Below are 109,802 nucleotides of genomic sequence, written 5' to 3'. Positions count from 1 at the left end.
GGACGATGTAGCGCCGGCCGGCCAGCGTGCGCTTCACCGCCTTGAGCACGACGAAATGGGTCAGATCCCAATGCAGCACCGCGGGCAGGCGGATCGATGCGATCTCGTCCATCTCGGCGCGCAGCGGGCGGGCGGTGAGGCCGATCTCGTCGGCCATGTCGATCAGGTCGGCGAGCGACAGCCCGGTCAACGAGACCGGCAGGCGGCGGCGCAGCATGCAGAGCGTGGTGCGATGGCCGTGATACGAGGCGACCATCGCCAAGCACGCCAGCCCGCACTCGGCGGTCTCGGACTGGCGAATCATCGGCAGCATCGCCTGCCCCGAATAGTTGAGCAGGTTCATCGCCATGCCGAAGGGCGGCAGCGCCGCGAGCGTGGTCATGCCTTCGCCCGGATCGCCCTGATCGGCGCGAGCAGCCAATCGAGGAAAGTCTGGCGTTCGAGGATCAGCGTGGCGCCGAGCGTCATTCCCGGCTGGACAGGATAGCGGCTGCCGAACGCGCGCACCGCCTGCGCATCGAGCCGGACGCGGACGCGATAGGCGGGTTCGTCGATCGACAATGGTGCGGCGATCTCGTCGGGGCCGAGCGCGGTGCGCGAGATGCGGGTGATGGTGCCGCCGAAGGTGCCGAACTGCTGGTAGGGGAAAGCGTCGTACATCAGCCGCACGCGCTCGCCGACGCGCGCGAAGCCGATCGCGCGGCTGGGCGCGAACAATTCGACGTCGAGCCGCGCGTCATCGCCGAGCACGACCATCACCGGGCGATCGGGGCCGACCGCCTGCCCGGCGCGTGACTGGAGCGCGGCGACCTGGCCGTCGATCGGCGCCGTGAGGACGATCGATCGCGTACCGGCGATGTCGAGCCGGCGCTGATCGAGTTCCATGCCGCGCGACGAGAGATCGGCGAGCGTTCGGCCGAGATCGATCGGCGCCTGGCGGATCGCGGCCTGGTTATCGGCGACCTGCCCGCCGAGCGTGGCGCGTTCGGCAATCAGTTCCTGCAAGCGCGCTTCCTCGTCGAGATGCGCGCGATGCTGGTTCTCGAAATCGATCCGCGAGACGTAGTTCTTCTGGCGCGCGTCGCCGATGATCGCAAAGCTGCGGCGCGACGACGCGACGCGCGCGCGCTGAAGCGCGATCTGGCGGTCGAGCGCCTTGATGCGGAGGTGGAGCTGCCGCGTGGCGGCATCGAGACGGCTGCGTTCCGCGGTGCTCGCCGCGGTCGCGAGGTGGCGGCGCTCGCCGATCTGGGCGCGCTCGCGCGCGACGATGTCGAGCGATTCGGCGGCGGGATCGGCGCTCAGCGCGTTGGCGCTCTGGATCTCGACCGTGCCGAGCCGGTCGCCGCGCCGCACGCGCTGGCCCTCGCGGACATCGAGCGCAACCAACATCCCGCGCTGGGCAGGCGTGATCCGCGCGGCGGGGCCATCGGGGACGACCCAGCCCGGCACGGTGGCGGTGCGCGCATAGGTGCCGCTGGCAAGCCACAGCGCCGTGCCGAGCACGACGAGGATGAGCAGCACCACGATCGGCAGCATATCGTTCGCATAGAGCGGCACCGCGCGCCCGAAGGGGCGGAGCCGTTTGTGCTCGATGACTTCCAATCGGAACAGCATCGGAAAGATCGACTCCGTGGTTGGCGCCGCGGTGGCGAACGGGAGCGAAGCGATGGGCCGACCGACGATCGCGCCGATCGGCCCACTTTCAGCGGCGCGCCGCTCAGTAGCAGTCGCGACGATGGCCGCGGTTGCTACGCTCGCAGCGATCGTAGCCACGACCGCCGCGACCCGAGCGGTGATTGCCGCCGAGGTCGACGCGCGCCTTCACGCCCACCAGGTTGAGCAGGTTCAGGCTCAGCCCCAGCAGCCCGGCACCGGAAACCTGGTTTAGTTCGCTCTTTTCGAGAGTGCGCATGTCATCATCTCCATTCATGGTGTAGATAACCGACCCAATTGATCGGTAGGGAGATTGTCGTTCCATGTTACGCGTCGTTCAATTTGTAATAGCCGTTAAGTGATGTTCCGATCAGGAACGGACGGTTTTTGTGTTTAAGGAGAATTATTCGCATTTTTTGTCGATCTTATTCATGAAATGCGTTCCACCATACCGATGGTTCGTAATTGCGTTTCGGTGCCGCAGGCGGCTCGCATATCGGGGCCGATGTCGCGCAGCAGGAGGGCGATGCCGTCACCCACCGGCGCGCGGCGGCATTGTAGCCAGGCGTCCTTGCGGAACGGCGAGGGCATCTCGAACAGCCGCACGTCGCGCGATGCCGCGGCGTGACGCAGGTACGATTCGGCCAGCGTACCGGCGAGTTCGGGGATCGCGTCGAACAATCGGCGACCGGTCAGTCGCGCGGGATCGTAGGGAAACAGGAAGACCAGAGCCGGGTTGGCGTGGACGATGCGCTCATCGGCGTCGATCAGGATCAGCCCCTGATCGATCCACGCGGCGAGCTGGACGATCTGGAGCGCGATCGCGCCGTCGCCAATCGCGTCGCGCTGCCGCAGCAGCGACCGGAACAGTGCGGCCGAACACAGGACATGCGATTCCTTGCCGTGGTGCGTCACCATCACCGGCCCACCGAGTGCGCGCTGGCGCACCGCCGAGAAGTTGCGGACGATCTCGGCAGCGGTGACCGCGCCCGATGACGGCGCGACCGGATCGGGATCGGCCTCGGTTGCGTAAGGGAAGAAGGGGCGCTCGATCATGCCGACGATCATGCCGCGGCCGGCCCAACGCGGCGTCAGCGAGCGATCGGGCCGATATGCGCAATTTGCGTGGACGTCGAGGCCGCCGCTTCGGCACCATCGCGCCGTGGTTAACGAGCTATTTAGGAGCGATCACGGCATCCGGTGGAAGCGGATCATGGTGCCCAGGGACGGGATCGAACCGCCGACACTGCGATTTTCAGTCGCATGCTCTACCAACTGAGCTACCTGGGCACATCCGACGGGCGCCGGAAGAGAGGCGGGCTTTAATCGCGGCTATCGTCGGTGTCCAGCCCCGGGCGCGGATTTGCGATCGTGTCGGAATCGACAGGTTCGGCGGGCACGCGATAGCCCTCGCCGAGCCATTTCAGCAGATCGCGATCGCGGCATCCGCGGCCGCAAAAAGGTTTGTGCTCGGGATCGGTGGGCTTGCCGCAGATCGGGCAGGTTTCGGCAACGGCCATGTCAGCTTCCGGAAACGAAGTCGATTCGCGCGCCGGTGCGGCGCGACAGTTCGACCGTGAGATGGGGCCGCGCAGCGAGCCATGCAAGCGCGGGGGCGGGCAGCACGTGGCGTTGCGGCACCGGCGGCGGGGTGCGTTCGATCGTCCGCAAGCCTGCGCGCGCGATCGCCCCGGCGGGGTCCGCGCGGAGCAGTTCGACCAGCGACGCGCGCGGGCGCGGGCGGACGATCTGCAAGAAGCCGAAGCCGTTCATCGCGGTGCGCTCGAAGGGCGGGGGCAGCGCCGCGTCGATTGCCTCGGCGACGCGCTGGCGGTCGGTCTTGCCGCTGAGCGTGGGCAGGTCGATCCCGATCGATCCGCCGATATCGAGGCGGCGGATCGCGGTGGCGGTGGCGGTCGCGCCCGCAATCGCGAGACCGGGCAACGGCGGTGCGCCGTCGACATCGAACAAGGTCATCGCCGGGGTCGGCGACAGGCGCAGCGCACCGCGCCCGAAGGCGATCTCGCCGGTCTCGGCTTCGTCGAGCAGTTCGGACCAGCCTGTGGCCTCGAGTGCGTCGGGTTCGTGTGCCTGCGGGCGGCGGACGGGAATCCCCGTTGCGGTGATGCGCGCGAGCAGATCGGGGCCGGGGGCGGGAAGCGCATCCGGCGCGGCGGGGATGGCGCGCGCGCGCTTGGCGCGGCCGGGCTCGGGGATCGCCTCGCGGACGATCTCGACGATCAGCGCCGCGCCTTCGCCGAGGCTCGGTGGCGCACGATCGAGCATCGCCTCGCGGCCGTCGGCAAGCACGACATGATCGCCGCGCCGCCGCGCCTCGGCGATCGTGCCGACCGCGAGATTGCCGTCGAGTTCGATGCGCGCTTCGACGATGGTGCCGCCCTCGACGAGCGCGGCACGCGTCTCGCCGATCCCGGCTTCGTAAAGCCACTCAGCCAAGCGGTACGCCCGCGGTTTCGAGCAAGGCGCGGGTTTCGAACAGCGGCAGCCCGACCACGCCCGAATGGCTGCCCGAGAGAAAGCGGACGAATGCCTCGGCACGGCCCTGGATCGCGTAGCCGCCCGCGTTGCCGAGCCCTTCGCCGCACGCGATGTAGCGGGCGATCTCGGCATCCGAGAGGCGTTTGAACGCGACCACGGTATCGACCAGCCGGGTGCGCGCGGTGCCGCGCGTATCGATCACGCAGACCGCCGACAGGCAATGGTGGCGCCGCCCCGAAAGCAGGCCGAGCAGGCGGCGCTGGATCGTCTCGTCGTCGGCGGGCGGCAGGATGCGGCGGCCGAGCGCGATCGTGGTGTCGCCGGCGAGGATCACATCGCCGGGCGTCCGCGCCACGGCCGCCGCCTTCGCGCGGGCAAGGCGCAGCGCATAGGCGCGCGGCAACTCGCTGGCGAGCGGGCTTTCGTCGATATCGGGAGAGACGATCGCGTCGGGCACGATCCCGAGCCGCGCGAGCAGATCGCGGCGGCGCGGCGACGAGGAAGCGAGGACGAGCCGCATCGGCGGCTCCTTTATCTTGCTGGATCCCCGCCGGCGCGGGGATGACCTGCGCAGACGCAGATCACTTGAATCGGTAAGTGATGCGACCCTTAGTCAGGTCGTAGGGCGTCAGTTCGACGAGCACCTCGTCGCCGACGAGCACGCGGATGCGGTTCTTGCGCATCTTGCCGGCGGTATGACCCAGAATCTCATGGTCATTTTCCAGCCGGACACGGAACATGGCGTTGGGCAGCAGTTCGACCACATGGCCGCGCATTTCGAGGAGTTCTTCCTTGGCCAAACAAAACCTCTGATAAGATGGAGTGTATCGGAAAGACGCGGCGCCATAGCGCGCGCGCGGCAAAAAGGGAAGCGGGCGTACACGTCATCTCGACTGTTGGCTTGGCGGCCGTGACGCATTATCGAGCGCGCACGGACGCCTTGTCATAAAAGTGAAAGAAATCGCCATCCGCCAGGTCGCTGCATTGCCGTACCAGATCGACGCCACGGGCCACGCGCGCGTGATGCTGATCACCTCTCGCGAGTCGCGCCGCTGGGTCGTCCCCAAGGGCAACCCGGTGAAAGGGATCGCGTTGCACGAGGCGGCCGCGCACGAGGCGTTCGAAGAGGCAGGCGTGACGGGCATTGCGTGCCCCACCGCGCTCGGCGAGTATCGCTACGCCAAGCGCCGGCGCGACGGCACTACGCAGAGTATGAACGTCGCGCTGTTCCCGCTGCTGTTTCGCGAGCAGGCCGACGAGTGGCCCGAACAGGACGAACGCGAGACGTGCTGGTTCGATCTCGCCGATGCCGCAGAGGCGGTCGACGAACCCGAACTCAAGGTGCTGATCGCGGGGTTCCGCGAACCGCCCGCACCGACGCCGCTCTCCGAATGGGCGATGCCCGCGGTCCAATCCAAGATGCGCGAGACGCTGCCGATATTGCGCTGGTTTCATGCGCTGATGCCGCAACAGGGGCGGTTCTTCGAGCTGTTCGAGGCGCATGCGGCGACGCTGGTGGCCGGAAGCGAAGCGCTTGCCGAGTTGTTCCAGGACGGGGCCGATATCCGCGCGCACATTGCCGAGATCATCCGGCGCGAACACCAGGCCGATGATATCACGCGCGAAGTCCTGTTCGACGTGCGGCGCGTGTTCGTGACGCCGTTCGATCGTAGCGCGATCATCGACCTGATCGGCACGATGGACGACGCGATCGACCAGATGAACGCGACCGGCAAGTCGATCGAACTCTACGAACTCACCACGTTCGAGCCGCAGATGCGCGATATGACCGGGATCATCGTCGAAGCCGCGCGCGTGACGGCGGAGGCGATCCCGCTGCTGCGCCGGCTCGGCCCCAACGCGCAGCGGCTCCACGAACTGACGTCGCGGCTGATCCAGCTCGAGGGCCATGCCGACGAGATCCATGAAGCGGGGTTGAAGGCGCTGTTCAAGGCGCACGGCAACTCGACACCAATGACGTTCATCGTCGGGCGCGAGATCTACAGCCATCTCGAAAGGATCGTCGACAAGTTCGAGGATATCGCCAACGAGGTCCAGGGCCTCGTGATCGATCACGCCTGAGGGCCGGGACGATGCTTTCCTTTTCGCTGCTTGTCGCGCTGATCGCGGTCGCGCTGCTGTTCGATTTTCTCAACGGCCTGCACGATGCCGCCAATTCGATCGCGACGGTGGTGTCGACGCGCGTGCTCAAGCCGCATTGGGCGGTCGCTTGGGCGGCGTTCTTCAACTTCATCGCTTTCCTGGTGTTCGGGTTGCACGTCGCCAACACGATCGGCGCGGGGATCATCAACCCCGACATCGTCGATGCGCAGGTGGTGTTCAGCGCGCTGACGGGGGCGATCGTCTGGAACGTCATCACCTGGGTGCTCGGCATCCCGTCTTCGTCGAGCCATGCGCTGATCGGCGGATTGCTGGGCGCAGGGCTTTTCAAGGCCGGGCTCGCCACGGTCGAATGGAGCGGCGTCACCAAGACGGTGCTCGCGATCGTCGGCTCGCCCGCGCTGGGCCTCGTGCTCGCGATGCTGCTGGTGCTCGGCGTGGCATGGACGAGCCTGCGGCTCAGCCCGCTCGGCGTCGACAAGCGCTATCGCAAGCTCCAGCTCGTCTCGGCCGCGCTCTATTCGCTGGGGCACGGCGGCAACGACGCGCAGAAGACGATGGGGATCATCGCGGTGCTGCTCTATTCGCAGGGGATGCTCGGTGGCGAATTCCACATTCCGCTCTGGGTAGTGCTCTCGTGCCAGGCGGCGATGGCGCTGGGCACGCTCGCGGGCGGGTGGCGGATCGTCCACACGATGGGATCGAAGATCACGCGGCTCACGCCAGCACAGGGTTTCTGTGCCGAAACCGGGGGCGCGATCACGCTGTTCGGTGCGACCTGGCTGGGGGTGCCGGTATCGACCACGCACACGATCACCGGTGCGATCATCGGCGTCGGTGCGTCGCGGCGGCTGTCGGCGGTGCGGTGGAACGTCGCCAGCAACATCGTCGTCGCCTGGGTGGTGACGCTGCCCGCGGCCGCGGTGATTTCGGCGGCAGCCTTTTGGATCGTGTCGCTGTTCTAAAAGAAAGGGCGGGGAGGCCGGAGCCGCCCCGCCCGATTATCGGCTGGCGTCAGGCGCCCGCCGCGAGTGCCGCCAGCAACAGCAGCGCGACGATGTTGGTGATCTTGATCATCGGGTTGACGGCCGGGCCGGCAGTATCCTTGTAGGGATCGCCGACGGTGTCGCCCGTCACCGCGGCCTTGTGGGCCTCCGAGCCCTTGCCGCCGTGATGGCCGTCCTCGATATACTTCTTGGCGTTATCCCAGGCGCCGCCGCCCGAGGTCATCGAGATGGCGACGAACAGGCCGGAGACGATCACACCCAGCAGCATCGCACCGACCGCGGCGAAGGCCGGGCCCTGGCCCGCCACTAGGTTGATGACGAAATAGACCACGATCGGGCTCAGCACCGGCAGCAGGCTGGGCACGATCATCTCGCGGATCGCCGCCTTGGTGACAAGATCGACGGTGCGGCCGTAATTGGGCCGGCTGGTGCCCTGCATGATCCCCGGATTGTCGCGGAACTGGCCGCGAACCTCCTCAACCACCGCGCCCGCCGCGCGGCCGACCGCCGTCATCCCGAACGCGCCGAAGATGAAGGGCAGCATCGCGCCGAGCAGCAGGCCGACGATGACGTACGGATTGCTGAGCGAGAAATCGACCGCGATCGCCGGGAAATAGGCGCCGAGATCGCTCGTATAGGCGCCGAACAGCACCAAAGCGGCGAGCGCGGCGGAGCCGATCGCATAGCCCTTGGTGACCGCCTTGGTGGTGTTGCCAACCGCGTCGAGCGCGTCGGTCCGCTCGCGTACGTCGTCGGGCAGCCCTGCCATCTCGGCGATGCCGCCGGCATTGTCGGTGACCGGCCCGTAAGCGTCGAGCGCCACGACCATGCCTGCGAGCGCGAGCATCGCGGTTGCCGCGAAGGCGATGCCGATGACGCCGGCAAGCTGATAGGTCGCGATCACCGCGACGACGATCACCAGCGTCGGCAGCGCGGTCGATTCGAGGCTGACCGCAAGACCCTGGATGACGTTGGTGCCGTGGCCGGTTTCCGACGCCTTGGCGATTGAACGGACTGGGCGATAGTTGGTGCCGGTGTAATATTCGGTGATCCACACGATCAGCCCGGTGACGACGAGGCCGATCATCATGCACCAGAACAGATCCATGCCGGTGAAGCCCGCGCCGGTGGTCGCCGCCGCGGCGACGCTGCCGGTGAGCGCATCGCTCGAGGCGTCGAGGAAGCCCTCGCCGCCGATCACCGCACCTAGATCGCCGAGCACCCATTTGGTGATGCCGTAAATCGCGAAGGCGGACAGCACCGCCGAGGTGAAGAAGCCCTTGTAGAGCGCGCCCATGATCGAGCCGCCGCCCAGACGCACCATATAGGTGCCGATGATCGAGGTGATGATGCACACGCCGCCGACCAGCAGCGGGAGCGACATCAGCCCGAGCAGTTCGGCGCCCGACGCGCGGACGAGCAGCGCGATCGAGATCATCGTGACACCGAGCGTCACGACATAGGTTTCGAACAGATCGGCGGCCATGCCGGCGCAATCGCCGACGTTGTCGCCGACATTGTCGGCGATCACGGCCGGGTTGCGGGGATCGTCCTCGGGAATACCCGCCTCGACCTTGCCGACGAGATCGGCGCCGACATCGGCGGCCTTGGTGAAGATGCCGCCGCCGAGGCGCGCGAAGATCGAAATGAGCGAGGCGCCGAACGCGAGCGCGGTCAATGCCTCGATAATGATCCGGTCATTGGGAGCATGGCCGGCGGGGCCGGTCAGATACCAGAAGAAACCGGCGATCGCGAGCAGGCCGAGCCCAGCCACCAGCATGCCGGTGACGGCGCCCGAGCGGAAGGCAAGCGTAAGGCCACCCTGGAGCGAGGTTCGCGCGGCTTCCGCGGTGCGGACGTTGGCGCGCACCGAGATGTTCATGCCGACATAGCCCGCAACGCCCGAAAGCACCGCGCCGATCACGAAACCGATCGTCGAGGTGATGCCGAGCGTCACCGCGATGATGATCGCGACGACCACGCCGACGATGGCGATGGTGGTATATTGGCGGCCGAGATAGGCCTTCGCGCCTTCCTGGATGGCGGACGCGATGTCCTGCATCTTCTCGCTGCCCGCGGACGCGCGCAGCACCTGGCTACTGGTGACGAAACCGTAAACGACGGCAAGCAAGCCGCACGCGATGGCGGCATAGACAAACGTCATTGGCTGACCCTTTCCCCTGCTCCTATGAGGCCCGGAAGCGCTGCTGCGGCCCCCGTGACGGCGGGAAGGTATAGGCGCGACGCCGCCGAGCGCAAGCGGGCGGTGGCCGCGGGGCGCTAGTGCTGGAAGCCGAGCGTGGTGGGCAGGGGGATCGGTGTGCCGCCGTCGGTGAGCGTCAGCCCCGTACCGGCGGTGAATGCGCCGATCGGCGTCGCGCGTGCGGCCAGGGGGATGCCGGCGGGGGCGGCAAGGAGAAGTTCGTAATCATCACCGGCGGTTGCGGCGGCGATGCGGGCGGCGCGATCGTCGCCGGCGAAGGCGCGATAGGCGGCGGATAACGGGATCGCGGCGAGATCGATCGTGACGCCCAGACCGCTGGCATCGGCCATCCGCGCGGCATCGATCAGCAGGCCGTCCGAAACGTCCATCATGGCGTGGGCGGAGGGTGCCAGCGCCTTGCCCTCGGCGAGGCGTGGGGTGGGTCGGCGGTATCTGTCGACCAGATCGGCGGGGCCGGATTCACCGCGCGCGATCCGCAGCCCCGCGCCCGCGTCGCCGATCGTGCCGGTGACGTAGAGCGCGTCGCCTTCTCTCGCACCGGCGCGCAAGGGCGCGCGCGCGGCGCGGCCGATCGCGGTGAGGGCGATGACCCGCGGCGCGTTCACAGGCAGCGAGACGGTGTCGCCGCCGAGCAGCCGCACGGCAAACGTGCGAAGGGCGATATCCAATCCCGAGACGAACGCTTCATCCCACCCTGTCTCCCTCCCCGGCGAAGGCCGGGGCCCAGTTGGGAAGGCGATCGTAACGGAGCTGTACGCATCATTAGTGCTGTCGCCCAACTGGACCCCGGCCTTCGCCGGGGGGACTGCCCTGAGCGGATAATTGAGCATTACCCCTTCGGGCACCGCCCCCTTCGCGGCAAGATCGGAAAGGTTCGCGGCGACGAGCTTCCACGCCACATCGGCGGGTGGGTCGTCAGGCAGATAGTGGATGCCCTCGACGATGGTGTCGGTGGTGAGGATCAGCCCGTCGAGATGCGCGGTGTCGTCAAGCAAGCCGCGCGCGCCGGGATGGAGCGGCAGCGCGCGCAACGCGGCGAGGAACTCGGCTTCGGTCATCGCGTCGAAGCTAGCCGTTGCGATGGCGGCGCGCCATGCCCGTGCGCCGCGCAGACCTTATGGCTCGCGCTTGTTGCCATCGAGGTTGCGCTCGCGCCGATCGATCTCCGCCTTCGCAGACGCCTTCTCCGCCCTGGTTCGCCCGAACGCGGCGCGGTTGGCCGCGGCGGTAGCATCACGCTCGGCGCGCGCTTTGGCCTTGCGCGCGCGCCGCAGGTTGACGACCTCGCCCATGCCTCAGGCCCGAACATCCCTGGCGAGCGCGTCGAGCAGGCCGTTGACGAAGCCCTTTTCGGGCTTGTCGTAGAAAGCGTCGGCGACGTCGAGATATTCGCTGATCACCGTTTTGGCCGGCACATCGGGCCGCGCGATCAGTTCGTAGGCGCCGGCGCGCAGGATGGCCTTCATCGACTTGTCGAGCCGATCGAGCGTCCAGCCCCTGGCGAGCTTGTCCGCGATGCGGCGGTCGATCTCCTCGCCGCGCGCGGCGGCGCCACCGACGAGATCGTCGAAAAAGGGCACGTCGGCGTCCGCAAATTCGTCGTCGTCGATCGTGGCGCCCAGCCGGTGGTGATGGAATTCGTGGAGCAGCACGGTGATCGCGGTGCCCTCCATCTCGTGCTGATAGAGCGCCTGGACGGCGGCGAGGCGCGCGGCAGCGCGGGCGCGCGAACGGGCGGCGGTACGACTCATAGCTTCAATTCCGGTTGGTCGCCCGAAAGGCGGATCGATACCGAGCGGGCGTGCGCGGGCAGCCCCTCGGCGGTCGCGAGAGCGATCGCGGCGGGGCCTATCCGAGCCAGCGAGGCTGGGTCAAGCGCGAGAAAGCTCGTCCGCTTCATGAAATCGAGCACCGACAGCCCCGACGAGAAGCGCGCGCGCCGCCCGGTGGGCAGGACGTGGTTCGGCCCCGCGACATAATCGCCGATCGCCTCGGGCGTGTGCCGGCCGAGGAATGCCGAACCCGCATGGCGGACCCGATCGAACAGCGCTTGCGGATCGTCGACCGCGAGTTCGAGATGCTCGGGCGCGAGCCGGTTGACCAGCGGCATCGCCTCGTCGAGCGACGCGGTGACGATGATCGCGCCGTTGGCGTCCCATGCGGCGCGGGCGACGTGCGCGGTGGCGAGGGCGCCGATCTGGAGATCGACCGCCTCGGCCACGGCAATCGCGAACGCCGCATCGTCGGTGAACAGGATCGACTGGCTGGTGGGATCGTGCTCGGATTGGCTCAGAAGATCGGCGGCGATCCAGTCGGGATCGTTCTCGCCGTCGGCGACGACGACGATCTCGCTCGGCCCGGCAACCATATCGATCCCGACCACGCCGTAGAGCTGACGCTTGGCCTCGGCCACCCACGCATTGCCGGGGCCGGTGACGACATCGACGGGCTTGACCCGATCGGTGCCATAGGCAAGCGCGGCGATCGCCTGCGCGCCGCCGATCCTCCATATCTCATCGACACCGCCGAGTTCGGCCGCGGCGAGAACGAGCGGATTGATCACGCCGTCGGGGGTCGGCGTCACCATCACCAGCCGCTCGACGCCCGCGACCTTGGCGGGGATCGCGTTCATCAGCACCGATGAGGGATAAGCCGCGCGGCCACCCGGGACATAGACCCCCGCCGCATCGACCGGCCGCCAGCGGGCGCCGGTGCGTACGCCCGCGTCGTCGGTGTTGTCGCTATCCGCAGGGCGCTGCTTCTGGTGATACGCGGCGATGCGTTGCGCGGCGAGGTCGAGCGCGGCGCGCAGATCGGGAGCGAGCCCGTCGAGCGCCGCGACGCATTCGGCGCGTTCGATCCGCCAGCCGGTTTCGCTGAGATCATGGCGATCGAATTTCTCGGTGAAGGCGCGCACTGCCGCGTCGCCTTCGTCGCGCACGCTGGCGATGATCGTGCGGACGTCGCGCGCGACATCGGCATCGGTTTCGCGGCGTGCGTTGACCAGCGCCTCGAAATCGCGCGCGAAGCCGGGATCGGAGGTGGAGAGGCGGATCATGCCGACGCGTGCTCGACCGCGCGCCGGAACGCATCAACCAGCGGCACCACGCGCGCGCGCGTTTTGAAGGCGGCGCGGCTGACGACCAGGCGGCTGCTGACCTGGGCGATCGTCTCGACCTCGACCAGCCCGTTTTCCTTGAGCGTGCGCCCCGATGAGACGAGATCGACGATGCGCGGCGCAAGCCCCAGCGTCGGCGCCAGTTCCATCGCGCCGTTCAGCTTGACGCATTCGGCCTGGACGCCGCGCGCCTCGAAGAAGGTGCGCGTCGCGTGCGGATATTTGGTCGCGACGCGAACGTGGCTCCAGCCGCGCGGATCGTCCTTCTCGGCCATGTCGGCGGGTTCGGCGACCGACAGCCGGCAATGGCCGATCCTGAGATCGACCGGCGCGTAGAGTTCGGGATAATCGAACTCCATCAGCACGTCGGAGCCGACGATGCCGAGTTGCGCGGCGCCGTGCGCGACGAAGGTCGCGACGTCGAACGCGCGCACGCGGATCAGCTCGATTTGCGGATCGTTGGTGGCGAAGCGGAGCGCGCGGCTGGCGTCGTCGGAAAAGGCGGCCTCGGGCACGATGCCCACCGCGGCGAGCAGCGGCAGCGCTTCGTCTAGGATACGTCCCTTGGGGACGGCGATGATGATCGGATCGGTCATGGACGGCGGGGCTTTACTTGGCCGTGCGGCCGGGAGCAATGCGTCTCGGCCGAGAACAGGAGATGTGCTGCGTGTCCACCGAAGCGAACAACCGCGGCGCCTTCCTCATCCAGGAACATTATTGCCGCCAGATGGACGCGCCGGTCTATGCGGATATCTGCGCAGCGCTGGCGATGGGGCTGACGCGCGACAGCCGGACGGGCACGCGGGTGCTCGACTGGGCGGGTGAGCCGACGCGCGATGCGCTGCCGCTCCGGCTGATGGGTGGGTTCCACGCGCTGGTGATGGCGGGGGTGGACGAGGAGCTGGCGGCGATTTTCCGCGGCGAGATACGCGGTGGGGCGCTCGAGGAAGCACTGTCGTGCGTGCTGGCGCGGCACGACGAGGCGCTACTGCCGTGGCTCGACGGGCCGCCGCAGACCAACGAGCCCGGGCGATCGGGCGCGCTGATCGTGGGGCTGATCGCGGTCGCGCGGCGATGGGGGCCGAAGCTCGAGGTGCTGGAGATCGGATCGAGCGCGGGGCTCAACCTGCTGATCGATCGCTACCGCTTTGATCTGGGCGGGGTGGGGCTGGGGCCGGCCGACGCGCCGGTAACGATCGCGCCCGAATGGCGCGGCGCGCGGCCGGCCGTGCCGGCGATCGAGATCGTCTCGACACACGGGTGCGATGTCGCGCCGATGGACGCTGCGGACCCAGCGGTGGAAGCGCGATTGTCGGCATATGTCTGGGCGGAGAAGCCCGAACGGTTGGATCGGCTTAGGCGGGCGATCGCGATGGTGCGCGCGCGGCCGGTGCGGCTGGATCAGGCCGACGCCGCTGATTGGGTCGAGGCGCGGCTTGCGGAGCCGCAGGCCGATGGCGTCACGCGCGTGCTGATGCATTCGGTGGTGTGGCAATATCTGCCCGAGACGACCGCGGATCGGATTCGCGCGGCGATGTGTGCGGCGGGTGCCCGCGCCACACCCGAACGCCCGCTCGCCTGGGTCGCGATGGAGCCCGATCGCTCGACCGCCGAACAGGTGGTGAGCGTCGCCTGCTGGCCGGGCGACGGCACGCGTGACGTGGTCGCGACCGCGCATGCGCACGCGGCATGGGTCAAGCCCGGGCCGCGCGAGGCGGCGGACGGCGGCATCGCGCTGCCCGACGCGGCGAAGGTCGTGCTGTAGGAGTTTGTGCGACTTGCGCAGGATCAATGGCGATCCGGCCTTTGCGTGCCTATATGGGGCCTATGGAACAGGCGCCCGCATTTTATTACCGGATCGGCATCGACCCCGCGGACATCGATTTCATGGGGCACGTCAATAATGCCAGTTATCTGAAGTGGGTGCAGGAAGCGGTGATCAGCCATTGGCGCAAGATCGCGCCGGCGGATGCGATCGCCGGGCATCTATGGGTCGCGCTCAAGCACGAGATCACCTATCGCAAGCCGACCTTCCTCGATGACGACGTGATCGCGACCGTGCTGCTCCAGAAGGTGCAGGGCGCGCGCGCTTTCTACGAAACGATCATTCGGCGCGGCGAGGAGGTGCTCGCCGAGGTGAAATCGAGCTGGTGCTGCATCGACGCCGACACGCACCGGCCCGCGCGCGTTGCGAGGGATGTGATCGAGCGCTTCTTTATGCCGCGCTGATCCCGTTATTCTCGCTCGGCCAGCCAGTCGCGCATCGCGGCGTTGACGGCCTCGGGCGCTTCCCACGGCACGAAATGGCCGGCATCGATCTCGACCACGTCGAGGGTCGGCACCAGCGTGCCGAGTCCGTCGAGCTGGCACGGCAGCAATGCCTTGTCGCGCATCCCCCAGATCACCAGCGTCGGCTGAGTGATCGGCGGGAAGGGTGCGTCGAGGAAGGCGGGGCGGCCCGCCGTGGCGCCCGTTTCGGGTACATCGATTGCGCTGGCGCGATACCAGTTGAGCATTGCCGTCATCGCGCCGGGCTGGCCCCACTGATCGAGATAGACGGGCTTTTCGGCCGCCATTTTCGCGGCATCGGTATGCGGCGCGAAGCTGGTATCGAAGAACGCCGATAGCCCGATCCGATCGATATGCCGTTCGAGATCGGGATTGCGGAAGGCGCGGATATACTGGCTCGCCGCGCGCTGGGCGGGATCGTCGAACAGCGTTTTCTGGAAGAGAAACGGGTGCGGCGCGTTGGCGATGATCAGTCGCGCGATGCGATCCGGATGCTGGAGCGCCGCCATCCAGGCGACCGCGCCGCCCCAATCGTGGCCGGCCAGCGCGAAGCGATCGATTCCGAAATGGTCGGCGAGCGCGAGCACGTCCGCGACGATCCTGTCAGGGGTATAGTTCTCGACACCCTCGGGCTTGGACGAGCGGGCATAGCCGCGCTGATCGGGCGCGATGACGAAATGGTCGGCGGCCAGCGCGGGGATCTGGTGCCGCCAGGTGCGATGCGATTCGGGAAAGCCGTGGAGCAGGATGATCGGCGGCGCGGCGGGATCGCCCGCGGTCCAGACGTCGAGATCGACGCCGGTGGAAAGCGCGATGCGGTGTGGGTCGCAGGTCATCCAAATCTCCGTCACGGATAACTCACCGTCATCGGCACGTCGGGAATGGGAATCCATTCCTTGTCGTCGCCGGGGACTTTCGCGAATTCTCCTGCCTTCCAGGCGCGCTTGGCCTCGTTGATCCGCTCGCGCGACGACGAGACGAAGTTCCACCAGACATGGCGCGGCGTGGCGAAGGCCTCGCCACCACACAGCATGACGCGCGCGCCCCGATCCGACCGCAGCGTCGCCGCGACACCGGGGCGCAGCACATAGAGCGTCATCGGATCGAGCGGCAGCCCGTCGAGCGACGCTTCGCCCTCGGTGACATAGACCGCGCGCTCATCGGCCTCGGCATCGATGGGGATCGCCCCGCCACTGCCAAGGACGATATCGGCATAGATCGTACCCGCATAAGTGGTGGTCGGCGCTTGCCGTCCCCACAGGCTGCCCATAATCACCCGTGCCTTGGCGCCGTTGTCCTCGATTGCCGGCAGATCGGCCTTGGCGACATGCTCGAAGGCGGGGGCCATTTCCTCGCGGCCGTCGGGAAGTGCGATCCACGTCTGGATGCCCGATAATTCGGGGCCGACCGCGCGTTCGGCGCTGGGCGAGCGTTCGGAATGGACGATACCCGAACCCGCTGTCATCAGATTGACCGCGCCCGGTTCGATCGTCGCGAGGGTACCGAGCGAATCGCGGTGATCGATCGCGCCCGCGAACAGATAGGTGACCGTGGCGAGGTTGATGTGGGGGTGCGGCCGCACGTCCATTCCCTGGCCGACTGACAGGTGCGCCGGCCCCATCTGATCGAAGAACAGGAACGGTCCCACCATCGTGCGCACCTTGTTGGGCAGGGTGCGATGGACCTTGAACCCGCCCAGATCATGCGTGACGGGTTCGATCGTCTGGAGCACGAGATCATCGTTGGTCATGGGCGTTTCCCTCGTCAGGCGGCGTCGAGTTCGGGATAGTGACGGAAGAGACCGTCCTGGTTGAACGCAATCCGGCGATCGCTGGCAAGATAGGCCTTGATACGAGGTAGTTCCGCGACCTGATCGTGGATTCGGACCAGCCCGGGCAGATCGGGTTCGAGCGTCGCCATTCTTTTGGGGAACATGTAGCGTAGCCCCTCGATCAACTGGAACAGCGACGTATCGATATAGGTCCAGCGGTCGTCGATCACCCAAGCGCCGTCAGTGGCCGTCGTTGCGGCCTCGAAATGCCGTAGGAACGTGGGCATCCGCTGTTCGCGGAACTGTTTCGCCGTCCGCGCAGCCTCGTCTTTCTGCTCATGGTAATAGGCACCGGCGGCAACGGGGTGATGCACGTTGTGCACCTCGGCGACCATATCCGCGACGGTGAGTTGCAGTTGATTGAGCCATAATCGGTCGGCCATCGGCGCGGGCGCGAGATCATGGCGCTCGCCCAGATACATCAGGATGTTGGCGACCTGCGCGATCGCGAAACCATCGAGTTCGAGGAATGGTGGGGCAAAGGGCTGACGGCTGTAGATCCTGCTCATCCGTTCAAGAAGCGCGTCTTGACCGCGATCGCGCGCGCAATCGCGATAGGCGATGTCGCCGGCTTCCATCGCCAGGCGGATGAACTCGCCGCGTCCCTGAACCGATGGCCAATACCATAATTTGTAGATCATCAGGCGTCTCCCGGCGCGTGCGCCCGGATCGCGAGCGCGTGGATGCGCTCGTCCATCAGCGCGCCCAGCGCCTTGTTCACCATCCGCTGCCGCGCCACGCGCGCCTGCCCCTCGAAAACGGGTGATTCGACGATCACGGTGAAATGCGATTCGCCCGAGCCGTCGTCGCCGGCATGGCCGCGATGCCCCGCGCTGTCGTTGATCACCTCGAGCCTGGTCGGGGTGAGCGCCCGCGTGAGGCGGGCCGTGATCTCGGCGGCGACGGGGCCGGTGGCAGGTGCTATCATCGCCCCTATATAGGCCGCTTTGTCCGAAGCGGGGAGCAGGGTTGCGACGTCCAGGCAAAGACAGGCCCAACACGCGGTTTCACGGTCGTTTCGAGGATAACGGGCGTGCGTGCGAGGCGCCGGGATGCAGCGCGCCCGGCGAATTCCGTGCGCCCGGCGCCGAATCGGGGCCAGCCGATCAACCGCGCCGCTATCGCTGGTTCTGTCTCGATCATGTTCGCGAATTCAATGCGCGCTATAATTTCTTCAGCGGCATGACGCCCGACGAGATCAACGCCGCGCAGCACCCGCTTTCGGGATGGGAGCGCGAGACGCGCGCCTTCGCGAGCGCGGGCGGCGATGTGCCGCCGCGCTGGGCGGATTTTACCGATCCGCTCGATGCGATCGGCGGGCGTTTCCGGCGGCGCGACGCGCGCGAGCGCAGCGACGGGCCGCCGCTATCCGATGGCGACCGCAAAGCGATGCGGGTGATGGGGCTGGAAGCGAATGCCGATAGAACTGCCCTTCGCAAGCGTTATGCCGAATTGCTCCAGCGCTACCACCCCGACCGCAACGGTGGCGATCGCACGCACGAACACGCGTTGCGCGAGGTGATCGAGGCATATCAGCGGTTGAGAAAGGCGGCGGCCTTCGCCTGATCGCTTCGGGCGAGGGATCGTGCGCCGCGCCTCGACGTTTCATTGCGCATGAAGAATATCCTTATCCTCGGCGTGCTGGCGTTTGCGGCGGGTTGCGGTGAACGTGCCGCCTCTGACGTCGCGGCGCCGGACGAGACGCCTTCAACAGCGCGGGAAGCGGTGTCGTCGAACGAACCCGCGGCCGACCCTGCTCCTTCTGCAACGCCGACCGGTGATGCCGCCCGCGCCTCGCGTTACACCAGCCTTTCCGACTGTGAATTGATTCGGGAACGACCCCAAGAAGCGGGGTTTGCCGAATCACGCTGCCCGGGGGTCGGTGGATACGGGCTGCGGCTGATCGATGCCGATGCGCGGCAGAATTTGCTGGTCGAGCGGCCCGGTGGCGGCAGCGCCAGCTTGCGGCTTTCCGAAGTGGGCGGGGGTGGGTTCAGCGCGCTCGGAAAGACGGTCGAATGGCGTGGCAAGGCGGGCGCGAGCGTTGCGCCGGACGCGATGATCGTCCGTTACAATGTGGTCGAGAATCCGACCAGCCCGGGTAGCGAGACGTCGTACCTGATGGTCGCTTCGCTGGATGGCGACAGGCCGTGCATCACCGACAAGATCGTGCCGGGCGCGGATCAGAACGATCGTGCCCGTGCCGCCGCCGATGCGGATCACGCCTGCCTGCCCTGACGCCCGTCAATCGTACCAGACCTTGGGAAACCAATCCGTGCCGCGCCCCTCGGGCGTCATATCGAGCAGGTTCCACAGCGGGTCGACCATGTCGACGGCGCGGTGGTTCTGGCCGGGCTCTTCTGCGACGTAGACCAGTTCGGTGCCCCAGGAATGGCGCACCGTGCCGTCGCGTTTGGTGAAGACGTTGAACACCGGCTGATCCCAGTTTTCGCCGGGCTGGTAGCCGCGTTCGGTGCGCATCGCGTCGCTGACGCCGGTGGTGTTGCCGAAATAGTCGCTCGTATAGCTGTTGCCCTCGGCCGAGAGGAACCGGAAGAAGCGCCAGCCGCGTACCCGGCCCCAGGCCTCCAGCCGCACCAACGGGGAGCGCGCGACGATGTAGAGCGGCAACACCTGATTGGCGTGGCGCGCGGTGCCGTCGAGCGCGTCGAGTATGTGTGTGCAGCCGTTGCACGGCAGGTCACGTTCCGGGCCGTACATGAAGCTGTAGAGGATGATCGTGGGATGATCCTCGAACAGTTCAGAGAGCTTCACCTGTTCGGGGCGCCCGTGGGCGTCGGTGCGCTCGAACACATAGTCCTGCGGCGGGGCGCCGCCGGGCGGGAGCGCGCGCCGCAACGCGGCGACGTGCTCGATCCGGCGGCGCAGGTCGATCTCGGCATCGAGCAGCTCGTTGCGGGCCTCGCGATAGCCGGCGCTCTCGTTGGGATAGGCGAGGTGGACTGGATCGCTGGCCATGATCAGGTCTCCGCGGTCGTTTGTTCGCAGAGCGCCTGGAGCTGGTCGGCGCAGGTGCCCCAGCCTTCGGCGAAGCCCATATCCTCGTGGCGCTTTCGGGCGTCTTCGGTCCAGTGGCGGGCGCGGGCGGTGTAGCGGGTGCCGTTGCCCTCGGGCGCGATTTCCCAGATGCCGACCATGAACGGATCCGCGGGTTCGAAATCGCCCTGGATGGCATCGGTCGAGACGAACCGCCGCCCGTCGTCGAAGGCGAGATAGGTGCCGTTGTGCGTGTGCACTTCGCCCTCGGGGCCGTGCATCCTGACCTCGTTGCGGCCGCCGGGACGGCGTTCGTTGACGTCGAATTCGGCGCGCCACGGCTTGGGGCACCACCATTCCTCCTGGCGGTTGACCATCACGTCCCACACCGTCTCTGGCGGGGCGTCGATGTAGCGGGTGATCGTCAGTTCATTGGTGTCGGCCATTTCGGAATCCTCTCGTTCGATATCAGTCCCGATCGGGGGTGCCGGGCGGGAACCAGGGACGGTACGGCCGCGCGTCGTCGACGCAGCGGGCGACCGGGGGAAGCGCCAGCAATTCGGCGCGCAGGGCGGCGAGGCGCGGGCAATCGGCGGGAATGCGCTCGACCCAGTCGGCGTAGAATAGCGACGGCGCGGCCGCGCAAGTGACGAGCGACACGTGCGGCGGCAGCGCGTTCTCGCCGAGCCAGCCTTCGAGCCAGCGATAGACGCGCAGCAGCCCCTCCTTCCCGGCAGCGACCTCGGCCGGATCGGGGTTGTCCCCGTTTGCGATGTACGCGTTCACGACGCGCTGCATGTTCGCCATCACGTAATTGTCGAACACGCGGTCGAGCATCCGCGTCGTGATGGCCCCGGCCGGATCGGGCGGGATCAGCGGGGCGGGGCCGGGGTGTCGAACCGCGAAATATTCGATGATCGCGGTCGCCTCGATCACGACCGTTCCGTCGTCGTCGAGCACGGGGAACTTGCCCGCCGGATGCGCCGTCGCGACGAAGGCCGCGTGATCGGGATGGTCCGGGCCGACCTCTCTGAACTCGAACGGCGTCGCGTTCGCGTAGAGCGGGATCAGCGCCTTCCAGGTATAGGAGGAAAAGGGATGGCCGTAGAGCGCGAGCATCGGTTCAGCCGGCCTGTGCGGCTTCGATCGTCGCGATGTCGATCTTCTTCATCGTCATCATCGCGTCCATCGCGCGCTTGGCGGCGGTACGATCGGGATCGGTCGTCGCCGCGAGCAGCGCGCGCGGTGTGATCTGCCACGAAAAGCCCCAGCGATCCTTGCACCAGCCGCACATGCTTTCCTGGCCGCCGTTGCCGACGATTGCGTTCCAATAGCGATCGGTCTGTTCCTGATCGTCGGTCAGGATCATGAAGCTCACCGCCTCGTTGGGCTTGAAATGCGGGCCGCCGTTCAAGCCGACGAACGATTGGCCGAGCAAGGTGAACTCCACCGTCAGTTCCTCGCCTGCCTTGGTCGATGGATTGTCGTTCGGCGACGCGTTGCCCGTGCCGACATGGCTGTCAGGGAAGGTCGCGGCATAGAATTCGGCGGCCTTGCGCGCCTCGCCATTGTCGAACCAGAGGCAGGTCGTCATCGCGCTCTTGCTCATCGTCTCTCTCCTCACTTGCCGGGCGCGACCGCGCCGAAGCGCACGCCGTGGGTGTCGCCCGCGACGATGATGCGGTCGCCGCCGGGTACCTCCATCGGGCCGGCATGGACGGTGCCGCCGTCCTTTCCGACCTTTCCGGCGGCGACATCGATATCGGGGGTGCGGAAGTAGAATTGCCAGCCCGTAGGCTGGTCGGGCTGCGCGGCGGTCATCGTCGCGCCGATCGACTGGTCGGCGGCCTGCACGAAGACGTAATCGCCCATCTCGCCCATCGGCATCTTGTCGGGGTAGGTCCAGCCGAACACCGCTGCGTAGAAGGCGTGCGCGCCTTCTTGATCGGTCGTCGTCAGCTCGTTCCAGTTGCACTTGCCCATGCCGTCGCGGCTGAAGGCGGTGCTGCTCTCGTCGCTCGCGCCGCGCATCACGTAGAAGGGATTGCCCTGCGGATCGCGGACGAGCGCCATCCGGCCGACGCCCTCGATCATCCACGGCGGCATGATCACGCCGCCGCCCTCGGCCGTCACCTTCGCGGCCGTCGCATCGACATCGTCGACGCCGATATAGAAGAACCAGCCGGGCTTCGCGCCGCCCTTGGTCATGTCGTCGGTCAGCCGCATCACGCCGCCGACCATGCCGCCGTCGGCGGTGTTGATCATGCGATAGTCCATGCCGGGCATCGCGGGCTCGGCGTCGATCGTCCAGCCGATCACGTCGTCGTAGAACGCCTTGGACGCGGTGGGATCGGCGGTCATCAGTTCGTACCAGATCGGGGTGCCATGAGGATTGGGCATCGATCGTCTCCTGTCAGGCGTCGGTGTCGAGGATCGGCACGAAACCGCCGAAGATCATGCGTTTGCCGTCGAAGGGCATCGGCGTATTGCGCATCGCGGGGTCTTCCATGATCCTGGCCATGCCGGCGTCGCGGGTCTGCTTGTCGGGCCATTCGATCCACGAGAAGACGACGGTCTCGTCCTCCTTGGCCTCGACCGCGCGTTTGAAGTCGGTGACCTTGCCGTCGGGTACGGCGGTGCCCCAATTCTCGACCAGCCGCGTTGCCCCGGCCTGCTTGAAGAGGTCCGCCGCCATGCGGGCATGGCCGAGATACTCATCCTTCGCCGTCGTCGGCACCGGCGCGACCATGCCGTCGACATAGCCAAAAGCGCCGCCGTCGCCCGTGTCCATGACGGCATCGAAGCCGGCATAGATCATTCGTTGCATATCGAATGGGATCGGCGTCCCGTCGGGCTTCATGCGCTCGTCCGCCATCATCTTTTCCGACGCCGCATCACAGGTCGCCTTGTCGGGCCAGATCACCCACGAATAGACGATCTGTTCGTCGGGATTGGCCTGGACGGCGCGTTTCATGTCGGTCTGCTTGCCGTCGGGAATATCGTCACCCCAGGTCTCGACGATACGCTGGGCGCCATATTCGGCAAAGATCGGCGCCGCCTTGGCGGCCATGTCGCGATAGGCCTCCCGGTTGTCCTGGTGGGCGGGGATCACGAAGCCTTGAACGTAGGTCATCATTTCTCTCCTCTGAAGGATCAGGCGAAGGGTGCCCCTTGGCTCAGCACGATCGCGGCGATGGTGACCGCAAACCCGGTGAACGCAAGCGAGATGCTGCTGGATGTGGCGAGAATGCGCCTCACGGAGCGGGCGCCTTGCCGGGCATGGTCCAGCCTTCCGGCGCCGTGCCGGTGAAGTTCGCCAGTTGCGCCTGAAGCGCGCGCTGGAAGGCGGGTCGCGCCTCGCCGCGATCGACATAAGCGCCGAGGTTAGCGAACTCGTCGACGATCCCCGAACGCCGCAGCGGCCGCAGCACCGAGACCATCATCAGATCGCCGACGCTGAAGTCGCCATCGAGCCAGTCGGCATCGCTCAGTCGCTGCGAAAGCTCCCCAAGCCGGCCGCGGACGCGATCGTCGACCATTGGCAGTCGGGCGTCGGCCCAGCTTTCGTTGCACTCGATGACGGCGGCATAGAAGCGCTCGGTAATCGGCGTCTCGACCGAGTTGAGCGCGGCAAACAGCCATTCGATCGCGCGTGCCCGCGCCTTCGGTTCTTCGGGGAGCAGTCCGGGATGGCGTTCGGCGACGTGGAGCACGATCGCACCTGATTCGAACAGAACGAGCCCGTCCTCCTCATAGGTCGGCACCTGGCCGAACGGCTGGCGCGCGCGGTGCGTTCCTTCCTTGTGGGTGCCGAAGCGAAGCAGGCGCACGTCATAAGGCTGGCCGACCTCTTCGAGCGCCCAGCGCACGCGCAGGTCGCGGACCAGCCCCTTGGCGCCGTCGGGCACCCAATCGAGCGCGGTAACGACAGGCGCGCTCATGCCGCCGCCTCCGGCTGCATCGCGGCGGTGGCGGCTGCCATGTCCATGTGCATCACCTCGAAGGTATGGCCGTCGAGATCGTCGAAGGCGCGACTGTACATGAAGCCCATGTCCTGCTTGTCGCGCGCCTCGCGCCCGCCGGCGGCGAGCGCCGCTTCGGTGATCGCATCGACCTCGGCCCGGCTGTCGCGCGACAGGCAGATCAGCGCAGCGCTCACGGCGTGCGTGTCGGCGATCTTCTTGGTGGTGAAGGTCGAATAGAAACCGTGATCGAGCAGCATCACGTGGATCGTGTCCGACCACACCATGCACGAGGCATGGTCGTCGGAGAATTGCGGGTTCTTCTCGAAACCGATCGCCTCGTAGAAGACGGTGGCCTTCGCGACATTGGTGACGGGCAGGTTGACGAAGATCATCTTGGGCATCGCTGTTCTCCTTGGGGGAAAGACGGTCAGCGCGCGTCGGCGCCGTAATCGAGGCTCGGATACCAATCGGTGCCGCGCCCCTCGGGGGTCATGTCGAGGATGTTCCAGAGCGGCGTGGGATCGGGGGCGAGGTGCGGATCGAAGCCGGGGTCGGCGGTTTCGGGGCCGCCTTCCGCGGCCCAGAACAGTCGCACCTTGGTATCTTCGCGCCGCCACATGAGGACGGCTGCGCCTTCGTTGCCGTCCACCAGAATGTTGTAATCCCGGGCGAAATCGTCGCCGACCGTCTGGTAGAAATCGAGGTGCGTCCAGCCGCGCTCGCGGGCGAAGGCGAGTTGTCGCGCGACCGGCGAGCGCCCCACGATCGCGAGTGCGAGCCGCTGCTCGATATCGGGCGCAGGCGCGTCGAGCGAGCCGACGAACGACGTGCACATCGGGCAGGGTCGTTCGCGCTCGGGGCCGTACATCCAGAAATAGGTGAGCAGCGTGTCGTGGCGGCCGAACAGGTCATTGAGGCCCAGGTCGCGCCCCTCGGCGTCGAGGAAACGATAGTCTTTCGCCTCGGGCCCCGGTGGCAACGCACGGCGGTGCTCGGCGACGCGCTGGATCTGGCGGCGCAGTTCTATCTCCTCGGCAAGCAGATCGGTGCGCGCGCGGCGATAGTCGACGCTCTCGCCCGGCCAGCGCGTAGGATGCGCCTCGGCCATGATGCGCGCCGATTTCAGGTGTTCGGGCGGCGGCAGAGTGGCAGTGTCGGCCATGTCCTTACTCCTTGCGTTTGCGCGCTGTCGGCGAATCGCTATTTGACGGTGATGCACGCGTGAGTTATAAAAAGCAACTATGAAGTCACAAAAAATAACTGAGTCGCACCTGAGCAAGCCGAAACGGTGGTATCAAGACGCGTGCGGCACCGCGCTCGCGATGGATTTGCTGGGTGAGCGCTGGTCGATGCTGATAATGCGCGAACTGCTGCTCGGGCCGCGTCGCTTCGGCGAGATTCGCGGGAGTCTGGTCGGTTTGAGCGCCAATGTGTTGACGCAGCGGCTCGAGGGGCTCGAACAGGCGGGTATCGTGCGCAAACGCGTGCTGCCGTCGCCCGCCAATGCGCAGGTCTACGAACTCACCCGCTGGGGCAAAGCGGCCGAGGACGCGATCTTCGCGCTCAGCCGGTGGGCAGCGGGATCGCCCGCGCATGATGTGACGTTACCGCTTAGCAACGCCGCCTTCATGCTGTCGCTCCGAACGATGATGGATCGGGAGAAGGCGCGCGCGCTATCGATCGATCTCGGCTTTCGCGTCGGCGGCGATCCGTTCCGCGCACAGATCGTCGATGGCAGGCTCGAAATCGAGCGCGTCGATCCCGAAAGTGCCGGCCTCGTCTTCGATGGCGATCCTTCGCTGCTCGCCTCGGTCTTCTACGGATCGCAGTCTTTGGAGGAATCGGAAGCCGCCGGCCTCGTGCGGGTCACCGGGGATCGCGCGGTGGCGCAGCGTTTCGTCGATTGTTTTCGGCTGCCGGTCTTCGTCAACGATTGAAGACGCGCGCGCGCCGCTTTACATCGGCGCGGACGGAGATCGTCGCGCCCCGGCGCGTTGGACGATCTTCCGGCTGTCGGCATGTGCCGATGGCTTGACGAACTTTCTTTCCGTTCGCACTGAGCCCGTCGAAGTGCCGTTCTTCATGCTCGCGGAAAGTGACCAGAACGGGCTTCGACAAGCCCCGCCCGAACGGTATGAAGGCCCGCGATGACAGATATTCCCAACACCCAGCCCGACAGCCGCGAAACCACGGTGCTCGATGCGCCCGACAAGACGATCAAGGTGCGCGACCTGTTCGGGATCGACAGCGACATGGAATGTCCCGCCTTCAGCGAGGCGGACGAGCGCGTGCCCGATCTCGATCCCGCCTATGTCTTCGATCCCGATACCACGCTCGCGATTCTCGCGGGCTTCGCGCACAACCGCCGGGTGATGGTGCAGGGTTATCACGGCACCGGCAAATCGACGCACATCGAGCAGGTGGCGGCGCGCCTCAACTGGCCGTGCATCCGAATCAATCTCGACGCGCATATCAGCCGCATCGATCTGGTCGGGCGCGATGCGATCGTGCTCAAGGACGGCCAGCAGGTCACCGAATTCCGCGAGGGTTTGCTACCGTGGGCGCTCCAGACCCCGACCGCGCTCGTGTTCGACGAATATGATGCCGGCCGCCCCGACGTGATGTTCGTGATCCAGCGCGTGCTGGAGACCGAGGGCAAATTGACGCTGCTCGACCAGAACCGCGTGATCCGGCCGAATCCGTGGTTCCGGCTGTTCTCGACCGCCAATACGGTGGGGCTGGGCGATACCAGCGGGCTCTATCACGGCACCCAGCAGATCAATCAGGGCCAGATGGATCGCTGGAACATCGTCGTCACCTTGAATTACCTGCCTGCCGCGGTCGAGGCGCAGATCGTGCTCGCCAAGTCCGGCGAATACGACCAGCCCGAGGGCAAGGAGACGGTCGAGAAGATGGTCCGCGTCGCCGATCTGACGCGGAAAGGCTTCATCAATGGCGACATCTCGACGGTGATGAGCCCGCGCACGGTGATCACCTGGGCGCAGAACGCGCTGATCTTCGGCGATATCGGTTTCGCATTCCGGCTCTCGTTCCTCAACAAGTGCGACGAGGCCGAGCGCGCGCTGGTCGCCGAATATTATCAGCGCGTGTTCGGCAAGGATCTGCCCGAAAGCGTCGTCGGCAAGGCGTAAATGGCCGCCGAAACGCCCCTCGACCGGTTCAAGGCGGTGCTTGGCGGCGCGGCGCGGGCGCTGTCCGACGAGCCCGAGCTGGAGCTTGCCTTCACCGCCGACGCGCCGTCGCAGCACGGGCGGCACGTCAAGGTGCCGATGCCCGCGCGCCAGTTGCCGCCCGATCAGGTCGCCGAGGCGCGCGGCTTTGCCGATCAGTTCGCGCTGAGGATGCGGCTCCACGACAGCGCGATGCACCTGCGCGGCGCGCCGACCGAGGCGGTCGCGCGTGCGGTGTACGATGCGGTCGAGAATGCGCGCGTCGAAGCGCTGGGCTCGCGCGGGTATCAGGGCATCGCCGACAATCTGGAAACCGCGCTTGCGCTTCGGCTGCGGTCGGACCCGATCACGCGCGCGCGGACCCGCGACGAAGTACCGCTGTCGACCGCGCTCGGGCTGATGGTGCGCGAGCGGCTGACCGGCCAGGCGCCGCCCGCCACGGTCGCGCCCGGCATGGCGCTGGTCCAGGATTGGCTCGAGGAGAAGGTCGGCGCCGATCTCGATGCGCTGGGGCTCGCGATCGACGACCAGATCGCGTTCGCCGATCTCTCGAAAAAGCTGCTGCGCGATCTCGACCTTACCGACGGCGAGATGCTGCCGGATGACGACGACGACGGCGGCAGCGACGACGAAGGCGACGAGGACGAAGGCGCTGACGACGGCGACGAGGGTGAGGACGCTGGCGAGCAGGGTGAGGGCGACATCGACGCCCGTGGTGAGCAGCAGGAATCGGACGATCAGGACGGGGAAAGCGAATTCGACGAGGAATCGCTCGACGATGCGGAAGGCGAACCCGGCGACGAGGGCGATGAAGGGATGCTTCCCGTCCGCCCCAACCGGCCGTTCTCCGATCTCGCGCCGAGCTTCGATTACAAGGTGTGGACGACGCAGTTCGATGAAGTGGTCGCAGCGGGCGAATTGTGCGATGCCGAGGAACTGCAGCGGCTGCGTGCCTATCTCGATCAGCAACTCGTCCATCTGCAATCGGCAGTGTCGAAACTTGCCAACCGGCTCCAGCGCCGGTTGATGGCGCAGCAATCGCGCTCGTGGGATTTCGATCAGGAAGAAGGGCTGCTCGATGCCGCGCGGCTGGCGCGCGTCGTCGTCAACCCGACGCAGTCGCTCAGTTACAAGATCGAGCGCGATACCGAATTCCGCGATACCGTGGTGACGCTGCTGATCGACAATTCGGGCTCGATGCGTGGGCGGCCGATCGGGATCGCGGCGATCTCGGCGGATATTCTGGCACGCACGCTCGAACGCTGCGGGGTCAAGACCGAGATTTTGGGCTTCACGACGCGGGCATGGAAAGGCGGTCAAAGCCGTGAGGCGTGGCTCGCTGCGGGCCGGCCGCCGCATCCCGGCCGCCTCAACGACATCCGCCACATCGTCTACAAGCAGGCCGACGAACCGTGGCGGCGCGCGCGGACCAGCCTGGGGCTGATGATGCGCGAGGGGCTGCTCAAGGAGAATATCGACGGCGAGGCGCTGCTGTGGGCGCACAGCCGCCTGCTCGCGCGGCCCGAAGAGCGCAAGATCCTGATGGTGATCTCGGACGGCGCGCCGGTCGACGATTCGACGCTGTCGGTCAATTCGGGAAGCTATCTCGAACGCCACTTGCGGCAGGTGATCGGCTGGATCGAGGCGCGCTCACCGGTCGAGTTGACCGCGATCGGGATCGGCCACGACGTGACTCGATATTATGCGCGCGCAGTGACGATCATGGATGCCGAACAACTCGGCGGGACGATCATCGAGCAGCTCGCGGCGTTGTTCGACAAGGAATGACGGGAAGAAGATTGACGGGGCGGGCGATCGACGCGCCCTCCGGCGGCTTTCACGGGCCGGTCAAGCGATCGGTGACGATCGCGGGGCATCAGACCTCGATCAGCCTCGAGCCGCTTTTCTGGGAAGCGCTCGAACAGGCGGCTGAGTCGCGGGCGTTGCCGCTCAACGCACTGATCGCCGAAATCGATGCGCGACGAATCGTCGCCGACGTGCCACCCAACCTCGCGAGCGCGCTGCGGACCTGGCTATTCTCGATCATAACTGAGAATTGTTCGCAATAGCGTTGACAGTGCGACCTACTCGCAATAGCAGGCCCCTCGATTACAGTTATCGATTAAGGGGACACAAAGTGACGCCGTCCGTAGCCACTCGCGCTCGCTCTACCGCCGCACCGACTTTTCTTGCCTTGAGCTGCGTCGGCGCCTTTGCGTGTGGCTCGGCTCATGCCGCTGACCGCGCGGCGGATGCGCATGCCGATCCCGATCCGCAGGTCCGTGCCGATGGCCAGACGCGCGAGGACATTCTGGTCAACGGCGAGCGCCAGCGCGGCGCGAAGGACGTCGCGTCACCGGTGAACACGCCGCGGTCGGTGGTGGTATTGCCGGAAAAGATCATCGAGCAGACCGGCTCGGCCACGCTTCAGGATGCCTTGCGCACCGTGCCGGGGATCACGTTCGGAGCGGCCGAGGGGGGCAATCCCATCGGTGACCGACCCTTCATCCGGGGTTTCGACAGCCAGGGATCGACTTTCGTTGATAGTGTGCGCGATTTTTCCGCGCAAACCCGCGAGGTCTTTGCGGTCGATCAGATCCAGATCGTTCGCGGTTCGGATTCGACGCTCGGCGGACGCGGTTCGGCCGGCGGCACCATCAACATCATCTCCAAGCTGCCGATCAACGACAATTTCGCGCGCGCCGCGCTCAGCTATGGTAGCGACGATTACAAGCGCGTCACGGTGGATGTGAACGGAAAGCTGTCCGATACGGTCGCCGCGCGCATCCAGGGGATGTGGCACGATCAGGACGTGGCCGGGCGCGATGCGCTCTATCAGCGCCGCTGGGGCGTCGCACCGTCGGTGACCGTCGGCATCGGCACGCCCACCAAGTTGACGGCGAGCTATTATTATCTCGAGACCCACGAACTGCCCGATACGGGCATCCCCTATCTCTATAATCTCGCCAACGCGCCGCTTGGTGAGACTTTCGTCGAACCGGCGATCGGCGATGTCACCACGATTGCGGGCGCGACCGGCCATGTCGATCGCAGCGTCTTTTACGGCCTCAAATCGCGCGACTTCCGCGACACCACGACGCACCAGGCGACGTTGCGTGCCGAGCATGATTTCGGCGGGATCACGCTGCGCAATACCTCGCGCTACACGCACAATACCCAAGCCTATATCTACACCCAGCCCGACGATCAGCAGGGCAATGTCTTTGGTACCAACCCGGCCACTCCCGCAACCGCGGGCGGCATGGTGTGGCGCCGCGCGAACACGCGCCACGGCTATGCCGATGCGCTGGTCAACCAGACCGATCTGTTCGGCACCGTCGATACCGGCGGGGTGAAGCACAGCTTCGCCGTCGGCGCCGAGGTGTCATGGGAGAAGGCGCGTCGCGGAGCCTATGTGCTGGCCACCGGTTCGACCAATTCGCCGCGCTGCACCGACGCCGCGTTCGATCGCTTCAACTGCACCAGCCTGTTCAATCCGAATCCCAACGATCCGTGGATCAATTATGCGGGAGATACCTCGACGGTGACGGCTCCGATCGAGAAGGGCGCGACCAGTACCGAGATCCAGAACGAGGCCAGCACCAAGGCGGTTTACGCGTTCGACTCGATCACGCTGGCCGACGCGCTGATTCTCAACCTTGGCGTGCGCTACGATCACTTCAAAACCACGCAGAAAGGCGCGGGCGCGGTAGTGGTCCCGATCAAGCGCTCGGACGATTTGTTCAACTGGCAGGCCGGCCTTGTCTTCAAGCCGACCGCGAACGCCAGCCTCTATGCGAGCTACGCCACCTCCGCGACCCCGCCCAACAGCCTGCTGGGCGAAGGATCGGAAAGCAACGGCTTGAGTCCGGGGCGCGGCGAAACGCTGCTCAGCCCCGACGCGATCAAGGTCACCAAGACCAAGAGCTATGAGGTGGGGGCGAAGGCCGATCTGTTCGGTGGGCGTCTCGCGCTCAACCTCGCCGCCTTCCAGACCGAGACCGACAATGCGAGGACGACCGGGCCTGACGGCTTTGTCGAATATATCGGCGAGACCCGCATCCGCGGCGTCGAACTCACCGCCAATGGCACGATCCTGCCGGGCTGGACGGTATTCGGGGGCTATACCTATCTCGATCCGAAGATCACCAACGGTGGTTTCACCAAGCTCACCGCGGCGGCGGTCGGCGGGCAGGCCGCGCAAACCGTGCTCGTACCCTCGACCAGCACCGGTCGTCAGGTGTCGAACGTCGCCAAGCATTCGGCGACGTTGTGGACCAATGTCGAATTCGGTCGGTTCAGCATCGGCGGCGGCGCCTTCTACACCAGCCGCGTGTTCGGCGGCTATCAGGACGATCGATCGGCGCGCCAGGATGGCGCCGGCAATGTGACAGTGGTTCCCGCGACGAAAACGATCCTGCGTTCGATCCCTGGTTACGTCCGGTTCGACGCCCGTGCCGGTGTCAAGATCACCGATGCGGTCGATCTCAGCGTCAACGTGCAGAACCTGACCAACAAGACGTATTTCAATCAGGCGTACACCGCGCATTATGCCAGCATCGCGCCGGGCAGATCGGCATTCGCCACGCTCAATCTGCGGTATTGATGATGGCATCTGCGGTGCTCGATGCGTTGACCGCCGATGAGATCGCCGAACGGCTCTCGGGTTCACCCGAGGGCCGCGCGGCGTTCGTGCGTGGGGCGGCTGAGGCGGGGGTTGCCGAAGCACAGGCGGTCTACGGCCAGATGCTGCTCGACGGCGCCGGCGTGGCGGTCGATCAGCGTGCGGCGCTCGATTGGTTCAGCAAGGCCGCCGCGCAGCATCATGTGATGGCGATCAACATGGTCGGGCGCTGCTACGATCTCGGCTGGGGCACCCCGGTGATGAAGGACCGCGCAGCCGCCTGCTTTCGTATCGCCGCGGAGATGGGCCTCGATTGGGGCATGTACAATTATGCGACCTTGCTCGCGCTCGGCGAGGGTGTCGATGAAGACAAGGCGGCGGCGTTCGACTGGCTCGAAAAGGCCGCCGCGATGGGCAATGCCAAGGCGATCAACTTCGTCGGCAGCTTCCACGAAGACGGCTGGGTGGTGGCGCCCGATATCGATAAGGCGGCCGAATGTTACGCGCAGGCGGCCGAAGGCGGCGACTTTCGAGGTTGCTTCAACCATGCACGGATGCTCGGGCTCGCGGGCAAGGTCGATGAAGCGCTGGTGTGGCTCGCACGCGCGGGCGAGACCGCGACTGCCTCGTTTCTCGACAAGGCCGAGGCGTGGCTGCGCCGCTCCGACATCCCCGGATTTGCCGAACACGGGCCGCTGATGCTGCGGCAGGGGAAGGCCGCATGTTGATCGCCATTCCAGATGTTCTGACGGCCGGGCAGGTGCAGGAAACGCGCGCGCTGATCGATGGCGCCGAATGGATCGACGGCAACGCCACGTCGGGCACGCAATCGGCGCTCGCGAAGCGCAACCGGCAATTGCCCGAAGAATCGGATGCGGCGAAACGCGCGGGCTCGGTGATCCTCGATGCGCTGGCCGCGACGCCGTTGTTCGTCGCCGCCGCACTGCCGCTCAAGGTCTTTCCGCCGCTGTTCAATCGCTATGAGGGCGGCGAAGCGTTCGGCGCGCATGTCGACAGCGCGGTGCGGATCAGGCGCGGCAGCGATTTCCGTATCCGCAGCGATCTTTCCGCGACGCTCTTTCTGGAGGAGCCCGACGCCTATGATGGCGGCGAGCTGGTGATCGACGACCAGTTCGGCGAACAGCGCGTCAAGCTGCCCGCGGGGCATATGGTGCTCTATCCCGCGTCGAGCCTCCACCATGTCGAGCCGGTGACGCGCGGTTGTCGCACCGCGGCGTTCTTCTGGATTCAATCGATGGTGCGCGACGATGGCGCGCGCCGCACGCTGTTCGAACTCGATTCAGGCGTGCAGGCCGCCGCTGCCGCGATGGGGCAGGACGATCCGGCCGTGATCCGGCTGACCGGCGTCTATCACAATCTTCTCCGCCGCTGGGCGGAATGCTGAGGGGACCGATGAGCAAGCAAGCGTGGCGCCGCACCTGGTTTCAGGTCCACAAATGGATCGGCCTGATCCTCGCGATCCTGATCATCCCGATTTGCCTCACCGGCTCGGCGCTGGTGTGGAAGGGCGCGACCGACCGGATCGCCAACCCAGCGCGCTACGCGACCAGCGGCGCGACGATGCTGCCTGCCGAGCGATATGCCGAGGCGGCGCAAGCTGTGCTGGCGCCGGGCGAGCGGATCAACAGCCTCACCATGCCCGAGGGCAACGGCCCGGTCGTGGTCGCGGCGACGCAGGCGGGCAAGGGCCCACCGCGCGGCCGCCCGGTGCGGATGATGGTCTATCTCGACCCGCCGACCGCGAAAGTGCTCGATCAGGCGGCGTCGAACGAAGGCGTGTTGCGCGTGTTCCACGTCCTGCACGGCAGCCTGATGGTGCCGGGTGTCGGCCGCAAGATCGTCGGCTGGCTGGGCGTGGCGATGATGGTTTCGGCCTTCACCGGCATCTGGCTGTGGTGGCCGATGGTCGGGCGCTGGAGCAAAGGCTTGCGCTGGCGCCGCCATGCCAATCTCGACACCAACCTGCACCACATGGCGGGCTTCTGGATTTCGTTGCCCTTGTTCGTGCTGTCGCTGACCGGGGCGTGGATTTCGTTCCCAGCCTTTTTCGGGGCACTGACGGGTGCCGAACCACGCAGCGGCCCACCGCCGCGTCGTGCGCCGCCTCCGCAACCGACCGACCCGCAGCGCAGTCTCGATCAGGCGATCGCGATCGCTGGTGCGCGCGTGCCGGGCGATGTGCGGGAAGTGCGCTGGCCCGCCGGCGACGACGCACGCTGGACGGTGACGATCGGGACGAAGGAAGTCGCCGTCGACGATGCGAGCGGCGAGGTGGCGACAATATCCACACCGCGACCGCGCGGCGGATCGGGTGTCGCCGGGTGGATGCGACGCATCCATGACGGCAACGGTACCGGGCCGGTGTGGCAGACGATCATCTTCCTCGGCGGCTTGCTACCGGCGGGGCTCGCGATCACGGGCGTGATCATGTGGTGGCGCGCCCGCACATGGCGCGGTCGGCTCGCCGCCAGGAAAAAGGGGGCGGCGACGGCCTGATCGTCGACGCCAGTTCGGTTCAGCCAGAACCGGAACAGCTCAAGGAAACGGCCTCGAACCGAACGGAATACTCGATCCTATCGACCGAGCAGCACGCGTGCCTGGCCCGCGATCTGCGCGAGCATCGCGGCGCTGGGCGCGGGAGCGCGACGCGCGCGCGCGACCAGTCGCTTGAACTGATCGATCCGCGCCCGGTTCGCGACCAGCCAGTCGTCGACCAGCTTTTGCGGATCAAGGCCTTCGGTGCGGCCGAGGAACTCGAGCCGAAGCTGCTGGAAATCGCGCGCGAGCCCCGCGAGCAACAACCGTTCCCAGGGATCGCCCGAGGTAATCCGCGCGGCGTTGGCCTGCGCCCAATCGAGCCCGAGTTCATGCCCCAGGCTGGTGAACGCGCGCGTGAGCACGACCTCGTCGATGCGGAGCTGTTCGCCGAGATCGGCGAGCCCGACGGCACCGTCGAGTTCGTAGAGCCGCACCACTTTCAGCACGAGCTTGCGCGGCGCGCCTTCGGCTTCGAGCATTTCGGCGATCCGGCCCGATTGCGCCTTCACTTCATCGAGCAGCAGCGATTTGGTCTGACGACCGAGTTGCTCGATGCCGGGCTTGATCCGGTCGACGATCGGTTGCGGCAGCGAGCCCGGCGGGCAGATGCGCAGCAGATCCGCGATCTGCGAGCGCACCGCGACCGCGACCTCATCGAACAGCGCGATCCGCGCGCGCTCGGGCATGTCGGCGGTTTCGATCTCGGCCCACAGGGCGGGGAGATCGAACAGGCGCTCTGCCGCGACGAACATCGCCGCGATGTCGAGCGTCGAGGCGCCTTCCTCCTCGGCGAGTTCGAGCGGGTGAAGCACGCCGAGCCGGTTGACGATGCGGTTGGCGAGCTTGGTCGCGACAATCTCCGCGCGCAGCCGATGTTCGTCGATCGCGACGGCGAACTTCTTGCGCATCGCCGATGGAAAAGCGGCGTGCAGATCGCCCTTCATCTCGTCCGACCGGGCGAGGTCGCCGCGTTCGATCGCATCCTGGAGCGCGAGCTTGGCGGTCGCGATCAGCACCGCGAGTTCGGGCCGGGTAAGCCCGAGCCCTTCCTGCGCGCGGCGTAGCAGATCGTCGTTGGACGCCAGCCCCTCGACCGCGCGATCGAGCCGCCCGGCGGTCTCGAAGATTTCGATCGCGCGGACATAACTCGGCAGGGACAGGGCGCCGTCATTCTCCATGATCGACAGCGCGAGCGTTTGGAGGCGGTTGTCCTCCAGGACCAGAGCGGCGACATCGTCGGTCATGTCGGTGAGCAGCTTGTTGCGCTTGGCGAGCGCGAGCCGCCCTTCCATCACCTCGCGGTTGAGCGCGATCTTGATGTTGACCTCGTTGTCCGAGCAATCGACCCCGGCCGAATTGTCAATGAAATCGGTGTTGATCCGGCCGCCGCGCTCGGCGAACGCGATCCGCGCCGCCTGCGTCACGCCCAGATTGGCGCCTTCGCCGATCACCGCCGCGCGGACGTCTTCACCGTTGACGCGCAACCGGTCGTTGCCCGGATCGCCGACATCGATATGCGGCTCCGCGGCCGCCTTCACATAGGTGCCGATGCCGCCGAACCAGATCAGATCGACCGGCGCCTTGAGGATCGCCGAGATCAGCGCGGTGGGTTCAAGCTCGGTCGCCTCGATGTCGAGCCTCTCGCGGACCTGCGGCGACAGCTTGATCGTCTTGTCCTGCCGCGAGAAGACGCCGCCGCCCTTCGAGATCAATTTCTTGTCGTAATCGGCCCAGCTCGATCGCGGCAGATCGAACAAGCGCTTGCGCTCGGTCCAACTCGTGGCCGGATCGGGATCGGGATCGAGGAAGATGTGGCGATGATCGAACGCCGCCTTGAGCCGGATCGCCTTCGACAACAGCATCCCGTTGCCGAAGACGTCGCCCGACATGTCGCCGCAGCCGACGACCGAGACCGGCTCCGTCTGCACGTCGACGCCGCGTTCGGCGAAATGGCGCTGGACCGAAATCCATCCGCCGCGCGCGGTGATCGCCATGCCTTTGTGATCATAGCCGTGGCTGCCGCCGCTGGCGAAAGCATCGCCCAGCCAGAAATCGTGCTCGGCGGCGATCGCGTTGGCGACGTCGGAGAAGCTCGCGGTGCCCTTGTCGGCGGCAACGACGAAATAAGGGTCGTCGCCGTCATGGATCACGACCTTGGCGGGATGGATGACATCACCCTCGACGATATTGTCGGTGATCGAGAGCAACGCGCGGATGAAGATCCGATAGCTTTCGGTGCCCTCGGCGATCCAGGCGTCGCGATCGGTGGGGGCGGGAAGGCGCTTGGGGTAGAAGCCGCCTTTCGCGCCGGTCGGCACGATCACCGCGTTTTTGACGCGCTGCGCCTTCATCAGCCCCAGGATCTCGGTACGGAAATCGTCGCGCCGGTCGGACCAGCGAAGCCCGCCGCGTGCGACCGGGCCGGCACGCAGATGAATGCCCTCGATCCGGGGCGAATAAACGAAAATCTCGCGCCACGGGAGCGGCGCGGGCAGACCTGGCACGAGCTTCGAATCGAGCTTGAAGGCAAGCGCTTCCTCGCTCGACGGCGCGAACGCGTTGGTGCGCAGCATCGCGGCGATGACGCCGCGCAGCGCGCGCAGGATGCGATCGTCGTCAATCGCCGACACCGCATCGAGCCCACGATCGATCGCCTTGCGTGCGGCGTCGATCGCGGCGGCGCGATCGCCCTTCTGGGCGGGGTCGTGGGCGGCCTCGAAACGCGCGACCAGCGCCGTCGCCACCTTGGGTGTGCGGCGCAGGGCATCGACCACGGTGTTCAGCCCGTAGCTCAGCCCGGCCTGGCGCAGATAACGGAACCACGCACGGAACAGCACCACCGAGGCGGGCTTCATCCCCGCCTCGACGATCAGCCGGTTGAACGCGTCGTCTTCGGCATGGCCCTCGAGCACGGCGGCCATCGCGCCTTCGAGCACGCTCGTGTCGCCCGCGCACAGATCGGCATCGGCGACGCTGGCCGACGAGATTCGGAAATCGTGGACGAAGCCGCGATGCTCGTCGTCGAGCGGCGCGGGCACTTCCTCGATCACGCGGAAACCGAAATTCTCGAGGACGGGCACCGCGTCGGACAACTCCACCGGGCCGCCGAGGCGATAGATTTTGAGGCGGGGCGCGCCCTCGGGGCTGCGATAGACGCGCACCGAACGTGCTTCGGGCGAGGATAGAGCGGCCAGCCGCAGAATATCCTCGGCCGCCTCCTCGGCGTCGTTCATGCTGCGATACGACGCGGGGAAGGTCGCCGCGTGGCGCAGCGCAAGCCGTGCCGCGCGCGCAGGCTCGATATGCCGGACAAGCGCTGCCTCGACCGCGGGCACCCAGCCGCGCACCATCTCTTCGAGCTGGCCATCGAGGGCGTCGGAATCGGGGATGCGGCCATCGGCGCGCATGTCGAGCGTATAGCGGAGCAGCGCGACGACGCCGTCCTCCATTGCGATCGACCAGCTCAGCAGCGCCGCGTTGGCGGCCTCCGACAGCATCTCGCCGATCGCGACGCGGCGTCGCGTCGACAGATCGTCGCGCGGCAGCCAGACGAAGGCGAACAGGTGCCGCCCCAGCGTCGAGGGAACCACCACCAGCCGCGGGCGCGGCCGATCGGCGAGCGACATCGAGGTCAGCGCCAGGGTTTCGAGTGCGTCGGGCGTGAACGCGGTGACGAGATCGTGCGGCAATTGGGTGAGCGCGTGCGTGAGCGCCTTGCCGGTATGCCCCTTGGGATCGAACCCGAACTTTGCCTCGAGCGCGGTGAGCCGCGTGCGCAGCACGGGCACATCCTGCGGCGGGGCGTTGAGCGCGGCGCTGGTCCACAGCCCGGCATGGATCGACAGCCCCGCGATCTTGCCGTCTTCGATGATCGGCACCACCGCGAGATCGAGCGGAACGGCCCGGTGGACGGTCGAGATCAGATTGGATTTGAGCAGCAGCGGCGGTTCGCCGCCCTTTTCGAACCAGGCGAGCGCGAGATGACGCGATGCCTCCGCCAGCATCGGCCCGGCTTGTGGGTTGCGCGCGATGCCCAGCACGTCGCGTGTCGTGCCGTCGCGCATCCACGTCTCGTGGCCGAGCAACGTGAAGTGCCGATCGAGGAACCATTCGAGCAAGGCCGCGCCTTCGATATCGCTGCCCTTGCCGAGGCGGGCGGCGTCGGTGCGCATCGCCTCTTGCAGCTTGTCCCAGTCGCTCACGGCGGCGCGGACGTCGGCGAGGTTATGCTCGATCGCGGACAGCAGATCGCGCCGCGCGCGCGCATCGACGCGGCGCAGCTCGATATAGATCATCGATTCGGGCGTACCGCCCGCGCCGACCGAGCGCAGCTTGCCGTTGGCGCCGCGCTCGACGGGCACCACCGGATGGATGACGCGATCGATGGCGATATCGTGCGCGTTGATCGTTGCCGCGATCGAATCGAGCAGGAACGGCATGTCGTCATTGATGATTGCCAGCCGCATCCGGCGCGTGCTCGCCGCATCGCCCGGCAGCGTCTCGATCGCGAGCCGTGGCTTGCCCGCCTTGCGCGTTTCGGCGGTCGCCGCGACGAACGCGGCCGCTTCCTTCTGCTGGGTTTTACCGAAGGCGTGAAGCTCGGCGGGAAGGGCCCCATCGGTGAGGTGACGCGTCAGCTTATCCGCCAGTGACGAGAGCGTGGTCGTGGTCATGCGCATCCTATGCGCCGCGAGAATCGCTATCTCAAGAGGCGTTGGGGAAGGCGCATATGGTTTGCAACAAAGCGGCGAATGTTGCCGCTAACAGCGACATTTTCAATGCGCGGCCTGGCGGATCGCGCGGTCGGTGAGGGCGCTCGATCCTTCGACGCTGGCGACGATATCGAGCATGCCGTGCCCCGCGGCGCGCGCCAGCAGCAGGACATATTCACCGGTCACGGCGTCGGTCTCGACCGCGATCGACGCGATCGGTGCGCGTTCGGCGAGCCTGGCGACGGCGCGTTTGGTGACGTCCGGGCGTGCGGCCGGGCGCCGCGCCGCGCGTTCGGCCTGGACGATGCCCTTGATCCCACCCTCGGCCGCGTCGAGCAGCGCAGTGAGCGCCCCCACGCCGACCGCGTGGCGCTGCGCGTGGGCGAGCACGGTGGCGAATTCGGTGAGCCGCGTCTTGTCGTAATCCGCGCCGAAGACGAGCTTGACGATCGGCGTCATCGGCGCGCGAGCTTGTGGCTTGATCCCGGCATCGGCGAGGAGCGCGGCATAGCCTTCGCTGTCCTCGGCGGCGGCGAGCGCGAAATCGTGTGCGCGGCCGAGCGCGCGGTAGAGCGCGGCGCGGGTGCGCGTGTCGGCGGCGCGCGCTGCGGCCGCGGTCTGCTGCGCGAGCAGCAACTGATCGGCGAGCGCGCCCGCGATCGACGCGGCTGCCCGGGATGCGGTGTCGGCCTCAGTTTCGGCGTCGTCGTTGATCTCGTCCTCAGCGCCGGGGCCGTCTGCCCAGGCGGGAGCGGTCGGCGTGACGCGCGGCGCGGCACGCAGCGACGCATCGACTTCGGCGTTGAGTTTTTTCTGGCTTTCGGCGTCGACCAGTTCTTTCCAGTTGATGACGCCGTAGATGAAATCGATCGTGTCCTCGTCGGATGAAAACGGCATCAGGATGCCGCGATAGCGCGTGGGGTTGCCGCGCGTGCCCACGAATTCGGCCTCGAAGCCGATCGGGGCGCGATTGGCGATGATCTGGAGATAGTGATCGGTGAGGCGCGACAGTAGCGATCGGCTCGGCACCTCGGCGATGCTGGCGATCGAGGCATCGAGGCCGCATTCGTCGCGCAGCGCGCGCCCGAGGAAACGGATCGCGGGGTTTTCGACCCCGGCGGAGAAATCGAGCAGGACGCTATTGGCGCCGAAATCCGAGATATTGGTGGGATCGAGATCGTCGATCGCCGGATAAGCGCGGCCGCCCAGCAGCGACACCCAATGATTATAGGCGCGCACATGCATGCGCCGCTCGTCGGTGCCGATGTCGTGGCCGACGTCGTTGACCGACGCGTTCCCGTCTTCGTCGTGATCGGTTCCGGTCCGATCATCGTCCAGGCCGCGAAGCGTGTCCATGCGCCATCCTCAAGCGACGAGATATTCGTCGGTTCGGATACCGTTGTGCCCTCTGCGTGGTAAACGAAGCGTAAAGCCATTCCGCCGCCGCGAAACCCGCTTGCCAGCCCCCCGGCGACCTGTTACTCGCGCCGCCTTCCAACGGCCCCATCTTTGGGGACGAGCCGCCTTAGCTCAGCTGGTAGAGCATCGCATTCGTAATGCGGGGGTCACAGGTTCGAGTCCTGTAGGCGGCACCACCACCAATCGCTGAATTTCGCGTTTTTCGGCCGCTGTCCGCGGTCAATTCAGGTGGCGCGCGAGCATCGCGTGCCATCCGGCGAGGCGTCGATCGCGATCGGTGGGGGCGAGTGCGGGGGTGAAGCGGCGGGTGGCCGGCCGCATTGCCACTGCTTCTTGCAGCGACGCGAACAGCCCGGCGCCGATCCCGGCCAGCATCGCCGCGCCCAGTGCGGTCGTTTCGACATCCGCCGGCCGCTCGACGGGCAGGTCGAGCATGTCGGCGAGATCCTGCGCCATCCAGTCGTTGGCGCTCATCCCGCCGTCGATGCGCAGCGATTGCCACGCGGCGCCGTCGGCGGCGAAGGCCTCCATCAGATCGCGGCATTGATGGGCGAGCGATTCCATCGCGGCGCGCACGATCTGGTCGCGCGTGGTGCCGAGCGTGAGCCCGACGATCGCGCCGGTGGCATCGGGGCGCCAGTGCGGCGCGCCGAGCCCGGCGAGCGCGGGGAGCAGGTAGACGCCGCCATTGTCGGGGGTCGCGCGCGCGATCGCCTCGGTATCGGCGGCGCGGTCGATCCAGCCCAATTGGTCGCGCAGCCATTTGACGAGGCTGCCCGCGACGAACACCGATCCTTCGAGCGCATAGGTGCGCTTGCCGCCGAGCTGGAGCAGCACGGTGCCGAGCAGGCGGTGCTGCGAGCGTGGCAGTTGCGCGCCCATGTTGGTGAGCACGAAGGCGCCGGTGCCGAACGTCGCCTTGGTGTCGCCGACCGCGAAACAGCCCTGGCCGATCGTCGCTGCCTGCTGGTCGCCCGCCAGCCCGCAGATCGGGATCGCACCGCCGAGCAAGGCGCGATCGCAGCGGCCGATATCGCCCGTCATGTCGACGATTTCGGGAAGATGCGCGCGAGGCACCCCCATCAGCGCGCACAATTCGTCGTCCCAGTCACGGTCTTCGAGCGCCATCAACTGGGTGCGGCTGGCGTTGCTCGCGTCAGTCAGGTGCGCGCCGCCGGTCAATTTCCAGACTAGCCAGCTTTCGATCGTGCCGAACGCCAGCGCGTCGCCGAGCGCGCGTGCCTCGGGGATGTTATCGAGGATCCAGTGCATCTTGGTCGCCGAGAAATAGGGATCGATGACGAGCCCGGTGCGCGTCTGGACCAAGGGTTCGTGGCCCGCCTTGACCAGCGCGCGGCATTGATCGGCGGTGCGGCGATCCTGCCAGACGATTGCGCGGGTGATCGGTTCGCCGGTGCGCTTGTCCCAGGCGACGACGGTTTCGCGCTGGTTGGTGATGCCGATCGCGGCGATCCGATCCGCGCCGCCCGCCGCCGCAACCATCTCGACGGCGCAGGCGAGGGTGGCGCGCCAGATCTCGTCGGCATCGTGTTCGACCCGGCCGGGGCGGGGATAATGCTGCGTCAGTTCGCGTTGCGCGACGCCGCGGCGCGTGCCGTCGGGCGCGTAGAGGATCGCGCGGGTCGAGGTGGTGCCTTCGTCGAGGACGAGGATCAGGCGCTCGGTCATTGCTGCTCCGCCATATATCGGGCGAGCGCCGCGGCCTGATCGGCGTCGAAGCGCAGCCCCAATTTGGTGCGGCGCCACAGCACGTCGTCCGCCGTCCGCGCCCATTCGACCGCGACCAGATAATCGACCTCGGCCGCAGTGAGGCCGTGCCCGAAATGGGTGCCCAGATCGTCGAGCGACCGCGCATCGGCCAGCCAGCGCCGGGCGCGCGTGCCGTAAGCCTTCGCGATGCGCTCCACCCAGACCGAATCGAAGAACGGATAGGCGCGCGCGAGATCGGCTTCGAGCGCGGGCAGGCCGTCGGTCGGAAAGTCGCCGCCGGGGAGCGGCTGGGTCGCCGTCCACGCGTCGCCCTGGAGTGCGTCGAGATGATCGGCGAGCAGATCGACGGCTTCAGCCGCCAGGTGGCGATAGGTGGTGATCTTGCCGCCGAACACCGACAGCAGCGCGGGTTCCCCGTCGCCGCCGTCGAGTTCGAGGCGATAGCCGCGCGTCGCGGCTTCGGGCTTGCCCGATCCGTCGTCGACCAGCGGGCGCACCCCGGCATAGCTCCACACCACGTCGTCCGGGCCGATCGATTGCGCGAAATACTGGTTGGCGGCGTCGCAGAGGTAGCGGATTTCCTCGTCGCTGGCGGCGGGTGGACGCTCGGGGCTGTCCTGATCGCGATCGGTGGTGCCGATCAGCGTGAAATCGCGCTCATAGGGCACCGCGAAGAAGATGCGGCCGTCGGGAAGCTGGAAGAAATAGGCGAAGCTGTGATCGAACAATCTGGGCACGACGATGTGCGAGCCGCGGACGAAGCGCATCCGGCGCTCGGTCGGCTGGTGGGCGTCGTGGAGCAGATCGAGCACGAACGGCCCGGCGGCGTTGACGAGCGCGCGGGCGCGGAAGGTGCGATCGTGCGCGGTGATCAGCCAGCCGCCGTCCTCACGAGCCAGTCGCGTCACCTCGGTATGGGTTTCGATCGTCGCGCCGCGTTCGGCGGCGTCGAGCGCGTTCAAGGCGACCAGGCGGGCGTCATCGACCCAGCCGTCCGAATAGGCGTAGCCGTGGCGGAAGCCGGGCTTGAGCGGGGCGCCGGCGGGATGGCGGCGAAGATCGAGCGTCGCGGTGCCCGGCAGCGTGGTGCGGCCGCCGAGATGATCGTAGATGAGCAGCCCGAACCGCAGTATCCAGCGCGGCCGCAATCCCTTGCGATAGGGCAGGACGAAGCGCATCGGGTGGATGAGATGCGGGGCAATGCGCCACAGCCGCTCGCGTTCCTGCAAGGCTTCGCGCACCAGGGCGAATTCGTAATGTTCAAGATAGCGCAGCCCGCCGTGGATCAGCTTGGTCGAGGCCGAGGAGGTGCCGCAGGCGAGATCGCCGCGTTCGAGCAGCAGCACCTTCGCGCCGCGCCCGGCCGCATCGCGCGCAATCCCGCAGCCGTTGACGCCGCCGCCGATCACCGCGAGGTCGTACATCGATTTCCTCCCCCGCAACGAATGGCGCCCCAGCGTAGATGAAACTGATAACTATGTTTCCGCTGGGGCACTATGAGAGCGTATCCCACAAAACGCCAACGCCGCCTAAAATGCGATCCTGCACGCCATCTCCCTGCGACGACTTTGGGGTGCTGCAAACAAGTTGAAGGCGCTCGGCGACATGCTTGCCGTTGATACCAGCATTCAGAGCATGTAGCCGATATCCGAGGCGCCAGTGGGATACGCGAACATTGTCGTCTTCAGATTGTCGGCCGTCAGGTCGTGGCGGATCGCCAGGGCAAACAGGTTGATCACTTCATCGGCGTGCGGCCCGACAAGATGAGCGCCGATGATGCGCCCCGTATCGTCCTCCACCATCACCTTGAAGCCATAGGTCTTCTCTACGGCCTGGCGGGCCGTAAACCAGTCGGACGCCTTCTGGGACTTCGTCTGAAATTTCAGGTCCTGCTGACGTGCTTGTTCCTCGCTCAGCCCGACGGCGGCGATCGGCGGGATCGTGAAGGCGACGCTTGGCACGCCGCGATAGTCGGGTCTATGCCGATTGCCCTCCAGGAGGTTAGCGGCGACCATCTTGGCGTCGTGGCTGGAGACGGGAGTCAGCGGCGGCCCCTCCTGTGCCGCATCGCCGGCGGCATATACGGCTGCGTTAGAGACGCTCTGCAGGTACTCATTCAGCTTGAGCCGGCCCTTCTCCGCGGCGACGCCGCCGGCCTCAAGATCAAGCGCGTCGAGCGCAGGCGCGCGGCCGGCCGAATGGACAACGAGGTCGGCGTCGAAGGTCGCGTCTCCGCCTTCTGAGGAAGCGCGGACGACAAAGCCCGCATGGTCCTTCTCGATCGCGCTTACCGTGGTCCGCAAGCGCACATCCACCCGGATCTCCCGGAACTTGTCCATGAGCCAGCCCACGAGGTCCGGGTCAAAGTGTCCAAGCATCCGTTTGCCACGCTGGAGAATCGTCACCTGCACACCCGCACGCGCAGCGATGTGGGAGAACTCCGACGCAATATACCCGCCGCCAACCAGCACGATCCGGCGTGGCAGTCGCTCCATGGCCAAGAAGTCTTCGTTGGTGGCGAAGTACTCTTCACCGGGAATCCCTAGCCTTATCGGCTCGGCACCCGCAGCGATAAGGACGTGGCGGGCTTCAAGGCTCTCGCCGTCCACCGTCAGGCTGTTCCGGCCCGTGAAGCGCGCGTGCCCGCGGTACGTATGGATGCCCTTTTCATCGTAGCGGTGTTCATGTTTTTCAGGGACTGGATCGGTGAAGGTGCGCTTGAAGGCAATCAGTTCGGGCCAGTCGATATGGACGTCGCCGGCAACGCCGTTGCCCCGCATGCGCCGGGCGTGGTCGAGGGCCGAGGCACCGCCGACAAGCATCTTTTTCGGGTCGCAGCCGCGTAGGGCGCAGGTGCCGCCGAAAGGCCGGTAGTCGATGATCGCCACACTCCAGCCGGCAGCGCGCACGCGCATGGCAGCGACCATGGCAGCCGTGCCGGTTCCTATGACTACGAGGTCGTATTGCTCCGCCATTCGTCTCTCCTACTTATGCCTGCTGCCGCCCATCCGAACGCGGCGCCGATTCCCGCGAGAGCAAGCGGCATCAGCGTGCCTATCCGGGTCGCGCTCGTCACCGTTCTCTTGGTCTGCGGCGAGGTGGCAGGTATCAGGTCGATGACAGAAGCGCGCGGCAGTTCTTGCGCTTGAAAACGAGTATTGCCTGAATGAATCTCTATCAGCCCGCGCAGCACGACAGCTTCGCGACGTCCTTGCTGAACGACAGCGCCGCGAGCTTCAGGCCCTCGACTGTGGTGAGATACGGAAAGATCGTATCCGCGAGGTCGTCGATGGTGAGGCGGTGCCGGATCGCGAGCGCCGCGGTCTGAATGCTGTCAGCACCCTCCGGCGCCAGGATATGCGCGCCGAGCAGCCGGCCGCTGCCGGCGTCGGCGACAAGCTTGATGAGCCCGCGGGTGTCGCGCGCGGCGAGCGCGCGCGGCACCTGGTCGAGACCGATCGTCGAGGCACGGACGGCATACCCCGCCGTTCGAGCCGCGGCCTCCGTCAGCCCGACACTCGCCACCTGCGGGTCGGTGAACACGACGGCGGGCATGGCGCTGTTGTCGTAGCGCAAGCTGTCGCCATTGAGGGCGTTCTTCGCCGCGAGCTTTGCGCCGTAGGCGGCCATGTAAACGAACTGGTCGCGGCCGGTGACGTCGCCGGCGGCATAGATGCCGGCGCGGGTCGTGCGCATCCGATCATCAATGACGATGGCGCCCCTAGACGAGACGGCGATCTCGTGTTCGGCGAGCCCCAGGCTTTCAATATTGGGTGTGCGGCCGGTGGTGATCAGTACCCGGTCCGCCTCGATCGTCGTGTCCTGGCCGTCGCGCGCAACAATGAGCGAGACACCGTCCTCAGTCTTCCGAATGGCGCGGTAGGCAATACCGGAGGTCACGGTGATCCCCTCGTCTGCGAAATACGCCGTCAGGGCCGCGCTGATCTCGGGCTCGGTCTCGGGGAGCAAGCGGGACCGGCACACGAGCGTCACCTTGACGCCGGCGCGGACGAACATCTGGGCGAGCTCCGCTCCGATATAGCCGCCGCCGATCACAAGCAGCGACCGCGGCAGCTCCTCGAGGTCGAGCGCCGTCGTGCTGGTGAGATACGGCACGGTCTCGATGCCGGGGATGGCAGGAACCGCCGGCCGCGCGCCGGTCGCGATGATGATCTTGCCGGCGGGAATGCGCGTGCCGTCCACCTCGACGCCACGGTCCATGAGGCGCGCCGGCCCTTCGCGATAGGCGATGCCGTTATAGGCCGGGAGGAGGTCAATGTACTTGGCCTGGCGCAACCCGGAAACGAGCGCGTCCTTCTGGCGAACGGTTCCCCGCCAGTCGGTCACTTCGGCCTCGGCCGAGATGCCGGCGAAGCGCGCTGCCGCCCGAGCATTGTGGAGCGTCTCGGCGGCGCGGATCAGCGTCTTCGACGGCACGCAGCCGATATTGACGCAGGTGCCGCCGATGGTGCCGCTCCCTATGAGCGCTACCTGCGCGCCTTGGTCGGCGGCTGTGATCGCGGCCGAGAAGCCGGCCGAGCCGGCGCCGATGACGACGAGATCGTAGCCACCGCCATTGCGCCCGTTCGAGGCAACCCGCCGGCCTGCCGTCGGCGTGTTTTTCGACACGGTATCGACCGATGATGGAAATGCTCCACGCGCCTCGGCAGCGAGGTCGACCGCACGTTCGCCGGCGGTCACACCGGCAAGGCTCGGCCCGAAGATCGCTCGACCTGCTTCCAGGGCTTCCTCGATTGACAGCCGGAATCCCGGTTCGGCGGATCGACGCTCCTGACGCCACGCGGCGAGGTGATCGTCCGAACAGAAGAATGACGTTGCCGCGCATAGTGAGTTCGCAGCGCACGCGCCTTCATAACGGACGCTGAGCCACACGAAGGCCGTCCGCGGCTCGACCTGGGCCAACGCCCTGCCTCGATCTCGCGTGGCGATCCGGATTGGCGCGCCACAGTAGCGGCAGCTCGATGCGATCGCGATGTCGTGGCCGGTCATGGCACCGATGCCGAGCGCGTCGACCGCGCACATGGCATTGAGAGTGCGTCCATCCAGTGTGACCCGGTGGCCGGTGTCGCGGTCGGTGAAAGGATAGGCGCCGACGATCTTGTCGCCGTCGAGAACGACCAGGTCGCGACGGCGGAGATCTTGGAGCAGCGGCTGGATGGCCGTCTCGCTCAGCGCCGCACACTTGGCAAGCGCACCGGGCGTCGGAGCTCGTCCGTGTTCGGCGTAAAGCTGAAGCAGCACAACGCGAACGCGGTCCGTGGCCGGGTCGTAGCCGCTCCAGCGGTTGAGCACATGGCCGGACCCGACCATTGCCAGCAGGGCGTCTTTGACCACGAGCGACGAAACCACCGGCCAGTCCGGGAACGTCACACCTGGCCGCACGGCATAGCTCGGCAGTGTCGCGGATGCGGAAGCCGCAACCTTGTCCCGGGACGCGGTGGATGCGCAGCAATCGTTCATTGCTTCAGGCCTTCTTCGTGATTCTCGTCTCGCAACAGGCGGCTCTGGTGCGGCGCCGATAAACGCCCCACGCGATGAGCCCGAGGCTCGCCGCCAGCAGTGGAAACAGCACTAGATCCGCGCGTGCCATCCACGCGCTCAGACCAACCAGCGGCAGGAGCACCGCGAGGACAGGCATCGCGCAGCAGATCGCGGCAACAGTGGCGCCGGCGGTGCCGGTGCGGATCAGGGCACGGTCATTCATGTCAACTGCCTTGCTGCTGCGTCGGGCGGGCGGGATAGCCGGCGTTCATGCTGGCCGCCGCGATGGCGTCGGGGTTCGTTTTCCCGTCATCGAAGGTCACGGTGGCGGTCTTCGCCTCGAACGAGACCGCCACCTTCGTCACCCCGGGCACCGCTGCCATCGAGGTCTTTACGATGTAGGGACAGGAGGCGCAGGTCATGTTGTCGACGGCGAAGGTGATCGTACGTTCGGCAGCAAACGCAGCCGGCGCCGTCATCACCGAGGCGATCAGGGCGAGAGCGCTCAAATAGGTCTTCATGGAATGGATCTCCTCTTTGCTCAGGCGCGAAGCAGCAGCGGCGCGACATAGTCGAAGGCGAAGGCAGCCGCGACGAGGACCGTTGCGATCCAAAGCGCGATTTGCACGAGGCGGCTGGGGATCGGGCGTGCACAGGCCGCGTCATCGGCGCAGGCTTGCCGCGGCTTCCAGTAGACGAGGTAGAAGCCGTAGCCGAGAACACCCGTCGTCCCGGCGACGAACAATGGCTTGTAGGGTGCGAGCGCCGTCAGATTGCCAATCCAGGCGCCACCGATGCCGAGGCTGAACAAGACGAGTGGCACGATGCAGCAGGAGGAGGCGGCAAGCGCGCCGAGAATGCCGCCGACGGCGACCAAGCGCTGCCGTCCGACCTCGCTCCGCTCCGACGCGGCGACGCCCGCTTCGCCCGATGTGACCGCTACTGTTCCTGGTCGCGCGGTGTCCATGTCCGACCTCTCTATCCTTGCCGAAATACTATCTGTGCCGTACCATGCGGTCTGTAGTCACTACAGGGTCAAGAGGGTTTTTGCGATGCGCGATCACGCCGTGGTGAAGGGCCTGCAACGGGCCGAGCTCGCCCAGCGGACGGGCTGCAACCTGGAGACCGTGCGCTATTACGAGAAGGTCGGCCTTCTACCCGACCCGCCGCGCACAGCGAGCGGCTATCGCAGCTACGACACCTCGCATGAGCGGCGCCTTCGGTTCGTGCTGCGGGCGCGCGAGCTCGGCTTCTCGCTCGACGAGATCCGCGAACTCTTGCGCCTCGTCGACGAGCGGGACCAGCCCTGCGCGGAAGCGCGGGTTGTGGCCGCCACGCACCTCGACGATGTGCGGGCGAAGATAGCCGACCTAAGACGGATGGAGCGGGTGCTTAAGGACGTGGTCGCGCAATGCGCCGACGGCACGCTGCCGGAATGTCCGCTTATCGAGACGCTGTTCGCCGGACACAAGTAGCCAGTCTGGAACAGGTGGCGAATTTTCTACGCCACAACTCACCTGCCTACGACGATGCCATCAGCAGTGATCGTAGTCTGGAGTGCGAGGTCGTGCCGCCGCGAAGAAAAGGCGGGATTTGGCGTCCCAGCGTAGATGAAACTGATAACTACGTTTCCGCTGGAGCACTCTGATATTGCGACCGCAGGCACGAAGATCCCGCCAAAAGTACCTTCGGCTAGCCAAATCTACTACGCTCGTTCGTAGAGCAGCCCTGCTACGGCGAGCATAGGCCGGAGAGGGCTTACTACGCTAGGGTCGCCGAAAAGTCGCCGCCTATCGTCCCTCACCGCCGCAGTACGATCGCGAGCGCCACTGCTGAGGGCATCTGTTGGCCGACAGCGGTCTATCTGTTTTGAGGAAGTGTCTCCGTGAGTCGTGCGTCTAACGCATTATTAGAATGGATCACGCGTTTCTGCGTTCACGCCATTCCCGAAGCGCGGCCTCCGTCGCCTCCCGGCGGGGTGACCCGATAAAAATCGGCCATCTCATCTCCTCGAGTCGGGCGCGGGTGCCATTCGAGGCAGTGATGCGGGCGCCGTTGCGCAACAACCTGGTCATGGCATCGAGCAAACGGTTCCACTCGGGCGGCCAGTCTCGCGAATACGCTGCCCTTGTTTGCGCATCTGGAACGCTATGGGACCCGATCATCCCGGAGCTGCCGGGTGCCGAGGCGTTCGGCGGCGCTATCCGCCATTCGGTGACCTCCCGCTCGGCCGATGAGGTGCAGAGCAGGCGCGTCCTGGTGGTCGGCGGCGGCAATTCGGGTGCCGATATCGCCTGCGACGTGGCTCGAACAGCTGCTTCCGTATCGCTTTCGATGCGTCGCGGCTACTGGTTCGTGCCGAAATTTATCGCAGGGCGGCCTAGCGACCAATTCTTCCGCCGCCGCGACGGGCTGCCGGAATGGGCGCACCCGCCCGACGCGGCGGCGCTGCTCAAGCTTCTCGTTGGCCCTCACGAGGCTTACGGGCTGGAGACGCCAGACCACCCGCCATTTGCGGCTCATCCGATCATGAACACTGAAGTGCTCCACCACATGGGTCACGGCCGCGTATGCGCCGGGATCGCGCACGGAACGACAACGACGCAGAAGAAGCACGGCATCCCAGCGGAGAGAATGCACTCCTTCTTCGGGGCGAGCTGTCGACGGGCGTCGCGTCGTTGTTTCGCAGAAGCATTCACGTAATGAGCCGGACAGGGCCAAACATTGCCGATAGCTATTCGACGGAGAATTGGCCCATCATTCCGTTGTCCTCGTGCTCCAGAATGTGGCAGTGATACATGAAGGGGTAGCCCTGCGAGGCCTTGCTAAACTTGACGAGCAGCTCCGCGGGTTCGCGCACCAGAACTGTATCTCTGAGTCCCTGATCCAGGACGTCTGGCTTCCTTCCCGCCCTGCTCAGCACCTCGAAGTGGACGCCGTGGATATGGAGCGGGTGAGCCATCATCTCGCCCGAGACTTCCCAAATCTCCGTATTGCCAAGGGTCACGCTCTCATCGATCCGCCGCATGTCGAAGGGGCGGCCATTGATGCTGAACGGGGCAGCCATGGGACCGGCTTCCGTTCTAGTGTCGCCCGACATCTGTTCTTCCATCATGCCGCCGCCCATCATTCCGCCCATACCCATGTTGAGGACCAGCCGGCGCCGCCGTATCGCTGCCGAAGGCTGAACCCGCTCCTGTGCGATGAGCAGCTTAGGCACGGATGCGGCTCCCGAAGCAGCCGCGCCCGGCTCAAACCTGATGAACGCTCCACCCGCAACACGGTCTCGGCCGAAGTCTTGCATCATAGGCATCATGCCCATTATTCTCGAGTTGGAATCAGCGGTAGTTAGCAGCCCCACGGGGCTTCGATCCGAGAAGTCCACCAGCAGTTCGGCGCGCTGCCCGGGAGCAAGGCGTATCGATTGCAACTGCACCGGTCGTTCAAGAAGGCCGCCCTCGGTCGCGATCCAGTGGAAGGCCCTCTTGTCCTCGAATGAAAGATCGTAGACGCGCGCGTTTGACGCGTTCACCATGCGTAGCCGCACGAGGCGTGGAGGCACCTGAGCCACGGGGTTAGGAGTGCCGTTTACCAGAACGATATCGCCGCGCCTGCCCTGCATGAGCGTCATCATGCCGTTTGGCATTACGAGCAGGCCGTCCTCAAACTGACGATCCTGTAGGACAAGCGGCAGGTCGTCCACTCCATAGTCGTTCGGAAGCCCGAGACGCTGCTCCTCGTCGTCCTGAATGATGAAGACGCCTGCCAGGCCCCGATAAACCTGTTCCGCGGTGAGCCCGTGAACGTGCGAGTGATACATCAAGGTGGCAGCCGGTTGGTCGATCGGGAGCAGCGGACGCCACGTCTGACCTGGACTGATAGGCTGGTGCGGCCCCCCATCCAGCGGGCCTGGAACGAGTAGGCCGTGCCAGTGCACAGTGGTGGTCTCAGCAAGCTCATTCTTGACGTTGACCTGGACGGAATCTCCCCGCCTGACCCGGATGGTCGGGCCGAGGTAAGACCCATTGTATCCGAGCGTCTCGCTGAACCGTCCAGGGTAGAACTCGGTTGTTCCAGTCTGCACGCGAAGCGAGGCAGATCCCCCGCTCGCCCGCGGGTCGAGTAGGGGTGGGATCTTGAGCGCCTGTGTGTCAGTTCCGCTCCTAGGCCACAGGATAGGGCGAGCAGCAAAGCCCGCAATGCCTAATCCAAGAACGCCAGCTCCCGCCAGAACCGTTCGACGTGAAAGAAGCATGAGGGAACCCCTTGATCAGATCGGCGGAAGATGCAGCAGGGCGAGCTAGCCTTGTATCGATGGTCCTTCCGGTTCAGCTCTCATGATCTCGGCCTCATCCGGGCAGTCCCCGCACATTCGATTGGCGGGCAGAGCGATATCGATCCGCTTCGGATATGGCAGGTTGAGATCGCTCATGATCTGGATGAACTCGTCCAAGCTTTTGCCGGCGCCAAGACGCGGGTTTCGCTCGCGCTCCTGCTCCACCGTACTAACGTGGCGGTGCTGGTAGTCATGGGCGGGATAGACGAGAGTTTCTCCGGGCAAAGTGAAGATCTTCTCGTGGATCGAGCGGTAGAGCGCGGCCGCGTCACCGCCCTGAAAGTCCGTTCGTCCGCACCCGTCGATCAGAAGGGCATCGCCTGTGAAAACCCTCGTCACGCCAGGAACGTCGATGAGGTAGCTGTGATGCGAGTCGGTGTGGCCAGGAGTATAGAGGGGATTGAATGTGAGGTGACCGACGGACAGCGGGTTGACCTCGCTCACGCCCACGTCGGCACAAGGAAGACCGTCCAGCTCAGGATAAGCCACCTTGCATCCAGTGATGCTCCGCAACCGGCAAGCGGATGTGACATGGTCGGCATGGATGTGCGTCTCGAGTGTGTATGCGAGCCTTAAACCGAGATCCTGGAGAGCGGAGAGGTCCCGGTCCAACGTCTCCAGGACCGGATCGAGAAGCACGGCTTCTCCTGTGTCGCGGCAGCCGAACAGGTAAGTGTAGGTTGAAGATTCCGGCTCATACAGTTGGCGAAAGTTCATGTTCAGGCTCCCGGCGGCTTGGAGTCCATGACGCGCGCGCTTTTGGCGAACCTCATGCGTTGCTTCGTGCAGGGCCGAATTATGGACGGCTTCCGTCGAGGCCATCGCGACGGCAGTAGTTCATGATCAATTCTCCTGAGGATCTGAGTTTTCAGGTCCGGTGTGGCTGTTCTTCACATGTGACTGGTCGTTAGCGCTGCCAGCAACCGCCGCGGGCGCGACAGCGGCTGCTTCCGCGATCGGCGCGCAATATATTCCATGGAGTGTCTCTATGACTTTGGCGGCCTCTGTGCTCGCGAGCGTGTAGTAGACAGTCTGGCCCTCACGCCGGGTGCGAACCAAGCCATCCTTGCGGAGCAGCGCCAGTTGTTGCGAGACAGCTGTCTCCCGTGCCTGGATGAGGCGAGCGAGTTCGCCGACCGACCTCTCGCCCTCCAAAAGGTAGCAGAGGAGGAGAAGGCGGTTCCGACTGGCAAGCGCCTTCAAGAGGTCTGTCGCTTGCTCTACCGCTTGGAACATCTCTTCTATCTTCATAGTTTCATACATATGAAGGGCATCGGCTCTCATCAAGGTTGCTTGGTGGGCGACTGGGCGCAGGCGTGGCGCAGTTCCTCAGCAGCAGGAGGATCAGCGACTCTATGAACGAGCCGTTCCTCCCGCATGTTGTTGCCCCCGAACGACCGGAAACGGTCACGGGTTGGCGCGAGCCTGGATAAACTCGCGAGGTGAATGGTAACCCGATACCACCAACGGTTTCCATCGTTCACCCGTCGTAGATGCATATCATCGCACTTGCGCAGATATGAAGGCAACCCTAAATAGGGATCGTCTAATGTTTTGATCGGGTCGAAGGAATGGACAACTTTACTCCGGTATCAGCGCTGCTCGGCGGCCTGTTGATCGGCGCCTCCGCGGCTCTGTTCCTCTTCCTGAATGGCCGCATCGCGGGTGTCAGCGGCATCCTCGGCGGCTTCATTCATCCTGCCCGCAATGAGATCGGCTGGCGCCTGGCTTTCGTCGCCGGCCTCTTCCTCGCCCCATTCCTCTACGCCGCGCTTGGCGGCGCGCTGCCGCAGATCACCCTGACTCCTTCGATAGAGCTTCTGGCCGTCGCAGGCCTGATCGTCGGCTTCGGCACCCGTCTCGGGGCAGGTTGCACCAGCGGTCACGGCGTTTGCGGCGTCGCACGCGGCTCGCCACGTTCGCTCGCCGCGACAGCGGTCTTCATGGCCACGGCCATCGCCACTGTCTTCATCACGCGTCATGTTCTCGGAGGCTGACTCCATGTCCCTCATCATCTCCGCCTTCGCCTCCGGGCTGCTCTTCGGCCTCGGGCTGGTCATCTCCGAGATGGTCAATCCGGCGAAGGTGCTCGGGTTCCTCGACGTCTTCGGCAACTGGGACCCGAGCCTTGCCTTGGTGATGGGCGGCGCCCTCGCAGTGTCTGCGCTCGGATACCTCCTCGCCAAGCGCCGAGGTGTCCCGGTCTTCGCGCGGCGGCTTGAGATCCCGACCCGCCGCGATCTTGATCCGCGCCTGATCGGTGGGGCCGTGCTCTTCGGCGTCGGATGGGGCCTGGTCGGCCTCTGCCCGGGCCCGGCTTTGACCGCGCTTACCTTCGGGCCTTGGCAGGTTTTCGTCTTCATCACGGCGATGATGACCGGCATGGCCCTGTTCCGGTTGCTCCCGGACGACTGGCCACAGGTGACCTTCCGACGCGGGCCGGCGGGAGTAGACGGCTAATGCCCGACCTCATCACCTCTCTCCTGGCCACAGGCTCGGGCGGCATCGTGGGGCTGGTTCTCGGGCTCGTGGGCGGTGGCGGCTCGATCCTTGCCGTGCCGCTGCTGGTCTACGTGGTCGGCGTGGCCTCGCCCCACGTGGCCATCGGCACAAGCGCTGTCGCTGTTTCCGCGAGCGCCCTTGGCAATCTCTTCCCGCACTGGCGCGCCGGCAACGTCAAATGGCGGTGCGCCGCAGTCTTCGCTGCCGCCGGTGTCCTCGGCGCATTTGCTGGCGCGGCCGTCGCCAAAGCCGTCGATGGCCAGAAGCTTCTGGCGTTGTTCGGCGTCGTGATGGTCGTGATCGGCGCCGTGATGCTCCGCAGGCGGGAGGGCCGCGGCAACCCGGACGTACGCCTCTCGTCCGAGACTGCGCGAGAGCTCCTGCCTCTTCTTCTCGGGATCGGCTTCACTGTCGGAGTGTTCTCCGGGTTCTTCGGGATCGGCGGTGGATTCCTGATCGTACCGGGATTGATGCTCGCGACCCGGATGCCGCTCGCGTTCGCCATCGGCACCTCGCTCGTTGGGGTGGCGGCCTTCGGGGCGGCGACGGCCGCCAGCTACGCGCTCTCAGGGCTCGTCGACTGGTGGCTCTCCGGCCTGTTCGTGCTCGGGGGGCTCGTCGGTGGGCTGGTCGGGACGGCACTTGGAAAAGTTGTCGCCAGCCGCAAGCAAATGCTGGGCACGCTTTTCGCCGGCCTCGTGATCGTGGTCGGCCTCTACATTATTGCCCGAGGGCTCCTCGCGCTGACAGCCACTCAGCCATGAATCAATCGAAAGGAGCAAACTGCATGCCCGCCTCGTCTTCGCCTCTGAAAGGCAACCCTGTCGTGAAGGGCTTCTTCGAGAAGCGCACGTCTAGCGTCCAGTATGTCGTCGCCGATCCGGAGACGAAGCGCGCCGCCATAATCGACCCGGTGCTGGACTTCGATCCGAAGTCCGGCGCTACGGCCACTCACTCGGCCGATCAGCTCCTCGCGCATATCGACCAGGAGGACTACACGCTGGAGTGGATTTTGGACACCCATCCGCATGCCGATCATTTCTCGGCGGCCGGCTACCTCAAGGACAAGACAGCCGTCCCGACCGCCATCGGCGAGAAGGTCGTCGAGATCCAGAAGCTCTGGAAGGGGATCTACAACCTGCCCGACAGCTTCCCGCCAGACGGCTCGCAATGGAACCGGCTCTTCGCCGACGGCGAACGTTTCAAGATCGGCAACATGGACGTCGAGGTGGTGTTCACGCCGGGGCACACGCTCGCCTCGATCGCCTACGTGGTCGGCGACGCCGCCTTCATCCACGACACTATCTTCATGCCGGATGGCGGCACAGCCCGGGCCGACTTCCCTGGCGGCTCAGCAAAGGTGCTGTGGAACAGTATTCAACGCATCATGGCGCTGCCCGACGACACCCGCTTGTTCACCGGGCACGACTACTGCCCTGGCGGTCGAAAGCCGGAATGGGAAAGCACAGTGGCTGAGCAGAGGGCCAGGAACACGCACCTCGTAAAGGCAAGAACGGAAGAGGAGTTCGTGGCCCTGCGCGAGAAGCGCGACCGCGAGCTGCCTATGCCGAAGCTCATCCTGCACTCCCTGCAGGTGAACATCCAGGGCGGTCGGCTGCCTGAGCCCGAGGAAAACGGCATACGTTATCTCAAGATCCCCCTCGATGCGCTCGACGCACCGTGGGACGAGTGAAGGAGCCAATCATGACGACGAAAAGTGCAAAGGATCTAGTGGCTGAGGCAAGCCGGGACATCGAGACGCTTTCGGGCCCAGAAGCAGCGAAGTTGGTGGGCGACCCCAGCGTGATGTTTGTGGACGTGCGCGAGGCCGAGGAGCTGCAAAAGACAGGTAAGCTCCGGGGTGCCGTGCATGTGCCGCGCGGATTCCTCGAGTTCCAGGCCGATCCGACCAGCCCGACGCACAAGCCGGAGCTGGGCGGGGGCAAGAAGCTGGTGCTCTACTGCGGATCAGGTAACCGCTCCGCTCTTGGCGCCAAGGCCCTCAAGGAAATGGGCATCACGAACGTAGCGCATGTCGCCGGCGGGTTCCCGGCCCTCCAGCAGGCGGGCGGACTCGTGGAAGAGGTCAACCGATGATGCAAGACATGATGGGTGGAGGAATGATGTGGGGCATGGGCTTTTTCTGGCTCGTCATCATCATTGTTCTCGTGCTCGCGGCGATCGCCCTCGCCAAGTACATCTTTTCACGCCGTCGGTAAGAGACAGCGTCTAACCAGAAAGGATCAAGGTCATGAGCTACTACCTTGCAAAAACGCTCTCGACGTCATTCGACGATGCTCTCACACGCACGACGGAAGCCTTGAAGGCGGAGGGCTTTGGCGTCATCACGCAGATCGACATCCGGGAAACCCTTAAGCGGAAGGTGAACGCGGATTTTCGGCCCTATACGATCCTCGGGGCCTGCAACCCGGCGCTCGCGTTAGAGGCGCTCAAGCTCGAGGACAAGGTCGGGACGATGCTGCCCTGCAACGTCATCGTCCAGGAACTTAGGCTTGGCGAGGTTGAAATCGCGGCAGTCGATCCTGTCGCCTCTATGCAGGCGATTCAGAACCGTGAGCTCGCCGATAAAGCGCAAACCGTGAGAGGCAAGCTGGAGAAGGTGATCCAGAGCCTCTGACAGCGGCATTTCTGCTCCATCAGCTTCACGAGCCAAAGCCTTCGGAGTTCTATGGAAAGGGAGGGAGACTGCGCCCTGAGGATCGAACTGCGTCATCTCCGCTATGTCGTTGCGGCTGCACGAATGGTCGACGTCTCCTGTGCGCTTTCGACGTATGCTGAACACGGTGCGTTCCGTGATTGTGCCGTTTCAGTGCAACGAAACGAGCGCTCTCGTGTCGATCGAGCTTAAACATCTACGCTATGCCGAGGCGGCGGCACACCATGGCAGCTTCCGCAAGGCGGCGGATTCGCTCGCACTGAAGCAATCCAATCTGAGCCGCCGGATCAGGCATCTCGAGGATCAACTCGGCGTTAGGCTTTTCGAGCGAACCAATGGCGGCGTGCGACCGACCTCGGCTGGGCGCGACTTCATCCACGGCGCGCGGCGCGTCCTCCACGAGCTGGAGGTTGTGATCGATGGCGTCAAGGCGGTGGGGCGGGGCGAAGCCGGACACATCACAATCGGATTCTATACGTCGTTGTCGGCGGGCAATCTCCGCGCCACGCTTATTGAGTATTCTCGGCGCTTTCCGCAGGTGCACATCAGCACGGTCGAAGGCTCGCGGGCACGACTGTCCAAGGGAATCGAGAACGGCAAGATCGACATCGCCATCGTTACCGGCGAGCCCGCACTGGACGGCAACCGCTCGATGATGCTGTGGAGCGAGCGCATTATCGTTGCCCTGCCTCAGGACCATCCTCTCGCCGCCAACGAGATTGTTTACTGGACTGACTTGAAGCGCGAACGGTTCCTCTTGTGCGAGCGCGATCCCGGCCCGGAGATCTATGATATCCTTGTTGCCAAGCTGGCTTCTCCCGGCGATCTGCCTAAGGTCGTTCGGCACGATGTTAGTCTGGAGAACATCAAGAGCCTGGTCGGCGCTGGCTACGGCGTCAGCGTGATGTGCGAAGCGTGCATGGGCGCCAACTATGAGGGCGTGGTCCATCGTGAAGCGCGCGACGGCAATGGCTCGACTCATATCGTCTATCGCGCCTATTGGAAGGGCCACGACGACAACCCTGCAGTGGGGCATTTCATTCGGCTTTTGGAGGAGCGCTGTCCGCCGGTCGCGAACGGGAACGGGATGCGTGGCGGAGTTTCGCGAAACCGCGATCCGTCGCCATGAAACGCTCGATCATCGGTGCGACGACCTTGGCGGGCTCGACGGCTTTGCCGCTTTCGCGGCCAAGGATCTCCGCATATGCGATGAGATCGCGGTGAAGAGCAGCGGGCAATTCCACCGAGAGTTTCACCGGCTTGTCGTCTTCGAGCGGCCCTAGCCTTAGCTTGGCCATCGGTTAGCCTCCGTGGGGTTCGAGGACCAGGTCACGCGTGACGATAACGCGAACGGGAAAGCCCGGCCGTATGGTCAACGTCGGCGCGACGTTGAGCTGGCGGCGGACGATCTGTTGGCCCGCATCGTTGATGGTGTCTTGCCCGCCGTTGCGGATCGCCTGAATCAGGCGGTCGTCGTCGTTGGTGGCGAGCTCGGCGCCAATGCTCAGCAGCGTGGATAGTCCCGCCGCCTTTGCCAGTTCCCACCAATGATAGTCGATGCCATCCTGAAGGCCCGCATAGCCTTCAGCGTCGGCGCCGGGCTGACGCTCGAGGACGATCGAGCGCCCGTTCGGGAGGATCAGCCGATTCCAGACCAGGAGCACACGGCTCTGGCCGAACTGAACATTGTTGTCGTACTGGCCGATGATCCGCGTCCCTTGCGGCACCAGCAGGATGCGCCCTGTCGGGCTGTCGTAGATGTTCTCCGTCACCTGCGCGGTGATCTGGCCCGGAAGATCGGAGCGGATGCCCGTGATGAGCGCGGCGGCGATCACGGCGCCCGCCTGAAGGATATAGGGGGACGCCGGCGCCGCAACGCGATCCTGTGCCACCGTGCGCCGATCGGCGGCCGCATTGAGGAATGCAAGCTGTCGATCTTGCGCTGATGGTGTGGCAGGTGGTGGCGCGAGGCCGAGGCCGGCGAGGTCAGGCGCCGGCGGTGGCGCGATCGTCGCAGCCGCGGGGCCCGTCGACGCCATTGGACGGTTCTCCGTCCCGGTGAAAAGCCTGCTGACGCGCGCAGTCTCGATCTCCTGCAAACGGCGCTGCTCCTCGGCGCTAAGACCAGGATTGGCTTGGGCTGGCAACGGCTGACCACGATTCTGCGCGCCCAGGATGGGGCGCCCGAGGTCGCCCGGGAGCGGCGGGCCAAGCTGCGGAACGCCGCTATAATCGCGCGGCAATCCGGAAAGGCCGTCGGCAGTCGAGCGATTGTCGGTCGAGTGGAGTTCCTCGGCGGGCGTCCCCCCCTCGCGGGTTTGGAGCGCATAGATCAACGCGCCGCCGATCCCGACGCTCGCCAGAAGGCCGATGCCGGCAAGCACCTTGCGCGAGAGGCGCGTGACGCGCGGCGCTTCCGCACGAAGCCGCATTGGGGCGGCAGCGTCGTCGGCCGGCCCGGTCAGCGGCGCCTCCTGTTCTTCTTTCCGGGGGCCAGGCTCACTCACGACGCGGGCCTCCCATCGGTGCGGACGATCCGGACGCGTTTCTGGCGGTCGCCTGCGCCGAAGCGCAGCTCGGCGGCCGCGAACAGGCGGTCGACGATCATGTAGTTTGCGCGAACGCGGTAGTTCACGAGTTCGGAGGTGTTGCCTTCCGGACCCACTACGAACAGCGGCGGCATTTCGCCCTGGCCGATGCCGCGGGGAAACTCGATGAAGACCTGGCGACCATCATCGTAGGCGCGCAGCGGTCGCCAAGGTGCGCGGTCGCCTTCGATCGCATAGCGGAAATTGATGTTGGCGAGGTCGACGCCGGTGGCGACTGGCCTAGCGGCCTCTGCCTGCGCGTTCTGGCGCCGCAGCGCGATGAGCTGATCCTGCGGATACTGCCAGGACACCGAAGCCATATAGGTGCGCTCGGTCGAGCGAAGTTCCATGTGGTAGGTGCGCAAGTTCGTGTTGATGATGAGATTCGTCATCAGGTCGGCGCGGGTGGGCTTCACCAGGATGTGGACTTGGCTCGTCGCGCCCGCGCCGCTCAGCGTATCGCCGATGATCCAGCGAACCGTGTCGCCGGCGGCGACTGGACCGGAGCCGACCAGTTGCTCGCCCGGCTGAAGGGCTATGTCGGTGATCTGGCCGACGGCGGTATAGACCTGATAGAGCGCGCCGCCCGTATAGGGATAGACCTGCATGGCGTTGATGAAGCCGTCGCGGACCGGCTGCACGCGCGCGGCGGCGTTGGCCTGATTGACGCGCGCTGTCGGATCGGTGGGTTCGGGTGTGCCGCGGGATGGCTCGACGGGCTTCATCTGACCAGGGAGCGGCAGAGGTCTCGGCAGCTCGACCACGCGCACGGGAGCCGGGGGATTGGCGCTCAGCGCCGCCGGCACTGCGTCATCGTAGGAGATCTCCGGCGGCCTGTTCGCCGTGGCGCAGCCGGCGAGGGCCGACGTGCACAGCAGCAGAATCGCAAATGTGGAAGTGCGAGAAGCCGGGTTTCCGGCTTTACGGAAAGACGGCTTCATTGCCCAAGCTCCCGTGACCAGTTGATGGCGTTGACGTAGATGCCGAGCGGGTTGGCGCGCAGCCGGTCGGCATTGCGGGGCACCTGCATGACGATGGTGAGGATGGCGGTCCAGCGGGTCGTCTCGGCGAGCTGGCCGTTCTCGTAGCGGCGCTCGACCCAGGCGACGCGGAAGCTGTCGGGCGACGCCCGGATGACGCTGGAGACATCGACAGCGATCTGCTGCCGGCCGACCTTGGTGAAGGGGTCGTTCGAGCGCGCGTAGTCGTTCAGTGCCATCGCACCGCGGTCGGTCGTGAAATCGTAGGCGCGCAGCCAATTCTGCCGGACGATGATAGCGTCGGACGGAATCGATCGAACCTGCTCGATGAAGCGCGCGAGATGGAAGGCGATCTGCGGGTCAGTCGGACGATAGTCGGCGACAGCGGGCGCGACTGCCTGCGCCTGGCCGAGCCTGTCGACCTGAACGACCCAAGGGACGATCGTTCCGCGCGCCGATTGCCAGACAAGCGCCGCCGCGAAACCAGCGGACAGGATCAGCGAGCCGAACGCCATGAAGCGCCAGTTCTTGGCCTGAACGCGCGCGGCGCCGATGCGCTCATCCCAGACCTGAGCGGCGCGCTGGTAGGGCGTCTCAGGTTCGGGCGTCTTGCCGTAGTGAACGGAGGGTCTTCTGAACATCAGCGATCGCCTTCGGAGAGATTGATGGAAGAGCCGCCGCCATGGCTGTCGCCGCTGCGCACGGCATGGGCGGCCGCGGTCACACCGTGGCTCAGGGCTTGAGAACGCTTCATGCGGCGGGCCCAGGCCGGCGGCCCGTCAGCAGCCTGCGATGGCGCAGCCTCGGCCGCGCTTCCGCCGATCGTACCCATGGTCGATGTGCCGCCGGTGGCGGCGAACGCGGACTTGGCGCCTTCGGAGAAGCTCGACTTCATGCTATCGGCGGCGCGCGAGGCCGTCCGGCGGAGGGGCGAAGCCGCCGCGCCGCCGGCTGCGCGTGCGACCCCGCCCAAGCCTGACGCCACGCCTGCGGCGCCCGACTGGCCAGCGGCGCCAAGGCTGTAAGCGGTCGAAGCGCCGCCCGCCATCGCCGCACCGCCACGGGCGGCGGCGGCGGCTCCTCCAGCAAGGGCGCCGCCGCCAGATGCCACGGCCCCAACAGTCGCAGCGCCCGCCGCCACTATGCCGCCCGCCGCGAGTCCGGTGCCGACCGCGGCGCCGGCGCCGAGCTGCGGACCACCCGAGACGAGGCCGTTGGCGATACCGGGACCGAAGATGCCGAGACCCAGCAGCGACAGTGCGGCGAGCACGATCGCCATGGCCTGGTCGATCGTGGGCGTCTGGCCAGCGAACCCGGCGGTGAATTGAGAGAACAACGTCGAGCCGATGCCGATGATGACGGCGAGGACCAGCACCTTGATGCCGCTCGAGATGACGTTGCCGAGGACGCGCTCGGCCATGAACGCGGATTTGCCGAACAGGCCGAACGGGATCAGCACGAAGCCGGCGAGCGTCGTCAGCTTGAACTCGATCAGGGTGACGAAGAGCTGGACGGCGAGAATGAAGAAGGCGAGCAGCACCAGCGCCCAGGCGAACAACAGACAGGCGATCTGGATGAAGTTCTCGAAGAAGGCGATCCAGCCCATCAGGTTGGAGATGGAATCGAGCAGCGGCCGGCCGGCGTCGAGGCCGGTCTGCGCAACACGGCCGGGACGCATGAGATCGTCGACGGTAAATCCCGTGCCCGACGCCTTCAGGCCGAGCCCGGCGAAGCTTTCGAACACGATGCGCGCGAGGTTGTTCCAGTTGCCGATGATGTAGGCGAAGACGCCGACGAACAGCGTCTTCTTGACCAGGCGCGCCATGATGTCGTCGTCGGCGCCCCAGCTCCAGAACAGCGCGGCCAATGTCACGTCGATGACGATCAGCGTGGTTGCGATGAACGCCACCTCGCCGCCGAGCAGGCCGAAGCCGCTATCGATGTAGCTGGTGAATACGCCGAGGAACTGGTCGATGACGCCGGTGCCGCCCATGGTTCACCGTCCGTCCTGCGGCTGGGGCGATGCTGGCGCGGGCGTAGCGCCAAGGAATCGGTCCCGGGTTTCGGCCCAGGTGCGCAGACATTCGGTATCCCGCGCGGCGGCCTCGCCGAGCAGTTGGCAGCGCCGTTGCGCCTGGCGCAGCGGATCAGCCGGCGTGACTTCAACCGGCTGCAGCGCTTGGCCGGCGGGGTCTTCCTCTTTCCGGGTCATCTCGATCGCCGTCGCGGTGATGGCGACGGCGACGAAGACGACGGCGCCGAGGCGCGCTAGAAGCTTGCCGTCCATGACACGATCCTCTTGGGGGGCCTTAGTTGCCATTCGGGAACATGCGGGCGTTGCCGGGCTGATAGCCGACGCCGGGCGTCAGGAAGCGGCGGCGCTGCTCACGGCCCTGCTCGGCAGCCGCCGCACGCTCCGCTTCGGTCAGCGCTTGAGCTCGTCCGTTCGCAGCGACGACGGCCGTGAGATCGGCGAGCTGCTGCGCCTGGAGCGCGAGGAGCTGATTGCCTGCCTGCGCCGCCTGCAAGGCGCCGGTCGCGCCCTGGCTTTGGCCGATGAGCGCCGACATCTCGGCGCGGTTGGTGTCGATGTTGCCGACGACACCGGCCTGCACCCGCATGGCGTCCTGCAGGCCGCCGACGGTGTTCTGCCAGCGCTCGCGCGCTTGCGCTACGAGTTGCTGGTCGGACGCCGACATCGACGCATTGCCGTAGGTGGAGGTGAAGGCCTGGTCGATCTGCTGGACGTCGTAGGCGATGCGCTGCGCCTGGCCGAGGAGTTGCTGCGTCCGCTGCACGGACTGCTGCAGGCGCTGAAGCGAGGAGTAAGGCAGGCTCGCGAGGTTTCGCGCCTGGTTGATCAGCATCGTCGCTTCATTCTGAAGCGAGGTGATCTGGTTGTTGATCTGCTCCAGGGCACGAGCTGCGGAGAGAACATTCTGCACGTAGTTCGTCGGGTCGTAGACGATCCATTGCGCGGACGCCGGCTGGATCATCACGGGCGACATCGCCACGGGGACGGAAAGGATCGATGCGGCAAGAAGCGCCGCGCGTGAGCGACGGAAGATCATGGCTGGGTCTCCAGGTTATTGAGGTTGGGGATGAGGTCGGCGGCCCAGGCGACGCCGCGCAGACGCAGCCAGGCCGGCAGGAAACCTTCGCGGCCGTGCTCTGCGATGACGCGCTCGATCGCCGCCTGATCGGTTTTTGAGGAGGCGGCGCAGAGCGCCAACGCCACGTCGGACAGACCGAGTTCGAAGAGTCGGTTGCCTCGGCGGGATTGGCAGTAGTAGTCGCGCTTCGGCATCGCGCGGGCGAGGATCTCGATCTGGCGATCGTTGAGCCCGAAGCGGCGGTAGATCGCGGTGATCTGCGGTTCGATCGCGCGCTCGTTCGGTAACAGCAGCCGCGTCTGGCAGCTCTCGACAATGGCCGGCGCGATCGCAGAACTGTCGATGTCGGAGAGCGATTGGGTGGCGAAGACGACGGACGCGTTCTTCTTGCGGAGCGTCTTCAACCACTCGCGGAGCTGGCCGGCGAAATCCTCGTCATCGAGCGCCAGCCAGCCTTCGTCGACGATGAGCAGCGTTGGGCTGCCGTCGAGGCGGTCCTCGATGCGGTGGAAGAGATAGGCGAGCACGGCCGGCGCGGCGGCCGTGCCGATCAGGCCCTCGGTCTCGAACGCCTGCACAACGGCTTCGCCAAGATGCTCGCTCTCGGCGTCGAGCAGCCGGCCATAGGCGCCCCCGACGCAATAGGGCCGCAGCGCCTGTTTGAGATCGTTCGATTGAAGGAGGACGGCGAGTCCGGTCAGGGTGCGCTCGACGACGGGCGCGCTCGCCAGCGAGGTCAGCGCCGTCCAGATGTATTCCTTCACCTCTGGCGCGATCGTCACGCCCTCGCGCTGCAAGATCGCGACGATCCAATCAGCCGCCCACGCGCGCTCCGGCACGTGGTGGATGCCGGCGAGCGGTTGCAGCGAGACGCTGTCAGCCGCGCCTTCTGTCAGGCCGCCGCCGAGATCGTGCCAGTCGCCGCCCATCGCGAGCGCTGCAGCTCGGATGCTTCCGCCGAAGTCGAAGGCGAAGACCTGGGAGCCGGGATAGCGCCGGAACTGCAGCGCCATCAGCGCCAGGAGCACCGATTTGCCGGCGCCGGTCGGCCCGACGACGAGCGTGTGACCGACATCGCCGACATGAAGGGAAAACCGGAACGGGGTCGAGCCTTCGGTCCTGCCGTAGAGCAAGGGGGGTTGCCCGAAATGCTCGTCCCGTTCCGGCCCCGCCCACACCGCCGACAGCGGAATCATATGGGCGAGATTGAGCGTCGAGATCGGCGGCTGCCGGACGTTGGCGTAGACATGGCCCGGCAGCGAGCCAAGCCAGGCGTCGACGGCGTTGATCGTTTCCGCCATCGCGGTGAAGTCGCGGCCTTGAACGATCTTCTCCACCAACCGGAGCTTCTCGGCTGCGATGCGTGGATCGGCGTCCCAGACAGCGACCGTCGCGGTGACATAGGCCTGACCCGCATAGTCCGCGCCGAGTTCCTGGAGCGCGAGGTCGGCATCGGCCGCCTTGTTCGCCGCATCGGTGTCGACGAGCACCGAAGCCTCGTTGGTCATCACCTCCTTGAGGATCGCCATGATGCTCTTGCGCTTGGCGAACCACTGCCGCCGTATCTTGGTTAGCAGCTTGGTGGCGTCGGTCTTGTCCAGTAGGACGGCGCGTGTCGACCAGCGATAGGGAAAGGCGAGCCGGTTGAGGTCGTCGAGCAGCCCGGGCGTGGTCGCGGTCGGAAAACCGACAATGGTAAGGATGCGGAGATGCGCGTCGCCGAGCCGCGGCTCCAGTCCGCCGGTGAGCGGTTGATCGGCCAGCAACGCGTCGAGATACATCGGCGTCTCGGGCACACGCACGCGGTGGCGTTTGGTCGAGACGGTCGAATGCAGATAGGTCAGCGTCTCGCCGCCATCGAGCCATGCGCATTCCGGCATGAAGTTCTCGATGAGCTGGAGCACGCGGTCGGTGCGATCGGCGAAGCCGCGCAACGCCTCACGAGGGTCGAGACCGTTATCGGCCTTGCCTTCATAGAGCCAGCTTTCGGCGCGGGCGGCGTCCTCGGCCGGCGGCAGGTAGACGAAGGTCAGGAAGTAGCTCGACTCGAAGTGCGAGGCGTCTTCCTCGAAATCGGCCTTGCGTTCGGCGTCGACCAGAGCCGACGCGGCATCGGGAAAGCGGCTCGCCGGATAGGTGCCGGCGCCATGGCGCTGGGCCTCGACGAAAATCGCCCATCCCGAGCCGAGCCGGCGGAAAGCATTGTTGAGCCGGCCGGCCACGGCGACGAGCTCGGCCGGCACCGCGGAGTCGAGGTCGGGACCGCGAAAGCGGGCGGTGCGTTGGTAGCTGCCGTCCTTGTTGAGGACGATGCCCTCGCCGACGAGCGCGGCCCAGGGCAGGAAGTCCGCGAGACGGGTTGAGGTTCGGCGATATTCGGCAAGGTGCATCATCGGGGCCTCACGCGCTTAGATGGCCGGGGATGCGCAGGTGACGGCGCACCACGTCGACGAATTGTGGATCGCGTTTGGCCGCCCACACCGCCGCGAAATGCCCGATCGCCCAGAGCCCGAGACCGACCAGCCAGAGCCGCAGGCCAAGGCCGAGCGCCGCCGCCAGCGTGCCGTTGAGGATCGCGATGGAGCGCGGCGCGCCGCCGAGCAGGATGTGCTCGGTGAGCGCCCGATGGACCGGGACGGCGAAGCCTGGCACGTCGCCGACGCTGTCGGTCAGGCTCGCCATCAGACGAGCGCTCCGCCGCCGAAGGAGAAGAAGGACAGGAAGAAGCTCGACGCGGCGAAGGCGATCGACAGGCCGAAGACGATCTGGATCAGCTTCCGCGCGCCGCCTGACGTATCGCCGAAGGCTAGCGTTAGCCCTGTGATGATGATGATCATCACAGCGATGATCTTGGCCACAGGCCCCTCGATGGATTCGAGGATCGATTGCAGCGGCGCTTCCCACGGCATCGAAGAGCCGGAAGCATGGGCTGCTGGCGCAAGCATCATGCTGAAGACGGCGACGGACGCGGCCGTCGCGATATGACGGCGAGCGCGCAGGGCATGGCGGATCATTCGGGTTCTCCTGGGGCGGGCTGGGTTGCGGGGATGACGCGGTAGTCGCCGTCCGGCTGTAGGCCTTCGACGCGGGCGAGTTCGGCGAGGCGACGGGTCGAGCCGCGACCGCTGAGCACCGCGACGAGATCGATGGTCTCGGCGATCAGCGCGCGCGGGACGGTGACGACGGCTTCCTGAATGAGTTGCTCAAGGCGGCGCAGCGCGCCGAGCGCGGTGCCGGCGTGGATCGTGCCGATGCCGCCCGGGTGGCCCGTCCCCCAGGCCTTGAGCAAATCCAGCGCCTCGGCGCCGCGCACCTCTCCGATCGGAATGCGATCAGGGCGCAAGCGAAGCGAGGAGCGGACGAGATCGGACAGCGATGCGACGCCATCCTTGGTGCGCATGGCTACGAGGTTGGGCGCGGCGCATTGCAGCTCGCGCGTGTCCTCGATCAGAACCACGCGGTCGAAGGTCTTCGATACCTCGGCGAGCAAGGCGTTGGTGAGCGTGGTCTTGCCGGTCGAGGTGCCGCCGGCGACGAGGATGTTGCGGCGGTCCGCGACGGCGCGGCGGAGCACCTCCGCCTGTTCGGCGGACATGATCTCGGCGGCGACATAGTCAGCGAGCGTGAAGACGGCGACGGCAGGTTTGCGGATCGCGAATGCCGGCGCGGCGACGACGGGCGGCAGAAGGCCTTCGAAGCGCTCCCCCGTCTCGGGCAACTCGGCCGAAACGCGCGGTGAACCGGAATGAACCTCGGCGCCGACATGATGCGCGACCAGGCGGACGATGCGCTCGCCGTCCGCGGGCGACAGGCGCGCTCCGGTATCGGAGAGTCCCTCGGACAGCCGGTCGATCCAGAGCCGCCCATCGGGATTGAGCATCACCTCGACGATCGACGGGTCTTCCAGGAATCCGGCGATGGCGGGGCCGAGGGCCGTGCGCAACATGCGCGCGCCTCGAAGGATCGCCTCTGATTGCTGGTGAGAAACCGCCATGTCGTCCCCGTTCTGCGCGGGACCGCAAACAAGCGGCCCTGGATCGGGGATGAGTAGAAGAGGCAGAAATCAGGGCATGACAACAAGCAGAACGGGGTCGTAGTGCTCTGGCGTACAAAGAGAGGGCGACGGCGGAACTGACAAACTCTTGCGATGCCCGGCGCGATGATTATTCCGCGCCCGGGACACCTACTACGTCGTCCGAAATCTCCTCACGCACTTTCGGTCCCTTCGCGAGTCGCCGCCCGAGTGCGGCGACGAAGGCGTCGTACCGCTCGCCGGCCTGTGCGCGTGCGGCCGCCTGGGCTGGCTCCGGAAGTGGCGGGTTGGTGGTGAGCCAGAAGCGGACGAACACTGCGAGCATTTCCACGGAAATGCCAAGGTCGCGTTCCATGCGCGTCATGCGCCGGTCGAGCTGGTCCAATCGCTTGGTGGTCGCGGCCTCTTGGCGCTCGGCGGCGTCGGGCGATAGGAAGGATGCGATGGCCGCTTCCGCGACCAGGGATCGCGATTGATCGCGACGCGCGGCATAAGCGGCGAGCGCTTTCGTGATATCCGGATCGAGATAGACCGAGAGGCGCTGCTTCTTCGGAATCTTCATGTTCACCACGCTCAGAGGTCCATCCCGTCACTGGGATCGAGCGAGACCTGCCGCGCGACGCCCTGCATCACCTGATTCAGCCGGCCTGCGCGCGCGGCGTCGTCGTCATCGGCGTCGTCGGGACCATCGAGCTCGAACTCGTTGTCGATCGGCGCCTTCCTCTCGACAGGCTTTACCGCGGTCAGCTCCGGTTGCTGACGCCGTTCGGAGCCGGTCGAGTCGTCATCGCCGGTGCCGTCCTGCTGCGCGGCTGCATCGGGTTGCGGCCGCGACGGCAATGGCAGGGCGCTCCAATCGTCCGGCTTTCCCGCGGCTGGCCTCGCGAGCGCGGGTGGTGGCAGGACGCGTTCCTGAAACCGGCGATCCTCGAAATAGCGGGCTTTCTTCGCGCGTATCGGCGGCGTACCGGCCACCATCACGATCTCGTCGGCGGGCGGGAGCTGCATCACCTCACCCGGCGTCAGCAGTGGGCGCGCCGTCTCCGATCGCGAAACCATCAGATGGCCGAGCCATGGGCTCAGCCTGTGCCCCGCGTAGTTTCGCATTGCCCGCATCTCGGTCGCGGTGCCGAGGGCGTCGGAGACGCGTTTGGCCGTGCGCTCGTCATTGGTCGCGAAGCTCACGCGCACATGGCAGTTGTCGAGGATCGAGTTGTTCGGACCATACGCTTTCTCAATCTGATTGAGCGACTGGGCGATCAGGAAGCTCTTCAGCCCATAGCCCGCCATGAACGCCAAGGCGCTCTCGAAGAAGTCGAGGCGCCCGAGTGCGGGAAACTCGTCGAGCATGAGCAGCAGCCGGTGCCGCCTGCCTTTGGCGTTGAGATCCTCCGTCAGTCGGCGTCCGATCTGATTGAGGATAAGCCGGATCAGCGGCTTGGTGCGCGCGATGTCAGATGGCGGCACGACGAGGTAGAGCGTCGACGGTCGCGCTCCGCCAACAATGTCTGTGATGCGCCAGTCGCAACGGCGCGTAACATCCGCCACCACGGGATCGCGATAGAGTCCGAGAAACGACATCGCGGTCGACAAGACGCCCGACCGCTCATTGTCGGACTTATTCAGCAGCTCGCGCGCGGCCGATGCGATGACCGGGTGCGGTCCAGCTTCGCCGAGATGCGCCGTCTTCATCATGGCGGCGAGCGTCGACTCGATCGGCCGCTTGGGGTCGGAGAGGAAGGCGGCGACGCCTGCGAGTGTCTTGTCGGTCTCAGCGTAGAGAACGTGCAGGATAGCGCCGACGAGGAGTGCGTGGGACGTCTTCTCCCAATGATTGCGGCGTTCCAAACTCCCTTCGGGATCGACCAGGATGTCGGCGATGTTCTGGACGTCGCGGACCTCCCATTCGCCGCGGCGGACTTCGAGCAGCGGGTTGTAAGCGGACGACTTCGCATTCGTGGGATCGAACAGCAGCACGCGGCCATGTTGGGCGCGGAAGCCGGAAGTGAGCTGCCAGTTCTCGCCCTTGATGTCGTGAACGATGGCGGAGCCCGGCCAGGTCAGCAGCGAGGGCACGACCAGGCCGACGCCCTTGCCGGAGCGGGTCGGCGCGAAGCACAGCACATGCTCTGGCCCGTCATGGCGAAGATAGGCGCGATCGAACCTGCCGAGCACCACGCCATCGGGCCCAAGCAGGCCGGCGGCGCGCACCTCGTCGGCTCGCGCCCAGCGCGCCGAACCATAGGTTTCGACATTTTTGGCCTCGCGGGCTCGCCACACTGACATGCCGATGGCGACCGCGATGGCAATGAAGCCGCCGGATGCGGCGATGTAGGCGCCCTCGACGAAAACCGAAGGCGCATAGGCGTCGTAGAAGTACCACCACCAGAAGAAGGCCGGCGGATGGTAGACTGGCCAGCCAAATGCCTCGAACCATGGCCGGCCGAGTTGCGGCTGGAAGCCTAGCTGCCATGCCGTCCACTGGGTCGCGGTCCAGGTCGTGGTCAGCACGATCACGAAGACGGCGAGAATCTGTCCCCAGAGAATCTTCGTGGCCGACATGGCGGTGTCCTTTCTTGATGAGGAGCGGTGATCACAGGCCGAGCCCCCGCTTGCGGCCGAAGCTCCAGTCGATGCCGCCATCGCTTCGCGCGAGACCGGAGACATGACGGCCGAGCTGCTTTTCGAGTGATGGAGACCAGGGAACGAGCTGGAAGCCGAGGCCGTCATCGATCATCGCGAAGCGGCCGGAGGCGAGCGCGAAGCGCTGCCTGTAGGTGCCGGCGACATACTCACCCGTCGAAGCACGCGTCAGCGGCCGCCCGCTTTCCGCCGACAGCTTATCGGCGAGCGCGTCCAGCTCGCGCCGGCGCAGCGTCTCGATCAGGTCGCGGCTGAAGCTGACGCCACGGCTCTGACGCTCCGCCAGACCTTGCGCGATCAGGTGCTCGGCGCGCCGGTCCAGCGCCTCGCGCACCTCTGCGCCAAAGCCGCCGACGCCGCCGCCGAGTGCGATCGGTTCACGGGCGATAGCTTGCCGGTCAAGCCAGGTGGCGCCGGCTGCGGTGATCTGCCGTTCGATCGAGAGGTCCGAGCGGACCGCCAGGGCGACGCGGCGCCGGCCCTGGGCATCGTCGAACTTGCGCAGCTCGACGATCGAGCCCGGCGCGCCGTCCCCGGCGGCGTCGAGATCGGGCAGCTTGATATGATGGGTCCGTCCGTCCGCGCCGTCGACCACGGCATAGGCGGTGCCCTTCAGCTCGTCGTCGAGGCCGCGAGCCACCAGACGGCCGACGACAGAATCGTCCAGGCTTTCGCCTGCCAGCACGTAGCTGGCCGTGCCGCGCTCGATGCCGCGTTCCGAAAGGCCGCGATGGATTCGCTTGATGATGTCGCCGCGTTCGCCCAGCTCGCGCAGAGTCGTCTCGGCATTCTCGGACACAATCCACTGGCCGGGGCCAACCTGGTCGGCAAGCCCAAGCGATTCGAGCTTGCGCAGGCGTCCGACCTTGAGGGCGTGGAATTCGTCGGGCTGCCGGTTGGGATGCGGCGCAAGGTCGATGACGCCGGTGCGACAGCCATCGCGCGTGAGCTGGCGATCGAGGTTGGTCCAGCGTTCGGCGTCGATCTGACGTTCCAGGGTGCGACGGATTTCGTGATCCGTGCGCGGACCCAACTCCCGCGTGATCAGATCCCGCGCCCGATCGCGCATGCCTTCCTTGATATAGTCGCGGGAGATGACGAGGTTCTCGCCGTCCTCGCGCACGCCACGCACAATCAGGTGGACGTGCGGATGCTCGGTGTTCCAGTGATCGACGGCGACCCATTCGAGCTTGGTGCCGAGGTCCTTCTCCATCTGGCCGACCAAATCGCGGGCGAAGGTCTTGAGGTCCGACATCTCCACGGCGTCGTCCGGCGAGACGATGAACCGGAAATGATGCCGGTCGTCCTCGCATCGCTGCGCGAACGCCTTCGGATCGGCATGGTCCGTACCAGGGCCGAACAGCCTCGCCTTCTCTCCGTCCCGGGTGACGCCCTCGCGGCGCAGATAGTTGAGATGGGTGGCGAGCGGCGCGCCGCGTCCGGCGTGACGGACGACGCGCGCCTTGACGACGGCGCCGCGCGAGCGGGAGGTGATGAGCCGGTTGGCCTGCACTGATGCGCGCTGACCGCGGCCGAACCGGGAGCGGTGGCCCGGCCCGATCGTCCCCTTGCGGGAAACCGATCCGCCGGCCCGCTGGGCGGCGGCGAGCGCCTGGGCGATGAAGGGTCTGGCGCGCTGCACGCGCGTCGAGCGGATGCGGCCTGGCCGGATTCGGAAATCGTTCTCGTCGGTCATGGTCGCGCGCCTGCACATCGCGCGATGGCGCTGATTTGCTTATGAAATCGCTGAAGCCGCAGACTGCGCCAGACAGGCGCACCTCGCGAATTTGCTGCATAAGCCCTTGAAAAAGCACAACCGAACCGAGGCGCACATCGCGCCCCTTTATCCTGCCATCGTGCGGTCGTGTTGCCTCGCTCCCCCTTCCACGCACGCCATGATGCGCCGGAGTACGCCAGACCGCGATCTCGAGTGAGCGCGGTCATTGCGGCCCTCGACCATCAGGCCGCGCGACGAACAGGCCGGAGGACTGCGGCATGATCGCGGAAACCTCGCGCACGGGAGGTGTCGCAGGAGCGTCGTCCGGATGGTGCGGGGTTTGCGCTGGATCGGCAGCCGAGATGCGCTCGATACGCGCGACGAACAGCGGGGCGCGGGTCCAAGCCTGTGGCGGATCGGCGACGGCGACGGCGACTGGACTGGGGAGATCACCGCCGCCGAATAAAGGGACCAGCGCGGCGACGTAGGCGCGGGTCTCGGCCGGGAGCGGGCGACCGGCGAGATACTCCTCGTAGCGTCCCGGCCCCGCATTGTAGGCGGCCAGGAAGCCTGGCGAACCATAGCGATCATACATCTCGCGCAGGTAGGCCGCGCCCGCGAGGATGTTGTCGCGCGGACTGTAAGGATCGCGCCCCAGTCGGTGGCGTGTGCGAAGCTCCGTCCATGTATGGGGCATGATCTGCATCAGACCCATTGCGCCCGCGGATGAGATCGCGCGCACGTCGCCCGCGCTTTCGGCACGCATGACGGCGCGAATCCAGCGCTCCGGAATGCCGAAGCGTTGCGAAGCCTCGGCGATGAAGACGGCGAACGGATCGGCTGGGCTTGCGCGCGAGGTCGTCGCGTTCTGCGCCAGCGCGGTGGCCGGTGATCCGCTGACGATCAGCAGGCCGGAAAGGAGAAGGACGGAGAGATGCCGGGCGGCGCGTGTCCGCCCGGTCTCCACCGGTTGCCTGCGCGATGGGCGGCGCGTCGGCATGCCGTCAGTCCCGCTCATTGCGCTTCGGCGGACGGTTCCAGTGCAGGCCCCAGGCGGACTTGTCGTCGCCGGACTGGAACAGGTTGGCGCGGATCGGTTGGCGGAGTGACGGGTCGTCGATCTGCAAGGAAACGTAGTCGCCGGCCTTCTCGCCGGTTCGCCTCCATCCGGCGCCGATCTCCGGACCGCCGTCGTCGCGAAGGTGAATGCGATAGTCCGGCGCGTTCTCGGTGTCGGAATGCTCGGCGGGGACGAGCACCATCTCGATGTCGAGAGCGACCGTTCGGATGCGGCCGGCATAGCCGGTCTTGGTGCGCGTGAACTCTCCGATCTGCGGCATGGAAGCCTCCTGTGTGGTGCGGTGAAATGGGAATGGGCGCGTCTTCACCGCGTCGCGGCGCGCCATTCGAAGCGGCCGTTGCCGTCTTCGTCGGTGTAGAGAGGGGTTGCTCGTCCGATGACCGAGCCGCGGGAAACTGGACCGAAGTAGCGACCGTCCAGGCTGTCCTCCACGGACCAGTTCATGAGGAAGATCTCGTCGGCGGCGATGCGGCGGCAGCCCTGCCAAACGGGGAGATGGCGGCCGAGACGGTCGCGCGGCAGCGCGTCGCCGACCGGGATGCCGTCTACGGTGACGTGTGCGCCGGTGCGGCAGACTTGTTGCCCCGATAGACCCGCAACGCGTTTCAGGAGCGGGACGCCGCGAGGCAGATAGCCGCGCTCAGCGAGGAACGATGCGAGCGGCTCGGGTGCGTTTACGGCGACCAGGTCGGTCACTTCGAGCTGCGGCGACCGATCGATTGAATAGAGGCCGACCGGCGTGCTGGCGGACGCGTTCCAGATCAGCCTGGGCGTGATGTGGATGAAGGACAGGCCACCGATCAAGATCACGGTGAAGTACGTCGTCATGACGTAGCCGAAGCGGGTCATGGCTCGACCTTCCGGCGCAGAAGGATGGCCCGATGCTGCTCCGCCGTGTAGCTGCGCGGTTCCTGGCCGGCAGCGAGACGATTATGAACATGCCGCCAATGATGCGGTGAGACCTCAGCCGGATTGATGCCGACCGACTCGATGGCGTCGACGATCTGCAGTACGCGCTCGACCTTTGGCCAGCCGTCCATCCTCAGCAGGATGTCGCCACCAGGACGCACGAAGGGCAGAGTCTGGTAGTGCTCGCCGGGCGAGATCGCGCGCACGATGTCGATGCGCGAGATGATCGTGCCGAAGTCGTTTGCCGCCCAACGGACAAAGGCGAAGACACTGTGGGGCGGGAAGCTGAGCACGCGCCGGCGTCGGTCGAGAATCTGTTCCTGGACGTCCTGGCCGAACCGAATCCAGTATTCGACCCTCTTCTCGATCCAGGTCAGTTCGACGCGAGTCAGACCGTCGAAGAGGAGCGCCGCCGGCACGCCGCGCAAATGACCAGCGCCGTTCATTGCGTGTCTCCTTCGGCTGGAGGAAATTCGCGGGCGAGCAGTTCGCGCAGCATGTCGGCGACGGTGACGCCGCGCTGGAACGCGGCGATCTTGATCTGGCCGCGCATGTCGGGCGTCACATCGATCGTGAGCCGTGCCGTGAACGCGGCGTCGCCGTTCCGAGCGGGTCGCGGATCGGAGGCTTTGACCCAGCTCTCAGGATCGACAGGACGTGCAGTGAAGCCGCGTTTCTGGGATCGCCCGGTCATGGCGCGATCCTCCCGATCTCGGCGCAGAGCGCGGTGATCTCGCGCGCTGCCGGGCCGTGCTCGTTGATCTCCGAGACGAGGCGTCCAGACCGCGCTGTGTCGGCGAAGGCGACGCGCTGGCCGATGGTGGACGCGAGCACCGGCGGATCATGGTCGGCGAGCGTCTCGGCCGTCTCGCGGGCGATGATGGTGCGCGCGCCGCATCGGTTCAGCACGAAACGAGCCACGACCTGCGGACGATAGATGCGCGCCTCGCCAAGCAGCGACAGCATCTCCGCCGAGGCCCAGCCATCGAAGGGCGATGGCTGCACCGGGATCAGCACCAGGTCGGCGGCAAGCAGTGCTGATCGCATCAGGCCGGCAACGCGCGGTGGCCCGTCGATCACCACATGATCGGCGCCTCGCGCCAGTTCCGGCGCTTCGTTGTGAAGCGTATCTCGCGCTAGACCGACAACACCAAACAGGCGCGGTAAACCTTCGCGCGCGCGCTGCTGCGACCAATCGAGCGCGGAGCCCTGTGGGTCCGCGTCAATGAGTAGGACGCGCCTCCCCCTGCTGGCCCATTCGCCGGCGAGATGGAGCGCGAGCGTCGTCTTGCCGACGCCGCCCTTCTGGTTGAGGAGCGCGACGATCATGACGCACCGCCACCGCGACGGGCGGCATTCCCATGGCCAAGCCTTGCGTGCGGCTTGGCGGGATGGACAACGTCATGTCCCGGATCAGATGTGGAAAGCCGCGTGCCACGATCCGCCCAGGCCTGAAGATCGTCGAGGGCATAGACAATGCGGCCGCCCAGCTTGCGATAGACTGGTCCGGTGCCATAGGTGCGATGCTTCTCGAGCGTGCGACCTGACAGGCCGAGGAAGCGCGCAGCCTCAGGGGTGCGGAGATAGCGTGGCGGGGGGTCGAGTCGCGCTGCTGGCATGGGGCCTCCGGGCTTCGGCTGCGCCTCCAGCGTGCGGTGGCGAAGCGGCGACCACGGTGGCGAACCATCGGCGTCAGGGTGGATGACGAAGTGAGGCCCCTGCGTGCGCATACCCCCTTACGGTCACGCTTGAGGGGAGCCGAGGCGGGGTCAGCGGCCGGCGAGCAAACGGAGATAGCCGCCGTGCATCATCGTCTGCGCATCCTTCACCAAGCGGATCGTCTGGGCGCGGATGGACGACGTCTTCCACTCGGCAGCGGACTGCCGGGGCGTGTCGAAAAGCACTCCGGCGATTTCGCGATAAGTCGCGCCCGCGGATCGGCCATCGAGCGCGCGCACCATGCGCACCAGCCGCAAGCGGTGGCGCGGTGTGAGCGTGAGCGCGCGCGGTAGCGGACCGGCGGCACGTCCAAATAGGCGGCGTTGGAATCGCAATGCCGCTTCGGTGCGGATGTGGAAGTTGTCGTCGAGCGGTAGCAGGATGGCGAGCGGCTGAGCCGGGTCGATGGCTCCGGCGACCAAATAATGATCACCGTCGGGATCGGCTATTACGATCGCACCTTCGCCTCCGGGCTGCGCGTGCAATGTGGCGTGGGTCAGGTCGAGTTGTTCGAGCCGCCGGGCCATGCGAAAGACGGCCGGCGCGGCTTCAAGCATCAGAACGCTGGCGACAACCTCGGGCCGCCAGAAGATCGCGGTCTCGTTAGCGGAGCGATCGGGGTCGAGCAGGAAATCGCAGCCCCCACTGTGGGGCGGCGGCGCTCCTATGGGGCAATGAAGCGCTTGACCGGCTGGCCGGCGTGCTGCGCAGACGGTCATAGTCGCTGCGATAGTCGGGATTCCGGCGCAGGAACTCCCACGCAAACCCTTGCCGCTCCAAGCGGTTCAGCGCGCGTTCGGTTGTCTGCAATCGCCAATCCGGCGGCTCGGCCATACGCGTCTCCTCGTCCGCGTTTTGAGTGGCCCCCTCCACGCCCAAGCCTCGCCGCCGACGAGGCGCGGCGGAAGTCCCCAAAACTGCGCGGCGTGATGCCTCGCACAACCGGGAGGAGTGTCCTGCTTTAAGACACGCGGGGACGGAGGAGCTCGCGATAGCCGGTGGTGGTCATCCAGCGGGCGCGGGCGAGATGGCTGTCATGAACTATTCGGGCGCGGTCGGGATCGCGGTCCGGATCGAGCGCGAAAAGGATTTGCACCGCCTCACGCCAGTCGGCGCCTTCGGCGGCGGCATCGAGGAGCCGAATATAGAGAGCAAGATGGCTTTCGTCGTAACCCGTCAGGCGGTCGCCGTCGGGCGGACGGTCCTGGAAAGCAATGACGGTCATCGGCGCGTCCATCTTCTTTGGTTAATCGATCGTATCCGCATCGCCAATGCAAACCAGACCGATAGCTGAAATTTCCCGATGCTTTTCACGCATCGCGCCAGCCCAGTGGCGGCATCGCGAGGAGGCTTCGCGGCCGTGTATTATAACACGTAGCGATATAATACTCGATTGTCTCCTATCCTGCGGATGGACATTCGCAGAATTTTTGGAGCCAACGTCAGGAGGTATCGCGTCGCGGCCGGTCTGAGTCAGGAAGCGGTCGCCGTGAAAATGGGTGTGGACCGCGCCTATGTGAGCGGCATGGAGCGGGGCCAGCAGAATGTCACGCTGTTGACGATGTGGCATTTGTCGGAAGCGTTGGGCGTGAGACCCGCCGACCTTCTCGATGAGGCGGTAGAGGAAGCTGAGACGTGAGTCTCAGCGAGTCGCGGCCCGACTTGCCCGATCCGCACTGCCGGATAAGCGGAAACGTGCAAATCCGTCAAAACCGCCGGTAGTGCCTCAGTTTGAAATTCAGCCGGTGAAATAGCGATAGCCGAGCCATGCCGTCAGTCCAACGGATGCGACCCAGACGCAACTATTACTACGGCGGCGGTTCCACTCACCGGGCGCACTCCGGCAAGAGCGGCGGCGGCGCGGTGCTCTGCCAAAACTTCTGGCGGGATCATTTTGATCACAGCCAGAATGCCGAGCGGCACAATTATCGCGTCGTCGAGATACCCCAGCACTGGAATGAAGTCTGGAATCAGATCTATTGGCGACAGAGCGTATCCAGCAACGCATAGCGCCAGCGCTTTCGCGTACCAGGGGGTGCGAGGATCGCGAGCAGCGAGATAAATCGCATGCACGTCTCGCTTGATCGTGCGTGCCCAGTCTTTCAGCTTGCCGTTCATTGGACGACACTATCCGCAAAAGGGCGGTGGCGCGTAATTCAAACCGAGAGACTACCAAACCGCCGACGCGCAATGCCGACAATGCGCAAAGCCGGATCGACGAGCCTTGAAGGGCTTGCCCCGCCCGAGGATCGGGCGGGGCATCCTGAGCCGGGCGGTCAATCCGCGTTCCTACGGCTGGGGCGGGACCAGATGAGGCTGTAGCCCTCGCCGTCCTCGTCGTCGAAGAGGTTGGCGAAGATCGGGGCGGTGAAGCTCGGATCGTCGAGCTTGAGGCTCAGATAGTCGCGGCCTTCGTTCGAGCGCTTGGACCAGGCGGCGCCGATCTCGGCGCGGCCGACGAAGACGCGGTGGCTGGGAGCGTTCTCGGCTGAGCGGCCGTTCTCCGGGACGATGCGGACGTTCCTGGCCTGGACCGAGAGGGTGACGATGTCGCCGACAAATTCGTTGTTGCCGGTCTTCTTGAAGGTGCCGATGGTCGCCATGATAGTTCTCCTTGAACTCTGTTCCGAGCCCGCACCATTGCGGCCTCGATGGCGATCGGCGGGCCGAAGGCGATCGACGCGGCATCGCTTGCGACCGCAGCGCAGCGGAGGATGGCAGCCAGGCGACTTTGTTGTTTCGCGAGGATGACGGCGCAGCCGGCAGGGGAAGAAAGTCGCTCGGCGCCATTGCCGCATAGGCGATCGAGGCGCAGCCGGCCTTCGGCCAGATCAGCCCATTGAAGAGGCCGTTTTGGAGCGGTCGGTTAGACAGAGATGGATTGAGGAGAACGTGGCGAGCGCGCTGCCGTCGCGGTCCCGGCGTCAACGCGGTTGGCGATTCCACGCGACCGTTCCGGGCCTGACCGCATCTCGACGCAGACACTGCTCTGGTATGAAAGCTCGCACACCGATGTTTCGATCGTGTGACCGAACGACGCCTCACTGCTCCAGCGTGAAACTGCGATGACGCGACACGGGTTGACCGAGACTAAGGTCCGAGTGGCGCTAACCGCCATTCCCATGGCTTCGATGACGAGGGCGGCGCTGGGGAGATCATTAGTTGGTTCTGCCTCTGCTGCTGATGGCGTCAGGCGCGTGCCAAGCCCCGCCCGGACGGTCCGGGCGCTGCCATCGCCGCCACGCGCACGAATGCTGTGACGCCGACGGCAATTGCGCCGATGACGGAAAAGACGATCTGCCACGTGTCGGAAGGCATCGTGTGCTTCACGATGCCATGGGTGGCGTGATAGCCGGCGAGCGCTGCGGGCGCGACGAACACGATCGCGATCGCGAGGCGCAGCCAGAGCGGCCGCACGAAGGCGAGCAGGAACTGGCCGATGCCGAACGTCAGTGCGGCGGCGACCAGGCCGACGACGATGCCGCCGATCCAGCCCGCGCCGGTCTGATAGGCCCAAACTCCAGTGGTGACGCCGGCGAAGGCGGGCAGTGCGAATACGGCAAGGGTGAACAAGAGCCAGCAGAGCATGCCAATGGCTGCGATGCTGGCGAGAATGCCGATGAAGATCATGGTAATGGGCTCCCGTGAGAAAATGTCTGACGGTCGTGCCTTCCACCACCACCATGGCGCGACCTGAGCATAGCCGAAATTGAGCGAAAACGGGAGCGGAAATCCGGCTGGACTTCCGCTTCCGCGAGCAGGTTAAGTTGGGAGGCGCTCACGCGCCGCCGAACTTCCAAACTGGGATGCCGAGCTTGCGAGCCTTGTCCGCAAGATTGCCCTGGATGCCGGTTCCCGGAAATACCATGGCGCCGATGGGCAGGACTTCGAGCATCTGATCATTGCGCTTGAACGGTGCAGCCTTGGCGTGTTTCGTCCAGTCGGGCTTGAACGCGACCTGCGGAACCTTGCGATGGTCGGCCCAGCGGGCGGCGATGCGCTCGGCGCCCTTCGGCGATCCGCCATGCAGCAGCACCATGTCCGGATGCTTGGCGTGCACCTGATCGAGCTTGGCCCAGATCAGCCGGTGGTCGTTGAAGTCGAGACCGCCGGTGAAGGCGATCTTCGGACCCGCGGGCAGCATCACTTCGGTTTCGGCGCGGCGCTTGGCGGCGAGGAAGTCGCGGCTGTCGATCATCGCCGAGGTCAGGTTGCGATGGTTGACCATCGATCCGCTGCGCGGCCGCCAAGATGAGCTGGTGTGGCGTTCGAAATGTTCGGCGGCCTGGTCGCGCATCAGCTCGAACGCGTCCCTGCGCTCAATCAGCGTTTGTCCCTCGGCGGTGAGCCGTTCCAGGTCGACGGATTTCACCTCGGAGCCGTCCTGCTCCCGCTGGCTCCGCCGCTGCGCCTGCTCATTGTCGTCGAGTTCGCGCTCGATCCGGTCGGTGGCGCGGTGGAAGAGATTGACGGTCGACCAAAGCAGATCGTCGAGGTCAGGCTCGAGGCGGGTGTCCCGCAAGGTGACAATCAGCGCATCGAAGATGTCGGCAATGGCGCCGGCGACGGCGTTCCCCTCAGGCAGCGGCCTCGGGTCTAGTTCGTCCTGGAAGGGGCGGAAGCCGTAAAGCTGTAGTTCGGTGAGAAGGTGGTCGGTAGGAGATGAAGCGTGATGGGGCTCGAAGTCGTCGCGATCGCTTGTCATGGGATGCTCCTTCGTCGGTTTGACCGCGACCCTCGCGGCCTTCTGGCGACGAAAGCCGTCGGGCGGGCCGGACCTGCACCCGGAGCGAAGCGCAGGGCCGAAGCGTCAGCGGAGGATGGCGAAGCCCGGTTGTTTTGCTTCGCGATGCAAAGGCCCGAAGGGCCGGCGGAAAAGAACCGGGCGTAGCCATTGCCGGACCGGACCGTTTGACGGCCGATCGCCCTCTCGAAGGCCGGGTCGCGGTCTCTCCGGCGAGATGGGAAGCAGCCAGGGTGATCGCGCTGACAGCGCCGCCCCTCTTGTCGCATCCCTCCGGAACTACATCGCCTCGGCCGCGACGAAGCGCGCGACATCTTCCGGGGCGAGCTGAACGCGGACATTGGCGCAAAGCGCAACGATGCCGATCAGCCTGAGATCCTCGTTGAAGTCTCCGAGCGTCGGCGACAGAACAATCGCATCGATCCCGACAGCGTTTGCCCGTTCGATCAGGCTGTCGCGCGCGCCATCGCCAGCCGGATCGTCGTCACGCACGATGTAGAGTCGGCGGAGTGTCGCCGGGAACAGGATGGCTGCAAGATGTGCGGCCGACAGCGCGGCGACCATCGGCATGCGGCGCGCTGCCATTCGCAGCGACAGAATGGTCTCGATGCCTTCGCCGGCCGCCATCACGTCATGCGCTATTCCGAACCGGACCGCGTGACCGAGGAGGTCGCCCATCGCCCGCCGCGGCGTGTCGACCGGTGCCTTGCCGCTGCCGTCAGGTGCAAGCCACGTGCGATGCACGCCGGTGATCCGGCCGCCGAGATCGGTGACAGATGCAATCATCGCCGGCCAGCTCTCGGTCGGACTATGCTCGTCCGGCCGGAAATAGCATCGCGGATGAAAGCGCAGCGATCCGGTTCCGTGCAAAGCCGTGATGCCGCGGTTCCGCAAATACGTGTCTACGACAGTGCGCGGAATCGGTTGCGACATGGCGAAGAGCCGGCGTGCGGCCTCGGGCGATCCGGTCGGAGCTGGCGCCAGCCGCGGACTTGATTGCCGCTCAGGCTCAGGATGCGGAAGGCTGAGGAAGGTTCGCGCCTCTTCGGCGACGTCCTTGAAATCCACGAGACCGCGTGTCTCGCGGATGACGTCGAGCAAATCGCCGTGTTCGCCAGTAGCGGCGTCGGTCCATTTGCCTGCAGCGCCCTTGCCGGATTCGGTGCCCTTTAGGCGGACGAACATGGACCGCCCCGGCGTGTTGCGGGCATCGCCTACCAGCCAATAGCGTCCTTCACGGCGGCCGTTGGAAAGATAATGCCGGCAGACCGCCTCAGCCTGCCTGGCCATGCGGCGCGCCAGATCGGATGCATTGTCCGACATCGTGTCCTCCGAGACGAAAAAGGGCCCGCCATCGCTGGCGGGCCCCTGGCAGTGCGGTTGGCTCCTTCGTTATTCGGCCGCGGTCGCGTGGGCTTCGAGCGCGACCGACTCATCCTCGGTCACTTCGTCGTCTTCGACCACGGCCGTTTCGCCGCCGTCCGCCGCCGTTTCTTCGCCCGCCGCGTCGGCGCCTGCTTCCGCAGCGTCGATGGCGTCGGACTCAACGGCGCTCAGCACGTCGCGACCCGGTGTGCGCAGCGGCTCCGGCAGCCATCCGGACCCGGCCAACAGCGTCTGGGCTTGTTCGGCCATCTCGGCCTTCTTCAGATGCTCAATGCGGTCGCCCGCACGCTCACCTTTCGCCTCCCGCACGGCTGCGAGGATGCGGGCCTTGGTCACCCGACCAAAATAGTTTTCGATCGTCGGCGTCCAACCGGCGGCAACCATGTCGAGATCGACGGCATGGGCGATCCGGTCGGCGTGGGCCAGCGCGCGAGGCTTGCGATTGTAGGCCTCATAGACCGCGTTGACCGACAGCGAGACGCAATGAGCGAAGAGCGCCCGACGGCTGTCGCCGTCGAACGTCACAAGCCCGTCCCAAAGGTCGGCCGGTTCCTTCGGCAGCGCGCTGACCCAAGCCTGATGCCGGGCGTCGAAAGCGACGGCAAGCGCACTGTCGGCAAGGCCCGGCGCCTGAGCGCTGAAACCGACACTCTTCAGGTCGAGCTCCAGACAGGTGTCCTGCGCGTAACGGTAAAACACCTTGAGGCACAGGGCGTGAAGCGCGGCGATGAAGGCGATGTCGGGATTCTCGCCCACCGCATGGCGAAGGGCCAGGGTCCGATGGGCGGTCAGCTCGGTCATCAGCCGGTCAGGAATCGGCTTGATACCATCGTCTTCTTCGGGCTCAGCGGCAGGACTCTCCGGGTCCGCGACCACGCTCGCACCGTCATGCTCAGCGCGTGTTGCGATGGTCGGCCCTTCGGCCGGATCGGTCTCGGCGTCAGACTCGGGGGCGATCCGAAGTTCGTCCTCGGGGCGGACATAGCCGCGCTCGATGCGCAGGGCGCCGGAGCCGTCGATGCTGATGAAGGCGCCAGCTCGCGCGACCTCCTCGGGATCGAAGGCCTGGGGGCGTTCATCGAAGGCGGCAAGCGCCGTCTCGATCTCGCCGAGTCGTTGATCGACCTCGTCGGGCAGTTCCTCGGCTTCGGCGTAGGTCTCCTCCAGACTGTCCATCTCGGCTTGCAACGCATCGCGCGTCGCCTGCTCATCGTGGGTGAGCGGAATCTGCTCGCCGCGCAATTGCCGCAGGCCGTAGGTGTGGCCGTAGGCAAAGTCGGGCGCGACATCGATCCACTTCCAGCCTTCGGCGCGGATCGCTTCGGACTGCTCGCGCAGCTTCTCGGCCACCAGCATGTCGAGGAGACCGACATCCTGCAGCCAGCCGCCGTCGTCGCCCTGGAACAGGTCGCGCAGGATCACGCCGCCCGCCTCGGTGTAGGCGTCGAGGCCGATGAATTGCGCGCGCTTGTCAGACGCCCGCACGGCCCCCTCGGTGAGCATCCGGCGGATGACATGCGGCTCTTTGGAGTACGACTGGGTCAGGCGCTCGAACACCTGCTCCTGGCGCTCATGATCGCCGTTGACGGTGAACGCCATGAGCTGGTCCAGCGTCATGCCGTCGTCGGCATAGACGTCGAGCAGCTTGGGCGAGACGGACGCAAGGCGGAGGCGCTGCTTGACCACCGACACAGCGACAAAGAAGGCCGCGGCGATGTCCTCCTCGGATTGGCCCTTCTCACGCAGCGCCAGGAACGCCCGGAACTGATCGAGCGGATGCAGCGGCGCGCGCTGGACGTTTTCGGCGAGGCTGTCTTCCTCGGGAATGCCGTTCTCGCGCACGACGCAGGGCACGGGCGCGGTCTTGGCCAAGCGCTTCTGCTTGACCAGAAGTTCGAGCGCGCGGAAGCGGCGGCCGCCGGCCGGCACCTCGAACATGCCGGTCTCGACGCCTTCGGCATCGCGAACCGGCCGCACGGTGATGCTCTGCAGGAGCGTGCGCCGGGCGATGTCCTCGGCCAGCTCGTCGATTGAGACGCCGGCCTTGATCCGGCGGACATTGGACTGGCTCAGCACCAGCTTGTTGAACGGGATATCCCGCGATGAGGACAGGACGATCTTCTGAACTCGGGTCATGGTCATTCTCCATGACGGGCGGCCGTGAGACTCTCTCGCGACCTCAACCCGTCACGAAGCGAGCGCAGCCCTCTTCCTCTAGGAGGCTCGGGCTGCGCGGAATCGTAAAGGCGTGGAGCCGTAGACACCGGCTTCACGCCTCCCGGTATTACCGGACGCTGGAAAGGAGTTTCGCGGCTTTGCCCTCCAGCTCCAGCCGCGCATCTTGATGTGGCTTGGCGCGGGCGAGCGCCGTGATTCCCTGGACAAAGTCGAAGATCGACTCCGGCGGCCGCCCTTCTTCCTCCAGCACGGTGGCGATGATCTTCTCAGTCTCGGGACGTGAGAAGCCGCGCCTGCGCAAGAAGCTCTCGCGATCCTCGTCCTTGCGGGCAACGACCTGCTCGCGAGCGGCCCTGATCCCCGCTAGAAACGGGGCGGGCGACGACGTGGCGAAGCGTTCCAGCGCCGGCGCCGCCTGATGCGCGAACCGGTGGCTGGCGAACTTGCTGTGACGGATCGAGATCTCCTCGAAGCCCTCGGCGCCCCAGATGTTGCGATTCATGCAAACCGCGCGGAGATAGAAGGACGCCATGCCGAGCGTCTTGGAGCCCACCTCGCTGTTCCAGCAATAGAAGCCCCGGAAGTAGAGATCAGGGTCGCCATTGGGCAGGCGGCCGGCTTCGATCGGATGAGTGTCGTCGACCAGGAAGAGGAAGACATCGCGATCGGAGGCGTAGAGGGTGGTGGTGTCCTTGGTCACCTCGACAAACGGATTGTGCGTCATGGTCGACCAGTCGAGCAGGCCCGGCACCTTCCAGCATGTATCGCCCGTGCCGTCGCCGGCGATCTTCATGATCGCAGCAACCAATTCATGGTCCCAGATGCGGCCGTAGTCCGGGCCGGTGACGGCGCGCAGTTCGATCCGCCCGTCGTCCGCTTCCAGCGTCTTCACCAGCTCGGCGCGGTGCGAGAGCAGCCCGTGCTGCATGTTGATGCCGGCAAGCGGCGCGGGAAGCTGCCGCATATAGCCGGCGGGCGCGCCGATGAGGCTGCACATCTGGCCGAACGACCAGTGCGTGGGAGCGATGGGCTCCTCGCGGCCGGGCACGATCAACGCCAGGCGCTCCGCGTCATCGCGACTGGCCTCGACGCGGATGGCGCGAGATTCGACGGTGCGCGCCGCGGCGCGATCGGCGCGGGCGCGAACCGCGGCGTGGAGGGCGCTGAGCGACAGATAGCGCTCGTCGTCGGGCCGCGAGAACCATTCGGACGACACCCGCCCGATCCGTTCGCCGCGCGAGATGTCGACCTTATAGCCGGCTGAAACCGGCGGGGCGCCGAAGGCATCTTGCTCGGCGACGATGTTTATCTGGGTCATGGCAGAATCTCCATGACGGGCCGGCCGGGAGCCTCTCTCTCGACCCTCAAACCCGTCACGGCGAATGCCGCAGCCCTCTTCCTCTAAAGGCCACTAGACGCCAGAAGCGAAACCACAACTCGCCGCCCCCCTCGGCCTAGCGCGTCTCGACAGTGACGTGCGCCAGCTCGTGCACCGGGGCCAACCGCGAGCGCACTGTGTCTCCATCCACACAGCCGGTCACGCTGACGATTGCCGCATGCGCCCCCGGCCCGACGCGCCAGATGTGGAGGTCGGTGATGCGCGTGTCACCCTTGCCTTCGACGTGCTCGCGGACCTCGGTTTCCAAATGGGTGTCGGACGTGTCGAGCAGCACGCCGGCGGTATCCCGCATCAGAGTCCAGGACCACACCGCGATTACGGTCGCGCCCACAATGCCCATCACCGGGTCGAGCCAGATCCAGCCGAGGTAGCTGCCGGCGAGCAGCGCAACAATCGCCAGCACCGAAGTGAGCGCGTCGGCCAGGACATGGACGAAGGCAGATCGCAGATTGTTGTCGTTATGGCGGGCCGCGTGTCCGTGATGATGATCGCCATGGTCATCGTGTTGGTGGCCATGATGGTGCCCGCCGCTGAGGAGTAGCGCGCTGGCGATATTGACCACGAGTCCGATCACCGCCACGACCGTCGCTTGCGAGAAGGCCACCGGGCGCGGTTCTAGGAGGCGGCCTACAGATTCGAAGGCGATTCCGACAGCCACGACCCCGAGGATCAGCGCTGAGGCGAAGCCGGCAAGATCTCCTACCTTGCCAGTGCCGAAGCTGAAGCGGCGGTTGGTGGCGTTGCGCTTGGCAAAAGCATAGGCGCCGGCCGCGATCGCGAGCGCACCGGCGTGCGTCGCCATGTGGAAACCATCCGCGAGCAGCGCCATCGAGTTGAAGATGGAGCCGGCGACGATCTCGCCGACCATCATCACGGTCGTCAGCGCGACCACCCAGAGCGTGCGCCGGGCGTTGTCGTCGTGGCCCTCGCCCAGGAACATGTGGTCGTGGTTTAGGGCTCCGATGTCCCGCTCGGTTGTCATCTCATCTGTCCCTATTTGATGTAGCGGCGCACGACCGCGATCAGTTCCTCGGCGCCCGTCGCGCGCGCGGCATCGCTGAGGTCCGGGTGGGCGACGTGCTCGCGCACATGGTCTTCGACCAACTCGTCCATGAGCCCATTGATCGCGCCGCGGGCGCCGGCGACCTGGTGCAGGACCGCAGAGCACCCGACCTCCTCGGTGATCGCCTTCTCGATCGCGGCCATCTGGCCTGCGATGCGGCGGACGCGTGCGATGAGCTGGTCTTTGTTGGATATGGTGTGTACCATAGGGTACTCCCCTATACTATTATCACGGCCAAAGGAAGCCGTCTTGCACACAGGGCGGTGCCGAGCAGACGGAAAACCGCCGGCCGCCTGTTTTGCTACGCCACAGCACGACGCCTCCTCCTTTTGATTGCGTCAGGCGCCGCGCGTCGCTCCAGTGAGGCATGGCCCAGAAGCGACGTGTACGCCGGGTCCTGCCTGAATGGTCCGGCGAGTCTGAAGACCTGTATGACTATGCGCGTCCGCCAGCGCCGCGCGCGGGGCGGTCGCCCCTGCGCTTAGAGGGGGCGATCACGGTGACTGACGACTGGCCCGAGATCGTGCCGATCACGGACGCCGAGTTGAGGGTCATGGAAAGCCATTTCGCCCAAGAGCTGGACGAGCTTTTCGGGCCGCGAGCCTGATGGGAATTTGGAAGTTGATTTGTTCGTCTATATGACGTACATTGTTGAGGAAACGTAGACCATGTCAGGAGTGACCCCAATGCCGCGCAAACAGCCCAAGATCGAACGGGAAACGCCCAACCGCGTCGAACGCCTCGGATTCCGGCTGGATGAAGAAACGAAGGATCTTATCGAGCGGGCCGCCCACCTCTCGCGGCGCAAGGTCAGCGACTTTTGCGTGACTGCGCTCACCGACACCGCACGCCGGACGATCGCCGAGCATGAGACGTTGGTGTTGTCCGATCACGACCGCGCGGCATTCTTCGACGCGCTGGTCAATCCGCCTGAGCCGAGCGAGCGGCTGGTCCGCGCCCTGGCCGAGCACAAGCGCCGGGTCGCTTCCTGAACATGGCGGCGTCTCGGCCAGATTTGAAGATCGAGGCGCTCGCGTCGCATCACGAGCGGGACGGCTTTGCCTGCGGCGTCGACAGCCTCGACCGTTATCTCCGGACGCAGGCAAGCCAGGATGTGCGGCGCAAGGCGAATGGGGTCTTCATTCTGGTCGAGCCTGACAAGCCGGACGTCGTGCTGGGCTATTATACGCTATGCGCGACCAGCGTGGCGCAGGGCGACGTGCCGGCCGCCACCCGCAAGCACATCCCGCGCTATCCACTGGTCAGCGCCACGCTGGTCGGACGGCTGGCGGTCTCCGAATCGCGGCAGGGCGAACGCCTGGGTGCGATGCTTCTCGCCGACGCCGTGCGGCGCGCCTATGCGAGCGCGGCCACAGTCGGTTCCTCGATGCTGGTGGTGGATGCTATCAGTGAGCGCGCCGCCGCCTTCTATGAGGGAAACGGCTTCGTGCGGCTGCCGGACTCCCTCCGGCTGGTCCTACCGATGCACGCAATCCAGCGATTGGTGGAGCCATGACCGACGCAGCACCCGCATCGCCTGACGTGACGGCTGGGCCTGCGATTGCCAAGGCGGCGCTCTATTTGCGCGTCTCGACGGGACGCCAGGCGGAGAGCGATCTCTCGATCCCAGATCAGCGCCGGCAGAATACGGCCTATTGCGTCGCCAAGGGCTGGGACGTCGCGGCTGAATTCGTTGAACCAGGCAATACCGCTACTGATGATCGCCGGCCAGCGTTTCAGACGATGATCGACGCTGCGCTCGTGAAGCCGCCAACCTTCACCGTCATCGTCGTGCATTCCTTCTCGCGCTTCTTCCGCGATCAGTTCCAGTTCGAATTCTATGTTCGCAAGCTGGCCAAGAATGGCGTGCGGTTGATCTCCATCACTCAGGATCTCGGCGACGACCCGATGAGCGTGATGATGCGTCAGATCATGACGCTGTTCGACGAATACCAGTCGAAGGAGAACGCCAAGCACACCCTGCGCGCCATGAAGGAGAATGCGCGTCAGGGCTACTGGAATGGCGCGCTGCCGCCGATCGGTTACCGCATCGTGGCCGCCGAACAACGCGGAGCGAAGATCAAAAAGAAGCTGGAGATCGATCCGATCCACGCCGACACGGTGCGCCTGATCTACAGGCTGGCGCTCAATGGTGGCGGCGACCGCGGTCCGATGGGTATCAAGTCGATCACCACCTATCTCAATGAGCGCGACGTTCGCACCCGCGACGGCGGCCGCTGGGGCATCGCCTCGGTGCATCAGATACTCACGCGCACCACATATATCGGGCAGCATCGGTTCAACACGCGCGACCACAAGACGCGCACGGCAAAACCCGAGGCCGAGCACGCGGTCATGGATGTTCCGCCGATCATCACCGAAGCGGAGTTCGAGGCCGTCCAGGCGGCGTTGAAGGCGCGCAGCCCGCAATGGATGCCGCCGCGCGCTGTGAGCGGTCCGACTTTACTGACCGGGATTTGCTTCTGCGCATTCTGTGGCGGTGCGATGACGCTACGGACCGGCAAGGGCAGCGCAGGCGGCATGTATCGCTACTACACCTGCTCGACGAAGGCGCGGCAGGGCGAGCGTGGTTGTCGCGGTCTGACGGTGCCGATGGACAAGCTCGACCGCGCTGTGGTCAATCACCTGGAGTGGCGGCTGCTCGATCCGGCGCGTTTGACGACGATGATGGATCAGTTGCTTGAGCGACGTGAAGAATGGAATGAACGCCGTCGCGGACACATCGCGGAGCTGCGAAAGCGCGCCGCCGAAGCCGAGGCGAAGTTGAAACGTCTCTATGAAGCGATCGAGAACGGCGTGGTCGATATGGCCGACCCGTCGCTGAAAGATCGCATCGCAGAACTCACCGCGGTGCGCGATCAGGCGCAGGCTGACGCGGAGCGCGCAACGTCCGCGGTGGAGCGACTCGGGCCCGCGATCACGCCGGACAGTTTGCGGCGGTTCGCGCTCGCAGCTCGACGCAAGCTGCGGAACGAAGATGGAACTTATCGGCGGGACCATTTACGCGCGCTTGCCCAGCGGGTCGAGGTCGTCGACCCGAGCGAGATTCGCATCATGGGCTCGAAAACTGAACTGCTACGGACACTTGTCGCTGCTGCTAGCGTAGAATCGGCGGCTGTTGGCGTTCGCAGTTTTATACCGAAGTGGCGCGCCCGGCTGGATTCGAACCAGCGGCCACAAGCTTAGAAGGCTCGTGCTCTATCCAACTGAGCTACGGGCGCGCGTTGTTCGTCGGTTGCGGCACCGGCCCGCTCCCCCACCCGGCCACCCAACAGTGTATCCTAATGGGTGGCCGGGTGGGGGAGCGGGCCGGTGCCGTTCCAGCGAAGCTCGAAGAGTCCTAGCGCGGATTGCGCCGGGGTGAAACCGGGATCATACAGCCGCGCATGATCGAAGGGGACGACATGCCGAAAGCGGTCGAGGCGGGGGCGATCACGGCCGCGCACCTGCGTTATTACGATTACGTGATGGCGGCGTTCGTCGCGATCCTTCTGCTTTCCAACGTGCTCGGCGCGGGCAAGGTGGCGGTGGTGAGCCTGCCGTGGCTAGGGGATCGGCCGTTCGGCGCGGGCATCCTGTTCTTCCCCATTTCCTACGTCATCGGCGACGTGCTGACCGAGGTGTACGGCTATGCGCGGGCGCGGCGGGTGATCTGGGCGGGGTTCGTCGCGGTGCTGTTCATGGCGCTGATGTCGTGGGTGGTGGTCAAGCTACCCGCGGCGCCGAGTTGGGGTAATCAGGGCGCGTACGAGATCATCTTCGGGCAGGTGCCGCGGATCGTGTTCGCCTCGGTGCTCGCCTTCTGGGCGGGCGAGTTCGTCAATTCCTATGTGCTCGCGCGGATGAAGATCTGGAGCGCGGGCAAGCATCTGTGGATGCGCACGATCGGCTCGACGATCGCGGGCGAGGGGGTCGACAGCCTGATCTTCTACCCCGCCGCTTTCCTCGGCGCGGTCGGCTTCACGCCCGGGCTGGTGGTGACGCTGATCGTTACCCAATGGCTGCTCAAGGTGGGCTGGGAAGTGGTGCTGACGCCGGTGACCTATCTGGTGGTCGGCTGGCTCAAGCGGCGCGAGGGGATCGATGTGTACGATCGCGGCACCGATTTCACGCCGTTCCGCGCGCGGGTGTGAGAGTGTGTTTGAGAAATCGCGGGAGAGCGATTGCAGAGGCGGCACCGGCCCGCTCCCCAACCCGGAAGGTTAGGCGAAGGTTAGGCCAAAACGGCTTCCTCATTCGGGGCCAGGAATCGAAAAATTAAAAATGAAATCATACCATTACGACGATGCTCGCTAGGATCGAGATCGCTCTCCATCCCGTTCGTGCTGAGCTTGTCGAAGCACCGTTCTATTCTTTGGCCGGTCGAAAGAAGAAGAGCGGCCCCCTTCGACTGCCTGCCAAGGCAGGCGCTCAGGACAGGCTTCGACAAGCTCAGGGCGAACGGTTCAGAGTTCACGTAGCAAATTACCCGCCTGTAGGACAGCCGCGTCAGGCGCCGACTGTCTCAAGCAGCCCTTCGAACAGGCGACGGCCGTCGGTGCCGCCGTGGGCGGGCTCGATCCGGCGTTCGGGGTGCGGCATCATGCCGAGGACATTGCCGGCCGCGTTGAGCACGCCGGCGATGTTGCGCGCCGAGCCGTTGATGTCGGCGGCATAGCGAAAGGCGACGCGGCCTTCGCCTTCGAGCCGGTCGAGCGTATCGGCATCGGCGAAATAATTGCCGTCGTGATGCGCGACGGGGATCGTGATCGTCTCCCCCGCTTCGTAGCGCGACGTGAAGGCGCTTTGCGCGTTCTCGACCGTGAGCGGGGCATCGCGGCAGACGAAATCGAGCCGCTGGTTGCGCATCAGCGCGCCGGGAAGCTGCCCGGTTTCGGTGAGCACCTGGAAGCCGTTGCAGATGCCGAGCACGGGGGTGCCGCGTTCGGCCGCCGCGACCACCGCGCGAACGATCGGCGATCGCGCCGCGATCGCGCCGCAGCGCAGATAATCGCCGTAGGAGAAGCCGCCGGGCAGCGCGATCAGGCCGACGCCCGAGGGCAATTCGGTGTCGCCGTGCCAGACCATCGCGGGTTTGGTGCCGGTGACGCTTTCGAGCGCGACCGCGATGTCGCGATCGCAGTTCGAGCCGGGAAAGACGATGACCGCAGTTTTCATGGCTACGCGCCTTTTTTATTCGCATCGCCGGACGGAAAACCGGCTTCCACTTTTCCTGGCGATGCTCGTTCCACCCGGTAATTCTCGATCACCGTATTGGCGAGCAACTTGCGGCACATCTCGTCGATTGCCTCGTCGGTGGTGTTGTCGGCGACGTCGAGTTCGATCAGCCGGCCGGCGCGCACATCGTTGACGCCGGTGAAGCCGAGGCCCGTCAGCGCGTGGTGGATGGCCTTGCCCTGCGGGTCGAGCACGCCGTTCTTGAGGGTGACGACAATGCGGAGCTTCATGCGATTACCTGACGATTCTGGCGGTCCCGGGATGCCTCTACCCTATGGCGACGCGGCCGCTGGTCCGCAAGCGTCATCGCCGCGCGTGCGCCACACACACACAATATCCTCCCCGGCGAAGGCCGGGGTCTAGCATCGGGCCGGGGCCGCCTTGCGCCGAAAAGGCGCTCAAAACCTCAAAAATACCGCGCCAGCGTAAATTCGAAGCGGCTGCGGGTGGCGTCGTAAAAGCCGATCGTCGATTCGATCCGCGTCCACGAAAAGCCGATCTGCGGCGACAGGCCCAGCACCCGGATCTTGCGATTGCCGAGCGTGGCGCGCGCCACCAGCCGCCAATCACGGCGCGGCGCGGCATCGAAGAAGACGAACGGCGCGTCATAGACCGCGCGCGAGGCGCCCGCGCGCAGGCCGAAATTGATCCCGAGCGGCATCGCGCCGCCGATCCCGACATTGGCGCCTGTCTCGATGTTGGAGAAGGTGTTGTCGCTCAGCCAGTCGCGGCGCACGAACGGCCCCATCGAGACGAGCAGCGTGGGCGACACCGCCTGTTCGTAGGTGACGTAGAGGCCGCCCTGCCAGCCGCTGTAGCGCGCGTCGAACAGGGCCGTGGTGCGGCGCAGATCGAGTTGCACGCCGACGCGGCGGCTGGGGGTGAGCGTCGTCTGGAGGCCGACGCGGGCGCCGATCTGGCGGCTGACGGCGTCGCCGCCATACCAGCGGTGCGCGCCGACCGCCTCCAGCGAGGCGTGCGTCTTTGAGGTCAGCGCATAATCGGCGCCCGCTGCCAGTTGGACGACGTAATCGTCGAAATCCTTGCCGCCGTAATTGGTGCCGTTGCCGTCGAGATCGGCGAGGATCGAGAGGCGATCGGCGGCGGGAAGACGCATCCGCGCGGAAACCTGTGCTGTCTGGCCGATGCCCGATTTGGCGCGCGCGCGCTCGTCGAGCGTGAGCGGGATCGAATTATCGCCCAGATTGACCCTGATCGTATCGAGGCTGGTGGCATTGTTGATGTTGGTATCGGGCGCGAGGCCGACGCTGACGTCGACCTGCCAGGGGCGCTGCGCGCGGATCGTGTCGCGCACCGTGCGGATCGTGCGCAGCACCTCGGGCGGCAAGTCCTGATCCTGCTCGGCGATCTTGAACTGGCGGTCGGCGGCGCCGGGCTTGTGCAGCGCGAGCATCGCCTTGGCGAGCGCGAGCCGCACCCCCGTCTGCCCCGGATCGTCGGTGAGGATCGCGCGATATTGCGCCGCCGCCTGATCGGGATGCCCCGTCTCGGCGGCGATATAGCCGGTGAGGAAGCGGCTCTGCATCGCGAAGCCCGGCGCTTGCCGCAGCGCGGCGACGAGCGGCGCCGCTTCATCGAACCGGCGCGCGCTGACGAGCCGCTCGGCAGCGGCCTGGAGCTGCTGCGGGGTCAGTTGGATGCGGCAGGTGCCGTCATCGCAGTCGGGCGTCGCCTGTGCGACGGCGGGGGTGGCGACGACGGCCGCCATCAGCGCCGCCGCCACGGCGGCTGCTCGTCCCCACATCGCGCGTATCCCCTGTGGTTCGGCGGTTATTTGGCGCCGGTGAACGCGCCGTGGATATCGATCCGTTGATCGGGAATGCCACCGACGATGCGGAAATTGCCGCCCAGTTCGGCCGCGTCCGTGCCGTAGAAGCGCCCGTCGATCGAGCTGGCGCCGGCGGTGCTGGTGGTGGGGTTCACCGAGGTGAAGTCGATCGGAATGTCGGTGCCGCCCGCGGTGAAGCTCGCGGCGGTGAATTTGCCGGAGAAGCCCGCGGCGAGCGCGGCCATCGTCGCTGACCCGGTTGCGTTGAAGGTCGCGTTCGATGGCACGTTGAGCGTCGCATCGTTGACCGGAAGATCGCCGGAGAAGCCCGGACCGACCTTGCCGGTGAGCGCGAGATCGACGGTCGATTTGGCGAAATCGACATCGACCGAACTCGATCCGGTGAGCCACTGGAAGACCGGGGCGCTGCCGCCGGTGTCGAACGATTCCTGGTTGATCATCGTGGCCAGGAAATCGCCGTCATAATGACCGGTGCCCTTGATCGGGACCTGGAGGAACGACGTGGGATCGCCGAACACGGTCGCGCCATGTTCATAGGTGGTAATAAAGCCCTTGTCGTCGGCTTCGAGATGCACGAAGCCGGCGAGGGTGACGGACTTCGTCGTGGTGCCGGGGCGCTGATAGAAGAAGGTCGACCCGTCGGCCGCGGCGAGATAGTTGAACCCCGTCAGATCGGGCGCTTCGCGGACAGGCTGCACGTTGGGGTCGTAATCGGTGCGGTGCGCCGGATCCTGAAAGCGGACCTCGCGCGAGACGCCGGCATTCGAATCGGACACGGTGACGACGAAGATGCCATCGCGCGGGTTATAGCTGATCGTCCCGCTGGGCGTGGACGTCGTGCTGGCGTTACCGCGATAGAGCTGCGCCCCGGTTTGCGGGTCGATCGTCAGCGACTGGAAGCTGCCGAGCGCATCGAAGGTGGTTTCGGCAGAGACATCGAGGAAATGATCGGGCGCATCGCCGCTCGGCGTGTTGCCGAAGCCGATGCCGCCGCCCCCCGGCGGGGCGATGGTGCCGAGCGAGTTGACGCCGTCACCGCCGCCGCCGCACGCGGCAAGCGACAACAGCGGCAGCGAAAGCAATGCGAGCGTGGCGCGCATGGATCGTTCCTTTTCCTGATCCCCAAACGTAGCGTCGGGGGATAGAGAAAAGGGGTTAACGGCCGCTAAAGAGCCCGCCCTTACTTGCCACGGCGCTTGCGGTGCTTTTCGAGATCGAGCACCGCGCCCGCATCGGCACCTTCGGGGAGCAGCCCGAGCCGGCGGGCGACTTCCTGATACGCCTCGACCTCGCCGCCGAGATCGCGGCGAAAGCGATCCTTATCGAGCTTCTCGTTCGATTCGATATCCCACAGGCGGCAGCCGTCCGGGCTGATCTCGTCGGCGAGGATGATGCGGCCGTAATCGTTATCCCAGATGCGGCCGAATTCGAGTTTGAAATCGACGAGGCGGATGCCGACGCCCGCGAACAGCCCGCACAGGAAATCGTTGGTGCGTATCGCCAGATCGGCGATGTCGTGCATCTCCTCCTGGCTCGCCCAGCCAAAGCAGGCGATATGCTCGTCGGTGATCATCGGATCGCCGAGGGCATCGTCCTTGTAATAATATTCGATGATCGTGCGTGGGAGCTGGGTGCCTTCCTCGATCCCGAGGCGCTTCGACAGCGAGCCGGCGACGACGTTGCGGACCACGACCTCGATCGGCACGATCTCGACCTGGCGGATGAGCTGTTCGCGCATGTTGAGGCGGCGGATGAAGTGCGTGGGCACGCCGATATGGCCGAGCAGCGTGAAGATATGCTCGGAAATACGGTTGTTGAGCACGCCCTTGCCGCTGATCGTGCCCTTTTTCTGGGCGTTGAACGCGGTCGCGTCGTCCTTGAAATACTGGATCAGCGTGCCGGGTTCCGGCCCCTCGTAGAGGATCTTGGCCTTGCCCTCATAGATCTGGCGGCGGCGTGCCATCGTGTACCCCTGAAATGAGCGGCCCCGGCCGCGCGAAACGGGAGCGCGCACGCCGGGGCGGGATGCGCGCGGCTATATCGGAAGCCTCGGCGGCGCGCAATGCGGCGCGCGGCACAATCGCGCCGCGCAGTGCGTCAGGCGGCGGCGTCGGTCTGGAGGAACCAGCGTTCGGTGCCCTCGAGGCCGATCGCGGTGAGCACGCCGGTGGCGAAGGCGCCGGTATCGATGCCGATCCGCTGCGGGCCGTGATCGACGGCGTCGCCCGGCGTGTGGCCGTGGACGATCATCCACGGATCGCGGCGGCGCGCGGAGAGGAAGGGTTCGCGAATCCAGCGCAGGTCGGCGCCCGCCTGCTGGTCGAGCGGCTTGCCGGGGCGGATGCCGGCGTGGACGAACAGATAATCGCCGAGCAGCACCAGGTTTTCGCCGCGATCGAGGAAATCGATCGCCTCGGCGGGCACGCGCTCGGCGATCAGCGCGCACAGATCGTCGAGCGTGCCGTGATCGGCGGTCTCGGCATCGATGCCGAAGCTGGCGAGCGTTTCATAACCGCCCATTTCGAGCAATCCGCGCGCCGCGCGCACATTGCCGCGGGCGGCCTTGACGAACACTTCCTCGTGATTGCCCTTGATGACGCGGACGTGGCGGCTCGCGGCCGCCAGCCGCTGGACGAGGCGGATGACGCCGGCCGAATCGGGGCCGCGATCGACGAGATCGCCGAGCAGGATCAGGTGCGTCGTGGCATTGCCGCGCGCGGCATCGTCGGCATCGATCCTGCCGAGCAATTGCTGGAGCAGATCGAGCCGGCCGTGGACGTCGCCGATCGCATAGGCGCGCTCGCCGGGCGGCAGCGCGAAGGTCGCGGGCGCGCCGCGGGCAAATCGTCCGAACACCATCATCCGATCCATGCGGCGCGGTTAACTCGATGGTCAAGGTCTGGCGATAGGGGAGGTGCCCGAAAGGGAGCGCATGAAGGGTATCATTCTCGCCGGCGGTAGCGGCACGCGGCTGTATCCCGCGACCTTGTCGATCTCGAAGCAGCTTCTGCCCGTGTTCGACAAGCCGATGATCTATTACCCGCTGTCGACGCTGATGCTCGGCGGCATCCGCGAGGTGCTGATCATCTCCACCCCGCGCGACCTGCCGATGTTCGCGGCGCTGCTGGGCGACGGATCGGCGTTCGGGCTGGAGATTTCCTATGCCGAGCAGGCGGCGCCCAACGGCCTTGCCGAAGCCTTCCTGATCGGGGCGGATTTCCTGGACGGCGGCCCGGCGGCGCTGATCCTGGGCGACAATATCTTCTACGGCGACGGCCTGTCGGGCAAGGCGCGCGAGGCCGCGGGGCAGGCCGGGGGCGCGACGATCTTCGCCTATCGCGTCGAGGACCCCGAACGCTACGGCGTGGTCGCGTTCGAGCCCGAGACGATGCGCGTCACCAGCATCGAGGAGAAGCCCGCCGCGCCGAAATCGGATTGGGCGATCACCGGGCTCTATTTCTTTGACAAGGACGTGACCGAGATCGCGCGCGCGGTGAAGCCATCGGCGCGCGGCGAGCTGGAAATCACCGATGTCGTCAACGCCTATCTCGACCGCGGCGACCTGAGCGTCAGCCGGCTGGGGCGCGGTTATGCCTGGCTCGACACCGGCACCCACGGCAGCCTGCACGATGCGGGGTCGTTCGTGCGTACGATCGAACAGCGGCAGGGCTTCAAGATCGCGTGCCCCGAGGAGATCGCGTTCGACAACGGCTATGTCGATGCCGATCACCTGCTCGCGCGCGCTGCGATGATGGGCAAGACCGATTATGCGGCGTACCTGCGCCGCTGCGTCGAGGGGGCACGCTGATGCGGACGATCCTCGTCACCGGCGGTGCGGGCTTCATCGGCTCGGCGGTGTGCCGGCACCTGATCGGGCGCGGCGACACCCGCGTCATCAACCTCGACAAGCTCACCTATGCGGGCAATCCGGCGTCGCTGACGACGATCGCGGGGTCGCCGCTCTATCATTTCGTCGAGGGCGATATCGGCGATGCGCGGCTGGTCACCGACCTGTTGGGGGCGATGCGGCCCGATGCGATCATGCACCTCGCCGCCGAAAGCCATGTCGATCGCTCGATCGACGGGCCCGGCGCATTCGTCGAGACCAATGTGGTGGGCACCTTCCGGCTGCTCTCGGCGGCGCTCGATTACTGGCGCGGGCTGGACGGGGCGGCGAAGGCGGGGTTCCGGTTCCACCATGTCTCGACCGACGAGGTGTTCGGCGACCTGCCGTTCGACGGCGGGGCGTTCACCGAGGAAACGCCCTACGATCCGTCATCGCCTTATTCGGCGTCGAAGGCGGCGTCGGACCATTTCGTGCGCGCGTGGCACGCGACCTATGGGTTGCCGGTGGTGCTTTCCAACTGCTCGAACAATTACGGGCCGTACCATTTTCCCGAAAAGCTGATCCCACTCGTCATTTTGAACGCGCTCGAGGGCAAGCAACTGCCGGTCTACGGGCGCGGGGCGAACGTGCGCGACTGGCTCCATGTCGAGGATCATGCGCGGGCGCTCGATCAGGTGATGAGCGTGGGGGCCGTGGGCGAGAGCTACAATATCGGCGGGAACGAGGAACGCACCAACCTCCAGGTGGTCGAAGCGATCTGCGACCTGCTCGACCAGCGCGTGCCGCCGGCGGGCGGGAGGACGCGGCGCGATCTGATTCGCTTCGTCGCCGACCGGCCGGGACACGATCGGCGCTATGCGATCGACGCGTCGAAGATCGAGCGCGAGCTGGGCTGGCGGGCCGAGGAGAGCTTCGCCAGCGGGCTCGCGAAGACGGTCGACTGGTATCTCGACAATCGCTGGTGGTGGGCGCCGATCCGCGACGGGCGCTATGCCGGCGACCGGCTGGGGATCGCGGCGGGGTAGGCGCGCCTTCCTCCGTCATCGTCATGCCGGACTCGTTCCGGCATCCAACCATCCTCCAGCGCTGGCGCTTGGGGCACGTTAGACCCCGGAACAAGTCCGGCGTGACGGGTTCCATGTGACTATCGGTTCGTAAAATCGCGATACCAGTCGACGAAGCGCGGGATGCCTTCCTCGATGCCGACCGTGGGGCGGAAGCCGAAATCGCGGGTCGTCGCGGTGATGTCGGCGGCGGTCGCGACGACGTCGCCGGGCTGCATCGGCTGGAAGTCGCGCACCGCCTTGCGGCCGCACGCCGCCTCGATGACGTCGATCAGACGGCCCAACTCCTCGGGGTTGTTGTTGCCGATATTGTAGAGTGCGTGGGGCGCCTTGCTGCCGCCCGGCTTGATCGCGCGATCGTCGGCGGGCGGTGCGTCGAGCGCGGCGACCACGCCGGTGACGATATCGTCGATATAGGTGAAATCGCGCCGCATCGCGCCGTTGTTGAACACCGGGATCGGCTCACCGCGCAGGATCTTCGAGGTGAAGATCCACGCCGCCATGTCGGGCCGCCCCCACGGGCCGTAGACGGTGAAGAAGCGTAAGCCGGTGAGCGGGATGCGGTAGAGATGGGCGTAGCTTTCGCTCATCAGTTCGTCGGCCTTCTTGGTCGCGGCATAGAGCGAGACGGGGTGATCGACGCGATCCTCGACGCGGAACGGGAAATCCTCGTTGCCGCCATAGACCGACGAGGACGAGGCATAGACCATATGCGCCACGCCGCGCGCGCGCGCCATTTCGAGCAGGTTGAGGTGGCCGGTGAGGTTGGTGCGCGCATAAGCGTGAGGGTTGACCAGCGAATAGCGCACGCCGGCCTGCGCGCCGAGATGGACGATGCGATCGATGTCACGGCCGCCGAGCACGGTTTCGAGCCGTTCCCAATCGGCGAAATCCTCGTCGAGCACACTCAGGTCGCCGCCCGTCGCGACGACGCGCGCGATCCGGGCGCGCTTCACGGCGGGATCGTAATAATCGTTGAAATCGTCGATGCCGATCACCGCCTCGCCGCGCGCCAGCAGCCGCTCGGCCACCGCCGCGCCGATGAAGCCTGCCACACCCGTTACCAGCACCGCCATCGATCGTGTTCCCCGTTGAATGTGTGCCCCCTTGCGTGGGCCGATACCGCAACCGGATTCGGCAACGTCGGATCCGATTCCGGTGTGCCGGCGTTATCAGCATCGCCATGTCCGGTCACCCCGGACGGGCCGAGGCTGTGATGCGTTCGACCGATGCGCACACATGGCTATTTTCCGCCGATTCGGTTATGGATCACGCCGTGTTTGGCCTGCCGAGGGTTTATGTAGTGGCCAACGTTTTGCAGTTGTTTCGGTGCAGCTTCGGCAAGCACCAGCGAGATCGTCGTGCGGCGTGGTTCGACGGCAGTGTCTGGCGATCGTCCTGCGTCGGGTGCAAGCGGCCGATGTATCGCGAGTTCGACGGCTGGCACCTGTCAGACGGCGAGCCGCCGCCGGGTATCGCGCACGACCATCACCGCTGAGCGGCGCGAATCCCGTCGCGTTGGTCTTGTTTCGCCGCTGCCGGTTCGGTGGCGAGGAACCAGCGCGCGTCGCCTTCGAGCCCCAGCGCGGTGAGGCGCCCGCTTGTGAAGGCACCGGTATCGATCCCGATCCGGTTGGGCAGATCCTCGGGCGCGTCGGCGATCGTGTGGCCGTGGACGATCAGCTTGCCGAAATCGCCGTCGTGGCGGAGGAAGCGGTTGCGGATCCAGCGCAGATCGGCGGGGCGCTGATCGGCGAGATCGACGCCCGGACAAACGCCGGCATGGACGAAGGCATAATCGCCGATCTCGATCACGTCCTCGGCCCGGCGCAGGAAAGCGACATGATGTTCGGGCACCGCCTCGCGAAGGCGCGCCGACAGCGATGCCGAATCGAGATGATCATAATCGTGCTCGCTGACGCCGTAGCTCAGGATCGTCTCGCGACCGCCGATGCGCGTGAACAGGCGTAGCGCGTCGTGATCGCCGTCGAGCACGTTGAGGAACACCTCTTCGTGATTGCCGAGCAGCATGCGGACGTGCGAGCGCTCGTTCGACAGGCGGATGACGCGTTCGATCACCCCCGCCGAATCGGGGCCGCGATCGACGAGGTCGCCGAGGAACACCCAATCGGTGCGCATCGTATCGCGCGCGGCATCGTCCGCAGCGATCCGCGCGATCAGATCGTCGAGCAGGTCGAGGCGGCCGTGGATATCGCCGACCGCATAGACGCGGCGCCCGGCGGGAACGGTACGGGGCGGCGCGGGCTCGGGAGCGGCGCGCTTTCGAAACAGGCTGAGCATCGGGAAGGTCGGAACGCCTTACACGCCAATTGGCTGGAACGCGCCGCGCACATGGCACAGCGGCGCGCCGGGTTCAACTCGCGAGCCGGACATCCCGAGGCGCGGTCGATACCGGCGGCTGATCGGGCCAGATGCCGCGCGTGTCGTAGACCTGCTTGGCCGCACGCTCGTCGAGCGGGACCGATTTGAAGATTTCGTGATCGACGAGCACGACCATCAGCGGGCAGCTTTCGATCGCGTCGTCGAGATCGATCAGCCGCGCGGCCGTGCCGGCAAAGGCGGCGGGCAGGCCGTCGGTATAGGGCTCGACGATGCGCACGCGATCGCCGAAGCGGCGGGCGAGCGCGAGCGCGACCTTGACCGCGGGGCTTTCGCGGAAATCATCGATATTGGCCTTGAAGGCGAGCCCGAGGCAGGCGACCGGCGCACCGGGATGCGCCTCGATCAGCGCGGCGGCGGACTCGATGACGTGCGCGACCTTGCCGTCGTTGACTTGGCGGGCGGTGCGGATCAGCGGGGTCTGTTCGGGCGCGGCGCTGACGAGGAACCACGGATCGACCGCGATGCAATGCCCGCCGACGCCGGGGCCGGGCGACAGGATGTTGACGCGCGGATGGCGGTTGGCGAGGCGGATCACTTCCCACACATCGACCCCCATCTGATCGGCGACGAGGCTGAGTTCGTTGGCGAAGGCGATGTTGACGTCGCGGAAGGCATTCTCGGTGAGCTTGGTCATTTCCGCCGCGCGTGCCGAGGTGGTGATGCACGCGCCGCGCACGAAGCGGCGGTAGAAGGCGAGCGCCTTCCTCGCGCAGCGCGGGGTGATGCCGCCGATGACGCGATCGTTGTCGATCAGTTCGACGAGGATGCGGCCGGGCAGCACGCGTTCGGGGCAATAAGCGATCGCGACATCGGCGGTGTCGCTGGTGCGGCCGGGAATCCTGAGATCGGGGCGCAACCCGGCGAGCAGATCGCGGACCTTCTCGGTGGTGCCGACGGGCGAGGTCGATTCGAGGATCACCACATTGCCGGGCGCGAGCACCGTCGCGATCGTGGTCGCGGCCTGGAGGACATAGCCGATATCGGGCGCGTGATCGTCGACGAACGGGGTGGGGACCGCGATCACGAACACATCGGCGGGCTCGATCTGCGTCGCGGCGCGCAGATGCCCGCGCGCGACCACGCCCGAGACGAGGCCGTCGAGATCGACTTCCTCGATATGGACCTTGCCCGAGTTGACCGTCTCGACGACGTGTTCGGACACGTCGATGCCCAGCACCTGCGCGCCGGTGCGCGCGATCACCGCGGCGGTGGGCAGGCCGATATAGCCGAGGCCGAGAACGACGACCTTGAGTTCAGAGTCCGAAACCATGTGCGACGATCCTAGCAATCCGTTCAGCCGCATGGCCGTCGCCGAACGGATTGTGGGCGCGGGCCATTGCGGACCAGGCATGGTTATCGTCGAGGAGGGTGAAGATTTCGGAAACGATGCGGTCTTCGTTCGAGCCGATCAGCTTCGCGGTGCCGGCGGCGACGCCTTCGGGGCGTTCGGTGGTGTCGCGCATCACCAGCACCGGCTTGCCGAGCGCCGGCGCTTCTTCCTGCACGCCCCCCGAATCGGTGAGCACGATATGCGCAAGGCCGAGCGCTCGGATGAAGTTTGGATAGTCGATCGGATCGATACGAGCCACATTGGTTCGTTCGCCGAGAATGTCATCCATCACCGAGACGACGTTGGGGTTGGGGTGCATCGGGAACAGCACCGCGACGTCGGGGCGCTCGGCGATGCGCGCGATCGCGTGGGCGATCGAGGCCATGCCGCCGCCGAAATTCTCGCGCCGGTGGGTGGTGACGAGGATCAGCCGCTTGCCGGCGAAGCGCGTGGCGACGGGATCGAGCGCGGCGGCGAGCGCGGGATCGGCGGCGATCCGCGCGGTGGTGGCGTGGAGCGCGTCGATCACGGTGTTGCCGGTGACGTGGATCAGGCGCGAGTCGACATTCTCGCGCTTCAGCGCCTCGGCGGCGGTGTCGGTGGGGGCGAAATGCTGGTCGGCGATCGGCGCGACGATGCGGCGGTTCACTTCCTCGGGCCAGGGCGCGTAGATGTCGCCCGAACGCAGCCCCGCTTCGACATGGCCGACGGGAATGCGACGGTAATAGGCGGCGAGGGCTGCTGCCATGACGGTGGCGGTGTCGCCCTGGACGATGATGCGATCGGGTTTTTCGACGTCGAGCGTCTCGCCGATACCGGTGAGGAGCCGCGCCGTCAGCCGGTCGAGCGACTGGCCGGGTTCCATCAGGTCGAGATCGACGTCGGGGGTGAGCCCGGCGATGTCGAGCACCTGATCGAGCAGCCCGCGATGCTGCGCCGTCACGCAGGTGCGCACACGAATCCCCGGCGTCGCCGCAAGCGCGCGCACCACGGGGAACAGCTTGATCGCCTCGGGCCGCGTGCCGAACACCACCAGCACCGTGCGTTGCGCGTCTTTGGTCATGCCCGTCGCCGTAATGCCCCGTCGTTAAGACCGGCCTAATTCTGACGTGTGGTCGGGTGCTCCGCAATTTGCTACGGGCGGCGCCGACTGGGGGGTCGTTGCGATTTGGAAAGGACCGTTTTCCCAATGTCGATCAAGCCTCTGCGCAAGGCCGTCTTCCCCGTCGCGGGGCTGGGCACGCGCTTCCTGCCCGCCACCAAGGCGACGCCGAAGGAGATGCTGCCCGTCGTCGATCGGCCGCTGATCCAGTACGCGGTCGACGAGGCGATCGAGGCGGGGATCGAGCAGATGATCTTCGTGACCGGCCGCAACAAGACCGCGATCGAGGACCATTTCGACATCGCCTTCGAGCTGGAAACGACAATGGCCGGCCGCGGCAAATCGCTCGAGGTGCTGGAGGCGACGCGGTTGAAGCCCGGCGCGTGCGCCTATGTCCGCCAGCAGGAGCCGCTGGGGCTGGGCCATGCGGTGTGGTGCGCGCGCGATATCGTGGGCGACGAGCCGTTCGCGATCTTCCTCGCCGACGAACTGATGATCGGCAAGCCCGGCTGCATGAAGGCGATGGTCGAGGCGTACAACCGGATCGGCGGCAACGTGGTGTGCGGGCTCGAAGTGCCCGCCAGCGAGACCGACAAATACGGCATCATCGATCCCGGCGAACGCGACGGCGCGCTGGTGGAGGTGAAGGGGCTGGTCGAGAAACCGAAGCAGGGCAGCGCCCCGTCGAACATCATGATCCCCGGCCGCTACATCCTCCAGCCCGAGGTGATGCGCATCCTGGAGACGCAGGAAAAGGGTGCGGGCGGCGAGATCCAGTTGACCGACGCGATGGCGCAAATGATCGGCACGCAGCCGTTCCACGCCTTCACCTTTGGCGGCAAGCGCTACGATTGCGGGGACAAGGCGGGGTATGTCCAGGCCAACCTGGAACTGGCGCTGGCGCATCCCGAGATCGGTGCGAAGGTGCGGGCGTTCGGGGAGCGGTTGTTCGCGAAGGGGTGAGCGGGCGCGGTTCCGCCGGATATCACAACGGGAAGGAATCGCCTCTCCCTATGCGCGTGATCATCTCGCGCGCGTGGGCGTTGGACGGATTCAGGGCAAGCGACCGACGGAAGCTCGCGGTCGCCTTGCCCGCGAAGGCGGGGCCGGCCGCGGCGTACCCGTCGCCGAGACTGTCGTGAACGTTCCAGTCATTAGGATATTCGCGCGCGTTGAATTCCCATAAAGCGATGGCGTCCGCCACGCGGCCCTTGTGCAGCAGGGAATAACCGAGACGATTGAGTTCGTTGGCATTGAAGATGTAGCTTGCCGGAGATTCCTTTTTCAGCACCTCATAGCGGGCGATCGCCGCCGACACGCTTGCTTCGTGCAAAGGCCGAAGAATGGTCGCCGCGATGGAGCGCGGGATCGGAAGCCGCTTGCCTGTTTTCCATTCCATCCAGTCGGCGACGAGTTGGTTCGATACGTTCCAGCCGTTCGAACCGTTGGTGAGGACGATCAGTCCATCGCGCCTGGCCCGGCTGACCCAGAAGAAGCTCTGCCACCCACGATTGCCGCCGTCATGGCCGACGCGTTCCACACCGTCCGGGAAACCGTCGCCTGCCGGCTGGATGGCGTAGCCCAACCCCCAATGTCCATCCGTGCCGGGCGCAGGCGAGGTCATGAGATCGAGTATGCCCGGCTTCAACACCGCCCCGGATCGCGGGTCGTCGATCGACGCCAGCGCGTAGCAGGCCATGTCGCCGACGGTCGTATACATGCCCGCCGCCGCGAGTTCGGCGAATCTGGGTGTGGGCGTCTCTTCCCCCAGCTCATCATAGGCCCGCGCCGCCCGGCCAAGCACGTCGGCCGTCAGCGCGAAGCTGCTGTCGTTCATGCCCAGCGGGCGAAGAACCGCGTCGCGCATATAGTCGGCGAACGATCTGCCCGCGGTTTCCTCGACCAGCAGTTGCATCAGCGTGTAGCCGCCGCCCGAATAGGACCAGCGCGTGCCCGGCGTCGCCTCCAGAACGACCGCGCCTGCCCCGTTTGCCTGACCGGACAAGGACTGTTCCAGCGTCGGTATAAGGTCATCAGGTCCCCAGCCGCGATAGCCGGACACCGACAGGCCGGCCGTGTGGCTGAGCAGTCGCCGCAAGGTGACACCCGATGCCGGATAGGGCGACGCGGGCAGGTGCCAACGCTTCAGCCGCGTGTCGACCGGATCGTCGAGCGATAGCTTGCCGTCGCTCACGAGTTGCATCGCGCCCCATGCCGCCACCGATTTGGAGGTCGATCCGATGTTGAACAGCGTTCCGGGGCCGACCGGCGCCGCGGTTGCCTTGTTCGCCACGCCGAAGCCACGCGCCAGAATGACCCTGCCGTTCTCGATCACCACCACCGCACCGCCCGGTACGCTGAAATCCTGAAGGTAGGTCGGCGTTCGGGTACTGACCTGATCTACGAAGGCGGCCTCGCGCGCGGTCTTCTGTGCCGCAGAGTCGGCGCAGCGGGCGAATGCCGGATCGGCGACCAGAGCGCCCGCGACCGCCAGCCAGATCGCGCACAGTGATCCTCGCCCCATCATGTCCCCCGCTGGAATGCTTTCAGACAGCCGGAGCTTGTCGCGCCTCGGCTGACGGTACAAGACTGATTAGAGGGCCACGCGATCATTCGTGCCGCAGGGCGTCGATCGGGTTGAGCGCGGCGGCGCGGCGGGCGGGGAAATAGCCGAACACCACGCCGATCACCGCCGAGACCGCGAAGGCGAGCAGGTTGATGCCGGGGGAAAATACCCAGTCGACCTTCATCACCGGCGCGATCGCCATCACCGCGGCTTGCGCGATGACCAGCCCGATCAGGCCGCCGAGGCACGACAGCACGATCGATTCGACGAGGAACTGGAGCAGCACCTCGCGCGCGACCGCGCCGATCGCGAGGCGGATGCCGATCTCTCGTGTGCGCTCGGTGACCGAGACCAGCATGATGTTCATGATGCCGATGCCGCCGACGATCAGGCTGATCGCCGCGACCGCGGTGACGATGCCGGTGAGCAGATTGGTGGCGCCCGCCAGCGTCTCGGAAATCTGCTTGGGATCGACGATGAGGAAGTCGTCGTCCTCGCCCGGCTCCAGCCGGCGGCGTTCGCGCAACAGGTCGGTCAGCGAGGCCTTGACCTGATCGGTGTCGTAGGCGGCATCGACGCCGATCAGCATCGCCTTGATATCGGTGGTGCCGAGGAAGCGGCGCTCGACCGCCTTGATCGGCATGATGACCATGTCGTCCTGGTCGCCGTACTGGGCCATGCCCTTGCTGGTGAGCAGGCCGACCACGGTGCATGAGACGGTGCCGGCGCGAAAGCGCTTGCCGATCGGGTCGATGCCGGGAAACAGATTGCTGCGCACGGTGCCGCCGATGATGCAGACGGCCTTGCCCGCCTGCTCCTCGATCCGGGTGAAGATGCGGCCTTGCTCGAGCGGCCAGGGCTGCACCTCGAAATAGACGTCATCCATGCCGAAGATCGTCGTCGACCAATTGTAGCCGTCACGGATGACGGTCGCGCTGGTCTGGGCTTGCGGCGCGACACCGGTGACGCCGGCGACCTGCTGCTCGATCGCGGTCACATCCGCCGGTTTGAAGTCGGGCGGACGCGCGCCGCCACCGCCGCGCCTGAATCCGCCGCCGGGATGAAGGTGGAGGATGTTGGTGCCGAGATTGGCGATACTCTGCTGCACCGCCGCGCTGGTCGCATTGCCGAGCGTCACCATCGTCACCACCGCGGCGACGCCGATGACGATGCCGAGCACCGTGAGGAACGAGCGCAGCACGTGCCGGCGGATCGAGCGGAAAGCGAGGACCAGCGTCGTTCCCAGCGTGGCTGTTCCCCCCTTCGCTCGCCGCGCGCCCGACGTTGTCGCTTATGAAGCTGGCCCGTGTCCACAGGCCGGGCAACCCGGATCTTTCGGGAGGCGCAATGTGCGGAAGCGGAAGTCGAGCGTATCGACCAGCAGCAGCGATCCGGCGGGATCGGTGCCGAAGGGCACGATCGCGCGGATCGCTTCCAATGCGGCGAGGCTGCCCATCATGCCGGTCATCGCGCCCATCACGCCCTGTTCGGCGCAGCTTGCCTCGGCGCGGTCGGGGTCGGCGCCGACGAGGCAGCGGTAGCAGGGCTTGTCGGTCTCCCAGCCGCGGAAGACGGCGAGCTGGCCCTCGAACTGGCCGATCGCGGCGGAGACGAGCGGGATGCGCTGCGCCAGCGCGGCGTCGGCGGCGGCGAGGCGGGTGGCGAAATTGTCCGAGCCGTCGATGATCACGTCGGCGCCCGCGATCAGCGCGGCGGCGTTGGCGGCGTCGAGGCGCCGGCGGCGCTCGATCACCGTCACGTCGGGGTTGAGCCGCGCGACCGCGGCGGCGGCGGCGGCGGTCTTGGGCGCGCCCTGGTCGGCGGTGGCGTAGAGCGTCTGGCGCTGGAGGTTGGAGAGATCGACCCGATCGTCATCGATCACGATCAGCGTGCCGACCCCGGCGGCGGCAAGATACTGGATCGCGGGGCTGCCGATCCCGCCCGCGCCGACCAGCGCGACCGTGGACGCCAGCAGCCGCGTCTGCCCCGTGCCGCCAATCTCCTTCAGGACGATGTGGCGCGCATAGCGGGAGAGTTGATCGTCGCTGAGCGTCACGGCTGCGGGAAGACGAACGTGGCGCGGAACCAGCGATCGTCGTGGCGCGCGCGGGGAAGGAGGTTCTCACGCGCGAAGCTGAGCGCGAGCCCGGCGCCGAATTGCTCGACCGTCGGGCAATCGATCGCACGCGGCAGCGTCCGCAATATCCGGCCGTCGCCATCGACGAGCACCGCGACGTCGAGCGTGATCGTGTAGCGGCCGGCGGCGTCGCGCGGCGGCCGGCAACGGCCCGAGCGAACCTCGTCATCGACAAAGCGGCGCATCGGCGGCGTCAGGGTCGGCGGCTCGAGATAGCTGAGCGGTGCGAGCATATCCCAGTCGATCGTCGCCGGGCGGGGCCGTTCCTGCATTGCCGGGGGTTGGGCCGATCCGGGAATATGGGTCGACGGCGCGAGCACGCTCTGAAGCGCGAGCAGCAGCAGCGGGATCACCGACCGGTCGATCCGAACCCGCCCGCGCCGCGCGCGGTATCGTCGAGCGCGGTAACCTCATCGAGCGTCGCGTGCTGGACAGGGGCGGGGACGAGTTGCGCGATGCGATCGCCGCGCGCGATCGCGAACGGCGCGTCGCCCAGATTGGCGAGGATCACCTTGACCTCGCCGCGATAGTCGCTGTCGATCGTGCCCGGCGTGTTGAGACAGGTGACGCCGTGCTTGAGCGCGAGCCCCGAGCGCGGACGCACCTGCACTTCGTAGCCGGCGGGAATCGCGATCGCGAACCCGGTGGCGACCGCGTGGCGCGCGCCGGGGGCGAGCGCGATGTCCTCGGCGGCGACCACGTCCATCCCCGCCGCGCCGTCGGTGGCATAAGCGGGGAGCGGCAGGCCGTCGCCGTGAGAAAGGCGACGGATCGCAATGCGGATCGGGGTCATGCAGTCTCCTGAAGCGTGTCGGCGATGCGGGTCGCGAGCCGTGTCGCGACCTGTGACTTGGGGAGTTTTTCCCAACTTTCAACATCTTGCGCGCGGATGATATGGACGGTGTTGGCGTCGCCCCCCATGACGTCGCCTGACACGTCGTTGGCGACGATCCAGTCGGCGCCCTTCTTCGCGCGCTTGGCGGTGGCGTGTTCGATGACGTGATCGGTTTCGGCGGCGAATCCGATGAGGAGGCGCGGGCGATGCGGGCTGGTCGCGAGCATCGTCAGGATGTCGGGATTTTCGGTGAGCCGGAGCGTCGGCGTGCCGGTGCCCTTCTTGATCTTTTGTGGCGCGGCGTCGGTGCGCCAGTCGGCGACCGCGGCGACGAGCACGGCGGCATCGGCGGGCAACGTCTTGGCGACCGCGTTCGCCATCTCCTGCGCGGTCTCGACATCGACACGCTCTACGCCCGCGGGGGTATCGAGCGTCACCGGGCCGGCGATCAGCGTCACCGCCGCGCCTTCGGCCGCGAGCGCCCCGGCGATCGCGAAGCCCTGCCGCCCCGACGAACGGTTGGCGATGTAGCGGACCGGATCGATCGGCTCGTGTGTCGGCCCGGCGGTGACGAGGACGTGGCGGCCGGCAAGGCGGCCGGGCGCGGGCGGGGTGCCGGCGAGATGCTGCTCGATCGCGGCGAGGATCGCCTCGGGCTCGGGCAGGCGGCCGGGGCCGTATTCGCCGCACGCCATCGGGCCTTCGTCGGGATCGAGCACGGTCACGCCGTCGGCGCGGAGCCGGGCGACGTTGCGCTGGGTCGCGGCGTGCTGCCACATCCGCACGTTCATCGCGGGCGCGGCGAGGACGGGGGTATCGGTGGCGAGCAGCAATGTGGTCGCGAGATCGTCGGCGATGCCGGCGGCCATCTTCGCCATGAGATCGGCCGTGGCGGGCGCGACGACGACCAGATCGGCCTCGCGGCTCAACTGGATATGGCCCATCTCGGCCTCGTCC

At 66.1% G+C, this 109,802-nt stretch carries 120 protein-coding genes, 3 tRNA genes and 1 pseudogene (2 of these 124 running past the window's edge); 34 read left to right on the top strand and 90 right to left on the bottom strand.

The features are described from left to right. The 9 genes from DFR49_RS20485 to infA all read right to left on the bottom strand — a co-directional run. Positions 1-382 carry the beginning of a peptidase domain-containing ABC transporter gene (locus DFR49_RS20485; RefSeq protein WP_147373736.1) on the bottom strand. It extends 1,805 nt beyond the left edge of the window, so 382 of the gene's 2,187 nt are visible here — the first part of the coding sequence; its start codon is at positions 380-382; the stop codon falls past the left edge of the window. After that, positions 379-1,617 (bottom strand): HlyD family secretion protein, encoded by a 1,239-nt coding sequence (locus DFR49_RS20480; RefSeq protein ID WP_119037513.1) that lies wholly within the window; start codon positions 1,615-1,617, stop codon positions 379-381. Before DFR49_RS20480 ends, DFR49_RS20485 begins: the two co-directional genes overlap by 4 nt. Positions 1,618-1,720: 103 nt before the next feature. After that, positions 1,721-1,915, bottom strand: a complete 195-nt coding sequence (locus DFR49_RS20475; protein WP_119037512.1) for a hypothetical protein — start codon at positions 1,913-1,915, stop codon at positions 1,721-1,723. A 170-nt stretch (positions 1,916-2,085) separates the two neighbouring features. Further along, the gene (locus DFR49_RS20470; protein WP_170151072.1) at positions 2,086-2,712 is read right to left on the bottom strand and encodes a PAS domain-containing protein; all 627 of its coding nucleotides are present in this window, start codon (positions 2,710-2,712) and stop codon (positions 2,086-2,088) included. A gap of 158 nt (positions 2,713-2,870) precedes the next feature. Continuing rightward, positions 2,871-2,946: transfer RNA gene (locus DFR49_RS20465), tRNA-Phe, on the bottom strand. Between the two features lie 32 nt (positions 2,947-2,978). Continuing rightward, positions 2,979-3,176 (bottom strand): DNA gyrase inhibitor YacG, encoded by a 198-nt coding sequence (locus DFR49_RS20460; protein ID WP_119037510.1) that lies wholly within the window; start codon positions 3,174-3,176, stop codon positions 2,979-2,981. Between the two features lies 1 nt (position 3,177). After that, positions 3,178-4,113, bottom strand: coding sequence for a ribonuclease (locus DFR49_RS20455; protein WP_119037509.1), 936 nt, complete (start codon positions 4,111-4,113; stop codon positions 3,178-3,180). Next, positions 4,106-4,675: a Maf family protein gene (locus DFR49_RS20450; protein ID WP_119037508.1), complete on the bottom strand. Its 570-nt coding sequence runs from the start codon at positions 4,673-4,675 to the stop codon at positions 4,106-4,108. The genes DFR49_RS20455 and DFR49_RS20450 overlap by 8 nt, the downstream gene beginning before the upstream one ends. Positions 4,676-4,736: 61 nt before the next feature. Further along, positions 4,737-4,955 (bottom strand): translation initiation factor IF-1, encoded by a 219-nt coding sequence (gene infA / locus DFR49_RS20445; protein ID WP_043152179.1) that lies wholly within the window; start codon positions 4,953-4,955, stop codon positions 4,737-4,739. Between the two features lie 166 nt (positions 4,956-5,121). Here infA and DFR49_RS20440 point away from each other — a divergent pair, with 166 nt between their 5' ends. Continuing rightward, positions 5,122-6,237 (top strand): DUF47 family protein, encoded by a 1,116-nt coding sequence (locus tag DFR49_RS20440; protein ID WP_170151074.1) that lies wholly within the window; start codon positions 5,122-5,124, stop codon positions 6,235-6,237. Between the two features lie 11 nt (positions 6,238-6,248). Then, positions 6,249-7,241: an inorganic phosphate transporter gene (locus DFR49_RS20435; RefSeq protein ID WP_119037507.1), complete on the top strand. Its 993-nt coding sequence runs from the start codon at positions 6,249-6,251 to the stop codon at positions 7,239-7,241. Between the two features lie 49 nt (positions 7,242-7,290). Here the strand turns inward: DFR49_RS20435 and DFR49_RS20430 are convergent, their stop codons facing one another. From DFR49_RS20430 to hisG, 6 genes are all read right to left on the bottom strand, one after another. Then, positions 7,291-9,447, bottom strand: a complete 2,157-nt coding sequence (locus DFR49_RS20430) for a sodium-translocating pyrophosphatase (RefSeq protein ID WP_119037506.1) — start codon at positions 9,445-9,447, stop codon at positions 7,291-7,293. Positions 9,448-9,563: 116 nt separating this feature from the next. Further along, positions 9,564-10,565 (bottom strand): thiamine-phosphate kinase, encoded by a 1,002-nt coding sequence (locus DFR49_RS20425; protein ID WP_119037505.1) that lies wholly within the window; start codon positions 10,563-10,565, stop codon positions 9,564-9,566. Positions 10,566-10,622: 57 nt separating this feature from the next. Beyond that, on the bottom strand, positions 10,623-10,799 hold the full coding sequence (locus DFR49_RS20420; protein ID WP_119037504.1) for a DUF4169 family protein: 177 nt from the start codon (positions 10,797-10,799) through the stop codon (positions 10,623-10,625). 3 nt (positions 10,800-10,802) lie between these two features. Then, entirely contained in the window at positions 10,803-11,258 is a 456-nt protein-coding gene (gene nusB, locus DFR49_RS20415) for a transcription antitermination factor NusB (protein WP_119037503.1), read from the bottom strand. Next, the gene (gene hisD / locus DFR49_RS20410) at positions 11,255-12,565 is read right to left on the bottom strand and encodes a histidinol dehydrogenase (protein ID WP_119037502.1); all 1,311 of its coding nucleotides are present in this window, start codon (positions 12,563-12,565) and stop codon (positions 11,255-11,257) included. Before hisD ends, nusB begins: the two co-directional genes overlap by 4 nt. Further along, on the bottom strand, positions 12,562-13,221 hold the full coding sequence (gene hisG, locus DFR49_RS20405; RefSeq protein WP_119037501.1) for an ATP phosphoribosyltransferase: 660 nt from the start codon (positions 13,219-13,221) through the stop codon (positions 12,562-12,564). The genes hisD and hisG overlap by 4 nt, the downstream gene beginning before the upstream one ends. A 71-nt stretch (positions 13,222-13,292) precedes the next feature. Here hisG and DFR49_RS20400 point away from each other — a divergent pair, with 71 nt between their 5' ends. Together DFR49_RS20400 and DFR49_RS20395 are read left to right on the top strand one after the other, a co-directional pair. Continuing rightward, complete coding sequence (locus DFR49_RS20400) at positions 13,293-14,390, top strand: DUF2332 domain-containing protein (protein WP_119037547.1); 1,098 nt, start codon at positions 13,293-13,295, stop codon at positions 14,388-14,390. Positions 14,391-14,452: 62 nt separating this feature from the next. Beyond that, positions 14,453-14,854: an acyl-CoA thioesterase gene (locus tag DFR49_RS20395; RefSeq protein WP_119037500.1), complete on the top strand. Its 402-nt coding sequence runs from the start codon at positions 14,453-14,455 to the stop codon at positions 14,852-14,854. 5 nt (positions 14,855-14,859) lie between these two features. On the opposite strand, the gene DFR49_RS20390 is transcribed toward DFR49_RS20395, so the two are convergent. The 4 genes from DFR49_RS20390 to DFR49_RS20375 are packed head-to-tail and all read right to left on the bottom strand — an operon-like array spanning position 14,860 to position 17,673. Further along, positions 14,860-15,750 (bottom strand): alpha/beta fold hydrolase, encoded by an 891-nt coding sequence (locus DFR49_RS20390; RefSeq protein ID WP_119037546.1) that lies wholly within the window; start codon positions 15,748-15,750, stop codon positions 14,860-14,862. An 11-nt stretch (positions 15,751-15,761) separates the two neighbouring features. Next, entirely contained in the window at positions 15,762-16,664 is a 903-nt protein-coding gene (locus DFR49_RS20385; RefSeq protein WP_119037499.1) for a pirin family protein, read from the bottom strand. A gap of 14 nt (positions 16,665-16,678) precedes the next feature. After that, a complete protein-coding gene (locus tag DFR49_RS20380) occupies positions 16,679-17,386 on the bottom strand; it encodes a glutathione S-transferase (protein WP_119037498.1) in 708 nt (235 codons plus the stop codon). Then, positions 17,386-17,673: a BolA family protein gene (locus DFR49_RS20375; protein WP_119037497.1), complete on the bottom strand. Its 288-nt coding sequence runs from the start codon at positions 17,671-17,673 to the stop codon at positions 17,386-17,388. Before DFR49_RS20375 ends, DFR49_RS20380 begins: the two co-directional genes overlap by 1 nt. A 41-nt stretch (positions 17,674-17,714) precedes the next feature. Here DFR49_RS20375 and DFR49_RS20370 point away from each other — a divergent pair, with 41 nt between their 5' ends. Further along, positions 17,715-18,311 (top strand): J domain-containing protein, encoded by a 597-nt coding sequence (locus DFR49_RS20370; RefSeq protein WP_119037496.1) that lies wholly within the window; start codon positions 17,715-17,717, stop codon positions 18,309-18,311. 42 nt (positions 18,312-18,353) lie between these two features. After that, on the top strand, positions 18,354-18,983 hold the full coding sequence (locus DFR49_RS20365) for a hypothetical protein (RefSeq protein WP_147373735.1): 630 nt from the start codon (positions 18,354-18,356) through the stop codon (positions 18,981-18,983). A 6-nt stretch (positions 18,984-18,989) separates the two neighbouring features. On the opposite strand, the gene DFR49_RS20360 is transcribed toward DFR49_RS20365, so the two are convergent. From DFR49_RS20360 to DFR49_RS20320, 9 genes are all read right to left on the bottom strand, one after another. Then, on the bottom strand, positions 18,990-19,724 hold the full coding sequence (locus tag DFR49_RS20360) for a DUF899 family protein (RefSeq protein WP_119037494.1): 735 nt from the start codon (positions 19,722-19,724) through the stop codon (positions 18,990-18,992). A 2-nt stretch (positions 19,725-19,726) separates the two neighbouring features. Further along, positions 19,727-20,188, bottom strand: coding sequence for an SRPBCC family protein (locus DFR49_RS20355; RefSeq protein ID WP_119037493.1), 462 nt, complete (start codon positions 20,186-20,188; stop codon positions 19,727-19,729). A 22-nt stretch (positions 20,189-20,210) separates the two neighbouring features. Beyond that, entirely contained in the window at positions 20,211-20,861 is a 651-nt protein-coding gene (locus DFR49_RS20350) for a glutathione S-transferase family protein (protein ID WP_119037492.1), read from the bottom strand. Positions 20,862-20,865: 4 nt separating this feature from the next. Continuing rightward, positions 20,866-21,351, bottom strand: coding sequence for a VOC family protein (locus DFR49_RS20345; RefSeq protein ID WP_119037491.1), 486 nt, complete (start codon positions 21,349-21,351; stop codon positions 20,866-20,868). Positions 21,352-21,362: 11 nt separating this feature from the next. Continuing rightward, entirely contained in the window at positions 21,363-22,142 is a 780-nt protein-coding gene (locus tag DFR49_RS20340; RefSeq protein WP_119037490.1) for a VOC family protein, read from the bottom strand. A 13-nt stretch (positions 22,143-22,155) separates the two neighbouring features. Next, complete coding sequence (locus tag DFR49_RS22605) at positions 22,156-22,875, bottom strand: DUF1428 domain-containing protein (protein WP_119037545.1); 720 nt, start codon at positions 22,873-22,875, stop codon at positions 22,156-22,158. Positions 22,876-22,996: 121 nt separating this feature from the next. Then, on the bottom strand, positions 22,997-23,683 hold the full coding sequence (locus tag DFR49_RS20330; protein WP_119037489.1) for a glutathione S-transferase family protein: 687 nt from the start codon (positions 23,681-23,683) through the stop codon (positions 22,997-22,999). Continuing rightward, a complete protein-coding gene (locus tag DFR49_RS20325; protein ID WP_119037488.1) occupies positions 23,680-24,108 on the bottom strand; it encodes a VOC family protein in 429 nt (142 codons plus the stop codon). The genes DFR49_RS20330 and DFR49_RS20325 overlap by 4 nt, the downstream gene beginning before the upstream one ends. Before the next feature lie 26 nt (positions 24,109-24,134). After that, positions 24,135-24,869, bottom strand: a complete 735-nt coding sequence (locus tag DFR49_RS20320) for a DUF899 family protein (RefSeq protein WP_245968674.1) — start codon at positions 24,867-24,869, stop codon at positions 24,135-24,137. Positions 24,870-25,029: 160 nt separating this feature from the next. Here DFR49_RS20320 and DFR49_RS20315 point away from each other — a divergent pair, with 160 nt between their 5' ends. From DFR49_RS20315 to DFR49_RS20280, 8 genes are all read left to right on the top strand, one after another. Further along, a complete protein-coding gene (locus DFR49_RS20315) occupies positions 25,030-25,644 on the top strand; it encodes a winged helix-turn-helix transcriptional regulator (RefSeq protein ID WP_245968673.1) in 615 nt (204 codons plus the stop codon). A gap of 210 nt (positions 25,645-25,854) precedes the next feature. Continuing rightward, positions 25,855-26,859: a cobaltochelatase subunit CobS gene (gene cobS / locus DFR49_RS20310; RefSeq protein WP_119037486.1), complete on the top strand. Its 1,005-nt coding sequence runs from the start codon at positions 25,855-25,857 to the stop codon at positions 26,857-26,859. Continuing rightward, the gene (gene cobT / locus DFR49_RS20305; RefSeq protein WP_119037485.1) at positions 26,860-28,686 is read left to right on the top strand and encodes a cobaltochelatase subunit CobT; all 1,827 of its coding nucleotides are present in this window, start codon (positions 26,860-26,862) and stop codon (positions 28,684-28,686) included. It begins immediately after the preceding gene. A gap of 11 nt (positions 28,687-28,697) precedes the next feature. Next, on the top strand, positions 28,698-28,967 hold the full coding sequence (locus DFR49_RS20300; RefSeq protein WP_245968672.1) for a ribbon-helix-helix domain-containing protein: 270 nt from the start codon (positions 28,698-28,700) through the stop codon (positions 28,965-28,967). 68 nt (positions 28,968-29,035) lie between these two features. After that, positions 29,036-31,504 (top strand): TonB-dependent receptor, encoded by a 2,469-nt coding sequence (locus tag DFR49_RS20295; protein ID WP_119037483.1) that lies wholly within the window; start codon positions 29,036-29,038, stop codon positions 31,502-31,504. Continuing rightward, a complete protein-coding gene (locus DFR49_RS20290; RefSeq protein ID WP_211325954.1) occupies positions 31,504-32,250 on the top strand; it encodes a tetratricopeptide repeat protein in 747 nt (248 codons plus the stop codon). Before DFR49_RS20295 ends, DFR49_RS20290 begins: the two co-directional genes overlap by 1 nt. Beyond that, a complete protein-coding gene (locus DFR49_RS20285; RefSeq protein ID WP_119037481.1) occupies positions 32,244-32,927 on the top strand; it encodes a Fe2+-dependent dioxygenase in 684 nt (227 codons plus the stop codon). The genes DFR49_RS20290 and DFR49_RS20285 overlap by 7 nt, the downstream gene beginning before the upstream one ends. A gap of 8 nt (positions 32,928-32,935) precedes the next feature. Continuing rightward, a complete protein-coding gene (locus DFR49_RS20280) occupies positions 32,936-34,039 on the top strand; it encodes a PepSY-associated TM helix domain-containing protein (protein ID WP_119037480.1) in 1,104 nt (367 codons plus the stop codon). Between the two features lie 77 nt (positions 34,040-34,116). Here the strand turns inward: DFR49_RS20280 and DFR49_RS20275 are convergent, their stop codons facing one another. Both DFR49_RS20275 and DFR49_RS20270 read right to left on the bottom strand, forming a co-directional pair. Next, the gene (locus DFR49_RS20275; protein WP_119037479.1) at positions 34,117-38,754 is read right to left on the bottom strand and encodes an NAD-glutamate dehydrogenase; all 4,638 of its coding nucleotides are present in this window, start codon (positions 38,752-38,754) and stop codon (positions 34,117-34,119) included. 102 nt (positions 38,755-38,856) lie between these two features. Further along, positions 38,857-40,149 (bottom strand): PAS domain-containing protein, encoded by a 1,293-nt coding sequence (locus tag DFR49_RS20270; RefSeq protein ID WP_119037478.1) that lies wholly within the window; start codon positions 40,147-40,149, stop codon positions 38,857-38,859. A gap of 163 nt (positions 40,150-40,312) precedes the next feature. Between DFR49_RS20270 and DFR49_RS20265 the strand changes: the two genes are divergently transcribed. Next, positions 40,313-40,388 (top strand) — tRNA-Thr (locus tag DFR49_RS20265). 43 nt (positions 40,389-40,431) lie between these two features. Here the strand turns inward: DFR49_RS20265 and DFR49_RS20260 are convergent. The 7 genes from DFR49_RS20260 to DFR49_RS20230 all read right to left on the bottom strand — a co-directional run bounded on the left by DFR49_RS20260 (position 40,432) and on the right by DFR49_RS20230 (position 48,412). Then, on the bottom strand, positions 40,432-41,901 hold the full coding sequence (locus DFR49_RS20260; protein ID WP_119037477.1) for an FGGY family carbohydrate kinase: 1,470 nt from the start codon (positions 41,899-41,901) through the stop codon (positions 40,432-40,434). Further along, a complete protein-coding gene (gene glpD / locus DFR49_RS20255) occupies positions 41,898-43,367 on the bottom strand; it encodes a glycerol-3-phosphate dehydrogenase (protein WP_119037476.1) in 1,470 nt (489 codons plus the stop codon). The genes DFR49_RS20260 and glpD overlap by 4 nt, the downstream gene beginning before the upstream one ends. Positions 43,368-43,571: 204 nt before the next feature. Next, complete coding sequence (locus DFR49_RS20250; RefSeq protein WP_012114891.1) at positions 43,572-44,918, bottom strand: dihydrolipoyl dehydrogenase family protein; 1,347 nt, start codon at positions 44,916-44,918, stop codon at positions 43,572-43,574. A gap of 202 nt (positions 44,919-45,120) precedes the next feature. Further along, positions 45,121-47,424, bottom strand: a complete 2,304-nt coding sequence (merBA, locus tag DFR49_RS20245; protein WP_012114890.1) for a bifunctional organomercurial lyase/mercury(II) reductase MerBA — start codon at positions 47,422-47,424, stop codon at positions 45,121-45,123. A gap of 4 nt (positions 47,425-47,428) precedes the next feature. Further along, positions 47,429-47,668, bottom strand: coding sequence for a mercury resistance system transport protein MerF (gene merF, locus DFR49_RS20240; RefSeq protein WP_041575624.1), 240 nt, complete (start codon positions 47,666-47,668; stop codon positions 47,429-47,431). 1 nt (position 47,669) lies between these two features. Then, positions 47,670-47,966: a heavy-metal-associated domain-containing protein gene (locus tag DFR49_RS20235; RefSeq protein ID WP_012114889.1), complete on the bottom strand. Its 297-nt coding sequence runs from the start codon at positions 47,964-47,966 to the stop codon at positions 47,670-47,672. Between the two features lie 20 nt (positions 47,967-47,986). After that, entirely contained in the window at positions 47,987-48,412 is a 426-nt protein-coding gene (locus tag DFR49_RS20230; protein WP_012114888.1) for a mercuric transporter MerT family protein, read from the bottom strand. A gap of 85 nt (positions 48,413-48,497) precedes the next feature. Between DFR49_RS20230 and DFR49_RS20225 the strand changes: the two genes are divergently transcribed. Further along, positions 48,498-48,920, top strand: a complete 423-nt coding sequence (locus DFR49_RS20225; protein WP_012114887.1) for a MerR family transcriptional regulator — start codon at positions 48,498-48,500, stop codon at positions 48,918-48,920. A 568-nt stretch (positions 48,921-49,488) separates the two neighbouring features. Then, complete coding sequence (locus DFR49_RS20220; protein WP_012114886.1) at positions 49,489-50,148, top strand: NAD(P)-binding domain-containing protein; 660 nt, start codon at positions 49,489-49,491, stop codon at positions 50,146-50,148. Positions 50,149-50,179: 31 nt separating this feature from the next. On the opposite strand, the gene DFR49_RS20215 is transcribed toward DFR49_RS20220, so the two are convergent. The 3 genes from DFR49_RS20215 to DFR49_RS20205 all read right to left on the bottom strand — a co-directional run bounded on the left by DFR49_RS20215 (position 50,180) and on the right by DFR49_RS20205 (position 53,065). Beyond that, positions 50,180-51,700, bottom strand: a complete 1,521-nt coding sequence (locus DFR49_RS20215) for a multicopper oxidase family protein (protein ID WP_012114885.1) — start codon at positions 51,698-51,700, stop codon at positions 50,180-50,182. 45 nt (positions 51,701-51,745) lie between these two features. Continuing rightward, positions 51,746-52,498, bottom strand: coding sequence for an MBL fold metallo-hydrolase (locus DFR49_RS20210; protein WP_012114884.1), 753 nt, complete (start codon positions 52,496-52,498; stop codon positions 51,746-51,748). A 126-nt stretch (positions 52,499-52,624) separates the two neighbouring features. After that, on the bottom strand, positions 52,625-53,065 hold the full coding sequence (locus DFR49_RS20205) for an ArsR/SmtB family transcription factor (RefSeq protein ID WP_012114883.1): 441 nt from the start codon (positions 53,063-53,065) through the stop codon (positions 52,625-52,627). Positions 53,066-53,352: 287 nt separating this feature from the next. On the opposite strand from DFR49_RS20205, the gene DFR49_RS20200 reads away from it, so the two are divergent. The 8 genes from DFR49_RS20200 to DFR49_RS20170 all read left to right on the top strand — a co-directional run bounded on the left by DFR49_RS20200 (position 53,353) and on the right by DFR49_RS20170 (position 58,089). Continuing rightward, positions 53,353-53,778, top strand: coding sequence for a YeeE/YedE family protein (locus tag DFR49_RS20200; RefSeq protein ID WP_012114882.1), 426 nt, complete (start codon positions 53,353-53,355; stop codon positions 53,776-53,778). A gap of 4 nt (positions 53,779-53,782) precedes the next feature. Continuing rightward, positions 53,783-54,241: a DUF6691 family protein gene (locus DFR49_RS20195; RefSeq protein ID WP_012114881.1), complete on the top strand. Its 459-nt coding sequence runs from the start codon at positions 53,783-53,785 to the stop codon at positions 54,239-54,241. Next, positions 54,241-55,047: a sulfite exporter TauE/SafE family protein gene (locus DFR49_RS20190; protein WP_012114880.1), complete on the top strand. Its 807-nt coding sequence runs from the start codon at positions 54,241-54,243 to the stop codon at positions 55,045-55,047. Before DFR49_RS20195 ends, DFR49_RS20190 begins: the two co-directional genes overlap by 1 nt. Before the next feature lie 23 nt (positions 55,048-55,070). Continuing rightward, positions 55,071-55,976 (top strand): MBL fold metallo-hydrolase, encoded by a 906-nt coding sequence (locus DFR49_RS20185; RefSeq protein ID WP_012114879.1) that lies wholly within the window; start codon positions 55,071-55,073, stop codon positions 55,974-55,976. An 11-nt stretch (positions 55,977-55,987) separates the two neighbouring features. After that, a complete protein-coding gene (locus DFR49_RS20180; protein ID WP_012114878.1) occupies positions 55,988-56,380 on the top strand; it encodes a rhodanese-like domain-containing protein in 393 nt (130 codons plus the stop codon). After that, entirely contained in the window at positions 56,377-56,502 is a 126-nt protein-coding gene (locus tag DFR49_RS22440; RefSeq protein ID WP_281271806.1) for a hypothetical protein, read from the top strand. The genes DFR49_RS20180 and DFR49_RS22440 overlap by 4 nt, the downstream gene beginning before the upstream one ends. Before the next feature lie 32 nt (positions 56,503-56,534). After that, the gene (locus DFR49_RS20175) at positions 56,535-56,921 is read left to right on the top strand and encodes a DUF302 domain-containing protein (protein WP_012114877.1); all 387 of its coding nucleotides are present in this window, start codon (positions 56,535-56,537) and stop codon (positions 56,919-56,921) included. Between the two features lie 214 nt (positions 56,922-57,135). Next, complete coding sequence (locus DFR49_RS20170) at positions 57,136-58,089, top strand: LysR family transcriptional regulator (protein ID WP_211325953.1); 954 nt, start codon at positions 57,136-57,138, stop codon at positions 58,087-58,089. Here DFR49_RS20170 and DFR49_RS20165 read toward each other — a convergent pair. From DFR49_RS20165 to DFR49_RS20050, 24 genes are all read right to left on the bottom strand, one after another. Next, complete coding sequence (locus DFR49_RS20165) at positions 57,998-58,258, bottom strand: DUF2274 domain-containing protein (RefSeq protein WP_078947110.1); 261 nt, start codon at positions 58,256-58,258, stop codon at positions 57,998-58,000. The two genes, DFR49_RS20170 and DFR49_RS20165, sit on opposite strands and share 92 nt — an antisense overlap. Positions 58,259-58,261: 3 nt before the next feature. Then, positions 58,262-59,392, bottom strand: coding sequence for a TraB/TrbI/VirB10 family type IV secretion system protein (locus DFR49_RS20160; protein ID WP_086017104.1), 1,131 nt, complete (start codon positions 59,390-59,392; stop codon positions 58,262-58,264). A gap of 71 nt (positions 59,393-59,463) precedes the next feature. Next, on the bottom strand, positions 59,464-60,489 hold the full coding sequence (trbG, locus tag DFR49_RS20155; protein WP_012114875.1) for a P-type conjugative transfer protein TrbG: 1,026 nt from the start codon (positions 60,487-60,489) through the stop codon (positions 59,464-59,466). After that, positions 60,486-61,169 (bottom strand): conjugal transfer protein TrbF, encoded by a 684-nt coding sequence (gene trbF / locus DFR49_RS20150; RefSeq protein ID WP_012114874.1) that lies wholly within the window; start codon positions 61,167-61,169, stop codon positions 60,486-60,488. The genes trbG and trbF overlap by 4 nt, the downstream gene beginning before the upstream one ends. Further along, positions 61,169-62,521: a P-type conjugative transfer protein TrbL gene (trbL, locus tag DFR49_RS20145; RefSeq protein WP_012114873.1), complete on the bottom strand. Its 1,353-nt coding sequence runs from the start codon at positions 62,519-62,521 to the stop codon at positions 61,169-61,171. The genes trbF and trbL overlap by 1 nt, the downstream gene beginning before the upstream one ends. A gap of 3 nt (positions 62,522-62,524) precedes the next feature. Further along, a complete protein-coding gene (trbK-alt, locus tag DFR49_RS20140) occupies positions 62,525-62,815 on the bottom strand; it encodes a putative entry exclusion protein TrbK-alt (protein ID WP_012114872.1) in 291 nt (96 codons plus the stop codon). Between the two features lie 22 nt (positions 62,816-62,837). Further along, on the bottom strand, positions 62,838-63,599 hold the full coding sequence (gene trbJ, locus DFR49_RS20135; protein WP_012114871.1) for a P-type conjugative transfer protein TrbJ: 762 nt from the start codon (positions 63,597-63,599) through the stop codon (positions 62,838-62,840). Beyond that, a complete protein-coding gene (trbE, locus tag DFR49_RS20130) occupies positions 63,596-66,034 on the bottom strand; it encodes a conjugal transfer protein TrbE (protein WP_012114870.1) in 2,439 nt (812 codons plus the stop codon). Before trbE ends, trbJ begins: the two co-directional genes overlap by 4 nt. Positions 66,035-66,041: 7 nt before the next feature. Continuing rightward, positions 66,042-66,323, bottom strand: coding sequence for a VirB3 family type IV secretion system protein (locus DFR49_RS20125; RefSeq protein ID WP_012114869.1), 282 nt, complete (start codon positions 66,321-66,323; stop codon positions 66,042-66,044). Continuing rightward, on the bottom strand, positions 66,323-66,655 hold the full coding sequence (locus DFR49_RS20120) for a TrbC/VirB2 family type IV secretion system protein (protein WP_012114868.1): 333 nt from the start codon (positions 66,653-66,655) through the stop codon (positions 66,323-66,325). Before DFR49_RS20120 ends, DFR49_RS20125 begins: the two co-directional genes overlap by 1 nt. Next, positions 66,652-67,635 (bottom strand): P-type conjugative transfer ATPase TrbB, encoded by a 984-nt coding sequence (gene trbB / locus DFR49_RS20115; RefSeq protein ID WP_012114867.1) that lies wholly within the window; start codon positions 67,633-67,635, stop codon positions 66,652-66,654. Before trbB ends, DFR49_RS20120 begins: the two co-directional genes overlap by 4 nt. 169 nt (positions 67,636-67,804) lie before the next feature. Next, positions 67,805-68,236, bottom strand: a complete 432-nt coding sequence (locus DFR49_RS20110) for a ribbon-helix-helix domain-containing protein (RefSeq protein ID WP_012114866.1) — start codon at positions 68,234-68,236, stop codon at positions 67,805-67,807. An 11-nt stretch (positions 68,237-68,247) separates the two neighbouring features. Continuing rightward, positions 68,248-70,236: a conjugal transfer protein TraG gene (locus DFR49_RS20105; protein ID WP_012114865.1), complete on the bottom strand. Its 1,989-nt coding sequence runs from the start codon at positions 70,234-70,236 to the stop codon at positions 68,248-68,250. 31 nt (positions 70,237-70,267) lie between these two features. Next, positions 70,268-72,013 (bottom strand): relaxase/mobilization nuclease domain-containing protein, encoded by a 1,746-nt coding sequence (locus tag DFR49_RS20100; protein WP_041575619.1) that lies wholly within the window; start codon positions 72,011-72,013, stop codon positions 70,268-70,270. A 244-nt stretch (positions 72,014-72,257) separates the two neighbouring features. Then, positions 72,258-73,034, bottom strand: coding sequence for a lytic transglycosylase domain-containing protein (locus DFR49_RS20095; protein WP_012114863.1), 777 nt, complete (start codon positions 73,032-73,034; stop codon positions 72,258-72,260). 4 nt (positions 73,035-73,038) lie between these two features. Then, a complete protein-coding gene (locus tag DFR49_RS20090; RefSeq protein WP_012114862.1) occupies positions 73,039-73,374 on the bottom strand; it encodes a DUF736 domain-containing protein in 336 nt (111 codons plus the stop codon). 44 nt (positions 73,375-73,418) lie between these two features. After that, positions 73,419-73,964, bottom strand: a complete 546-nt coding sequence (locus DFR49_RS20085) for a S26 family signal peptidase (protein ID WP_012114861.1) — start codon at positions 73,962-73,964, stop codon at positions 73,419-73,421. Next, the gene (locus tag DFR49_RS20080; protein WP_012114860.1) at positions 73,961-74,470 is read right to left on the bottom strand and encodes a DUF2840 domain-containing protein; all 510 of its coding nucleotides are present in this window, start codon (positions 74,468-74,470) and stop codon (positions 73,961-73,963) included. Before DFR49_RS20080 ends, DFR49_RS20085 begins: the two co-directional genes overlap by 4 nt. Next, on the bottom strand, positions 74,467-74,718 hold the full coding sequence (locus DFR49_RS20075) for a hypothetical protein (RefSeq protein ID WP_012114859.1): 252 nt from the start codon (positions 74,716-74,718) through the stop codon (positions 74,467-74,469). The genes DFR49_RS20080 and DFR49_RS20075 overlap by 4 nt, the downstream gene beginning before the upstream one ends. Beyond that, positions 74,715-75,353, bottom strand: coding sequence for a ParA family partition ATPase (parA, locus tag DFR49_RS20070; RefSeq protein WP_012114858.1), 639 nt, complete (start codon positions 75,351-75,353; stop codon positions 74,715-74,717). The genes DFR49_RS20075 and parA overlap by 4 nt, the downstream gene beginning before the upstream one ends. Further along, complete coding sequence (locus tag DFR49_RS20065; protein WP_012114857.1) at positions 75,350-75,643, bottom strand: helix-turn-helix transcriptional regulator; 294 nt, start codon at positions 75,641-75,643, stop codon at positions 75,350-75,352. The genes parA and DFR49_RS20065 overlap by 4 nt, the downstream gene beginning before the upstream one ends. Positions 75,644-75,793: 150 nt before the next feature. Further along, the gene (locus tag DFR49_RS20060; RefSeq protein ID WP_049775951.1) at positions 75,794-76,300 is read right to left on the bottom strand and encodes a DUF2285 domain-containing protein; all 507 of its coding nucleotides are present in this window, start codon (positions 76,298-76,300) and stop codon (positions 75,794-75,796) included. A 46-nt stretch (positions 76,301-76,346) separates the two neighbouring features. After that, positions 76,347-76,577 carry a transcriptional regulator domain-containing protein gene (locus DFR49_RS22600; RefSeq protein WP_119037542.1) on the bottom strand — a complete coding sequence of 77 codons (231 nt, stop codon included), beginning with the start codon at positions 76,575-76,577 and terminating at the stop codon, positions 76,347-76,349. A gap of 127 nt (positions 76,578-76,704) precedes the next feature. After that, the gene (locus DFR49_RS20050; RefSeq protein WP_041577054.1) at positions 76,705-76,968 is read right to left on the bottom strand and encodes a DNA -binding domain-containing protein; all 264 of its coding nucleotides are present in this window, start codon (positions 76,966-76,968) and stop codon (positions 76,705-76,707) included. Between the two features lie 186 nt (positions 76,969-77,154). Here DFR49_RS20050 and DFR49_RS20045 point away from each other — a divergent pair, with 186 nt between their 5' ends. Further along, a complete protein-coding gene (locus DFR49_RS20045; protein WP_041575612.1) occupies positions 77,155-77,382 on the top strand; it encodes a helix-turn-helix domain-containing protein in 228 nt (75 codons plus the stop codon). 161 nt (positions 77,383-77,543) lie between these two features. Here the strand turns inward: DFR49_RS20045 and DFR49_RS20040 are convergent. From DFR49_RS20040 to DFR49_RS19995, 9 genes and pseudogenes are all read right to left on the bottom strand, one after another. Beyond that, a pseudogene (locus DFR49_RS20040) lies at positions 77,544-77,840 on the bottom strand (YkvA family protein); the annotation flags it as partial. 179 nt (positions 77,841-78,019) lie between these two features. Beyond that, positions 78,020-78,346: a DUF736 domain-containing protein gene (locus DFR49_RS20035; protein WP_012114853.1), complete on the bottom strand. Its 327-nt coding sequence runs from the start codon at positions 78,344-78,346 to the stop codon at positions 78,020-78,022. A 586-nt stretch (positions 78,347-78,932) separates the two neighbouring features. After that, complete coding sequence (locus DFR49_RS20025) at positions 78,933-79,373, bottom strand: hypothetical protein (protein ID WP_012114852.1); 441 nt, start codon at positions 79,371-79,373, stop codon at positions 78,933-78,935. A gap of 148 nt (positions 79,374-79,521) precedes the next feature. Beyond that, the gene (locus DFR49_RS20020) at positions 79,522-80,448 is read right to left on the bottom strand and encodes a DUF2493 domain-containing protein (protein WP_012114851.1); all 927 of its coding nucleotides are present in this window, start codon (positions 80,446-80,448) and stop codon (positions 79,522-79,524) included. A 318-nt stretch (positions 80,449-80,766) separates the two neighbouring features. Next, positions 80,767-81,810 (bottom strand): DUF7146 domain-containing protein, encoded by a 1,044-nt coding sequence (locus DFR49_RS20015; protein ID WP_012114850.1) that lies wholly within the window; start codon positions 81,808-81,810, stop codon positions 80,767-80,769. Positions 81,811-81,879: 69 nt separating this feature from the next. Next, positions 81,880-84,009, bottom strand: a complete 2,130-nt coding sequence (locus tag DFR49_RS20010; protein ID WP_012114849.1) for a ParB/RepB/Spo0J family partition protein — start codon at positions 84,007-84,009, stop codon at positions 81,880-81,882. A gap of 148 nt (positions 84,010-84,157) precedes the next feature. After that, complete coding sequence (locus DFR49_RS20005) at positions 84,158-85,369, bottom strand: hypothetical protein (protein WP_012114848.1); 1,212 nt, start codon at positions 85,367-85,369, stop codon at positions 84,158-84,160. 136 nt (positions 85,370-85,505) lie between these two features. Next, positions 85,506-86,432 (bottom strand): CDF family Co(II)/Ni(II) efflux transporter DmeF, encoded by a 927-nt coding sequence (gene dmeF / locus DFR49_RS20000; RefSeq protein WP_012114847.1) that lies wholly within the window; start codon positions 86,430-86,432, stop codon positions 85,506-85,508. An 11-nt stretch (positions 86,433-86,443) separates the two neighbouring features. Next, a complete protein-coding gene (locus tag DFR49_RS19995; RefSeq protein WP_012114846.1) occupies positions 86,444-86,719 on the bottom strand; it encodes a metal/formaldehyde-sensitive transcriptional repressor in 276 nt (91 codons plus the stop codon). Between the two features lie 480 nt (positions 86,720-87,199). On the opposite strand from DFR49_RS19995, the gene DFR49_RS19985 reads away from it, so the two are divergent. Genes DFR49_RS19985 through DFR49_RS19975 form a run of 3 tightly spaced genes read left to right on the top strand, consistent with a single transcriptional unit; the run spans position 87,200 to position 89,720 of the window. After that, complete coding sequence (locus DFR49_RS19985; protein WP_012114844.1) at positions 87,200-87,505, top strand: type II toxin-antitoxin system TacA family antitoxin; 306 nt, start codon at positions 87,200-87,202, stop codon at positions 87,503-87,505. Positions 87,506-87,528: 23 nt separating this feature from the next. Then, positions 87,529-88,029: a GNAT family N-acetyltransferase gene (locus tag DFR49_RS19980; protein ID WP_211325951.1), complete on the top strand. Its 501-nt coding sequence runs from the start codon at positions 87,529-87,531 to the stop codon at positions 88,027-88,029. Next, entirely contained in the window at positions 88,026-89,720 is a 1,695-nt protein-coding gene (locus DFR49_RS19975) for a recombinase family protein (RefSeq protein WP_119037541.1), read from the top strand. The genes DFR49_RS19980 and DFR49_RS19975 overlap by 4 nt, the downstream gene beginning before the upstream one ends. Here the strand turns inward: DFR49_RS19975 and DFR49_RS19970 are convergent. Then, a tRNA-Arg gene (locus DFR49_RS19970) sits at positions 89,679-89,755 on the bottom strand. The genes DFR49_RS19975 and DFR49_RS19970 overlap by 42 nt on opposite strands. Positions 89,756-89,938: 183 nt before the next feature. Between DFR49_RS19970 and DFR49_RS19965 the strand changes: the two genes are divergently transcribed. Next, the gene (locus tag DFR49_RS19965; RefSeq protein ID WP_245968670.1) at positions 89,939-90,667 is read left to right on the top strand and encodes a queuosine precursor transporter; all 729 of its coding nucleotides are present in this window, start codon (positions 89,939-89,941) and stop codon (positions 90,665-90,667) included. 355 nt (positions 90,668-91,022) lie between these two features. Here the strand turns inward: DFR49_RS19965 and purQ are convergent, their stop codons facing one another. The 6 genes from purQ to DFR49_RS19935 all read right to left on the bottom strand — a co-directional run bounded on the left by purQ (position 91,023) and on the right by DFR49_RS19935 (position 96,423). Continuing rightward, positions 91,023-91,691, bottom strand: a complete 669-nt coding sequence (gene purQ, locus DFR49_RS19960; RefSeq protein ID WP_119037474.1) for a phosphoribosylformylglycinamidine synthase subunit PurQ — start codon at positions 91,689-91,691, stop codon at positions 91,023-91,025. A gap of 2 nt (positions 91,692-91,693) precedes the next feature. Further along, on the bottom strand, positions 91,694-91,981 hold the full coding sequence (purS, locus tag DFR49_RS19955; RefSeq protein WP_119037473.1) for a phosphoribosylformylglycinamidine synthase subunit PurS: 288 nt from the start codon (positions 91,979-91,981) through the stop codon (positions 91,694-91,696). Between the two features lie 176 nt (positions 91,982-92,157). Next, positions 92,158-93,516: a surface lipoprotein assembly modifier gene (locus DFR49_RS19950; RefSeq protein ID WP_119037472.1), complete on the bottom strand. Its 1,359-nt coding sequence runs from the start codon at positions 93,514-93,516 to the stop codon at positions 92,158-92,160. A gap of 26 nt (positions 93,517-93,542) precedes the next feature. After that, the gene (locus DFR49_RS19945; protein WP_119037471.1) at positions 93,543-94,661 is read right to left on the bottom strand and encodes a transferrin-binding protein-like solute binding protein; all 1,119 of its coding nucleotides are present in this window, start codon (positions 94,659-94,661) and stop codon (positions 93,543-93,545) included. Between the two features lie 80 nt (positions 94,662-94,741). Then, positions 94,742-95,524 carry a phosphoribosylaminoimidazolesuccinocarboxamide synthase gene (gene purC / locus DFR49_RS19940; RefSeq protein ID WP_119037470.1) on the bottom strand — a complete coding sequence of 261 codons (783 nt, stop codon included), beginning with the start codon at positions 95,522-95,524 and terminating at the stop codon, positions 94,742-94,744. Between the two features lie 134 nt (positions 95,525-95,658). After that, positions 95,659-96,423 carry a metallophosphoesterase family protein gene (locus DFR49_RS19935; RefSeq protein ID WP_245968669.1) on the bottom strand — a complete coding sequence of 255 codons (765 nt, stop codon included), beginning with the start codon at positions 96,421-96,423 and terminating at the stop codon, positions 95,659-95,661. A 70-nt stretch (positions 96,424-96,493) separates the two neighbouring features. On the opposite strand from DFR49_RS19935, the gene rfbA reads away from it, so the two are divergent. Next, positions 96,494-97,369, top strand: coding sequence for a glucose-1-phosphate thymidylyltransferase RfbA (gene rfbA / locus DFR49_RS19930; protein WP_119037469.1), 876 nt, complete (start codon positions 96,494-96,496; stop codon positions 97,367-97,369). Next, entirely contained in the window at positions 97,369-98,433 is a 1,065-nt protein-coding gene (gene rfbB / locus DFR49_RS19925) for a dTDP-glucose 4,6-dehydratase (RefSeq protein WP_119037468.1), read from the top strand. The genes rfbA and rfbB overlap by 1 nt, the downstream gene beginning before the upstream one ends. Before the next feature lie 119 nt (positions 98,434-98,552). Here rfbB and DFR49_RS19920 read toward each other — a convergent pair whose 3' ends face one another. Then, positions 98,553-99,548, bottom strand: a complete 996-nt coding sequence (locus DFR49_RS19920; RefSeq protein WP_119037467.1) for an NAD-dependent epimerase/dehydratase family protein — start codon at positions 99,546-99,548, stop codon at positions 98,553-98,555. Between the two features lie 140 nt (positions 99,549-99,688). Here DFR49_RS19920 and DFR49_RS19915 point away from each other — a divergent pair, with 140 nt between their 5' ends. Continuing rightward, complete coding sequence (locus DFR49_RS19915; protein ID WP_119037466.1) at positions 99,689-99,970, top strand: hypothetical protein; 282 nt, start codon at positions 99,689-99,691, stop codon at positions 99,968-99,970. Here DFR49_RS19915 and DFR49_RS19910 read toward each other — a convergent pair. The 3 genes from DFR49_RS19910 to wecB all read right to left on the bottom strand — a co-directional run bounded on the left by DFR49_RS19910 (position 99,961) and on the right by wecB (position 103,268). Beyond that, on the bottom strand, positions 99,961-100,773 hold the full coding sequence (locus tag DFR49_RS19910; RefSeq protein ID WP_119037465.1) for a metallophosphoesterase family protein: 813 nt from the start codon (positions 100,771-100,773) through the stop codon (positions 99,961-99,963). The genes DFR49_RS19915 and DFR49_RS19910 overlap by 10 nt on opposite strands. 73 nt (positions 100,774-100,846) lie before the next feature. Next, entirely contained in the window at positions 100,847-102,145 is a 1,299-nt protein-coding gene (wecC, locus tag DFR49_RS19905) for a UDP-N-acetyl-D-mannosamine dehydrogenase (RefSeq protein ID WP_119037464.1), read from the bottom strand. Further along, positions 102,129-103,268: a non-hydrolyzing UDP-N-acetylglucosamine 2-epimerase gene (wecB, locus tag DFR49_RS19900; protein ID WP_211325950.1), complete on the bottom strand. Its 1,140-nt coding sequence runs from the start codon at positions 103,266-103,268 to the stop codon at positions 102,129-102,131. Before wecB ends, wecC begins: the two co-directional genes overlap by 17 nt. Positions 103,269-103,394: 126 nt before the next feature. On the opposite strand from wecB, the gene galU reads away from it, so the two are divergent. Further along, positions 103,395-104,270 carry a UTP--glucose-1-phosphate uridylyltransferase GalU gene (gene galU, locus DFR49_RS19895; protein WP_119037463.1) on the top strand — a complete coding sequence of 292 codons (876 nt, stop codon included), beginning with the start codon at positions 103,395-103,397 and terminating at the stop codon, positions 104,268-104,270. Positions 104,271-104,292: 22 nt separating this feature from the next. Here galU and DFR49_RS19890 read toward each other — a convergent pair whose 3' ends face one another. From DFR49_RS19890 to coaBC, 6 genes are all read right to left on the bottom strand, one after another. Then, complete coding sequence (locus DFR49_RS19890; protein WP_119037462.1) at positions 104,293-105,834, bottom strand: serine hydrolase domain-containing protein; 1,542 nt, start codon at positions 105,832-105,834, stop codon at positions 104,293-104,295. Positions 105,835-105,916: 82 nt separating this feature from the next. Next, on the bottom strand, positions 105,917-107,119 hold the full coding sequence (locus DFR49_RS19885; protein WP_119037461.1) for an ABC transporter permease: 1,203 nt from the start codon (positions 107,117-107,119) through the stop codon (positions 105,917-105,919). A 45-nt stretch (positions 107,120-107,164) separates the two neighbouring features. Next, positions 107,165-107,929 carry a HesA/MoeB/ThiF family protein gene (locus DFR49_RS19880; RefSeq protein ID WP_119037460.1) on the bottom strand — a complete coding sequence of 255 codons (765 nt, stop codon included), beginning with the start codon at positions 107,927-107,929 and terminating at the stop codon, positions 107,165-107,167. After that, entirely contained in the window at positions 107,926-108,363 is a 438-nt protein-coding gene (locus DFR49_RS19875; protein ID WP_245968667.1) for a hypothetical protein, read from the bottom strand. Before DFR49_RS19875 ends, DFR49_RS19880 begins: the two co-directional genes overlap by 4 nt. Beyond that, on the bottom strand, positions 108,360-108,803 hold the full coding sequence (gene dut, locus DFR49_RS19870) for a dUTP diphosphatase (RefSeq protein ID WP_119037459.1): 444 nt from the start codon (positions 108,801-108,803) through the stop codon (positions 108,360-108,362). Before dut ends, DFR49_RS19875 begins: the two co-directional genes overlap by 4 nt. Next, on the bottom strand, positions 108,800-109,802 hold the 3' portion of the coding sequence (coaBC, locus tag DFR49_RS19865) for a bifunctional phosphopantothenoylcysteine decarboxylase/phosphopantothenate--cysteine ligase CoaBC (RefSeq protein WP_119037458.1). Its footprint extends 191 nt past the window's final position; only the last 1,003 of its 1,194 coding nucleotides appear in the window; the start codon falls outside the window, past its right edge; its stop codon occupies positions 108,800-108,802. Before coaBC ends, dut begins: the two co-directional genes overlap by 4 nt.

The sequence above is a fragment of the Hephaestia caeni genome, assembly GCF_003550065.1.
GTDB classification, from domain to species: domain Bacteria; phylum Pseudomonadota; class Alphaproteobacteria; order Sphingomonadales; family Sphingomonadaceae; genus Sphingomonas; species Sphingomonas caeni_A.
Note: the sequence above shows the minus strand (reverse complement) of the source record. Positions and strands in the feature narration are given on the sequence as shown.

Bases quoted from the DNA above. Each gene is read 5' to 3' on its own strand.
- DFR49_RS20480 (WP_119037513.1), bottom strand. From the start codon at position 1,617: ATGCTGTTCCGATTGGAAGTCATCGAGCACAAACGGCTCCGCCCCTTC.
- DFR49_RS20475 (WP_119037512.1), bottom strand. From the start codon at position 1,915: ATGCGCACTCTCGAAAAGAGCGAACTAAACCAGGTTTCCGGTGCCGGG.
- DFR49_RS20470 (WP_170151072.1), bottom strand. From the start codon at position 2,712: ATGATCGAGCGCCCCTTCTTCCCTTACGCAACCGAGGCCGATCCCGAT.
- DFR49_RS20460 (WP_119037510.1), bottom strand. From the start codon at position 3,176: ATGGCCGTTGCCGAAACCTGCCCGATCTGCGGCAAGCCCACCGATCCC.
- DFR49_RS20450 (WP_119037508.1), bottom strand. From the start codon at position 4,675: ATGCGGCTCGTCCTCGCTTCCTCGTCGCCGCGCCGCCGCGATCTGCTC.
- DFR49_RS20435 (WP_119037507.1), top strand. From the start codon at position 6,249: ATGCTTTCCTTTTCGCTGCTTGTCGCGCTGATCGCGGTCGCGCTGCTG.
- DFR49_RS20430 (WP_119037506.1), bottom strand. From the start codon at position 9,447: ATGACGTTTGTCTATGCCGCCATCGCGTGCGGCTTGCTTGCCGTCGTT.
- DFR49_RS20425 (WP_119037505.1), bottom strand. From the start codon at position 10,565: ATGACCGAAGCCGAGTTCCTCGCCGCGTTGCGCGCGCTGCCGCTCCAT.
- DFR49_RS20420 (WP_119037504.1), bottom strand. From the start codon at position 10,799: ATGGGCGAGGTCGTCAACCTGCGGCGCGCGCGCAAGGCCAAAGCGCGC.
- nusB (WP_119037503.1), bottom strand. From the start codon at position 11,258: ATGAGTCGTACCGCCGCCCGTTCGCGCGCCCGCGCTGCCGCGCGCCTC.
- hisD (WP_119037502.1), bottom strand. From the start codon at position 12,565: ATGATCCGCCTCTCCACCTCCGATCCCGGCTTCGCGCGCGATTTCGAG.
- hisG (WP_119037501.1), bottom strand. From the start codon at position 13,221: ATGACCGATCCGATCATCATCGCCGTCCCCAAGGGACGTATCCTAGAC.
- DFR49_RS20395 (WP_119037500.1), top strand. From the start codon at position 14,453: ATGGAACAGGCGCCCGCATTTTATTACCGGATCGGCATCGACCCCGCG.
- DFR49_RS20390 (WP_119037546.1), bottom strand. From the start codon at position 15,750: ATGACCTGCGACCCACACCGCATCGCGCTTTCCACCGGCGTCGATCTC.
- DFR49_RS20385 (WP_119037499.1), bottom strand. From the start codon at position 16,664: ATGACCAACGATGATCTCGTGCTCCAGACGATCGAACCCGTCACGCAT.
- DFR49_RS20380 (WP_119037498.1), bottom strand. From the start codon at position 17,386: ATGATCTACAAATTATGGTATTGGCCATCGGTTCAGGGACGCGGCGAG.
- DFR49_RS20375 (WP_119037497.1), bottom strand. From the start codon at position 17,673: ATGATAGCACCTGCCACCGGCCCCGTCGCCGCCGAGATCACGGCCCGC.
- DFR49_RS20360 (WP_119037494.1), bottom strand. From the start codon at position 19,724: ATGGCCAGCGATCCAGTCCACCTCGCCTATCCCAACGAGAGCGCCGGC.
- DFR49_RS20355 (WP_119037493.1), bottom strand. From the start codon at position 20,188: ATGGCCGACACCAATGAACTGACGATCACCCGCTACATCGACGCCCCG.
- DFR49_RS20350 (WP_119037492.1), bottom strand. From the start codon at position 20,861: ATGCTCGCGCTCTACGGCCATCCCTTTTCCTCCTATACCTGGAAGGCG.
- DFR49_RS20345 (WP_119037491.1), bottom strand. From the start codon at position 21,351: ATGAGCAAGAGCGCGATGACGACCTGCCTCTGGTTCGACAATGGCGAG.
- DFR49_RS20340 (WP_119037490.1), bottom strand. From the start codon at position 22,142: ATGCCCAATCCTCATGGCACCCCGATCTGGTACGAACTGATGACCGCC.
- DFR49_RS22605 (WP_119037545.1), bottom strand. From the start codon at position 22,875: ATGACCTACGTTCAAGGCTTCGTGATCCCCGCCCACCAGGACAACCGG.
- DFR49_RS20330 (WP_119037489.1), bottom strand. From the start codon at position 23,683: ATGAGCGCGCCTGTCGTTACCGCGCTCGATTGGGTGCCCGACGGCGCC.
- DFR49_RS20325 (WP_119037488.1), bottom strand. From the start codon at position 24,108: ATGCCCAAGATGATCTTCGTCAACCTGCCCGTCACCAATGTCGCGAAG.
- DFR49_RS20320 (WP_245968674.1), bottom strand. From the start codon at position 24,869: ATGGCCGACACTGCCACTCTGCCGCCGCCCGAACACCTGAAATCGGCG.
- DFR49_RS20315 (WP_245968673.1), top strand. From the start codon at position 25,030: ATGGATTTGCTGGGTGAGCGCTGGTCGATGCTGATAATGCGCGAACTG.
- cobS (WP_119037486.1), top strand. From the start codon at position 25,855: ATGACAGATATTCCCAACACCCAGCCCGACAGCCGCGAAACCACGGTG.
- cobT (WP_119037485.1), top strand. From the start codon at position 26,860: ATGGCCGCCGAAACGCCCCTCGACCGGTTCAAGGCGGTGCTTGGCGGC.
- DFR49_RS20290 (WP_211325954.1), top strand. From the start codon at position 31,504: ATGATGGCATCTGCGGTGCTCGATGCGTTGACCGCCGATGAGATCGCC.
- DFR49_RS20285 (WP_119037481.1), top strand. From the start codon at position 32,244: ATGTTGATCGCCATTCCAGATGTTCTGACGGCCGGGCAGGTGCAGGAA.
- DFR49_RS20280 (WP_119037480.1), top strand. From the start codon at position 32,936: ATGAGCAAGCAAGCGTGGCGCCGCACCTGGTTTCAGGTCCACAAATGG.
- DFR49_RS20275 (WP_119037479.1), bottom strand. From the start codon at position 38,754: ATGACCACGACCACGCTCTCGTCACTGGCGGATAAGCTGACGCGTCAC.
- DFR49_RS20270 (WP_119037478.1), bottom strand. From the start codon at position 40,149: ATGGACACGCTTCGCGGCCTGGACGATGATCGGACCGGAACCGATCAC.
- DFR49_RS20260 (WP_119037477.1), bottom strand. From the start codon at position 41,901: ATGACCGAGCGCCTGATCCTCGTCCTCGACGAAGGCACCACCTCGACC.
- glpD (WP_119037476.1), bottom strand. From the start codon at position 43,367: ATGTACGACCTCGCGGTGATCGGCGGCGGCGTCAACGGCTGCGGGATT.
- DFR49_RS20250 (WP_012114891.1), bottom strand. From the start codon at position 44,918: ATGGCGGAGCAATACGACCTCGTAGTCATAGGAACCGGCACGGCTGCC.
- merBA (WP_012114890.1), bottom strand. From the start codon at position 47,424: ATGAACGATTGCTGCGCATCCACCGCGTCCCGGGACAAGGTTGCGGCT.
- merF (WP_041575624.1), bottom strand. From the start codon at position 47,668: ATGAATGACCGTGCCCTGATCCGCACCGGCACCGCCGGCGCCACTGTT.
- DFR49_RS20235 (WP_012114889.1), bottom strand. From the start codon at position 47,966: ATGAAGACCTATTTGAGCGCTCTCGCCCTGATCGCCTCGGTGATGACG.
- DFR49_RS20230 (WP_012114888.1), bottom strand. From the start codon at position 48,412: ATGGACACCGCGCGACCAGGAACAGTAGCGGTCACATCGGGCGAAGCG.
- DFR49_RS20225 (WP_012114887.1), top strand. From the start codon at position 48,498: ATGCGCGATCACGCCGTGGTGAAGGGCCTGCAACGGGCCGAGCTCGCC.
- DFR49_RS20220 (WP_012114886.1), top strand. From the start codon at position 49,489: ATGCGGGCGCCGTTGCGCAACAACCTGGTCATGGCATCGAGCAAACGG.
- DFR49_RS20215 (WP_012114885.1), bottom strand. From the start codon at position 51,700: ATGCTTCTTTCACGTCGAACGGTTCTGGCGGGAGCTGGCGTTCTTGGA.
- DFR49_RS20210 (WP_012114884.1), bottom strand. From the start codon at position 52,498: ATGAACTTTCGCCAACTGTATGAGCCGGAATCTTCAACCTACACTTAC.
- DFR49_RS20205 (WP_012114883.1), bottom strand. From the start codon at position 53,065: ATGAGAGCCGATGCCCTTCATATGTATGAAACTATGAAGATAGAAGAG.
- DFR49_RS20200 (WP_012114882.1), top strand. From the start codon at position 53,353: ATGGACAACTTTACTCCGGTATCAGCGCTGCTCGGCGGCCTGTTGATC.
- DFR49_RS20195 (WP_012114881.1), top strand. From the start codon at position 53,783: ATGTCCCTCATCATCTCCGCCTTCGCCTCCGGGCTGCTCTTCGGCCTC.
- DFR49_RS20190 (WP_012114880.1), top strand. From the start codon at position 54,241: ATGCCCGACCTCATCACCTCTCTCCTGGCCACAGGCTCGGGCGGCATC.
- DFR49_RS20185 (WP_012114879.1), top strand. From the start codon at position 55,071: ATGCCCGCCTCGTCTTCGCCTCTGAAAGGCAACCCTGTCGTGAAGGGC.
- DFR49_RS20180 (WP_012114878.1), top strand. From the start codon at position 55,988: ATGACGACGAAAAGTGCAAAGGATCTAGTGGCTGAGGCAAGCCGGGAC.
- DFR49_RS22440 (WP_281271806.1), top strand. From the start codon at position 56,377: ATGATGCAAGACATGATGGGTGGAGGAATGATGTGGGGCATGGGCTTT.
- DFR49_RS20175 (WP_012114877.1), top strand. From the start codon at position 56,535: ATGAGCTACTACCTTGCAAAAACGCTCTCGACGTCATTCGACGATGCT.
- DFR49_RS20165 (WP_078947110.1), bottom strand. From the start codon at position 58,258: ATGGCCAAGCTAAGGCTAGGGCCGCTCGAAGACGACAAGCCGGTGAAA.
- DFR49_RS20160 (WP_086017104.1), bottom strand. From the start codon at position 59,392: ATGCGGCTTCGTGCGGAAGCGCCGCGCGTCACGCGCCTCTCGCGCAAG.
- trbG (WP_012114875.1), bottom strand. From the start codon at position 60,489: ATGAAGCCGTCTTTCCGTAAAGCCGGAAACCCGGCTTCTCGCACTTCC.
- trbF (WP_012114874.1), bottom strand. From the start codon at position 61,169: ATGTTCAGAAGACCCTCCGTTCACTACGGCAAGACGCCCGAACCTGAG.
- trbL (WP_012114873.1), bottom strand. From the start codon at position 62,521: ATGGGCGGCACCGGCGTCATCGACCAGTTCCTCGGCGTATTCACCAGC.
- trbK-alt (WP_012114872.1), bottom strand. From the start codon at position 62,815: ATGGACGGCAAGCTTCTAGCGCGCCTCGGCGCCGTCGTCTTCGTCGCC.
- trbJ (WP_012114871.1), bottom strand. From the start codon at position 63,599: ATGATCTTCCGTCGCTCACGCGCGGCGCTTCTTGCCGCATCGATCCTT.
- trbE (WP_012114870.1), bottom strand. From the start codon at position 66,034: ATGATGCACCTTGCCGAATATCGCCGAACCTCAACCCGTCTCGCGGAC.
- DFR49_RS20125 (WP_012114869.1), bottom strand. From the start codon at position 66,323: ATGGCGAGCCTGACCGACAGCGTCGGCGACGTGCCAGGCTTCGCCGTC.
- DFR49_RS20120 (WP_012114868.1), bottom strand. From the start codon at position 66,655: ATGATCCGCCATGCCCTGCGCGCTCGCCGTCATATCGCGACGGCCGCG.
- trbB (WP_012114867.1), bottom strand. From the start codon at position 67,635: ATGGCGGTTTCTCACCAGCAATCAGAGGCGATCCTTCGAGGCGCGCGC.
- DFR49_RS20110 (WP_012114866.1), bottom strand. From the start codon at position 68,236: ATGAAGATTCCGAAGAAGCAGCGCCTCTCGGTCTATCTCGATCCGGAT.
- DFR49_RS20105 (WP_012114865.1), bottom strand. From the start codon at position 70,236: ATGTCGGCCACGAAGATTCTCTGGGGACAGATTCTCGCCGTCTTCGTG.
- DFR49_RS20100 (WP_041575619.1), bottom strand. From the start codon at position 72,013: ATGACCGACGAGAACGATTTCCGAATCCGGCCAGGCCGCATCCGCTCG.
- DFR49_RS20095 (WP_012114863.1), bottom strand. From the start codon at position 73,034: ATGCCGACGCGCCGCCCATCGCGCAGGCAACCGGTGGAGACCGGGCGG.
- DFR49_RS20090 (WP_012114862.1), bottom strand. From the start codon at position 73,374: ATGCCGCAGATCGGAGAGTTCACGCGCACCAAGACCGGCTATGCCGGC.
- DFR49_RS20085 (WP_012114861.1), bottom strand. From the start codon at position 73,964: ATGACCCGCTTCGGCTACGTCATGACGACGTACTTCACCGTGATCTTG.
- DFR49_RS20080 (WP_012114860.1), bottom strand. From the start codon at position 74,470: ATGAACGGCGCTGGTCATTTGCGCGGCGTGCCGGCGGCGCTCCTCTTC.
- DFR49_RS20075 (WP_012114859.1), bottom strand. From the start codon at position 74,718: ATGACCGGGCGATCCCAGAAACGCGGCTTCACTGCACGTCCTGTCGAT.
- parA (WP_012114858.1), bottom strand. From the start codon at position 75,353: ATGATCGTCGCGCTCCTCAACCAGAAGGGCGGCGTCGGCAAGACGACG.
- DFR49_RS20065 (WP_012114857.1), bottom strand. From the start codon at position 75,643: ATGCCAGCAGCGCGACTCGACCCCCCGCCACGCTATCTCCGCACCCCT.
- DFR49_RS20060 (WP_049775951.1), bottom strand. From the start codon at position 76,300: ATGCTTGAAGCCGCGCCGGCCGTCTTTCGCATGGCCCGGCGGCTCGAA.
- DFR49_RS22600 (WP_119037542.1), bottom strand. From the start codon at position 76,577: ATGGCCGAGCCGCCGGATTGGCGATTGCAGACAACCGAACGCGCGCTG.
- DFR49_RS20050 (WP_041577054.1), bottom strand. From the start codon at position 76,968: ATGACCGTCATTGCTTTCCAGGACCGTCCGCCCGACGGCGACCGCCTG.
- DFR49_RS20045 (WP_041575612.1), top strand. From the start codon at position 77,155: ATGGACATTCGCAGAATTTTTGGAGCCAACGTCAGGAGGTATCGCGTC.
- DFR49_RS20035 (WP_012114853.1), bottom strand. From the start codon at position 78,346: ATGGCGACCATCGGCACCTTCAAGAAGACCGGCAACAACGAATTTGTC.
- DFR49_RS20025 (WP_012114852.1), bottom strand. From the start codon at position 79,373: ATGATCTTCATCGGCATTCTCGCCAGCATCGCAGCCATTGGCATGCTC.
- DFR49_RS20020 (WP_012114851.1), bottom strand. From the start codon at position 80,448: ATGACAAGCGATCGCGACGACTTCGAGCCCCATCACGCTTCATCTCCT.
- DFR49_RS20015 (WP_012114850.1), bottom strand. From the start codon at position 81,810: ATGTCGGACAATGCATCCGATCTGGCGCGCCGCATGGCCAGGCAGGCT.
- DFR49_RS20010 (WP_012114849.1), bottom strand. From the start codon at position 84,009: ATGACCCGAGTTCAGAAGATCGTCCTGTCCTCATCGCGGGATATCCCG.
- DFR49_RS20005 (WP_012114848.1), bottom strand. From the start codon at position 85,369: ATGACCCAGATAAACATCGTCGCCGAGCAAGATGCCTTCGGCGCCCCG.
- dmeF (WP_012114847.1), bottom strand. From the start codon at position 86,432: ATGACAACCGAGCGGGACATCGGAGCCCTAAACCACGACCACATGTTC.
- DFR49_RS19995 (WP_012114846.1), bottom strand. From the start codon at position 86,719: ATGGTACACACCATATCCAACAAAGACCAGCTCATCGCACGCGTCCGC.
- DFR49_RS19985 (WP_012114844.1), top strand. From the start codon at position 87,200: ATGCCGCGCAAACAGCCCAAGATCGAACGGGAAACGCCCAACCGCGTC.
- DFR49_RS19975 (WP_119037541.1), top strand. From the start codon at position 88,026: ATGACCGACGCAGCACCCGCATCGCCTGACGTGACGGCTGGGCCTGCG.
- DFR49_RS19965 (WP_245968670.1), top strand. From the start codon at position 89,939: ATGCCGAAAGCGGTCGAGGCGGGGGCGATCACGGCCGCGCACCTGCGT.
- purQ (WP_119037474.1), bottom strand. From the start codon at position 91,691: ATGAAAACTGCGGTCATCGTCTTTCCCGGCTCGAACTGCGATCGCGAC.
- purS (WP_119037473.1), bottom strand. From the start codon at position 91,981: ATGAAGCTCCGCATTGTCGTCACCCTCAAGAACGGCGTGCTCGACCCG.
- DFR49_RS19950 (WP_119037472.1), bottom strand. From the start codon at position 93,516: ATGTGGGGACGAGCAGCCGCCGTGGCGGCGGCGCTGATGGCGGCCGTC.
- DFR49_RS19945 (WP_119037471.1), bottom strand. From the start codon at position 94,661: ATGCGCGCCACGCTCGCATTGCTTTCGCTGCCGCTGTTGTCGCTTGCC.
- purC (WP_119037470.1), bottom strand. From the start codon at position 95,524: ATGGCACGCCGCCGCCAGATCTATGAGGGCAAGGCCAAGATCCTCTAC.
- DFR49_RS19935 (WP_245968669.1), bottom strand. From the start codon at position 96,423: ATGATGGTGTTCGGACGATTTGCCCGCGGCGCGCCCGCGACCTTCGCG.
- rfbA (WP_119037469.1), top strand. From the start codon at position 96,494: ATGAAGGGTATCATTCTCGCCGGCGGTAGCGGCACGCGGCTGTATCCC.
- rfbB (WP_119037468.1), top strand. From the start codon at position 97,369: ATGCGGACGATCCTCGTCACCGGCGGTGCGGGCTTCATCGGCTCGGCG.
- DFR49_RS19920 (WP_119037467.1), bottom strand. From the start codon at position 99,548: ATGGCGGTGCTGGTAACGGGTGTGGCAGGCTTCATCGGCGCGGCGGTG.
- DFR49_RS19915 (WP_119037466.1), top strand. From the start codon at position 99,689: ATGCGTTCGACCGATGCGCACACATGGCTATTTTCCGCCGATTCGGTT.
- DFR49_RS19910 (WP_119037465.1), bottom strand. From the start codon at position 100,773: ATGCTCAGCCTGTTTCGAAAGCGCGCCGCTCCCGAGCCCGCGCCGCCC.
- wecC (WP_119037464.1), bottom strand. From the start codon at position 102,145: ATGGTTTCGGACTCTGAACTCAAGGTCGTCGTTCTCGGCCTCGGCTAT.
- wecB (WP_211325950.1), bottom strand. From the start codon at position 103,268: ATGACCAAAGACGCGCAACGCACGGTGCTGGTGGTGTTCGGCACGCGG.
- galU (WP_119037463.1), top strand. From the start codon at position 103,395: ATGTCGATCAAGCCTCTGCGCAAGGCCGTCTTCCCCGTCGCGGGGCTG.
- DFR49_RS19890 (WP_119037462.1), bottom strand. From the start codon at position 105,834: ATGATGGGGCGAGGATCACTGTGCGCGATCTGGCTGGCGGTCGCGGGC.
- dut (WP_119037459.1), bottom strand. From the start codon at position 108,803: ATGACCCCGATCCGCATTGCGATCCGTCGCCTTTCTCACGGCGACGGC.